102 protein-coding genes and 6 pseudogenes (1 of these 108 only partly in view) are annotated in these 115,343 nt (G+C 44.0%); 79 read left to right on the top strand and 29 right to left on the bottom strand.

What is annotated here, in order from left to right; translation table 11 throughout:
- On the bottom strand, window positions 1–107 hold the 5' end (the start) of the coding sequence (locus MHB46_RS06740) for a hypothetical protein (RefSeq protein WP_341161916.1). Its footprint begins 301 nt before the window's first position; 107 of the gene's 408 nt are visible here — the first part of the coding sequence; its start codon is at window positions 105–107; its stop codon lies off the left edge, out of view.
- 275 nt (window positions 108–382) lie between these two features.
- On the opposite strand from MHB46_RS06740, the gene MHB46_RS06735 reads away from it, so the two are divergent.
- Both MHB46_RS06735 and MHB46_RS06730 read left to right on the top strand, forming a co-directional pair.
- Complete coding sequence (locus tag MHB46_RS06735; RefSeq protein ID WP_069291493.1) at window positions 383–1,039, top strand: response regulator transcription factor; 657 nt, start codon at window positions 383–385, stop codon at window positions 1,037–1,039.
- Window positions 1,040–1,089: 50 nt separating this feature from the next.
- The gene (locus MHB46_RS06730) at window positions 1,090–2,343 is read left to right on the top strand and encodes an aminotransferase-like domain-containing protein (protein WP_061829165.1); all 1,254 of its coding nucleotides are present in this window, start codon (window positions 1,090–1,092) and stop codon (window positions 2,341–2,343) included.
- A gap of 19 nt (window positions 2,344–2,362) precedes the next feature.
- Here the strand turns inward: MHB46_RS06730 and MHB46_RS06725 are convergent, their stop codons facing one another.
- On the bottom strand, window positions 2,363–3,196 hold the full coding sequence (locus MHB46_RS06725) for a DUF2161 domain-containing phosphodiesterase (protein ID WP_341161915.1): 834 nt from the start codon (window positions 3,194–3,196) through the stop codon (window positions 2,363–2,365).
- Between the two features lie 284 nt (window positions 3,197–3,480).
- Here MHB46_RS06725 and MHB46_RS06720 point away from each other — a divergent pair, with 284 nt between their 5' ends.
- Window positions 3,481–5,376: a PrkA family serine protein kinase gene (locus MHB46_RS06720; RefSeq protein ID WP_165176125.1), complete on the top strand. Its 1,896-nt coding sequence runs from the start codon at window positions 3,481–3,483 to the stop codon at window positions 5,374–5,376.
- A 295-nt stretch (window positions 5,377–5,671) separates the two neighbouring features.
- Window positions 5,672–6,694 carry a globin-coupled sensor protein gene (locus tag MHB46_RS06715; RefSeq protein ID WP_061831409.1) on the top strand — a complete coding sequence of 341 codons (1,023 nt, stop codon included), beginning with the start codon at window positions 5,672–5,674 and terminating at the stop codon, window positions 6,692–6,694.
- 38 nt (window positions 6,695–6,732) lie between these two features.
- On the opposite strand, the gene MHB46_RS06710 is transcribed toward MHB46_RS06715, so the two are convergent.
- The 7 genes from MHB46_RS06710 to MHB46_RS06680 form a co-directional block, all read right to left on the bottom strand.
- Window positions 6,733–7,611, bottom strand: coding sequence for an arylamine N-acetyltransferase family protein (locus MHB46_RS06710; protein ID WP_341161914.1), 879 nt, complete (start codon window positions 7,609–7,611; stop codon window positions 6,733–6,735).
- A 244-nt stretch (window positions 7,612–7,855) separates the two neighbouring features.
- Window positions 7,856–8,752, bottom strand: a complete 897-nt coding sequence (locus MHB46_RS06705) for an aminoglycoside phosphotransferase family protein (RefSeq protein ID WP_341161913.1) — start codon at window positions 8,750–8,752, stop codon at window positions 7,856–7,858.
- An 18-nt stretch (window positions 8,753–8,770) separates the two neighbouring features.
- Window positions 8,771–9,781 (bottom strand): aminoglycoside phosphotransferase family protein, encoded by a 1,011-nt coding sequence (locus MHB46_RS06700; protein ID WP_341161912.1) that lies wholly within the window; start codon window positions 9,779–9,781, stop codon window positions 8,771–8,773.
- A 207-nt stretch (window positions 9,782–9,988) separates the two neighbouring features.
- Window positions 9,989–10,537: a PepSY domain-containing protein gene (locus tag MHB46_RS06695; RefSeq protein WP_341161911.1), complete on the bottom strand. Its 549-nt coding sequence runs from the start codon at window positions 10,535–10,537 to the stop codon at window positions 9,989–9,991.
- 119 nt (window positions 10,538–10,656) lie between these two features.
- Window positions 10,657–11,250 carry a PepSY domain-containing protein gene (locus MHB46_RS06690; protein ID WP_341161910.1) on the bottom strand — a complete coding sequence of 198 codons (594 nt, stop codon included), beginning with the start codon at window positions 11,248–11,250 and terminating at the stop codon, window positions 10,657–10,659.
- Between the two features lie 22 nt (window positions 11,251–11,272).
- Window positions 11,273–12,634 (bottom strand): sensor histidine kinase, encoded by a 1,362-nt coding sequence (locus MHB46_RS06685; protein ID WP_341161909.1) that lies wholly within the window; start codon window positions 12,632–12,634, stop codon window positions 11,273–11,275.
- A complete protein-coding gene (locus MHB46_RS06680) occupies window positions 12,631–13,332 on the bottom strand; it encodes a response regulator transcription factor (RefSeq protein ID WP_076294949.1) in 702 nt (233 codons plus the stop codon). The genes MHB46_RS06685 and MHB46_RS06680 overlap by 4 nt, the downstream gene beginning before the upstream one ends.
- Before the next feature lie 326 nt (window positions 13,333–13,658).
- On the opposite strand from MHB46_RS06680, the gene MHB46_RS06675 reads away from it, so the two are divergent.
- The 7 genes from MHB46_RS06675 to MHB46_RS06645 all read left to right on the top strand — a co-directional run bounded on the left by MHB46_RS06675 (window position 13,659) and on the right by MHB46_RS06645 (window position 21,375).
- Window positions 13,659–14,354 (top strand): AroM family protein, encoded by a 696-nt coding sequence (locus tag MHB46_RS06675; RefSeq protein ID WP_341161908.1) that lies wholly within the window; start codon window positions 13,659–13,661, stop codon window positions 14,352–14,354.
- Between the two features lie 25 nt (window positions 14,355–14,379).
- On the top strand, window positions 14,380–15,330 hold the full coding sequence (locus MHB46_RS06670; protein WP_341161907.1) for an aminopeptidase: 951 nt from the start codon (window positions 14,380–14,382) through the stop codon (window positions 15,328–15,330).
- Window positions 15,331–15,346: 16 nt separating this feature from the next.
- Window positions 15,347–15,973, top strand: a complete 627-nt coding sequence (locus MHB46_RS06665) for an aspartate/glutamate racemase family protein (RefSeq protein ID WP_322162719.1) — start codon at window positions 15,347–15,349, stop codon at window positions 15,971–15,973.
- Window positions 15,974–16,231: 258 nt separating this feature from the next.
- Window positions 16,232–17,767, top strand: coding sequence for a PucR family transcriptional regulator (locus tag MHB46_RS06660; protein ID WP_341161906.1), 1,536 nt, complete (start codon window positions 16,232–16,234; stop codon window positions 17,765–17,767).
- A 33-nt stretch (window positions 17,768–17,800) separates the two neighbouring features.
- Entirely contained in the window at window positions 17,801–18,487 is a 687-nt protein-coding gene (locus MHB46_RS06655) for a response regulator transcription factor (RefSeq protein WP_341161905.1), read from the top strand.
- Window positions 18,484–20,082 carry a sensor histidine kinase gene (locus tag MHB46_RS06650; protein ID WP_341161904.1) on the top strand — a complete coding sequence of 533 codons (1,599 nt, stop codon included), beginning with the start codon at window positions 18,484–18,486 and terminating at the stop codon, window positions 20,080–20,082. Before MHB46_RS06655 ends, MHB46_RS06650 begins: the two co-directional genes overlap by 4 nt.
- A 111-nt stretch (window positions 20,083–20,193) precedes the next feature.
- Complete coding sequence (locus MHB46_RS06645) at window positions 20,194–21,375, top strand: WD40 repeat domain-containing protein (RefSeq protein ID WP_341161903.1); 1,182 nt, start codon at window positions 20,194–20,196, stop codon at window positions 21,373–21,375.
- A 69-nt stretch (window positions 21,376–21,444) separates the two neighbouring features.
- Here the strand turns inward: MHB46_RS06645 and MHB46_RS06640 are convergent, their stop codons facing one another.
- Both MHB46_RS06640 and yhbH read right to left on the bottom strand, forming a co-directional pair.
- Window positions 21,445–22,887, bottom strand: a complete 1,443-nt coding sequence (locus MHB46_RS06640; protein ID WP_341161902.1) for a SpoVR family protein — start codon at window positions 22,885–22,887, stop codon at window positions 21,445–21,447.
- Window positions 22,884–24,050, bottom strand: a complete 1,167-nt coding sequence (yhbH, locus tag MHB46_RS06635) for a sporulation protein YhbH (RefSeq protein ID WP_023987828.1) — start codon at window positions 24,048–24,050, stop codon at window positions 22,884–22,886. The genes MHB46_RS06640 and yhbH overlap by 4 nt, the downstream gene beginning before the upstream one ends.
- Window positions 24,051–24,214: 164 nt before the next feature.
- Here yhbH and MHB46_RS06630 point away from each other — a divergent pair, with 164 nt between their 5' ends.
- The 5 genes from MHB46_RS06630 to MHB46_RS06610 all read left to right on the top strand — a co-directional run bounded on the left by MHB46_RS06630 (window position 24,215) and on the right by MHB46_RS06610 (window position 28,525).
- Window positions 24,215–24,937: a response regulator transcription factor gene (locus MHB46_RS06630; RefSeq protein WP_341161901.1), complete on the top strand. Its 723-nt coding sequence runs from the start codon at window positions 24,215–24,217 to the stop codon at window positions 24,935–24,937.
- Window positions 24,934–26,004: a sensor histidine kinase gene (locus MHB46_RS06625; RefSeq protein ID WP_341161900.1), complete on the top strand. Its 1,071-nt coding sequence runs from the start codon at window positions 24,934–24,936 to the stop codon at window positions 26,002–26,004. The genes MHB46_RS06630 and MHB46_RS06625 overlap by 4 nt, the downstream gene beginning before the upstream one ends.
- A 144-nt stretch (window positions 26,005–26,148) precedes the next feature.
- On the top strand, window positions 26,149–27,072 hold the full coding sequence (locus MHB46_RS06620) for an ABC transporter ATP-binding protein (protein ID WP_165176096.1): 924 nt from the start codon (window positions 26,149–26,151) through the stop codon (window positions 27,070–27,072).
- Entirely contained in the window at window positions 27,069–27,776 is a 708-nt protein-coding gene (locus tag MHB46_RS06615; RefSeq protein WP_341161899.1) for an ABC transporter permease, read from the top strand. The genes MHB46_RS06620 and MHB46_RS06615 overlap by 4 nt, the downstream gene beginning before the upstream one ends.
- Window positions 27,777–27,790: 14 nt before the next feature.
- The gene (locus tag MHB46_RS06610; RefSeq protein WP_341161898.1) at window positions 27,791–28,525 is read left to right on the top strand and encodes an ABC transporter permease; all 735 of its coding nucleotides are present in this window, start codon (window positions 27,791–27,793) and stop codon (window positions 28,523–28,525) included.
- Here MHB46_RS06610 and MHB46_RS06605 read toward each other — a convergent pair whose 3' ends face one another.
- Complete coding sequence (locus MHB46_RS06605; protein WP_341161897.1) at window positions 28,526–29,887, bottom strand: lanthionine synthetase C family protein; 1,362 nt, start codon at window positions 29,885–29,887, stop codon at window positions 28,526–28,528.
- Between the two features lie 198 nt (window positions 29,888–30,085).
- On the opposite strand from MHB46_RS06605, the gene MHB46_RS06600 reads away from it, so the two are divergent.
- From MHB46_RS06600 to MHB46_RS06580, 5 genes are all read left to right on the top strand, one after another.
- A complete protein-coding gene (locus MHB46_RS06600; protein ID WP_103048208.1) occupies window positions 30,086–30,238 on the top strand; it encodes an FDLD family class I lanthipeptide in 153 nt (50 codons plus the stop codon).
- 76 nt (window positions 30,239–30,314) lie between these two features.
- Entirely contained in the window at window positions 30,315–31,577 is a 1,263-nt protein-coding gene (locus MHB46_RS06595; protein ID WP_341161896.1) for a lanthionine synthetase C family protein, read from the top strand.
- A 50-nt stretch (window positions 31,578–31,627) separates the two neighbouring features.
- A complete protein-coding gene (locus MHB46_RS06590; RefSeq protein WP_341161895.1) occupies window positions 31,628–32,305 on the top strand; it encodes a winged helix-turn-helix domain-containing protein in 678 nt (225 codons plus the stop codon).
- Window positions 32,306–32,450: 145 nt separating this feature from the next.
- Complete coding sequence (locus tag MHB46_RS06585; RefSeq protein WP_341161894.1) at window positions 32,451–35,513, top strand: lantibiotic dehydratase; 3,063 nt, start codon at window positions 32,451–32,453, stop codon at window positions 35,511–35,513.
- Between the two features lie 154 nt (window positions 35,514–35,667).
- The gene (locus tag MHB46_RS06580) at window positions 35,668–37,401 is read left to right on the top strand and encodes an ABC transporter ATP-binding protein (protein ID WP_341161893.1); all 1,734 of its coding nucleotides are present in this window, start codon (window positions 35,668–35,670) and stop codon (window positions 37,399–37,401) included.
- 44 nt (window positions 37,402–37,445) lie between these two features.
- Here the strand turns inward: MHB46_RS06580 and MHB46_RS06575 are convergent, their stop codons facing one another.
- Window positions 37,446–37,769 (bottom strand): AzlD domain-containing protein, encoded by a 324-nt coding sequence (locus MHB46_RS06575; RefSeq protein WP_341161892.1) that lies wholly within the window; start codon window positions 37,767–37,769, stop codon window positions 37,446–37,448.
- A complete protein-coding gene (locus MHB46_RS06570; RefSeq protein ID WP_341161891.1) occupies window positions 37,766–38,491 on the bottom strand; it encodes an AzlC family ABC transporter permease in 726 nt (241 codons plus the stop codon). Before MHB46_RS06570 ends, MHB46_RS06575 begins: the two co-directional genes overlap by 4 nt.
- 445 nt (window positions 38,492–38,936) lie before the next feature.
- Between MHB46_RS06570 and MHB46_RS06565 the strand changes: the two genes are divergently transcribed.
- Window positions 38,937–39,905 carry a LacI family DNA-binding transcriptional regulator gene (locus MHB46_RS06565; protein ID WP_341161890.1) on the top strand — a complete coding sequence of 323 codons (969 nt, stop codon included), beginning with the start codon at window positions 38,937–38,939 and terminating at the stop codon, window positions 39,903–39,905.
- 216 nt (window positions 39,906–40,121) lie between these two features.
- On the opposite strand, the gene rpoN is transcribed toward MHB46_RS06565, so the two are convergent.
- On the bottom strand, window positions 40,122–41,504 hold the full coding sequence (gene rpoN / locus MHB46_RS06560; RefSeq protein ID WP_341161889.1) for an RNA polymerase factor sigma-54: 1,383 nt from the start codon (window positions 41,502–41,504) through the stop codon (window positions 40,122–40,124).
- Window positions 41,505–41,778: 274 nt separating this feature from the next.
- Here rpoN and MHB46_RS06555 point away from each other — a divergent pair, with 274 nt between their 5' ends.
- From MHB46_RS06555 to MHB46_RS06495, 14 genes and pseudogenes are all read left to right on the top strand, one after another.
- A complete protein-coding gene (locus tag MHB46_RS06555; RefSeq protein WP_341161888.1) occupies window positions 41,779–42,600 on the top strand; it encodes a Cof-type HAD-IIB family hydrolase in 822 nt (273 codons plus the stop codon).
- A 49-nt stretch (window positions 42,601–42,649) separates the two neighbouring features.
- Window positions 42,650–45,430, top strand: a complete 2,781-nt coding sequence (locus MHB46_RS06550) for a sigma-54-dependent transcriptional regulator (RefSeq protein ID WP_341161887.1) — start codon at window positions 42,650–42,652, stop codon at window positions 45,428–45,430.
- A 200-nt stretch (window positions 45,431–45,630) separates the two neighbouring features.
- A complete protein-coding gene (locus MHB46_RS06545) occupies window positions 45,631–46,050 on the top strand; it encodes a PTS sugar transporter subunit IIA (RefSeq protein ID WP_013309476.1) in 420 nt (139 codons plus the stop codon).
- Between the two features lies 1 nt (window position 46,051).
- Window positions 46,052–46,534: a mannose/fructose/sorbose PTS transporter subunit IIB gene (locus MHB46_RS06540; RefSeq protein ID WP_160790381.1), complete on the top strand. Its 483-nt coding sequence runs from the start codon at window positions 46,052–46,054 to the stop codon at window positions 46,532–46,534.
- 39 nt (window positions 46,535–46,573) lie between these two features.
- A complete protein-coding gene (locus tag MHB46_RS06535; protein ID WP_023988666.1) occupies window positions 46,574–47,344 on the top strand; it encodes a PTS mannose/fructose/sorbose transporter subunit IIC in 771 nt (256 codons plus the stop codon).
- A gap of 28 nt (window positions 47,345–47,372) precedes the next feature.
- Window positions 47,373–48,197: a PTS mannose transporter subunit IID gene (manZ, locus tag MHB46_RS06530; protein WP_209942266.1), complete on the top strand. Its 825-nt coding sequence runs from the start codon at window positions 47,373–47,375 to the stop codon at window positions 48,195–48,197.
- Between the two features lie 272 nt (window positions 48,198–48,469).
- Window positions 48,470–48,998: pseudogene (locus MHB46_RS06525) on the top strand (PTS sugar transporter subunit IIC); the annotation flags it as partial.
- 129 nt (window positions 48,999–49,127) lie between these two features.
- A pseudogene (locus MHB46_RS06520) lies at window positions 49,128–49,250 on the top strand (PTS system mannose/fructose/sorbose family transporter subunit IID); the annotation flags it as partial.
- Window positions 49,251–49,375: 125 nt separating this feature from the next.
- A pseudogene (locus MHB46_RS06515) lies at window positions 49,376–50,422 on the top strand (glycoside hydrolase family 32 protein); the annotation flags it as partial.
- Window positions 50,423–50,512: 90 nt separating this feature from the next.
- The gene (locus tag MHB46_RS06510) at window positions 50,513–54,280 is read left to right on the top strand and encodes a GH32 C-terminal domain-containing protein (protein ID WP_341163690.1); all 3,768 of its coding nucleotides are present in this window, start codon (window positions 50,513–50,515) and stop codon (window positions 54,278–54,280) included.
- A gap of 172 nt (window positions 54,281–54,452) precedes the next feature.
- Window positions 54,453–54,614, top strand: a pseudogene (locus MHB46_RS26210) (DeoR family transcriptional regulator); the annotation flags it as partial.
- A gap of 9 nt (window positions 54,615–54,623) precedes the next feature.
- A complete protein-coding gene (locus MHB46_RS06505) occupies window positions 54,624–55,220 on the top strand; it encodes a DeoR/GlpR family DNA-binding transcription regulator (protein ID WP_235307908.1) in 597 nt (198 codons plus the stop codon).
- 27 nt (window positions 55,221–55,247) lie between these two features.
- On the top strand, window positions 55,248–56,051 hold the full coding sequence (locus MHB46_RS06500; RefSeq protein WP_165176075.1) for a Cof-type HAD-IIB family hydrolase: 804 nt from the start codon (window positions 55,248–55,250) through the stop codon (window positions 56,049–56,051).
- Between the two features lie 181 nt (window positions 56,052–56,232).
- Window positions 56,233–56,508, top strand: coding sequence for a hypothetical protein (locus MHB46_RS06495; RefSeq protein WP_341161886.1), 276 nt, complete (start codon window positions 56,233–56,235; stop codon window positions 56,506–56,508).
- Between the two features lie 433 nt (window positions 56,509–56,941).
- Here the strand turns inward: MHB46_RS06495 and MHB46_RS06490 are convergent, their stop codons facing one another.
- Both MHB46_RS06490 and MHB46_RS06485 read right to left on the bottom strand, forming a co-directional pair.
- On the bottom strand, window positions 56,942–57,916 hold the full coding sequence (locus tag MHB46_RS06490; protein WP_341161885.1) for a carbohydrate kinase family protein: 975 nt from the start codon (window positions 57,914–57,916) through the stop codon (window positions 56,942–56,944).
- Window positions 57,917–57,938: 22 nt separating this feature from the next.
- Window positions 57,939–58,973 carry a LacI family DNA-binding transcriptional regulator gene (locus tag MHB46_RS06485; RefSeq protein WP_272640283.1) on the bottom strand — a complete coding sequence of 345 codons (1,035 nt, stop codon included), beginning with the start codon at window positions 58,971–58,973 and terminating at the stop codon, window positions 57,939–57,941.
- Between the two features lie 506 nt (window positions 58,974–59,479).
- On the opposite strand from MHB46_RS06485, the gene MHB46_RS06480 reads away from it, so the two are divergent.
- The 6 genes from MHB46_RS06480 to MHB46_RS06455 all read left to right on the top strand — a co-directional run bounded on the left by MHB46_RS06480 (window position 59,480) and on the right by MHB46_RS06455 (window position 65,975).
- A complete protein-coding gene (locus MHB46_RS06480; protein WP_230584986.1) occupies window positions 59,480–60,364 on the top strand; it encodes an ABC transporter permease in 885 nt (294 codons plus the stop codon).
- Window positions 60,365–60,378: 14 nt separating this feature from the next.
- Window positions 60,379–61,260 carry a carbohydrate ABC transporter permease gene (locus MHB46_RS06475; protein WP_013309484.1) on the top strand — a complete coding sequence of 294 codons (882 nt, stop codon included), beginning with the start codon at window positions 60,379–60,381 and terminating at the stop codon, window positions 61,258–61,260.
- An 18-nt stretch (window positions 61,261–61,278) separates the two neighbouring features.
- Window positions 61,279–62,898 carry an ABC transporter substrate-binding protein gene (locus MHB46_RS06470; RefSeq protein WP_341161884.1) on the top strand — a complete coding sequence of 540 codons (1,620 nt, stop codon included), beginning with the start codon at window positions 61,279–61,281 and terminating at the stop codon, window positions 62,896–62,898.
- A 98-nt stretch (window positions 62,899–62,996) separates the two neighbouring features.
- Window positions 62,997–64,568 carry a glycoside hydrolase family 32 protein gene (locus tag MHB46_RS06465; RefSeq protein WP_341161883.1) on the top strand — a complete coding sequence of 524 codons (1,572 nt, stop codon included), beginning with the start codon at window positions 62,997–62,999 and terminating at the stop codon, window positions 64,566–64,568.
- A 242-nt stretch (window positions 64,569–64,810) separates the two neighbouring features.
- A complete protein-coding gene (locus MHB46_RS06460; protein ID WP_039269838.1) occupies window positions 64,811–65,359 on the top strand; it encodes a helix-turn-helix domain-containing protein in 549 nt (182 codons plus the stop codon).
- A gap of 100 nt (window positions 65,360–65,459) precedes the next feature.
- Window positions 65,460–65,975, top strand: a complete 516-nt coding sequence (locus MHB46_RS06455; RefSeq protein ID WP_165176065.1) for an acyl-CoA thioesterase — start codon at window positions 65,460–65,462, stop codon at window positions 65,973–65,975.
- Between the two features lie 109 nt (window positions 65,976–66,084).
- Here the strand turns inward: MHB46_RS06455 and MHB46_RS06450 are convergent, their stop codons facing one another.
- A complete protein-coding gene (locus tag MHB46_RS06450) occupies window positions 66,085–67,551 on the bottom strand; it encodes an RICIN domain-containing protein (RefSeq protein ID WP_165176063.1) in 1,467 nt (488 codons plus the stop codon).
- A gap of 227 nt (window positions 67,552–67,778) precedes the next feature.
- On the opposite strand from MHB46_RS06450, the gene MHB46_RS06445 reads away from it, so the two are divergent.
- The gene (locus MHB46_RS06445) at window positions 67,779–68,471 is read left to right on the top strand and encodes a 4'-phosphopantetheinyl transferase family protein (protein ID WP_341161882.1); all 693 of its coding nucleotides are present in this window, start codon (window positions 67,779–67,781) and stop codon (window positions 68,469–68,471) included.
- A gap of 51 nt (window positions 68,472–68,522) precedes the next feature.
- Complete coding sequence (locus MHB46_RS06440) at window positions 68,523–70,112, top strand: amidohydrolase (protein ID WP_341161881.1); 1,590 nt, start codon at window positions 68,523–68,525, stop codon at window positions 70,110–70,112.
- A 69-nt stretch (window positions 70,113–70,181) separates the two neighbouring features.
- Here the strand turns inward: MHB46_RS06440 and MHB46_RS06435 are convergent, their stop codons facing one another.
- The 3 genes from MHB46_RS06435 to MHB46_RS06425 all read right to left on the bottom strand — a co-directional run bounded on the left by MHB46_RS06435 (window position 70,182) and on the right by MHB46_RS06425 (window position 73,322).
- On the bottom strand, window positions 70,182–71,807 hold the full coding sequence (locus MHB46_RS06435; protein ID WP_341161880.1) for an S-layer homology domain-containing protein: 1,626 nt from the start codon (window positions 71,805–71,807) through the stop codon (window positions 70,182–70,184).
- 157 nt (window positions 71,808–71,964) lie between these two features.
- On the bottom strand, window positions 71,965–72,816 hold the full coding sequence (locus MHB46_RS06430; protein WP_341161879.1) for a DegV family protein: 852 nt from the start codon (window positions 72,814–72,816) through the stop codon (window positions 71,965–71,967).
- Window positions 72,817–72,848: 32 nt separating this feature from the next.
- A complete protein-coding gene (locus tag MHB46_RS06425) occupies window positions 72,849–73,322 on the bottom strand; it encodes a hypothetical protein (protein WP_069291559.1) in 474 nt (157 codons plus the stop codon).
- Between the two features lie 219 nt (window positions 73,323–73,541).
- Between MHB46_RS06425 and MHB46_RS06420 the strand changes: the two genes are divergently transcribed.
- Window positions 73,542–73,925 carry a DUF423 domain-containing protein gene (locus MHB46_RS06420; protein WP_025723972.1) on the top strand — a complete coding sequence of 128 codons (384 nt, stop codon included), beginning with the start codon at window positions 73,542–73,544 and terminating at the stop codon, window positions 73,923–73,925.
- 106 nt (window positions 73,926–74,031) lie between these two features.
- On the opposite strand, the gene MHB46_RS06415 is transcribed toward MHB46_RS06420, so the two are convergent.
- Window positions 74,032–74,580 (bottom strand): hypothetical protein, encoded by a 549-nt coding sequence (locus MHB46_RS06415; RefSeq protein WP_103048183.1) that lies wholly within the window; start codon window positions 74,578–74,580, stop codon window positions 74,032–74,034.
- A 199-nt stretch (window positions 74,581–74,779) separates the two neighbouring features.
- Here MHB46_RS06415 and MHB46_RS06410 point away from each other — a divergent pair, with 199 nt between their 5' ends.
- A complete protein-coding gene (locus tag MHB46_RS06410; protein ID WP_341161878.1) occupies window positions 74,780–74,905 on the top strand; it encodes a hypothetical protein in 126 nt (41 codons plus the stop codon).
- 42 nt (window positions 74,906–74,947) lie between these two features.
- Here the strand turns inward: MHB46_RS06410 and MHB46_RS06405 are convergent.
- Both MHB46_RS06405 and infC read right to left on the bottom strand, forming a co-directional pair.
- A pseudogene (locus MHB46_RS06405) lies at window positions 74,948–75,397 on the bottom strand (kanamycin nucleotidyltransferase C-terminal domain-containing protein); the annotation flags it as partial.
- A gap of 60 nt (window positions 75,398–75,457) precedes the next feature.
- Window positions 75,458–75,973, bottom strand: coding sequence for a translation initiation factor IF-3 (gene infC / locus MHB46_RS06400; RefSeq protein WP_341161877.1), 516 nt, complete (start codon window positions 75,971–75,973; stop codon window positions 75,458–75,460).
- A gap of 168 nt (window positions 75,974–76,141) precedes the next feature.
- Here infC and MHB46_RS06395 point away from each other — a divergent pair, with 168 nt between their 5' ends.
- The 18 genes and pseudogenes from MHB46_RS06395 to MHB46_RS06310 all read left to right on the top strand — a co-directional run bounded on the left by MHB46_RS06395 (window position 76,142) and on the right by MHB46_RS06310 (window position 93,732).
- Window positions 76,142–77,137, top strand: a complete 996-nt coding sequence (locus MHB46_RS06395; protein WP_341161876.1) for an ABC transporter substrate-binding protein — start codon at window positions 76,142–76,144, stop codon at window positions 77,135–77,137.
- Window positions 77,134–79,182: an iron ABC transporter permease gene (locus MHB46_RS06390; RefSeq protein ID WP_341161875.1), complete on the top strand. Its 2,049-nt coding sequence runs from the start codon at window positions 77,134–77,136 to the stop codon at window positions 79,180–79,182. The genes MHB46_RS06395 and MHB46_RS06390 overlap by 4 nt, the downstream gene beginning before the upstream one ends.
- Window positions 79,183–79,312: 130 nt before the next feature.
- Window positions 79,313–79,624 (top strand): ArsR/SmtB family transcription factor, encoded by a 312-nt coding sequence (locus MHB46_RS06385; protein WP_023987858.1) that lies wholly within the window; start codon window positions 79,313–79,315, stop codon window positions 79,622–79,624.
- Window positions 79,625–79,700: 76 nt separating this feature from the next.
- A complete protein-coding gene (locus MHB46_RS06380) occupies window positions 79,701–80,876 on the top strand; it encodes an MFS transporter (RefSeq protein ID WP_341161874.1) in 1,176 nt (391 codons plus the stop codon).
- A 237-nt stretch (window positions 80,877–81,113) separates the two neighbouring features.
- Window positions 81,114–81,638, top strand: coding sequence for a hypothetical protein (locus MHB46_RS06375; protein ID WP_341161873.1), 525 nt, complete (start codon window positions 81,114–81,116; stop codon window positions 81,636–81,638).
- A 95-nt stretch (window positions 81,639–81,733) separates the two neighbouring features.
- A complete protein-coding gene (locus tag MHB46_RS06370) occupies window positions 81,734–82,408 on the top strand; it encodes a VOC family protein (RefSeq protein WP_341161872.1) in 675 nt (224 codons plus the stop codon).
- Window positions 82,409–82,490: 82 nt separating this feature from the next.
- The gene (locus MHB46_RS06365) at window positions 82,491–82,946 is read left to right on the top strand and encodes a GNAT family N-acetyltransferase (RefSeq protein WP_341161871.1); all 456 of its coding nucleotides are present in this window, start codon (window positions 82,491–82,493) and stop codon (window positions 82,944–82,946) included.
- 222 nt (window positions 82,947–83,168) lie between these two features.
- A complete protein-coding gene (locus MHB46_RS06360; RefSeq protein WP_445667608.1) occupies window positions 83,169–84,494 on the top strand; it encodes a helix-turn-helix domain-containing protein in 1,326 nt (441 codons plus the stop codon).
- 428 nt (window positions 84,495–84,922) lie between these two features.
- A complete protein-coding gene (locus MHB46_RS06355) occupies window positions 84,923–86,296 on the top strand; it encodes a helix-turn-helix transcriptional regulator (RefSeq protein ID WP_341161869.1) in 1,374 nt (457 codons plus the stop codon).
- Between the two features lie 366 nt (window positions 86,297–86,662).
- Window positions 86,663–87,208: a hypothetical protein gene (locus MHB46_RS06350; protein WP_341161868.1), complete on the top strand. Its 546-nt coding sequence runs from the start codon at window positions 86,663–86,665 to the stop codon at window positions 87,206–87,208.
- Between the two features lie 177 nt (window positions 87,209–87,385).
- Window positions 87,386–87,586: a hypothetical protein gene (locus tag MHB46_RS06345; RefSeq protein ID WP_028542918.1), complete on the top strand. Its 201-nt coding sequence runs from the start codon at window positions 87,386–87,388 to the stop codon at window positions 87,584–87,586.
- 33 nt (window positions 87,587–87,619) lie between these two features.
- On the top strand, window positions 87,620–88,165 hold the full coding sequence (locus tag MHB46_RS06340) for an RNA 2'-phosphotransferase (protein ID WP_341163689.1): 546 nt from the start codon (window positions 87,620–87,622) through the stop codon (window positions 88,163–88,165).
- 274 nt (window positions 88,166–88,439) lie between these two features.
- Window positions 88,440–89,531, top strand: a complete 1,092-nt coding sequence (locus MHB46_RS06335) for a WXG100 family type VII secretion target (protein ID WP_445667584.1) — start codon at window positions 88,440–88,442, stop codon at window positions 89,529–89,531.
- Between the two features lie 250 nt (window positions 89,532–89,781).
- On the top strand, window positions 89,782–90,270 hold the full coding sequence (locus tag MHB46_RS06330) for a hypothetical protein (protein WP_250267935.1): 489 nt from the start codon (window positions 89,782–89,784) through the stop codon (window positions 90,268–90,270).
- A gap of 714 nt (window positions 90,271–90,984) precedes the next feature.
- Complete coding sequence (locus MHB46_RS06325) at window positions 90,985–91,764, top strand: hypothetical protein (protein WP_341161866.1); 780 nt, start codon at window positions 90,985–90,987, stop codon at window positions 91,762–91,764.
- A 100-nt stretch (window positions 91,765–91,864) separates the two neighbouring features.
- The gene (locus tag MHB46_RS06320) at window positions 91,865–92,056 is read left to right on the top strand and encodes a hypothetical protein (protein WP_155729773.1); all 192 of its coding nucleotides are present in this window, start codon (window positions 91,865–91,867) and stop codon (window positions 92,054–92,056) included.
- A gap of 632 nt (window positions 92,057–92,688) precedes the next feature.
- A pseudogene (locus MHB46_RS06315) lies at window positions 92,689–93,236 on the top strand (RNA 2'-phosphotransferase).
- A gap of 193 nt (window positions 93,237–93,429) precedes the next feature.
- Window positions 93,430–93,732, top strand: coding sequence for a YunC family protein (locus MHB46_RS06310; protein WP_061831876.1), 303 nt, complete (start codon window positions 93,430–93,432; stop codon window positions 93,730–93,732).
- A gap of 151 nt (window positions 93,733–93,883) precedes the next feature.
- Here MHB46_RS06310 and mtnA read toward each other — a convergent pair whose 3' ends face one another.
- Window positions 93,884–94,993, bottom strand: coding sequence for an S-methyl-5-thioribose-1-phosphate isomerase (mtnA, locus tag MHB46_RS06305; protein WP_341161865.1), 1,110 nt, complete (start codon window positions 94,991–94,993; stop codon window positions 93,884–93,886).
- A gap of 5 nt (window positions 94,994–94,998) precedes the next feature.
- Window positions 94,999–96,222, bottom strand: coding sequence for an S-methyl-5-thioribose kinase (gene mtnK / locus MHB46_RS06300; protein WP_341161864.1), 1,224 nt, complete (start codon window positions 96,220–96,222; stop codon window positions 94,999–95,001).
- Between the two features lie 313 nt (window positions 96,223–96,535).
- On the opposite strand from mtnK, the gene MHB46_RS06295 reads away from it, so the two are divergent.
- From MHB46_RS06295 to MHB46_RS06265, 7 genes are all read left to right on the top strand, one after another.
- On the top strand, window positions 96,536–97,006 hold the full coding sequence (locus tag MHB46_RS06295; protein WP_013309551.1) for a Dps family protein: 471 nt from the start codon (window positions 96,536–96,538) through the stop codon (window positions 97,004–97,006).
- A 446-nt stretch (window positions 97,007–97,452) separates the two neighbouring features.
- Window positions 97,453–98,235, top strand: a complete 783-nt coding sequence (sufC, locus tag MHB46_RS06290) for a Fe-S cluster assembly ATPase SufC (RefSeq protein WP_061831684.1) — start codon at window positions 97,453–97,455, stop codon at window positions 98,233–98,235.
- Window positions 98,236–98,258: 23 nt separating this feature from the next.
- Complete coding sequence (sufD, locus tag MHB46_RS06285; protein WP_025719242.1) at window positions 98,259–99,563, top strand: Fe-S cluster assembly protein SufD; 1,305 nt, start codon at window positions 98,259–98,261, stop codon at window positions 99,561–99,563.
- On the top strand, window positions 99,560–100,783 hold the full coding sequence (locus tag MHB46_RS06280; RefSeq protein WP_165176023.1) for a cysteine desulfurase: 1,224 nt from the start codon (window positions 99,560–99,562) through the stop codon (window positions 100,781–100,783). Before sufD ends, MHB46_RS06280 begins: the two co-directional genes overlap by 4 nt.
- Window positions 100,773–101,195: a Fe-S cluster assembly sulfur transfer protein SufU gene (gene sufU / locus MHB46_RS06275; protein ID WP_013309555.1), complete on the top strand. Its 423-nt coding sequence runs from the start codon at window positions 100,773–100,775 to the stop codon at window positions 101,193–101,195. The genes MHB46_RS06280 and sufU overlap by 11 nt, the downstream gene beginning before the upstream one ends.
- 30 nt (window positions 101,196–101,225) lie before the next feature.
- Complete coding sequence (sufB, locus tag MHB46_RS06270; protein WP_013309556.1) at window positions 101,226–102,623, top strand: Fe-S cluster assembly protein SufB; 1,398 nt, start codon at window positions 101,226–101,228, stop codon at window positions 102,621–102,623.
- 277 nt (window positions 102,624–102,900) lie between these two features.
- The gene (locus tag MHB46_RS06265) at window positions 102,901–103,263 is read left to right on the top strand and encodes a YmaF family protein (protein ID WP_134903410.1); all 363 of its coding nucleotides are present in this window, start codon (window positions 102,901–102,903) and stop codon (window positions 103,261–103,263) included.
- 325 nt (window positions 103,264–103,588) lie between these two features.
- On the opposite strand, the gene MHB46_RS06260 is transcribed toward MHB46_RS06265, so the two are convergent.
- Window positions 103,589–104,428, bottom strand: coding sequence for a manganese catalase family protein (locus MHB46_RS06260; protein ID WP_341161863.1), 840 nt, complete (start codon window positions 104,426–104,428; stop codon window positions 103,589–103,591).
- 164 nt (window positions 104,429–104,592) lie between these two features.
- Here MHB46_RS06260 and MHB46_RS06255 point away from each other — a divergent pair, with 164 nt between their 5' ends.
- Window positions 104,593–105,411 (top strand): manganese catalase family protein, encoded by an 819-nt coding sequence (locus MHB46_RS06255; protein ID WP_341161862.1) that lies wholly within the window; start codon window positions 104,593–104,595, stop codon window positions 105,409–105,411.
- Window positions 105,412–105,582: 171 nt separating this feature from the next.
- On the opposite strand, the gene MHB46_RS06250 is transcribed toward MHB46_RS06255, so the two are convergent.
- Window positions 105,583–106,647, bottom strand: a complete 1,065-nt coding sequence (locus MHB46_RS06250; protein WP_254325998.1) for an HD-GYP domain-containing protein — start codon at window positions 106,645–106,647, stop codon at window positions 105,583–105,585.
- 319 nt (window positions 106,648–106,966) lie between these two features.
- Here MHB46_RS06250 and MHB46_RS06245 point away from each other — a divergent pair, with 319 nt between their 5' ends.
- From MHB46_RS06245 to MHB46_RS06215, 7 genes are all read left to right on the top strand, one after another.
- Window positions 106,967–108,421 carry a bifunctional metallophosphatase/5'-nucleotidase gene (locus tag MHB46_RS06245; protein WP_341161861.1) on the top strand — a complete coding sequence of 485 codons (1,455 nt, stop codon included), beginning with the start codon at window positions 106,967–106,969 and terminating at the stop codon, window positions 108,419–108,421.
- The gene (locus MHB46_RS06240) at window positions 108,375–109,535 is read left to right on the top strand and encodes an HD-GYP domain-containing protein (protein WP_165176013.1); all 1,161 of its coding nucleotides are present in this window, start codon (window positions 108,375–108,377) and stop codon (window positions 109,533–109,535) included. The genes MHB46_RS06245 and MHB46_RS06240 overlap by 47 nt, the downstream gene beginning before the upstream one ends.
- A 97-nt stretch (window positions 109,536–109,632) precedes the next feature.
- Window positions 109,633–110,763: a radical SAM/CxCxxxxC motif protein YfkAB gene (yfkAB, locus tag MHB46_RS06235; RefSeq protein ID WP_023987890.1), complete on the top strand. Its 1,131-nt coding sequence runs from the start codon at window positions 109,633–109,635 to the stop codon at window positions 110,761–110,763.
- A 16-nt stretch (window positions 110,764–110,779) separates the two neighbouring features.
- A complete protein-coding gene (locus tag MHB46_RS06230; protein WP_023987891.1) occupies window positions 110,780–112,129 on the top strand; it encodes a hemolysin family protein in 1,350 nt (449 codons plus the stop codon).
- A 229-nt stretch (window positions 112,130–112,358) separates the two neighbouring features.
- A complete protein-coding gene (locus tag MHB46_RS06225) occupies window positions 112,359–112,583 on the top strand; it encodes a spore coat associated protein CotJA (protein ID WP_165176009.1) in 225 nt (74 codons plus the stop codon).
- Between the two features lies 1 nt (window position 112,584).
- On the top strand, window positions 112,585–113,034 hold the full coding sequence (locus MHB46_RS06220; protein ID WP_269465968.1) for a spore coat protein CotJB: 450 nt from the start codon (window positions 112,585–112,587) through the stop codon (window positions 113,032–113,034).
- Between the two features lie 33 nt (window positions 113,035–113,067).
- Window positions 113,068–113,637, top strand: coding sequence for a manganese catalase family protein (locus tag MHB46_RS06215; protein ID WP_013309567.1), 570 nt, complete (start codon window positions 113,068–113,070; stop codon window positions 113,635–113,637).
- Window positions 113,638–113,908: 271 nt separating this feature from the next.
- Here MHB46_RS06215 and MHB46_RS06210 read toward each other — a convergent pair whose 3' ends face one another.
- Window positions 113,909–114,982, bottom strand: a complete 1,074-nt coding sequence (locus MHB46_RS06210; protein ID WP_235307956.1) for a glycosyltransferase — start codon at window positions 114,980–114,982, stop codon at window positions 113,909–113,911.
- Between the last annotated feature and the right edge of the window lie 361 nt (window positions 114,983–115,343).

Raw genomic sequence — 115,343 nt, 5'->3', positions numbered from 1 at the left:
AGTATAATAAGAATGAACCAAAATAGCAGAAAAGCCTTTACGGGTAACCCCTTTCTTGAATTGCTCCGCCGAGCTTCGGCAGGAGGACGTTCAGGTGAAGCTTGCATACGATTTTCAACTCCCGTGTAAAGTCAAATTTCCAGTCTTTATTTGCAGTACCAATTCTATCATGGGCCTATTTATTTCGCAAAAGCGAAATAGTCGTATAAAAATATTGGAAAAAGAGATTGCATCGGAAGGAAGTCCTAGGATACAATTTCCTTAAACGTTTTTCGCTTCCTATACGTTCACATTCGCGCAATTTCTACATATGCAATCCCTAATTTTAGAATTATTTTCGCTACTAACTATGTATTTTTTTGTAAACTCAGGAGGTTTAGATATGAGAAAAGTATGGCAGGTGGTCATCATAGATATCCATCCTACAAGTATGCTGGGAACAAAGCTTATTTTGGAAGACCAGCAGGATTTGCTTGTCAGAGGGATGTCTTCCTCCGGAACGGAAGGCTTGGAGCTGGCTTGCTCTATTCGACCGGAAATCATTTTAATGGACTACAGGTTGCCTGAGGGAACGGCGGAACCATTTTTGACACAAATGCGGGCCTTGTCTCCGGACAGCCATATTGTTATTATGACGGATGAGGATAATATTACGTTGTTTCAGCAGCTAATTTCGCTCGGAGCAAATGGAATGTTATCCAAACAGGCATCACCGAGCCAGTTAATCCATCTGATCAATGGTTTGCGCGAAGGATTTGCTTCTTTACCAATGGATTGGATTCGGTATGGAAACTGGCCCTTTATGCCGTTAATGGCATCCGAGCCTTTTGACGAATTGACACAAACCGAAGTGTTTATTATGGAACGTATTGTACAAGGAATTACATATGACAAAATTGCTATCGAGATCGAAGTTAGCCGGCGCTCCATTGATAATTATCTACGTAAAATTTATGCGAAATTAGGCGTGTCCAGCCGGGCGCAGGCGATTGAACGTTATGCCTTATATGCGCGTCAGATGAAGCAGCTATATGCCTGATGCGTCAGCCCGGAGATCATGACCTATTTTTCAGGAGAAGGAGGATGTTCATGCAATATTCCTTTGCTTCACGAACGGCTGCGATGTTGGCTTCTCCAGTGCGTCATATCCGGGAAAATGCGAGAAGACACTCCTTTATATCTCTGGCTGAAGAACTACCTGCACAAGAGCTGTTTCCGGTGAAGTTGCTGGAAGAAGCAGCCCATGATGTGTTTGGCTCCGGCCCTGACGCCCTCCAGTATGGTGAACCGGAGGGCTATTTCCCTTTGCGGGCATGGCTTGCGGGAGAGTGGGAACAGCGTAAAGGAGTAAGAGTACCACCAGGTCAAATCCTCCTCACGACAGGCAGTCAGCAGGCCATTGACCTGATCATAAGGCTGATGGTGGATGAGCGTGATCCGGTATTGGTCGAAAACCCTACGTCTCCTGGATGTTTACAAGTGCTATCTATGCAGGGTGCGCAGATCGTTCCTGTAGAATCAGATGGGGAAGGTGTCATTCCTGATAAGCTTGAAGCTTTAATGATCCGTTATCGACCCAAGCTTTTTTTTGCCACGCCGACGTTTACGAATCCGACGGGCTCCTTATGGAGCGCGGCTAGGCGGCAGGAAATTTTGGACCTGTGCAGGCATCATGAGGTGCTAGTAGTTGAGGATGATTCTTATGGTGAATTGCATTTGAAGCAAAAAAATGAGTTCCATGACAAGAGTCCACATGGTCAGAGTCGAAAATTTGCAGAGACTTACCCCTCCCTATTTGCGCTGGATCATGCGGGTCAGGGCGGCCAAGTGCTCTATATCGGTTCGTTCAATAAAACAGTTGCTCCTGCGCTGAGAACGGGGTGGGCTGCTGGTCCTGCACCGCTGATTGAAGGGATGTACGCCTTGAAGCAGCTGGCTGATATGCAATCCAGTACGATGAACCAACGGCTGCTGTTCCAATTGCTGACCAGCTCGCGTTTTCAATGGCATGAGCACTTAGCGATGCTGAACAAGGAATATTCGACTCGACTTCAATTGATCTTGGAGCTGCTCAAGCGCCCGTTTTGGAAAGACGTGACGTATCATATTCCGTCCGGTGGCATGTATGTATGGGTGCAGTTGCCCGATGGGCTGGACAGCGCATTGCTGCTAAAGGCGGCGTTACCCAAAGGCGTAGCCTTTATGCCAGGTGCGCTATGTGCGGTTGGCAGTGAAGGCGCGTCCCATATTCGCCTTAATTTTAGCCATCCGGGCCGTGAGCAATTGCTTATGGGCATGAATCTGATCGGTGAAACGATTAGCGAATTTACTGCGCGGAGCTAGCGAAAACCATCGCCCCATGTCAGTCATCCTCCGCTTCCACAACAACGGTGGAGTAAGTGATTGGCGCTTCCGCAATCTGGAGCTGTTCACTGTCCTCGTCAAGCTCTGCGTCTATTTCAGCGGCCGTTTTTATGCCATGCTCTTGCAGTACTGCCGCATACTCGTTCAGGGCAGCTTCGCCAAACGGAGTCAGTCGATAGCGGCCGCGGGATACGCGCTCAAACCAGCCGTAGTAGTTGTGCTGAAGTACGGCAGCAGCTGTGCTGACGGCTGCTATGCGAGCGAGCTGCGCCGGGGCAGCTTCCCCCAAGCCCTGCAAGGCTGCGGCTACGCGCAGCGCTTTTTCCCGGTAGGCAGTGACCAGCTTGCGTCGGGTGCTGCCGCCGGTATTGTGGTCACCGCTGCGTGCGTGAAATTCCCGCAGCAGCTTTTCCTTGCGCGAGCCGTGGCGTACCGTTGCTGCATTGTGGACATTGTCGCTATGCGCCGCAGGCTTACACAGTACCTCAACGAGCGGCGGCTTCGTTTTAAAATGGGTGACGGTGAGCAAGCCAAGTCCCAACTGGCGGCACAGTCCGACCAGCTCGTTCCAGCGTTGATTCACGGCCCCTTTTTTGGCACGATTTCGTTCTACAGCTACATATACATTGCTGCTTAGTTTCAAACGCTGCATGCCTTGCAGCACAAGCGCCAGGTTAAACGTCTTTTTGATCTCCACAATCAATGGTGTCTGTTGCCCTGGCTTGATACCCACCAAATCGCAGTTGCGCACCTCTCCTTTGACTTCATATCCCAAGTTCTCAAAAAAGGCTTTCACCGGAGCGTACAGCTCCGTCTCATGCCGAACCGCCATGACTTCTCCCGCTCCTTTATCCCATTATTCCGAGCTTATATTGTACCATATTGCGTCAGGTCCGCGTTGTTGTTGTATATTTTAGCACAGTGTATCCCTTGGTTTTTTTGAAAAAGCAGAGAGACCTGTCACAAAAAATAGGTCAATTCTGAAATCAATCTGCATAGGTATGTATTACACTTTTTTTTAAGGGGATTGCATCATATCCTGAAAGGCGTGACGAGTGTAGCCATAATCATCAGGAGTGGAGGATAGTCATTACGCAGTCATGGGAGGAACCGAGCATGAATATTTTTGAACGCGTTGCGGAGTACCGGGCGGAAAACAACCGTCTGGCCTGGAGCGGCACTTTTAGAGAGTATATTGAGATACTCAAGAAAGACCCGACGCCGGCGATGACAGCTCATGCACGGGTTTACAAGATGATTGAATCTTTTGGTGTAGAAGAGGTTGGGGGACATAAGCGATACAAATTTTTTGAGCAGGAGATCTTTGGACTGGATCGAGCGCTGGAAAAGTTGGTGGAGGAATATTTCCATTCCTCAGCCAGGCGGCTTGATGTTCGCAAGCGTATCCTTCTTTTGATGGGACCCGTCAGTGGGGGGAAATCGACACTGGTCACGTTGCTAAAACGTGGTCTGGAGAAATTTTCAAGAACGGATCAGGGAGCCGTATACGCGATTGAAGGCTGCCCCATGCACGAGGACCCGCTTCATCTGATTCCCCATGAGCTGCGTCCCGATTTTGAAAAGGAGCTGGGTGTACGGATTGAAGGTAATCTCTGCCCATCCTGCCAGATGAGATTGCGCACGGAATTTGATGGTGATATTGAAAAGGTCCGCGTGGAGCGGGTATTTATATCGGAAGAAAACCGGATTGGTATTGGTACGTTCAGCCCTTCTGATCCGAAGTCACAGGATATTGCTGATTTGACGGGCAGCATCGACTTTTCCACGATTACAGAGTATGGTTCGGAATCTGATCCGCGTGCGTATCGGTTTGACGGAGAATTGAACAAAGCGAATCGTGGACTGATGGAGTTTCAGGAAATGCTGAAATGCGATGAGAAGTTTTTGTGGAATTTGCTTTCTCTGACCCAAGAGGGAAATTTTAAGGCTGGGCGGTTTGCGCTCATCAGTGCAGATGAACTGATCGTGGCTCACACCAATGAATCCGAGTATAAAAGCTTTATTGCAAACAAAAAGAACGAGGCGTTGCAATCACGGATGATTGTAATGCCGATTCCTTATAACCTGAAAGTATCTGAGGAAGAAAAGATTTACGCCAAGCTCATTGATCAAAGTGATATGAGACATATCCACATTGCGCCTCATGCGCTGAGAACGGCTGCCATTTTCTCCGTGCTTACCCGCTTGAAGGAGACGAAGAAACAGGGGATGGATCTGGTCAAAAAGATGCGCATGTATGACGGTGAAGAGGTCGAAGGATACAAGGAAGCCGATCTGAAGGAAATGCAAAGTGAGTTTCTGGAGGAAGGTATGTCCGGGGTAGACCCGCGGTACGTCATAAATCGTATTTCTAGTGCATTGATTAAGCAAAATGTGGAATCCATCAATGCCCTTGACATTTTACGAGCAATTAAGGATGGTCTGGATCAACATGCCTCCATCACAAAGGAAGAACGGGAGCGCTATCTGAATTTCATTTCCGTGGCTCGTAAGGAATATGACGAATTGGCGAAAAAAGAAGTGCAGAAGGCCTTTGTCTACTCTTTCGAGGAATCAGCCAAGACGCTGTTTGACAACTATTTGGATAACATCGAAGCTTTTTGCAATTGGGCGAAAATTCGCGATCCGCTCACAGATGAGGAACTCGACCCGGATGAGCGGCTCATGCGCTCTATTGAGGAGCAAATCGGGGTATCGGAAAATGCGAAAAAAGCGTTCCGTGAAGAAATATTAATCCGTATTTCCGCGTATTCTCGCAAGGGACGAAAGTTTGAGTATCATCATCATGATCGGCTGCGAGAAGCCATTGAGAAGAAGCTGTTTGCCGATTTGAAGGATATTGTGAAGATTACGACTTCAACCAAAACGCCTGACGCTAATCAGCTCAAACGGATGAATGAGGTGATTAAGCGACTGATTGAGGAGCACGGCTACACAGGAGCCAGCGCCAACGATCTGTTAAGGTATGTAGGTAGCCTCCTGAATCGGTAAGACGAATAATAAACAAGTACAGTATGGTGAAACCATAGGTTGATCTGGATGGTGTCATACGGTTGTGAGGTATCCGATGAACGTGTTTCGTAGAGGGAATTCGGCAAGCACAGGGGATTTCAGGTGCTGCCGGATTCTTTTTTTGTATCATTAAGCAGTTGAGTTTATATATAATTTTTCTGAAATTGCTATGAAAAAAATCATAATCAATCTTCTGCTTTTTTAACATTTTCTAAAAAGTTGCCGATAAATATGGTAATGTAAAATCTATGTAAACTATTATTTGGAGGAACTTATGATTCATGTCGCGGAAAGTAGATTAAAACAGATACAATATATTGGTATTACTGATGATGATTTGGCTTTATTGCATCATTATCAGGGACTATTCCAATCTATTGTGAATGAGGTGGTCGATCGGTTTTATGAGCATGTAGAAAAGGTTCCGCATCTTATGTCGATTATTTCCAAATGGTCGAATATTGAACGACTAAAACAAACACAACGTGAATACTGGCTTTCTCTCGCAGATGGAAAAATAGATGATCAGTTTATCGAACACCGTCTTTTTGTGGGGCAGGTACATTCCCGAATCGGATTGTCTTCCGATTATTATTTAGGCACGTACATTGCTTATCTTGATATTGCAGTCGACATTTTAAAGCGTTCGGGGATAGAGGATTGGTTTTCTATTGTGCATGCTCTTTCCAAAATGTTCAACCTGGATTCCCAGCTTGTACTGGAAGCTTATCAGGAAAAGGAAAAGGAACAAATCAACGAGCTGGCCGACGAACAAACGCAGGTGCTGACCGTTGTGTCCCGAATTGCGCAAAATTTGACCGGGATGATTGCTGAGCTTAGGGAAAATACGGATAATATCGCGGAGAGTGCCTGCAACACTGCTTCTTCGCAGGAACATACAGAGGAATTGGTACAGCATTTGAGTGACGAGATTAAGCATATTGAGCAGATGAGCGGTACGATCCGGGAACTGTCCGATCAGACTCATCTGCTGGGACTGAATGCGGCGATTGAGGCTGCCCATGCGCAGGAAGCAGGGCGCGGGTTTCAAATTGTGGCACAGGAGGTGCGAAAGCTTGCATCTAATTCGAAGCAAGCACAGGAGCAAATTCAGCGCAAGGTGCTGGATATTGCCCGTATGCTTGACAGTGTGCAATCTGAAACAGCTGTCACAACAGCCAGTGCCCGGCAACAGGCTTCCAGCTCAGAGGAATTGGCTTCGTTCACAAAGCTGATCGAAAACATGGTGAAGGAATTGGAAATGCTGCAGCACTCCTCGGAAATGCTAAAGGTGTAAGATGTGGCTTGAAGGCTATCCTTACGTTGGAGGCTTCACTATTGTAACGATTCAGTCATAGATTTTTTCCATTCTATATGAGCCGCAAGTACTCTTTTCCATAACTCGTCCCGTTCCTGGCGACTGTAGTTAACGAGCGGCTCGCCAAATACATCTGCCAACACTTCCAGCCACTGCGACTTCTTATCCAGTTCTATTTTTTCCAAACTGTGTAGCCCGCGTCTTTTCCAAATACATCCTCTGAGTTCATTCGCCTCTAATGCTTGCCTTTGCCGAATCAGAAACAGGTTAAACCATGGAGATTCCGCTGAGCGGCTATAGAAATGATGTTTCGGCATAAATTCTTCCAAATCCTGAACAACCGCAGGGGCAAAATCAACGCCAACAAATGAAGCAAGCGAGTCATGCTCTAAGCGCCAACCTTTTGTAACAACCCCGGATTCCATGACTTTATAATGAAGAGGGGCTTGTTCATAAGTCCCCATACGGAGTGGAAGAGGCTCATATGGCATATCGCCCAGCCCGACATCAACAATCCATACTTCATCTTCTTGCTGCTCATTTAGCAAGTTCACTGTTAGTCCAAGATGAAATGAATTAATGCGTGGTTCAGCTCCCAGAGGTTGTACCCCGGCACGATGCAGAGAAACTTTGTACCCTAGTGAATATAGTAGTGCACTAAATGCACCATTCAGATGGAAACAATAACCACTTCTCCCATGTAGAATGAGTTGAACGGATTCTTGAAAACCAATGGCTGCCGGCTTCCTTGCAAAAATGTCCAATGTTTGCCATGAAAGATGTTTTACATGAGCCTTATGCAGCTCAACTAGATAGGAAAAGGTAGGAGGCTGAATTTCGGGAATTCCGATTCTGTTTAAATAAGCTTTTATTTCTTCTTTTGTCATGGTGTACATGTACAATCACCTCTATTGTTAGTTTCCCAAATTCTCTTCTCGAAACCATTAAGCATTGAGTCTTAGCATCATTGTAGAAGGGGGAAGTGCTGTTTACAATGCTATAAATTTTTGGTTGTACCGGTACAGTCAGCAATTCGATTGGCTTTAGCGGCATGCGCTTTTCCCGTAGTTGGTTGTCAGAACACAAAAAAACAGACCGTTTTATCGGGTCTGTTTTTTTGTTTAGTTCCAAGCTGACAGATTATAAGAGTGATCTAAGTTCACGTCGGTATTTGTTCAAATGCGCGAACGACGGAATGACTCGCTTGGCAGAACGGAAGCCGCCTATTCTGATATTGCGGACCACATGATAGGGAGAGATCAATAGTGCGTGAAGCAGATGCAAATCATGGGTGCTCAATGGACGATATCGTTGATAGTAATCTATCGCGCGCAGCATCTTTGTCCCATTCCAAAGACAATTCCGATGAAGAAGATGGGAGAGATCTTTCATCCTTACATGTAGGGAGCAATTTTCAAAGTCGATCATATGGATTTTGAGCTGTTTGTCTTTAATCAGATTGGGATAATTATAGTCGCCGTGTATAAATGCGGCGGCTTTTTGCTCCTGAGCAATGGCTTCTCTAACTTTGGGCTGCTGTAGGCGATGGGACACTTCCTCACAAAGAGCTACGAGATGTGCTGTGCCTCTGTATGGGATGAGGCGTTTTTTGTATCCATCTATTTCATCGCTCAAGCCTTCATAACGGATTCTGGATGGCGGAGCTTCAGTGACAGGAAAGCCCACGGCACTGGAATGGAATTTGGCTAAAGTAGCAATTCCCTTTTTGAAGTCTATTCTTTTTGTGAATTCTGGTCTGAGTCCATGAACCCAATTGGTTAATGTATACGAAACACCTTCATAGGTCATGTAAGCCGCTTGTTGTACTGTTGGATAGACCTTTTGGCTGCGTGTAAACCCGCGCTCATCCAAGTAGGACAAGACACGTGTAATAAAACGGATCTCTTCTTCCGGGAATTTGTAGGGTTTTAAGCAATAAGTCGTATTAGCGGTCTCAATCTTGTGAATGTCCTTCATTTGACGGGTACGCTGAATTTTGATTCCGTACATCTGCTCAACGTTCGATAAAATCGACATTTTGATCCTCACTTTCTTTTATACATGAGCCCACTCCTGCAAAATATGGATGATTTGTAATCGAAGAGGCCACGACTGATCCCAATTGTCCAGGATTTCGCGATCTCTTGAACGATTCGGGTGTCGGGAAGCATGCCAGGCTTCTCGTGGTAGTTTATATAAAGCTGTGACAATCTTCCGTTCTGTACGGCTTAGTGGTTTGCTCTTTTGGTATCCCTTCAGCAAGGATTGCACAAATTCAGGATTGAATTGAGTCGTATTCATAAGGGCCTTTGCCAAATCAGCATAGACTGAGCCGATCTTAACCCGATCCCAATCAATGATTTTGAGATGACCGTCATCCGAAATAATGACATTCGGGGTAGTGATATCACTGTGTATCAAGGAGGGATGACGATGTTCCATCCGAAGCAGCCTTATAATGGATGCGTCCTGCAAATCCTTCCATGCTCGCCTGGATAAACGTTTGCAGTCTTCGCCGTGAGCATTGTACCAGTTGCGGTACGTTTTATCATGGTGACTGGTTTTTGTCATTTTTTTTTGAAAAAGACGATCCTGGTTTTTCCATATCCGCAATTGTTGAATGGTCGGAGGGGATTTTCCTTTATCCATCTGATGCAAGCCGGTGGAGGTGGCGTGAAGTGTAGCAAGTGCCCGCCCCAGTTTTTCGAAATCTTCAGCGGTCTCCAGTCCCCGTCCTTTGATCCACTGACTTACATAAAATGGCGTCCCCTGATATAGAGTCCATAACTTACCGGAATGAGTGGGGAGCCATGCGGGCATGTAAGTATACTTTCTCTTTTTCAAAAGCCTGATATGGCTCGCAGCTCGTTCCATCTGTTGAATCGTATTTGAACGGACCATCTTTGTACGACTAAAGGGCTTTAGTGCATAAGTTCCTTTTTTCGTTTTCACCTTGATCACTGCATTTTTTCGGTATAATGATGAGACTAAGCTTGATTTTAACGGGATCAGGCCGAAACGACGGGTGATTTTGCGAATCTGTGCTTTAGTATAGGATTTCGCCATAAGAACCTCACTTGACTTTGGATTGAAGAAAAAAGGTAATCCTCTGTTAGTTATCAGTCTATTCATGAAGAAATAATAGGTGCAGTTTTATGGAGCCATCTTCGTTCTTTTCCTGTGTCACATTGGTCAAAAAAACGGAGCAGCGAAAGTTCGCTGCTCCGTTTTAATTAGCTCTGTATTTAGTTACCCTAATTATGACCTGGGTAATTAATATTCGTTGTCATCATCATCGTCTGTATCCACGATTGCGCCAGATGATGCATGGATATCAAGCTCAACGGTTCCTTCGTTGGTGAGTACCTTTACCTCGTAGATGAATTGTCCATCTTCCTTATCCAATTTAGAAGACAAAAGGGTACTCCCGGGCACGTGCTTAAGCGCGATTTGTCCAGCCTGCTTTTCAGTCAGGGTGATGTGATTTGGCTTGTTAAGGGAGGACTCGTTATTAGAGTCATGATCAAGCTCAGAATGGGAACGGATGGTTTTCCCGGTATGAGCATCAATATCTATATCCCAATCTTTATCCCCTTGCTGGAGATCCACCTCATAGTAGACTTTTCCGTTCTTGCGCTCCAGTTCGATATCTTCAACTTGTGCATTATTCCCCACAGCCTTCTTGGCAATGTTGGCAGCGGCGGTCGCTCCAATAAGGCCCGTAGGTTTAGCGGCCCATACGGCATTCGCTGAGACACCCGTAACCGTAACTCCAAGCAGAACCGTAGCTGCCATAATTCCTAATGTATAGTTTTTTTTCATTACATTGTTCCTCCTTGTGCTATAAGCATGAATACAGCTTATCTCTTAAACATGAGAGGAACATAATAGAATCATGAGAAAACCATGAGAAAACATGAGCTGAGATGATCATGAAGTCGTCATGATTCGTCGTGCTCCTGTTTTGCTTTTTCCCACGTTATAGAGTCGATAGAGCCCGATACTGCATTGATCTGTACCACTGCTTCACGCCCATTTTTCACCTCAACCTCAACCAGATAATAGAGGCCTTTGTCGTTGCGGTGAAGCTCAATATCATCGGATGTTCCGTTAACTGCTTTGGCAGCAAGCTTGGCTGCTTCTTTCTCTGTAATAACGAGAGAAACCGGGTCAGGTTTATTAGCTGGATTCGATGTGTCTCTGGTTGGTGAGTTACCGGGATTGTGGTCTTGGGGCTCATGCTTCACATCTGTATAAGCCTGTGTCCGCTTAATGGAGTCGATGACACCGTCATAGGCATTGGCTTTTATATCGTACTTCCCTTTGGCGCGTTCCAGCCTGATCAGATAAAAATCACCCAAGCGTTGGGATTCGAGCACCTCGCCGGGATACTGATGCAAAACGGATTGGATGACGGCCTTTTCTTCCAATGGAGAAGCTGCTAACGACCGTGCCCAAGGCCACTGTAAAAGACAAATTGTAATCAATACAGCCGCCAGCGTACCCCCAATCATCCACACATAGATGGCTTTCATCGTTATTCCCTCCTTTGGCTTATTATTTTGGAACGGTAGGGAGGATGATCGTTGCCGTTGTTCCGCTCCCCTCTACACTTTCTAGCCCAATTTGAGCATGTATAGCTTGTGCAATTCCTGTAGCCAATGATAAGCCTAGTCCAGTCCCACCTTCCTCGCGGCTTCTGGCTTCATCCACACGATAGAAGCGGTCGAATACTTTAGATAACTTTTCTTCCGGGATTCCAATTCCTTGATCTGTGATTCTTATGCGGGGTTGAACTGTATCGCCTATCGTATCAATCATCAGGTGTATCGGCTCGTCACTGTATTTGCGTGCATTATCCAAAAAGATAAATAGGAGCTGCTTCAGCTTATTTTCATCGGTATAGCCAATGCAGTCTGCCTGTACATCCAGTTGAATTTGTCGGGCGAACGCATTTTCAAATGTAGCCTTTAATTCTGTCGCTATTCTGGTCAGGCGTACAGGCTCCAGCACGACATTCCACTGTTCTTCGTTTCTGGCTAACAGAAGAAGCTGCTCTGCCATGTCCTTCATTCGGATCGCCTCGGAATGGATCGCTTCAACGGATTCGGCAAAAATCTTGGGATGCTGCAACCCCCGTCGTTTGAGCAGGCTGGCATAACTTTCAATAATGGTGAGCGGCGTCTTCAATTCATGGGACGCATTAGATACAAATTGTTCTTGCCTGACGAAATTTCGCTCTAGCAGTTCAATCATGTCATTAAATGTTTCACCCATTTCGACCAGTTCGTCGCGTGATGATGAATGGAGCGGAAGACGTTTAAATTTCCCGCTGCGCTGAATTTCTTTCATCGTGCTAATCATAGATGTAATTGGACGTGTAATCAGTCTGCCGAGCAGTCTTCCCGATACCACGACAGGAATGAGCGCAATTCCAGTGACAGCAACAAGTACGATTCTGAGTACCTGTAGCGTCTGCATCGTCGGTTGCAGACTTTCGGTCACCTGGAGATTGACAACCTCGCCATTGGTCCAAATCATGGGGAGCGATACAAGAATGTAACGGTTGCTTTCATAGGTAATGATGCGAACCTGCCGTGTTTCATCAAAAACGCCCTTCATCAAGCTAAGAGATTGCTCGGAAGAAGAGGTGATAGGGGGAAGAAAGTCGCCTTCTGGTTTCATTAGCCGAAGCATGCCATCCAGCGGTACATAGGCTCGGAGAAGATCCTCAGCGGCTACGGATACCGGAGCACGTTGAATCCCACGAATCATGTTTTCTGCTGCGGCCTCTACCTGGTCTTTTCGACTGTCTATCGAAAGTTGGCTGAATAGGAAATAGACTGAGAAGTTAATGGCCACAAGTAAAATCCCGAATAATAACGAGGTATACGTATGGATTTTGTTTTGTAGCTTCATAAAGATTCCTTCAGAACATAACCAATTCCGCGTACAGTATGGATCAGCTCAGGGAGCTGGCGCGTAGGGTCGATTTTATTGCGCACGTAGCGAATATACACATCGACCACATTGGTATCGCCCATATAATCTATGCCCCATACATTCTCCAGTAATTGTTCACGGCTAAGTACCTGCCGCTGGTGTCTGAGTAAATGAACGAGCAAGTCAAACTCTCGCGGTGTAAGCTCAATGTTGTGCTCTCCCCGAAGAACTTCACGAGTACCTTCATGGAGACGTAAATCCCCGGCACTAAGCCATTTATCTACCACTTGTGGAGCCATGTCTTTCGTTGCACCCACTCTGAGTGCGGCCCGTACACGTGCAAGCAGCTCTTCGATCACAAACGGTTTGGTAACATAATCATTGGCTCCCAAATCGAGTCCCTCGACCTTATCTGCAATGGAACTTTTAGCCGTCAGCAAAATGACAGGAACGTTCGCATCATGCTTGCGAATCCTCCGAAGTAGCTCGATGCCATTGAGACCGGGAATCATAATATCCAACAACACTAGGTCCCAATTGCCTTTGCAATACGTCTCCAGCCCATCAATTCCGTTTTTTTCTTTACATACTTGATAGCCTTCAAATTGAAGTTCGATCTCTAGAAGCCGGGCAATCTTTTCTTCGTCTTCTACGATCAAAATAGATTGTTTCATGATCATGCCCTCCTGTAGGCGAATAGCCGATACGGAAGTATTTTAGCATATACGGACACGTAAGACACTTCAAAGCGCAGGGCAGTGAGGGAAGAGATATTTATACTGCGTTATATTTCTTGACACTAAAAAGGGGTAAAATGTAATGATAGCGCTATGATTTTGTTTTTTTATCCTTTATGCACAACAAATAAGCCTTTGTTTTGGTCAGAATGAACATTGTTTATGTTAGGAAAGTTGCAGTAATATAAGTTAAAACTATTCACCAGAACCGAAATAAGGGCAGACCGCGGGCTTGCCCTTTGTCGCCAGGAGCGTAAAATAAAATGAAGCGAAAGCAGGGGTTCAAAATGCATAAGCTTGGTATGATTACGATTGGGCAAGCTCCTCGGTCAGATGTGGCCCCTATCGTAGAAAGGGCGTTGGAAGGACGGGCAGAGCTGGTACAGGCCGGTGCGCTGGATGGGCTCTCATTGGACTATATACAACAGCATCTATCACCGTCACCGGGAGAATATGTTTTAACCTCGCGCTTGACGACCGGGGAGTCGGTGGTCATTTCACGCGAAAAAATCCAGCCGCTGCTCCAGGAAAAAATCACACATTTGGAGGAGCAAGGCATACGTACGATTTTGCTACTCTGTACCGGTGTGTTTCCTGGATTACATACCCAAAGAGCTTTTCTAATTGAGCCAGATCAAGTGCTTCCTCCTGTACTAAAGGCCATGTCCAGCGGAAGAAGACTGGGTCTCATTGGACCGCTCGAAGAACAGAAGAATAACCTCAAGCTTAAATTCAGTCCTTATGGATTGAATCCAGAGTTTGCGGCGGTCTCGCCTTACAGTGGCAGTGAGGAAGAATTTTGCCGAGCAGCCGGACAATTCAAGAATCAAGCCGATCTGATCGTGCTGGATTGCATGGGCTATACGGAAACGCATCGAGAGCTGGCGGCGCATTACTCAGGGATTCCCGTTGTATTGTCCAATGCCTTGATTGGCAAACTGGTATCGGAAATGGTGTAAGGAGCTAAAATTGGAGGTAAGAACTATGAGTCAACAACGTATTGAAATCAGTAAAAATGTATTGCAAAAATGTTTGGGACTTACCGCTGGGGAGACGCTTCTGGTCGTAACCGACGATGATAAAAAAGAATTGGGCGAGTCCATATATGAGGCTGGCAAGGCACTGGGGGCAGAAGCAGCTATTTTGACGATGAAGGTTCGTTCCAAATCGGGCGAGGAGCCACCGGCCCCTGTTGCCGAAGCCATGCTTCGCTCCAACGTTGTTGTGTGTGTCACCCGGTATTCGCTGACACATACAAGTGCCCGTAAGCAGGCCGCAGCTGCTGGAGCACGCCTGGCGACCATGCCTGGCATGACAGACGATATGTTCATGAATGGAGCAATCGCTGCTGATTATCCGAAGGTCAAGGCGCTGACCGAAGAGGTAACCGCATTGCTGACTGCTGCCAAGCAGGTACGGATTGAAAAGGATGGATATAGCTTGAACTTTACCATAGAAGGGCGCAACGGCGTTCCCAGCACAGGTATGTATTTGAATCCTGGCGAATCGGGCAACCTGCCTTCCGGTGAAGCGTATATTGCTCCGCTAGAAGGAACGGCACAGGGTCAGATTGTGGTGGACGGTTCTATAGCGGGAATCGGTGCCTTAAAAGAGCCGCTGCTGCTGACGGTGCAAAATGGCAGATTGATCGCCGCAGAAGGGGAAGCCGGACAGTCCCTGCTGGATATGCTCGGTGAAGGCGATGGTAGAATGCTGGCCGAATTTGGTATTGGAACGAATGATAAAGCCCGCATTACAGGTGTTGTATTAGAGGACGAGAAAGTATATGGCACGATTCATGTCGCTTTTGGCAGCAATAATACCTTCGGGGGAACTGTCGCTGCGGGTGTACATATTGACGGAGTCGTACAAAAACCGGATGTATATCTGGATGATCGTCTGATGATGAAGGCTGGTCAGTTGCTAGAGAGATAAAAGGGAGGAAGTTATCATGCTTGGAATGATCAGAGTGCTTACCATGCAGGACAAAGCAGCTATCGACCTTCACGGCCGGGTCATTGAGCAGCGCTACGGGCTGCCTGTCACCAGTGTATGTATCCCTGATCAGCCGAAAGGAATCTACGATGATATCACAGACCGGGAAGCGGTGCCTAAAATTGTGCTTGCGGCGCAACAACTCGTTGAACAAGGCTGTACGTCTATCGGTATTAGCTGCGCGGCTGATCCGGCGCTAGAGGAAACTCGTCAAGCTGTATCTGTACCTGTATACGGGGCGGGGTCTTGTGCGGCACTCTTGGCTCTGACATCGGCCAGCCGTGTAGGCGTGCTGACCATTTTGGAGGAGGCTCCGCCGCTGATTCGCCACATTTTGGGCAATTCCTATATCGGTACAGAGCGTCCCATAGGTGTGCAGACGACACTGGACTTGAACACTCCACAAGGTAAAGAGGCGGCTATGGCAGCAGCGTTGCGGCTTCAGGAGAAGGGAGCTGAGGTAATCGTACTTGCCTGCACAGGTTTTGTAACGATGAACTTTGCGCCAGAGCTGGAGCGTACACTGGGTATTCGGGCTATTGATCCGATTGTGGCGTTGGGTGCAGCCGTGTCGGTACGCTAGCAGTTGCTTCGTGTGGAGAACAAGCAGGATAGTTCTTAAACCTCATTATAAATAGTTGAATATTAAAATAAGCCGCCTTTTCCAGAAAAGGGCGGTTTATTTAGGTTCCATTGAGCTCCTAAAGATAGGAATGGGCTGGTGTGGATAGACTTGACCAAGCGGTAAAAGGTTTTGTTTTGTACACTTTTTTGGTACACTATCCTGAAAATTAGATGAAGTAAGGATTTTGCAAAATAAATAGCAGGGTGGTCTGTCTTTATGAAAATACCGGGTGTAACAGTTCAAGAGCTCATGGCAATACCCGTGTTGAAGGAGGCGAAGGTATTAAGCGGAGAACAGGGGCTAAGCCGGGTTGTCCGGTTTATTGACATTATGGAAGTCCCTGACCTGAAAGGCTGGGTACGGGAAGGTGTATTGTTGATGACAACGGCTTATTCGATCCGTCATGAGCCTGAGGTATTGTGCCAAATTATTCAATTACTGCATCAGGGCGGAGCGGCGGCGCTTGTGATCAAGCCTACCCGCTTTCTCACGGGAATTCCCCACAGTGCGCTGGAAGAAAGCAATGCCTGCGGCCTTCCTGTGATTGAGATTCCAGCCGATATTCCCTATACGGATATTACGCAGCGTGTCATGGATATGGTGTTGAACCGACAGGCAGAGCTGCTGCGACGTTCGGAAGAAATCTATCGAACGTTAACGACGATGGTGCTGGAGAACAGTGGCATACAGGCTGTAAGTGATAATATAGCAGAGCTTTTTAAAGCTCCGGTTGCTTTGATTGATAATGGAGGTCAAGCCATTGTCACTTCACCACAAGAATGGGACTGGACGATGGTACAAGGTGCTCGTCATTTTCCCATTAGCGTAGATAAACGTACAGTTGCCAAGTTGGTCATTGCCCGCAATGAGCTGGATGATATGGAGCAGGTTGGTATTGAGCAGGCACGGCTGGTGATGGCGTTGGAACTCATGCGTGAAAAGGCGGTAGAAGATACGGAAAGCCGACTACGGGGGAACTTTATAGATGAGCTAATGACACCTCCGTTGCCGTTGCGGCATGAGGTTGAGCGGAGAGGTCGTCAATTGGGATTTAACCCGGAATATGACTGGGAGGTGGCTGTACTGGAAAGTGCTGCGGCTCCGCCAGAAGAGATTCTTTCTGGGTTATTGAGTACGGAATCGACCCGACGGCGTGTGGTGTCTCATATTGAGTTTCGTTCAAATCGTGCGATATTATTTCTGCCAATTCTTCAGCCGAATGATCACCAGAACGTACCTGGCTCTGATCAGGAAATGTCCTGGAGTGATACGCTGAAAAACTGGTCGACTGAAAAGGCCTGGGGTACCGCCGATTATTATTTAGGCATCGGAAGTGCCAAAAAGTTATGGGAGCTGCTGCAAAGCTACAATGAAGCACGTCGTGCCATTACTGTAGCCCAGCGGCTGTATCCTGATCAACGTGTATGCAAATACAGCGATATAGAGTTGCACTATATGCTTGGAGAAGCGATGGACAAAGAGGAATTTTCAAATGTGTTTGAACGCAAGCTGGGGAGACTTCAGCAATATGATCGCTCACATGGCAGTGACTTACTCAAAACGTTATTTTATTATTTGGAAAACAGGGGTAGTCTGGTAGATACAGCCAATTATCTTTTTATACATCGTAACTCAGTAAAATACAGATTGGAACGAATACGTGATATGACGGATTTTGATCTTAACGATCCACGTGAGCAGTTTATATGCCATACATGTCTGATTCATTATTATTTGCGAGAACATAGGTAGCTGGAACGTTTTTTTATGCAGGGAGGGCAGGACATGGATAAAAAAATACTGATAGCGGACGATGAGGCGAGCATTCGAAATGCGCTGGCGTATGCATTAAAGCGAGAGGGTTTTTTGGTGGAAACAGCCGTTGACGGGGAGGACGCCTTGGAAAAAGTGCGTTTGTTCCATCCAGATGTGCTCATACTGGATGTGATGATGCCCAAACTGGGTGGATATGAGGTGTGCCGCCGTTTGGAAAATCGGAAGGGCATCGGTATTTTACTGCTGACGGCCAAAAACGATATCGTTGATAAGGTACTCGGGCTGGAGCTGGGTGCGGACGATTTTATGAGCAAACCGTTTGACCTGAGGGAGCTGCTCGCTCGTATTAAAGCATTGGTACGGAGACTGGAGCGAGAAGGAGCGCCTGCCCCGGAAGGAACAGAAGTGGTCCTCGGCCCATTACGGGTACGTCCGTCCAGCCGAACAGCTGAACTTGGAGCCATAGCGCTGGATCTGACCCCCAAGGAGTTTGATGTGCTGGCGCTGTTGGTGTCTCATGCCGGGAGGGTATATACACGGGACGAGCTGCTGGAGCAGGTATGGAGCTTCGATTATGTGGGCGGAACGCGTACGGTGGATATTCATATCCAGCGTTTGCGCAAGAAGCTTGAGCCACACCAGGCGATATTGCAGACCGTGTATGGTATCGGCTATAAGGCAGAGAGAATGACGTGAACGAACATCATTCACTCCATCAGCAAGGAAGCTTGCGGTCCACCGACCAACAGAAGCGCAAACGCAAACCTACAGGCTTGAGCCTGCGTTGGAAATTTCCGCTGGTACTGGCGGCTTTGCTGCTGTTTACTGTGGGTGTGCTGAGCTGGCTCGTGCTTACTGGTATTCGCGCTAACCAGACAGATCAAATGGAACGCAGCTTAAAGCGTCAGGCCGAAATTGTAGAAATGCGTGTAAAACAGTCTTACCTGTTGGGAGTGCGCCAATCACCGGAAGACTTTATGAAGAAGCAGGCACCTCAACTCGCAGTGGAACTGGGCGTATCCAGTAATATGCGTGTTATTTTATATGATGGTCAGGGGCATGAGGTTGGCAATTCTCTACCGCTGGCTTTTAGAACAGATGTCAGCCAGGCGCTCTCCTATGCGATCCAAGGCAAAATTGCGTATATTACGGAAGGAAGCGCAATCACTTATTTGGCTCCGCTTCAAGGTCCAGACGGCTTACTGGGAGTGGTACAGCTTCACAGCTCAACAGAAGCGCAGCAGCAGTTCTACCGGGCCATTGCCCACTTGTTTCTATGGACGGGGGGTGCGGTGCTGGTATTGAGCTTTATTTTGGGCTTAGGGTATGTCAGCCGCCAGACGAGAGACATCGGACGACTGACTCGGGCTTCCGAACAGATATCGGCAGGGCATTATCCAGAAGCCAGACTGCTGCGGCGGCAGGATGAACTGGGAAGACTGGATGAAGGAATACTCCAGATGAGTCATGTGATCCGGAAGAGCATTACCGCGCTGGAAAACGAAAAGCTCCGGCTGGAAGAAGCGGTTCAGCGCTTGAGAGAGCTAGAGCAGCAGCAAAAATCTTTTATTGGAAATATAAGCCATGAACTAAAGACCCCATTAACCTCTATTCAAGCTTATGCTGATTTACTGGATATGTATGGGGACGACCCTGAACTGCTGCGTGAAGCAAGAGAAAGTATCAGTAAGGAAACAAAACGGCTATACGAGCTTGTCGAGGACTCGCTGCGGCTATCTGTGCTGGATAAATATGATTTTGAATTGCATACGGAGGCTGTGGAACTGCATTCGTTACTGGAAGATGCGGGGAGCCGTATTCGAGGGAAAGCGGCGGCGCGTGGACTGAATTTTTCAATAGATACCGTTCCTACCCAGGTGTGGGGAGACCCTAAGCATCTGATGCATATTATATTGAATTTGCTAGATAATGCAGTGAAGTACAATCGGGATGGTGGATGGATTACGTTATCGAATCGGGTAGAACAGGACACTGTGATGGTGTATATACGTAATTCCGGTCCATGGATTCCCAGGGAGAAATGGGACATGATTTTTGAGCCGTTCGCTACCTTAAGCCGTGATCGTTCTCGTCAGGACAGCGGTACGGGACTCGGTCTTCCTCTGGCACGCAGACTGGCAGAGCGTATGGGGGGAGAGTTGCAGCTTACAGCTTCAGATCATAGTGGGTTGGAAAATGGCAACGGCCATACGAATGTAAGTGGGAATGAATTTTCGCTTAGACTCCCCCTCTTGGTTCACGATGGCTCCCTGTTAACGGCCGATTGTTAGCACAGGGCTAGATAGAATGATGTTTTGTTTACAATTTGGAAACAATTCGATGTATTCATGAGATGTTCGGCTATTAAACTGGGGGTATCGTTAACAAGGAGGCCGTTGTACATGATAAAGAGAAACATAGACAGCTTTGGGCAAAAGAACGGCTCCTCTCATCGCGAAGGTTCCCGCACAAGGTTTCTCAGACAGAAAGCCACGCGGGTGCTCATGACCGGCTTGATCGTGGGGGGATTGCTCAGCGGTTGCGGCATGAAGAACGCAGGAGAGACAAATCCAGCATCCGGTATGAAGCCGGGTCAGCAGCTTACTGTGATTGACACGGATGCAGCCCGGCAGCAGGTAACGGACGAGCTGGTGGTGTCGTCTATCGACAGACTGGGGGATGTCTACGCGAGGTCTTGGCTGAGCGACGAAGAGCTGATTGTCGAGCGTAAAACCCAGCTGTGGATTCATAATGTAGAGACAGACAAGGAGCGGATTTTAACACCAGGTCGTAAGGCTCCACAGTTACTTGCTGTGGTATCACCGGATCAGCGCCATGTCTTTTTTACTGAAGGTAGCACCAGCAGCAAATATGATATTCAGGGCTACATTTTGGAACTAAGCAGTGGTAAGATTACACCGATTGGCAAGCTGGAAATGACTAACGAAGTGAGCTGGAGCGATGAGAATGATCTCATTACAGGCACACCGGATGGTAAAATCCAGCTGATTGGTCTGGACGGCAAAGCTAAAGAATTGAGTTTTCAAGATCCGAATCGCTCTGAATTGATGTCTCATGTCGAAAAAGTGGGTAACGCCATATTTTATACAGGCAGTGATAAACAAGGGTATCCGGTGCTGAATCGGTTCACCCTCAATCATCCTCAGGCTGTGACCATTGCAGAGGGTGCCATGTCCTTTGCCGTGTCGCCTGACGGTAAGTCTATTGCCATTGAAAAGCGGAAATGGAATACATCCGAACCAGCCCGTATGATCATTTTGGATGAACAGGGCAAAGAGAAAGGAATCGTCGGTCAAGGTACTTTAATGAGTCGTGGAAGCTGGTCCAGCGACGGGTCCAAGCTTGCTTTTTCCATTTATGATGAGGATCAGCAAGGCATGAGAGGGCTGTATGTGTTTGACCAGTCCACGGGTAAAACCACTCCGGTTACGACCGATATCCAATCCTATGACAGCCCAACGGTATGGAGCCCATCCGCCCGGTTTTTATCCATGTACCAGAACATTTCGGAAGGTGGAAAACAGCTCAATCAAAGCTATATCGTCGAATTTAAGGAAAAGTAGTAAAAGGCGCATATCCGTTTGTTCGGAATGCGCCTTTTTAAATGTAGGCTGGCTATTGATTTTATACGACTATACAAACTTGCGATGATGCTTCTTACCGTCATATGAGAATAAGGCGAGCTTACCCTCAATCATCGTTTCCAAATGAACGGTGCGCCCCCACAGCTGATATACATACGGAAGCGTGCGCTCCATATATTTTAAATCTAATTCAATGCCTTCGTACTGGTGCTTGAGCTTCAACTCGCCCGTATGCAGGTAATCTCCATCCTCGACGATGATATAAGGGGAGCCTCCATTCACACGTGAAAACACAAGCTGATCCCGTATGTTTTCCCAGGATTTATCAGTAATTTTCCAATCGGGTCCCCGTTTCTCAAACACGTACAGATCCAAATCCTCTGTCAGTTTCTTGGTCATGTAATTGCGTATAAAAGAGGTGTCTGAGTCGAACTCTCGTACCTCGAACATTTTAGCGCGTCCTTCGCCCGGTTTGCGTCCTTGTCGCTCTTGCTCCTCACGGGTTGGGTTATCCCATCGTTTTTCAATATCCTCAAATATTTTCAGTCCCAAATAGTACGGGTTCAGGCTTTGCTTGGAAGGCTGTACGACAGAAGCGTTCAGCATCGCAAATTCAACGGTTTCCTCCCCGGTTAAATCCAGTTCCCTTACAATCCGCTGGTGCCAATAGGAGGCCCAGCCTTCATTCATGATTTTGGTCTCCATTTGGGGCCAGAAATACAGCATTTCGTCCCGTAGCATCGTCATAATATCCCGCTGCCAGTCCTCCAGTACCTCCGAGAATTCCTGAATAAACCAGACGATATCTTTTTCAGGTTCCGGTGGGAACTTGCGTACCTTGATGCCCTCGGTCTCGGCGGGATCATGTTGCTTCACTGTGTCCAGTGACCACAGATCATCGTAAGGCCCAGGGGGACGCTGGCGTTTTCCGGGTTCTTTCTGCTCCCGAATTTTGAGCTCCATATAGCGCTGTTTATCCAGATGCCTTGGTTTGATAATCTGTGGATCCACATGCTCTTGTATCGCCAGTACAGAGTCAATGAAGGATTCTACAGCCTTTGACCCGTATTCCATTTCATAGCTGTTGATTCGATCTGCTGTGGCCGACATACTCTCTACCATATTGCGATTAGAAGCTGAGAAGCGAGCGTTGTGTTTGAAAAAATCACAGTGTGCCAGTACATGGGCGACAATCAGTTTATTTTGCACCAAAGAATTTCCTTCCAGCAGGAAGGCATAGCAGGGATTGGAGTTAATGACCAGCTCATAGATTTTGCTCAATCCAAAATCGTACTGCATTTTCATCTTGTGAAATGTTTTTCCAAAACTCCAGTGGCTGAAGCGCGTGGGCATACCATAGGCTCCGAACGTGTATACAATATCCGCCGGACAAATTTCATACCGCATCGGGTAGTAATCGAGCCCGAAGCCATCTGCAATCTCCATAATTTCTGATATCGCATATTCTAGCTCCTTCTGGTCGGTACTCATCCCACCGATCCCCCTTCCCGTTTGCGAAAAAAGGTACGTAAGGCTTGGTATACCTCACCTTTTTCCTTGATGACATAGTACATAAACTGATCCTTTTTAATATTCTTGTAGGCTGACATCAGCGTGCTGCTGCGATTATATTGATTCACTTCTCCATAGCCGAACATATTGCTCCGCTTTATAAGTTCCTCGATTAGCTTCACACACCGCTCATTGTCCGAGGTCAGGTTATCGCCATCCGAGAAATGGAAGGGATAAATATTGTAGCTGGAAGGAGGATATCGTTTGTCGATAATCTCTAGTGCTTTCAGATAAGCCGAAGAGCAGATCGTGCCGCCACTTTCTCCGCGGGTAAAAAATTCTTCCTCCGTAACCTCTTTAGCCTCGGTATGATGCGCGAGAAAGACAATTTCCACCTTTTCATACTGACGGCGCAAAAAGCGGGTCATCCAGAAAAAGAAGCTGCGAGCGCAATATTTTTCAAAAGAGCCCATCGAGCCTGATGTGTCCATCATGGCTATAATCACCGCGTTGGATTGGGGAATAGTCTTCTCTTCCCATGTTTTGTAGCGAAGATCGTCCGGACTAATATGATGAATGCCCGGTTTCCCCTCACGGGCGTTGCGGCGCAGATTTTCGAGAATGGTTCGTTTCTTGTCAATGTTCGCTTGCATGCCTTTTTTACGTATATCATTGAACACGATAGATTCAACCTCAATTTGATCCTTGTCTTTTTGCTGTAAATTCGGCAATTCCATTTCCTCGAACAGCATATCTTCCAGTTCTTCTATGCTGACTTCCGTTTCCATAATATCGTGTCCCGGCTGGTCGCCGGCTTTCTCACCTTTACCTGGCTTCTGGGAAGCAGGATCACGTCCAATGACATCCCCCACCTGACTGTCGCCATCTCCTTGGCCTACATGCTTTTGCTTTTGATAGTTATAAATGAAGCGATATTCATCCAGACTGCGAATCGGCACTTTGATAATCTGTTGACCGTCCGACATAATAATATTTTCTTCCGTAATCAGATCGGGTAGATTTTGCTTAATGACATCTTTGACCTTCTGCTGATGACGTTGCTGGTCCTGGTACCCTTTGCGATGCAGCGACCAATCTTCGCGGGATACGACGAATGAATATGGCTGGCGTGGTTCCGGCATTATTAGGCACCCCCCAAGTGGATACACGGCACAGTTTGGCCTTGTTGGTTATTAAGTATATTCACGGGGATGAACGATATGTGATGGAACTCGATTTAAATTCTGCCCGTTTGCTTTTATAATGAAAGTAAAAAATGTAAAAAAAGAATGGAGAACCTTGGGTTATGGAAGAAATTGAAGTACTTATAGTAGACGATGAGCAGGGACTGCGGGATATGCTGACAACGGTGTTAAAAAAAGAAGGGTTCCTTCAAGTCAAGCATGCTGCAACAGGTTGGGAAGCGCTGCAAGTCGTGATGGAATCGCATGTGGATGTGATTGTACTTGATGTTATGCTGCCTGATAACGATGGGTTTGAGGTATGTCGCCAAATGCGCCTATATACGGATGCCCCTATTCTTTTTTTGACGGCAAGGGATACAGACCTAGACAAATTAATGGGGTTTGGTATCGGAGGGGATGACTATATTACCAAACCGTTTAACCCACTGGAAGTCGTTGCCCGTATGAAGGCTCGAATGAAATATCGGAAAGTTTCGACAGTGGCCATGAAACCGACCTTACGAACTTTAGATTTTGGATATTTCCGACTGGAACTGGAATCCGGTGTGTTGTTTGTGGAGGACAAGCAGGTCGAGTGTCCGGCACGTGAATGGCTACTGCTGGTATTTTTGTGCAAGCATCCTAATCGTATTTTCAGTGTACGGCAGCTTTACGAGGCGATATGGAGCGAGGCCTACTTGGGTGATGAGAAGACTGTAGTGATTCATATCTCCCGTTTGCGGAAAAAAATTGAACCTGATCCCAAGCACCCCCAATTTTTAATCAATGTAAGAGGACTTGGTTATAAAATGATGATGTCAGTCAAGATGGAGGAGCAAGAATGAACTCTCTGGTTAAGATGTCCTTTCGTTTTATGAAAGTAACGTTATGCTTTGTACTGGCCTATGTCCTATGTTTTGTTATTTGCACGATCTTATATATTTTTATAAAAAGTATATTTGGAGCATCTCAAAATATAAATATTGATCTATTCTGGACAGGACTTGGTATCGTGCAGAGTGTTGTGTTCATAGCTGCCTACGGATGGTATATAGGCAAACCTTTGGTGTATGTAATTAAATGGATTGGAAATATTGCGACGGGGGAATTCCAAGCGCCGCTAAGTGAACTGGAACTGCCGGAGGGCAAAAAGAATCAGAAAAATAGTTATAAACCTCCGTATCAATTGTATAAAGAAGTTTTTGAACAAATGAGCATCTTATCGGCACAATTGCGCAGCAATGAGGAAGAGAGAGTGGAAATAGAGAAACGAAAGCAGCAGTGGGTAGTAGGTGTAAGCCATGATCTCAAAACACCATTATCTTATATTGAGGGATATGCGGCCATGCTAACTGCTCAAGAGTATGACTGGTCTGATGAAGAAAGAAGAAGCTTTAGTATGAGTATCAGTGAGAAAGTGACTGAAATGAAGCAGTTGATTCAGGATTTGAATGCTTCTATGCAGCTTAAGGAAAGTCCATTGCCAATCCAATTGGAGAAGGAGGACATTGTGGAGTTTCTCCGTAGTGCGGTCATAGATATTGCTAACCATCCTTCGGCCGAGCAATACGAATTTTCTTTTACGTCCATGGAGGCGGCTTGTATTATGTCCTTCGATAGCAAGTTATTAGGCAGAGCGCTGCAGAATTTTTTGATTAACGCAATCATTCATAATCCTCCAGGTACACACGTTTCCATGGAAGTAAACAAAGCGAACGATGAGCTTCATATTTCTATCGAAGATGACGGAATAGGAATGAATCCCAATAAGTTCATGCAGGTATCTCACTCCCAAGGGCATGGAATACCTATTGCCAAAAGCTTTATTGAAGCGCATAACGGAACACTTCATATCCTTCCAGGCAGTAAAGCGGGTACAAGGATGGAGATTTCACTGCCGCTAAATATCTAACTTTTTAACATCTAACCTCACATTTTGGAGTTTGCTCGATTTTTTTGCCTGTTGTTTAGGGACTGTTTACCTGATGTTTACTTTACTTCAGTAAACTGTATGTAACTTAAGATTCAGTATTAGAAGTCGAGAGGAGATCAGGAAATGTCTGAATATGTAATACATACACAGCAGCTAACTAGGCGTTTTGGAAAACGGGAATTTGTAAAACGAATAAATCTCCAGGTACCCGGACAGCAGATTTATGGATTTTTAGGACCTAATGGGGCGGGTAAAACAACCACGATTCGTATGCTGCTTGGGCTGATTAAATCCACATCCGGAGAAATTGAGATTTTCGGGAAAAAGCTAAAGGATCAGCGTATGGAAATATTGAAGGATGTTGGCTCCTTGGTTGAATCACCTGCCTATTATGCCCATTTATCTGCATATCGAAATTTGGAAATCGTCACAACCATGCGTGGACTTCCGACCCGAAGAATTCATGAAGTGCTGGATTTAGTGAGATTAAGCAAGGATGCGTATCGTCCGGTAAAGGGATATTCCTTGGGGATGCGACAAAGACTGGGGATTGCTATGGCGCTTATTGCGAACCCCAAATTATTGATACTTGATGAACCGACGAATGGTTTGGACCCGTCTGGTATTCAGGAAATTCGGGAGTTAATTATGAGCCTTCCTGGCGCTTACGGAATGACGGTACTGGTTTCGAGCCATTTATTAAGCGAAATTGAGCAGATTGCAACCTATGTAGGAATTATTAATCAGGGTGAAATGATTTTCCAGGGAACGATGAAGGAACTCACCGCCAAAAGCAAGCCTCAATTATTCATTGAAACCCCAGATCCTGTTCTGGCTGCCGGTGCACTGATTCAGTATGGATGGACGGCCGGAGCTGAATCGATTGAACAAAATGAGGTCGTGACTCCTATTGTAGATCGGCAACAATCTTCGGAGATGATCAAGGTGCTTGTGGAACACAATCATCCCATTTATCGGGTCACAGAGAAGAAAAAAACCTTGGAGGAGATATTCCTGGAACTGACAGGTAAGGAGCGAAGCTTATGATACTCCGGGTTATAAAGGCAGAGGGTCTTAAGCTGAAGAAAATATGCTGGTGGATTCCTCTTATACAGGGGTGTGTACTTACAGGCATGACTGCCGTGGAATGGTATCTTTACTTTCGGCAAGGACCAGGAGGTGTCTATGCTGGTTTTGCCGTTATGTTTATGTTCCTTTCGTTTGTGATGCTGCTTGGCGGTACACTTTTGGCGAGCATTATGGCCGGTACAGAGCATGATACTCAAACATGGAAGCAGCTTATGGCCATGCCTGTTCCCAGAAGCTATATCTATTTATCCAAAATCGTATGGATCGTGATTCTGCAGTTGGGTACTGCCTTGATCACTGTAGCAGGTATGAGCCTCATCTGGGTGTTATATACAAGCGAACCCATTCCTTGGCGGATCATGCTGTTACAGCCGATTAATGCAAGCTTGGCTACCCTACCAGTACTTGCAATTCAACTTTGGCTGTCTACGCTTTTCACTAATCAGGCATTCCCATTAGCGTTTGGTATATTCGGTTCTATTGCAAGCTTGTTTTTGGCACGCACAAGTATTCTGTGGATTAAAATATTGCCTTGGTCGTACCCTGCACTATCAAGTCCTCTGATGAAGGAACACATGATTTGGGTAATCGTTGCTTTAAGTGCGGGAGTCATCTTTACGGGACTTGGTACATTACAGTTTACCAAGCATGAATTCAAATAGAGAGGAGAAGATACATGGGCTCTATTTTACGCGTAGAGACGATAAAGCTTCAATGGATCATGGTATGGATTCTCATTATATTAGATGCGGTCATAAATTCTTTAATGGGAGTCCTGGAGCTGAACGATTTGAAGCAGTTTTTTTCGCCCAGCTGGTTAACTTTATATACGTATTCAGCGCAATTTCACTCTATGTTTTTTTATCCGCTCTATTGTGGAATTATCGCTTCTCTTTTGTGTGCGTATGAGCATCGGGATGGGGGATGGAAGATTTTATTAAGCAGCCCGTATCCTCGTCAGCAAATTTATTATGCAAAATATATATTGCTCATTCTCATACTGGGTCTTGATCAGCTTATATTTATAGTAGGCTATTTTGTAAGTGGAAATATAGCAGGTGCTCCAGGAGAAATCCCTTGGTCTGTCGTTCTTTCTACCGGCTTGGGAGGGTGGCTCGGGATTTTTCCCCTGGCAGCATTACAGCTTATCCTCTCGATAAAAATTCGGAATTTTGGAGCTTCTTTGGGAATGTCTATTTGTTGTGTGGTTCCTAATATTGTCATAACAGGCTTTCATTCTTCCATAGGTGCGTGGTTTCCTTTTACGATTCCTTATTATATTATGATGCCGCAAACAGCGACTTATGCACCCAGAGTTGAGCCTTACAGCCTCGGCTTGATTGTCATTTTTACGTTTTTAGCCTATCTGTATGGTGGGAAAAAGATGTTTGTGAATAGGGACTGGTTGTAGTTAGGATAGCATGAGGATGTAATCCCAACCGATCTCTTTGTTCTCAGAAACACTTAATAAAGTAGCTGCAATCCCAGCAACGCCTTCAAGCATGCCCGCTTTTGTCAGCCAAGTCAAAGAGCCATCTGACCTTGGCTCGGGGTCCAGATATCCAAGTGGGCTATCCATTTGAAAGCGATCAAGCAGACAATTCGTTAACTGTTGAATAAGCGGGAGAAATGCAGGCTCTTTACTGTGCCGCCACATTCGCCAAGAGATGGTAAGTAATCCAGTAAGACCGTGACAGAGTGCAGAAGAGTCCATTTCCCGCTTAGCTATCTCATAGGAGATTGCACCGACACAAGCTTTCACAGCTAATTTTTGCAGTTCCACATTATGGAGAGCCTTTCCGGCAAGAAATAGGGAACAGGTGATGCCGGGTGTACCGTAGCACCATGCTTCTCTTGCTCGTTCCAAATCAAACCGCAGAGAACCTGTTTCAGCTTCAAATGGAACAATATGAGGCCAGTAGCTACCATATTCATCCTCATATTTATACTTAAGCAACCATTCCGCAATGGTTTCAATCGCTTGATATTGGCCTTTTACTTCAATTCCAGCACTGTAAGCTACAGATAATAAAGCCAACGGTCCAGGAATACCGTGTGCCATTCCACAATTAAAATTGCCCAGAGGATAGTTACGTTTATCCCGGTCTAAAAATTGAAACTTTTGCGGGGAGTACCACCCTGGGACATAACGATTGTGAATATGTATGGGACGTGTAAGATCGGTAAGAAATTGAAGAATTGGCTCAACAAGAGGAGTGCAGATAGGATCGGTTGAGTTCATCAAAATATATCTTCCAATCCCTGAAGCTCCCGAAATGGTGTCAAAGGCTTGCATAGGCATACCTTCGTGAAGGCTTAATTGTTCTGTGTTCGACTGAAGCCATTGCTCTGTAAGAGGCACCATCCATTGATGTATTTGCTGTAAGAAATTACTGTAGTATTTTCCATGATTAGAAGCCTCTCTTACGGACGAAGCGATGCCTGCCCAGCCACTGTAAAGAGAGAGGTCGTGAAGACCATTTTTAGCAAGTGAGGATTGAATCTGGGCCATGTTTGAATGTATGGCTCTATTCCAATCATACGAAGGGTCTGTAGCACGCCATTGCGATAGTAAATGAATGTTACCAGGATAACCATGCGAAAGTGAAGTTTCTCCCCATGGGTGGTACTTTGTTTCTGGCGAAACATTGTGTTCCGCATGGACTGCTGCATAGACGGATTCGGGCTCGCATAGACGTAAAGCAATTTTTTTACTAATATCTCTTGCACGAACTTGGTCGGATTGTTGTATAACAAAACTATCAATTTTCATATAAAAGCCTCCATTATTTTTTTCTTCATTAATATTGTCACTAAAATCTAGTGTGTTGTCCTTAAAAATACTAAAAAGTAATGAAGGTTTATCTTAAATGTACTCGTTGAAATTAAGACAAATGTAAGAAATATATAAAGTCTAGTTAAGATTATATAACTTATAATAAAATTGTAAAAAATAAAAGGAGGTAACAAGATGAAAAATCAATTTGATCTGGACTTGCAAGTAGCCAAAAATGAGGTTGCTCCAAAAGGGGTTCAACCAGCCAGTGGTCTTATCTGTACTCCTTCATGTGCAACAGGTACTTTGAATTGTCAAGTTAGTCTTACCTTCTGCAAAACGTGTTAATAACGAAAATACATGGAAAAAAGGCACGGTTTCTATAACCGTGTCTTTTCCAGTTATGAAAATGAGGGAAGGATTTATGGTTGAAGATTTGAAGGGGAGATCAGTTGAAATCAGTAAGTATATAGCACAAAAGCTAATAGACCTATCATATACAGAAAAGATAGTTAATCATACAAACAACCTTTCACCTTCACGTGGAAAGTCCCCTTGGAATCCTGGCTCGCTTGCCGATGGAATTCCGGGTGTGTTTGTGCTGTTGTCCGAATGGGGTTACCTGGAGCCTGATCAAAATTGGGCAGAGCATGTGCATAGTCAGTTACGGTACTTAGATGCTAACTCTCTATTATTATTGCCTCGTATTTCTCTTTATTATGGAACAACAGGAGTAGCTTATGGCATATTATTAGCTTCCAATAACAGAGCTAATTATAACAATTTAATCTCTCAGCTTAATAAGTATATTGAAGTAAAGTGGGGGGATTTACCTGGAATTGGCACAACTACAGAGTTCAGTAGGCAAATGGATATCATCAATGGACTGCTTGGAGTGGGCAGATACACTTTGGAGGTTGCTGAAGACAAGACGATGTGTGATCTGTCTCGTCAACTATTAGACACCATTACGCACTTTATACCTGAATATATATATTTGTCGTCAAGGGAAGATTCGGCTTCAATCTATCTAGGTTTGGCGCATGGTATCACCGGAGTACTTGCACTACTTGTCACTGCCCTACAAAAAAAGATCAAAGTTGAAGGACTACATGAGGCTATAAAACATATAGCCGATTTTTTGCTTATTCAAATTCAGGAGGATCAATATGGCTGGTATTGGCCTGTAAACTCTCAAGCGTTTTCAATGAACAAGAGAGAGAAAAAAGTAGGGATGAGAGAAATTGAAGGCTGGTGTCATGGAACCTTTGGAATAGCTTGGACATTATTCAGAGCAGGAATTGAGTGCAGTAATGGAGAATGGAAAAAGATAGCGGAAAAAGCTATCAAATCCATATTTTACTTAGATGATGAGCTACTAAACGCGCTATCCCCTACTTTCTGTCACGGGTTGGCCGGTTTGCTTCATATGGCTCATAGATTCTATAGCTTAACCGGTAATATAGCAGCCCTACACTTTGCCGATCAGATAGCTTTAAAGTTAGTAAATTTATACGATGAAGAGTTCCCATTTGGATACCGGGATTTGGAGGGGACAACTCATGTTCATAATGTAGGAATACTGCAAGGAGCAACAGGGATTGCGTTAAGTTTGCTGGACTATGGAATTGGGAAAGAACATCCTAAATATTCAGGGAGATGGAGTGAATTGTTTCTAATTTCTTAAGGGCGCTCTACCTTATTGCTTATCTGAAGCATTGGTTTTGGGGGGATTAGATGAAACAAAAATTTATGGTTATATCATCTTTTAGGAAGATTAAGCATTTTTTTGAGACTTTAAGCACTCCAGAAAACATTCGAATCATGTTTTATGATTCGCTTTACCAGGCTCTACCGGAGATTGATGAGCAGTGTATCGGTATAGCTTTGAATCAGGATCATTTAACGCTAGAGGACTTGTCTTACTGGCACAGCATTAAAGAAAAATTTACGGTTCCATTTATCTTTCTTTCCTATCATAGTGATGACCAACGGCAATTGGATCTCCTCCAACAACTGTTTTCAATGGCTTCATCTGCATGTGGAGTGGAAAGAGAACAGCAGGCTATTAGTTTATCATCCAATGTCATTTTTGATCCTGCTGGAAAGGTTATTTGGAAGCAAGGGCATGAGCATATGCTGACTATGATGGAATTCCGATTATTAATGTATCTTCTAACTGCAAAAGAGTGTGCTTCTACGATTGATCACATTATAGACAGAGTCTGGGGAGTGGATGCTTTTACTACGTCTAATATGGTGTATGTGCACATCCGAAAATTGAGAGAGAAAATAGAAGATGATCCAAGTCATCCAAAAATTCTGGTAACATGTCATGGAATCGGTTACAAGTTGAATATATTTCCTAAAAACTTGGAGGTGGTCAGTTGTGAAGAGACAACTGCATTACACTGATGCGCATAAACTACATAATGAAGTGAGAGATCGGGATGAAAGATGGTTTAGTGCATGTGATTTTTTTCTAATCAGAGCTCCATTACTATCGCTAAACCGATATTTTCAGGTGTTTTCGGATCAAGATGTGGACAGCCAGCTTACGTTGGAGGAAATAACTCGTCGATTAAAGTTGATATCCCAAGAAGCTGTTGTTCAAGAAGCCATATCATTAGCCTCTCCGTCCCTAATGCAGTTTTTACATTACTTGAATGATAGTCATGCTTTGGATGATAAAGGAGAGCTACAAAAGTATGAGAAGACGCTGAACAGCTTTTATCGTTATTTTATTCGGATGACTACCCGAACGACTCCATTTGGGTTATTTTCAGGAGTGGGGCAGGGGATTTGCGGGAAGACTACCGATCTGGATATTGGTAGCTATCCTAAGCATCTGAAGAGAGCCAGACCTGACATGGAATGGATATATAAACTGATTCAAAAAATAGAAGCTGATCCGGCCATATTTAATCAACTAAAGGTTTTCCTAAACAAAACGGTTATGATCAAAGGAAATCGAGCCAAATTACCATTCCGACCTAAGCATGGAGCAGCAGAAGCTGATGATTCGGCAGAAATTTTTAATTCCATTCGGTTTACTGACGTTGTTCGAATGACGTTTGAAGCTGCGGAACACCCAATTCGGGTGATGGAACTGAAAGAAATACTATTAAAGGCATTCCCTGACGCTACTTTGGAAATCATAGCTGATTATTTGCAGCAACTAGCAGAGCAAGAGTTTATTTTGAGCGAGCTTAGACCTCCGTTAATGGATCATTCACCCTTTCATTACATATTCGAAAAAATTAAAAATCTTGACATTTCCGATCCTTGGATTCACATTTTACACGAAATTGATGCTTTATTACTTCAATATAATCAATGCACGATTGGAGAAGGAGAGAAGGTCTACCGGAAATTATGTGACAAAATGCTGGATATCATTTCTGTAAAAACACCTGTACAAGTTGATGTTAAATTGGATAAAGAAGTAACGCTGCCGAAACATGTGCTTGATGAGGTTTCATTAGGGGCTGAAGTCATGTGCAAATTGTATGCATCCCCCAAAACGGATGAATTGGCTGAATATTTGAATCGTTTCTTGGAAAAGTACGGTGTGTATCAGGAGGTTCCTATTCATGAACTTTTTGATGAGGATTGGGGTCTGGGTATACCGGAAATGTATCGTTCAAATGAAAAAAAATCAATGGGCATGGAGGCATTTAAACGCAACGCTGTTCTCTTTCAATGGGTTTCGAATGCCATTTCTAATCATGAAATAGAACTCGTCCTTACAGATGAACAGTTGGAGCAACTGATGATTTCTGATAACTACGGCACTTCCCCAGAATCAATGGAGATCTATTACAGTATATTTGCTGATTCTCCTGAAAAAGTTGATTCTGGAGACTATTCGCTTTTACTTGGAGCCAGTGCTGGCTCGAATAGAGCGGGTAAAACCTTTGGACGTTTTCTGGATATGTTTAGTGAGGAGTTTGTACAAAAATTATCTGAAATATATGATCATCACCGATGCTTTCATCCCGATGCGTTATTATCAGAGATGGTTTTTATGCCGGAACAAGGGAAAATATCCAACATCTCATTAAGCAAAAATTTAATGGAATATGAGATTGTATCGGGAACCACGTCTTCTAAAGATGAGGACCATACGCTTTGTATTGATGATTTAGTGGTGGGTGCTACTCATGATCGTTTTTATGTCAAGTCCAGACGTTTGGGTAAGGAAATAATCCCCTTGCAAACACACATGCTGAATTACAAGCTTTCACCACATATATTCAGATTTTTAACGGATATTACTAATAAAGAGATTGGTACGTGGTCTTATTTTGACTGGGGGCCATTAGAGCAGTCCCCTTTTTTGCCAAGACTAGTATATAAAAAGATCATTATTAGTGCTGCGCAGTGGAAACTGAGCAAAGCTTCATTGAATATTTCAGAATCATGCGAGTCCAAAGAAGGAGAAGAACTTTTCCAGGTGTGGAGACAACAATGGAATGTACCGCGCTATGTTTACCTAACGATGGGGGATAATCGCCTTTTATTAGACCTATGCAACCTCTTCCATATCAAAGAATTGCTACGTGAGGTGAGCAAGATACGCGAAGGACAGGAGCTTCTTCTTACCGAGTGTTTGGGTAATCCATTCCATACCCCATTGCAGGGGGCAGCAGAAAGATATATGGGGGAATTTGTGTTTCCGCTAAAGAAGAAAAAAATAAAGGTGAAACCGAGTATCCCTAGTTCGCAAAACCATGTTGATTCGCAAAAGTTCATTGCTCATACTCCTTCCAGCATTCATAGAGGAATACTTCCAGGAGGCGAGTGGCTATACCTTAAATTGTACGGAGTCAAGGAAAGAGAGACTGACCTGGTAGGCTTAAGCCTAGGGCATCTCTTAAAACAGCCGGGGTTTAAGGATTGGAGTCAAAAATTTTACTTTTTGCGATACGTTGATCCTGAACATCATATCCGTTTACGTTTTCAGGGAGAGCCCGATAAGCTATGGACAGCTGGTTTGGCGCAGTTACGTGAAGAGGGGCTAATAACGAATATGGTCATAGATACATACCATCCTGAATTGGAGAGGTATGGAGGACAGACACTTATGGAGCTGGCAGAACAGGTTTTTGACGTGGATAGTCAATGGGTCATCGCCTATATGAAGGGAATTCGCTCTAATGCTTTCAATCTGGACATAGAGATAGCGGCTGTGATTAACATTATTCATTATCTGAGTGGTTTTGGCTTAACAATTCAGGAGCAAGTGAGCTGGCTAGAAGAGAGAATTGATTGCAAGCCTCATATGAAGGCGTTTAGGGATGTCAAAAAAACATTGATTACCGCTGTAGAAGCGAATTATGAATGGATTGGACAAGCAGATTCGGCCACACAGGTTGCTTTCTTAGCACTTGTAGAAAAAAGACAGACTATGATTCAGCAGTATGCTCAAGCGATAAACCTGGCTAAAAATAATCACGAGCTTACCAATCATCCTGATGATATTTTGGGCAGTATCATTCATATGCATTTGAATCGTCTGCTTGGTGTAAATAGGGAGCGAGAAATAAAATGTATGGCTTTAGCTAAGCATACAGTAGCTAACCTGTTGCATAGGAAAGGGGTAAGCTATGTCACAGTCTAATGGACAAACCAATGACCTGATCTCTTTGTCCTATAAAAATATATTTCGTACCTTTCTATTTTGGCCTCGTATATTCAGACTGCTTTGGGACACACATCCTTCCTTTTTGATTGCTATACTCATTACGAATTTGTTGAAGGGTGCAATTCCTGCTGTGATCCTTTTAACCACGAGAGAATTAATCAACAGTGTCGTGGCCGGAGCGTCAGGGGGAAGCTTTCAACCTGTTTTTATAGCTTTTGGCGTCTTAATCGGTGTCAATTTGCTGTACGATCTGATCAATATTGGCGAAAGCTTTTTTCGTAAAATGTTTCAAAGCCGGCTATCAAACCAGGTAAATATCAGAATTATTGAAAAAGCACAAAAGATGTCTTTGCAGTCGTTTGAGGATGCAGATGTGCAAAATATGCTTCAACGTGCTCAGGGAGAGGCAGATTTTAGGCCGTTTGAAATATTTACTCAAATCCTTGCTATTATTAGCAGTGTTGTAACCTTATTTTCGACGGGTGCGATTCTTATCGCATGGAGATGGTGGGCATTCTTATTCATTTTTCTCATTCCATGCTTGTCATTCTATTCTTTTTTACGTATCGGGCAAAGAGAATTTAATGTTCACTTTCAAAGAGCAGGAAGACAACGTGAATCCTGGTATTTGTCGTTTTTGGTGACAAGAGATAATAGTTTTAAAGAAGTGAAAATATTTCAATTGGGAGACTATCTACGAAAAAGATACAAAACGATACTCGAAGGGTTTTATCGCGAGGATAAAGTGCTAGCGGTTCGTAGATCCTATACTTCTCTTGTATTTCAGATTTTAAATCAGGGTGCGTGTGCATTTATTATTTTCATGGCCATACAAGCCACTTATGTTGGTCAAATTTTAGTGGGGAACTTGGTGAGCTTAATTCAGGGTATCACGTTAACTCAGTCAACATCGCAGAGCATTGTACAAGGGATTTTAAGCTTGTGTCAAAATAATTTGTATATCAAGCAGCTATTTGATTTTTTAGATATGCCGGAAGAGGCAAAAATACAAAAAACGGTTCAGCAATTGCCTTTGTCCGCTATTTATAGTATTGAATTCCGGAATGTATCGTTTAGATACCCGAACACGGAGGAGAATGCCATTTCTAATGTTAGCTTCAAGCTTCATCAAGGAGAGAAGCTGGCGATTGTAGGGAGAAATGGATCGGGTAAATCAACGATCGTGAAGTTACTAACTCATTTGTATTCCGATTTTGAAGGAGAAATATTAATTAATGGACATTCTATACATGAATTGGATAAAGACATTTTTAGAGAAAAGATAGGCGTTGTTTTTCAGGATTTTGTACATTATGAGATGGCTGTTAGAGATAATATAGGCTTTGGTCATGTGGCTTCCAGAGAAAATGATGAGGCTATTTGGACAGCTATAGATAAGGCGGGAATTACAGATTTGATAGTCGGCCTGCCTGATAAAATGAATACCTTGCTTGGAAAATGGTTTGAAGATGGACAGCAGCTATCCGGAGGACAGTGGCAGCGTATTGCAATAGCCAGGGCTTTTATGAGAAATGCCGATATATATGTCTTGGATGAACCGAGCTCTTTTTTGGATCCACATGCGGAGAAAGAGGTTTTTCAAAAGTTTGATCAGCTTATTCATGAGAAAATTGGAGTGTTTATATCCCACAGATTGTCCTCCGCACGTATGGCGGATACCATTATTTTAATGGAGGAAGGCAGAATTGTAGAAGCAGGTAGCCATGAACGCTTAATGGATATAGACGGAGTGTATGCAGAAATGTTCAGGCTTCAAGCCTCCTCGTATCTTTCACAACGAGAATGTGACTTTGAGGAAGAGGATCTGTCGCCCTCGTTAGTAAGGACGACAGGTGGATCATAAGAAATGGCAGATGCCCTCCTATTGTAGGAGGGTAATTTTTATCTTCACCACAATAGTCGAACTACAGCCATACTCACAATACCGACAACGACGGTAGCCAGCAGGTTTTTGCTCCACAAGGCGGTCACTAGCGTAGGAAAGACAGCCATAAGCACTTGCCCATTAAGAGTGACTGAGGATTCGGTTCGGACGAGCAAATTCTCCATCACGAGGGCTGTGAATATGCAGATGGGAATATAGGAAAGCCATTGTAGCACTGGTTTGGGAAGCGCCAGCCTTTGCAGCACGACAAAGGGAATGATCCTTGGGATGGCTGTGACAATCATGGCACCGATAATGATATACAGGACATTGGGATTAATGTTCATTTGTCGGTTAACACTCCAATCGTTGCGGTGATCATGGTCGCTACAATGACGGCGATATGTGATGGCACCCACCAGGACAAAAGGTACATCAGAACAGCCATACATAGCACAAGCAGCAGACGATGCTTGAGTTTGGAGGTCTGGACACTTTGGAGCTGGGAAATAAGCAGGGCAAGGAACATCGCAGGCAAGGCAAAGTCCAGACCAAAAGTCTCCGGCCGGGAAATCCAGTTCCCGAGAACCCCTCCCGCCACACAGGATGCAATCCAAGCGAGATAAGCTGTAATATTAAGCCCGTTCATCCAGCGGTCACTGACCTGCCCGCCTTTAGCCAATTTATCCGACGCTACTCCAAAGGATTCGTCCGTCAAAAGAGCGCCGATGCCTATATTTTTCCACAATGAATATTTAGAAAAGTAAGGAGCCAGCGACGCACTTAACAGCAGATGACGAGCATTCACAATGAATGTCGTTAAAATAATGACGGATGGAGGACTGGCTGCAGCCAGCATCGAGCACATAATAAACTGAGAGGCTCCGGCGTATACAAGCGCCGACATGAAGGCAATTTCCATGGTGCTAACCCCTGATGAGGCACCCACAATGCCTGCCGCGAACCCAATACATACATAACCGAGCAATGTAGGAATACAATCTTTAACCCCATGTAAAAAGCTGAGTGAATCGGGCTTCGTTCCGCTCAACTCCGAAGCTATGGACATTTTAACCTCACCCCCAGTGTATAAATTTTATAATAGTATATAACGTAAGTTGTAAAGTATCAATATACTATACGTTTGTACGTTATATTGAATGATTTCTATAGCGAACACACAGGGAGAATGTTTATTTTATTGCTTTTTAGAACTTGACCCTATGATCTCTATAGTAAAAAGAAACTTGCAGTCTATTATGCGCTACAAGCATCCACGATCTGATTTATGAAGAATTATTCAAACTACCGATGTTATTATGGAAGGACATTTCAGTACAAGGATCGTGCAGTAGAGGACAAGGACGTATACCTAATGGAATCCGCGCTGGTGCTTCAGCCCGGTAAGGAAGATAAAGAGCTTCAGCGAAAAAAGAGCATCAACAAAATTGAAACGTTTCCATCTTAGTGTTATTATAATTTTCATAAAGAGAGATAGGGGGAGGGAGATGCCGATGCCAAGTATTAAAGATGTAGCTAGCTTAGCTGGCGTAGCTGTAGGAACTGTATCCCGAGTTATTAACAACTCGGGCTCTGTAAAACCAGATACACGCAGAAAAGTGGAGGAAGCTATACAAGAACTGAATTATTTTCCTAATGAAGTCGCTCGAAATTTCAAGATGAGGAAATCCAAGATGGTAGCCTTGCTGCTTCCAAGTATCTGGCATCCTTTTTTTTCTGAACTGGCTTATTACATTGAGGATGAGTTGGATCGGGAAGGCTTTAAGCTCATGTTGTGTAATAGCGGCGGCAAGCCCGAAAAAGAACTGTATTATCTGGATATGCTACGGCAAAACAAAGTGGCTGGTATTGTCGGCATTACTTACAATGATATAGAAAATAGCGTAAGCAATGACATTCCGATTGTAAGTATTGATAGGCACTTCAACAAAAAAATTACTTGTGTGACCTCCGATAATTATGAGGGAGGGCGTCTGGCTTTGAGGGAGCTTGTTAAAGTGGGAGCCCAGAAGCCGGCTTTTATGGGAAGTGTCACTTCCGTTTTCAGTGAAACCATGAATCGGAGAAAAGGTTTCATTCATGAGGCGCAAACATTGGGAGTCGATTATGTAATCTACGAGAAGCCCGACCCTATAGTGGACGACGATGCCTATTTTAACGAGTTCCTAAATGAGCATCGCGATGTGGACGGCATTTTTGCTATTACCGATATGTTAGCCGCCAACTATATAGAAAGAGCACGCAGGGAGGGCATTCGCGTTCCAGAGGATGTAAAGGTTATCGGCTACGACGGGATTCAGGACCATCCTTATTTTCATCCGATATTGTCTACAATCAGGCAGCCAGTGGAGGAGATGGCACGTATGACAATCAGACTGCTTTATAAGAAAATCGAAGGTGAAACTTTAGATCAGCAAGTGTATCATCTCCCCGTTGTCTTCAAGCAAGGCGAAACTACATGATTTTATTGTAAAAATATTAGCTCATTCGGTCGATTCATAGTACGGATCTACTAACTGATGTTTTTCTCACAGCAAATTGGAAGCGTTTCAAAAGTGAAAACATCCTAGTTCAAGTAAGGGGGTGGAATGGTGAATTCAAGAACTAGCGAGTCGGATCAAGATCAAGCCAAATCGAAAAATATGGAACCGGATCAAACGCGACTATTCCTTAAACATTTAAACTTCAAACTTTTTTCTTTTGGCAGAAGAAAGATATCTCAGTTCTTCCCGATATTTCGCCACAGTTCTGCGTGATAGATGCAAACCTTCCTTTCCCAGCAGGGTAGTAATAGCCTGATCCGATAACGGTTTTTGCTTGTCCTCATCATCTATCAAATTTTTGATACGCTTTTTTGCACTCTCCGATGAAGCAGCATCTCCGTCCGCTGACGTCAAGGAGGAAGTAAAGAAGAATTTGAGCTCGAACAATCCACGAGGCGTCTGTATAAATTTATTACTGACCGCCCTGCTGACCGTGGATTCGTGTAAGCCCGTCTTATCGGCAATCTCCTTTTGGGTAATTGGTTTGAGGAAATACACGCCATGCTCAAAAAAATCCTGCTGCTTTTCCACAATGGCCTTGGCAACCCGTAGAAGGGTCAGCCGACGTTGTTTCAGGCTATTGATCAGCCATTTTGCCGTATTCATCTTCTCATGGATAAAACGTTTGGTTTCACTATTCGGTAGATCCTGCATCATTTGCCGGTAAAAAGGGTTGATCTCAACCCGCGGCGCACTAATGTCATTTATCAGGACAAGATATTCCCCGTTGGCTTTTTCGACCGTGATATCTGCTATGATGTATTGCTGCTCTTTATGAGCAAATGCTGCGCCCGGGCATGGATTTAGCTTGCGAATTCGATCGGCCATCTGAATAACCTCTTGCCTACCGATTTCAAGAGCATCCGCAATTTTTTGTATCCGATTGTTCGCCAGATCGGCCAGATGGTTGCTTACCATTCTGACTATGCATTCATCATCCATGCCAGCAAGCTGGAGCTGGAGAAGAAGACATTCTTCCAAGCTGTAAGAGGCGATCCCCGGTGGATCAAAACTCTGTATCACCAAGAGCATATCCTCAATTTCGGCTATGGGAACGTCCAATAGTGAGGCGACCGTTGGAACATCAAGTTCTAAATATCCCATTTCGTTCAAATTGCCAATGAGGTACCGTGCCACCATACGCTGTGAATTTGTAAGCCCACATACCAGTCCAAGCTGCCTGTTCAGATGTTCAAACAGGGTATCATTCGGATTGGGGACAAAATCCAGAAATGTAACGGGGTTTGCTCGCTGGACCGATGGATATTTTTCTCCGCCACGATAATGTTCAAGCAGATCTCCTTGATCTTTCTGTGAAAACCGCTCTGCTTCTTCTTTGATACTGCCTATGGACATATTAAATTCCGGCAAATCAATGACTGGATTATTGTTCGCCTGTTCATGCAGAAAGGATATTAAATCAGCCGAAGAATATTGCAAGATCGTGATTGCTTGTCGCAATTCGGGCGTCATAACCAGCTTGAATCCTTGTTCCTGTTGTAATCCATATCGTATCATTGACTTATTCAAACTCCTTTTCCATGCATTTCCGGTACAAATTCACAGTCAGTCATTTATGAAAGATCTACTTCTCTAAGCCTATGCAATTCTCCTGCCTAGATATTAACGTTACCGAGTAATTTTATCTGATAGAAACGATTCATAAACAAGCCAAAGCTTGTCGTAATAAGTAACAGTTATTATGTGTGTTGTATTTTTGGTTATATACGCTATCTTTCTTGTATACTCATTCATTGAATAACAAAATACACTGGAGCTGGAGGAATCATTTATGGAAACTTATAAAATTGTCTGCATTGATATTGACGGGACGCTGCTTAACTCGGCGCATCAAATCACGGAAGCAACCAAAGAAACCATTCTCCAGGTTATAAATGATAAGCAGATTCCAGTGGTTCTTGTCTCTGCGCGAATGCCAAAAGCAATTATTCCATTGCAGAATCATCTTGGTATTTCTGAGCCTCTCATATGCTACAGTGGGGCACTTGTTATAGATAAACACGGGAACAAGCTGAACACCCGTTATATAGATAAGAAAATGACACAGCGTTTGCTTGACAGCCTGGCTGCCTATGATCTTCACGTAAGCCTGTATAAGGATGATGAGTGGTATATTGAGCAATTGGATGCATGGGCGCTTCAAGAACGTGACATCACCAATATCGAGCCTCGCATTTATAGTTTTTCTAAGCTTACCAATGGTTGGAGGGAAGAGACTGATGGAACCAGTAAAATTTTGTGCATGGGTGATCCCGAAGAGATCAAACGCGTCCTTCAAGTATTGCGACCCGTATACGGCGAAGAAGTAAATCTCTACTTATCCAAGCCTACTTATCTGGAAATCATGTCAAAAAAGGCTTCCAAAACGGCAGCCATTCAAATTCTGCTAAAAGAGTACCAACTGAAACAAAGCGATTGTCTGGCTATGGGTGACAACTACAATGATATCGACATGTTGGCCTTTGCGGGACTTGGCATTGCCATGGAAAATGCTCCCCTTGAGGTCAAAGCTGCTGCCAACACCGTTACTCTCTCGAATGACGAGGATGGAGTAGCTCATGCGCTGAAAAACCATATTCTGTTCCCTAAATAAGCAGGTTGAAATCAATTTCCAATGACTGATTCAGGCTGGAGGAATACAGGTGAAAAGAATAGATAAGATTTTAGAGTATATTGCCGAAAGCACCAAGAAAATTTCCAAAGAGGCTTTATTTGCGGGGGAAGGGATTACGGCTGCGGAAATTGCTGATGATCAAAAGATGTTGAGAAACAATGTGAGCAAAGAGTTGAATAATCTGCTACGTGACGATCTAATCCTTAAAATCAAAGGAAGACCGGTCAGATTTCTGCATAAGCAGATTATCGAGGACACCTTTCGGGTTCGGCTGAAAGAGAAACAAATTGAGGTCAAAAGCATCAAAGAGGTATTGCTGCCTGACGAACAGGTCGATCCGTTCCATGCCTTGATCGGTTTCAGGGGCAGCATGCGTAACCAGGTTGAGCAGGGGAAGGCAGCGATTCTGTATCCTCCTAGAGGTCTGCATACCCTGATAGTCGGGCAGACGGGTGTTGGAAAAACTATGTTTGCCAGGTTGATGTACCATTATGGCAAGTATATGAAGCGGTTTTCAGAGGATGCGCCATTTATCGTTTTTAACTGCGCTGATTATTTCAATAATCCCCACTTGCTACTTTCCCACATCTTTGGTCACGTTAAAGGGGCGTTTACAGGCGCTGATCATGAAAAAGCAGGGCTGGTGGAGAAAGCTGACGGAGGCATCCTGTTTTTGGATGAGATTCACCGTTTACCCCCGGAAGGCCAGGAAATGATTTTCTATTTCATGGATACTCATACCTATAACAAATTGGGCGAAACGGATCGAAAAAGAGACGCGAGTGTGTTATTGATTGGAGCTACGACGGAGGATCCCGGATCATCCATGCTGAAAACCTTCATTAGGCGCATACCCATCACAATCAATATCCCTTCCCTTCAGGAACGTGCTATTGAGGAGCAATTGCTGATTTTGAAGCATTTGTTTGCTAACGAGGCCAATAGGGTAAACAAGCCGATCAGGATTGAACCAGAGGTAGTAAGAGCACTGATCGGCAGCGTCACCTACGGCAATATCGGCCAGTTAAAGTCGAACATCCAGCTGGTATGCGCTAAAGGGTTTTTAAACAGCATACATGAAAACAAAGAAGAAATAGGACTTGATTTTAAAAACCTGCCGGGAAATATCCGAGATGGTTTGTTTAATATTGATAAAACGCAATATAAGATGAAGGAAATCGGATGTATTTCCTCGTGCCTATACATTACTCCAGAAGGAAGAAAAGCTTTGGATGAAGAGGTTGTTTCCGAGCTGCCGTTTAACCTTTACAAACTAATTGAAGACAAGATTGGCATGCTGAAGGAAGAAGGGCTCGACGACGCCTACATCCACAGATTTATTGCTACGGATGTCAATATCCATATTAAAAGCTTTTATAACCGTTTTTATAAAACCAAGGGGAGCAGGGAACGAATTCTGAAAATTGTGGACAAAGACATCCTTGAATTCTCCGAGCAGATTAAGGAAATGGCCAAAAAGGTACTAAACCGAATTTACAGCGAGAGATTCGTGTATGCTTTCAGTCTTCATTTAAGCGCCTTTTTCAAGCGCACCAGAGAGAAAAAATACGGTCATGCACGAATCTATGAACCGATGAATGAACATGATGAAGAGTACAGACTGGCCCAGACTATCAAAAGTTTGATCGAGTCTAAGTTTGGTGTACATGTACCGGAGGCCGAAATAACTTATATGGCGATTCTTCTGAAATCTGTTGAGGAAGAACGACAGGGTAGTGTGGGAATTATAGTGGCAGCACACGGTACCAGTACAGCGAGCAGCATCGTCGGCGTCGTAGACAGCTTGCTGGGCAGTTCTAATCTTTGTGCTGTTGATATGCCCCTCGATGTCAGTCCTAGGGAAATTTTGGAGCTTATTATCGATAAAGTAAAGAGCATTGACCGTGGTAGAGGCGTGTTGCTGCTGGTTGATATGGGCTCTTTGCTCAATCTTGAAGAAACTATTATGGAACGTGTTGGAATCAATGTAAAGACTATTGATATGGTTTCAACTCCGCTCACGCTGGAGGCTGTCCGAAAGGCCAGTGTTTTTGACATGGGGATAGAGGAGATATACCAATCGCTAAAGGATTTCAGGGGATATAACAATAGCAGCGCCGCAGTGAAAGTAGTTCATAAGGCAATTGTGACGGTTTGCTCCTCCGGCAAAGGTGCAGCGGTCAAATTGAAAGAGTTTGTAGAGAAAGTTGTCTGCGATTTGACGGATGAGGAGATACTGGTAGTCCCGGCAAACGTAAGAGAGTTGGATAAAGTGGTCCAGGATATGCGGTCTAAGCGAACAATTCTTGCCGTGATTGGAGTAAAACGGCCAAGCGAGCCGGAAATCCCGTTTATTCCCTTGGAAAAGCTGATTGAAGCGAGCGGTGAGCAGACATTGAGAGAGCTACTGCTGAATAACAAGCAGATCCCTGCTGTGGATCAAAGTGTAGTCGTCAGGGAGTTATGCGAGGAAAGTCTGAAAGAATTTATGACGTATTTGAATCCCCACAAAATTCTGGGAATGGTGATGAGATTTGTGCAAGAGCTGGAACTTGGATTAGAAGTCAAATTTGATTATGCAACAAAAGTCCAAATTTCTACTCACACAGCTTATGCGCTGGAACGTATGGTTATTCGCGATGGACTTGTTTATCAGGGGGAAGTGAAACAGCTCGACCAGCACATATTCGAGGTGGTAAACCGTTCATGCAGCATATTTGTTTCTGGTATGAATCTTATACTTTCTGAAGACGAAAAATATTATATTTGCGAAATGTTGAGCGAAGTATATAACTTTATTCCACAGTAATGGTCAAAGAGTATAAAACGCTTTCATATGTGTATGAAAGCAGTGGAGATTGATAAATAATGATCTGTTCAGACTGGAAAAAAACCTCCGACGCAACGGGGGTTTTTTTGTTGTTTACAAAATTTCCTCTGATCTATACAGAAGTTTGGCACAGAACTTGCATCATAGATATGTGGAGAGAAACAAAGGGGGTGAGACAGATGATCGGTGTAATTGTTGGGACACACGGGAAATTTTCTGAAGAAATACTGAGGTCAACAGAAATGGTTTTCGGCCAATTGGATAATGTGGCAGGTGTTACGTTTGAACCAGGTGAAAGTGTCAGCGGACTTGTAGAGAAATATAAGGCTGCGTTGGCATCGCTGGATTGGACGGACGGTGTTATCTTCCTTGTTGATCTATTCGGCGGCAGTCCTTATAATGCTGCCAGCCGAATTGCAGTTAACCATGAAAAAATGGATATTGTGACAGGAGTAAACCTGCCAATGATCGTTGACCTTCTTGCAAACAGAGGAATTGAACAAGTGGAGAATTTGGTAAATTTAGCGATCCATGCAGGGCACGATTCCATGATGTCTTTTCGTGCCATTCGAAACAGTCAATTAGAGGAGGAATTATAGAATGGAAATTGCATTAGTTCGTATTGATGACCGTCTGATTCACGGTCAGGTGGCGACCGTTTGGGTGAAAGAAGCGAAGTGCAATAAGATTATCGCCGTTAGCGATGAAGTCGCAGCGGATACATTACGCAAAACCTTATTGCTTCAGGTGTCGCCGCCTGGAATTAAGGCGTATGTCGTAACGATTAACAAAGCGATAGAGGCTTATAATAACCCCAAATACAGTGATTTTAAAACATTGTTTCTCTTTACCAACCCTACGGATGTACTGCGGGTTGTGGAAGGGGGAGTACCCATCCGCTCGGTGAATGTTGGAGGAATGTGTTTTAAGGAAGGAAAGACACAGATTACTGGGGCGGTATCCGTAAACCAACAGGATGTAGATGCATTTCGTAAGCTGCATGAAAAAGGCATTGAGCTGGAAATCAGAAAAGTAGCCAGTGATCCGAAAATCAACTTGATTACCAAACTGCAGGATATGTGATCGTAAATACCAGGCGGCAACTAGAGAGGAGTTATAGAAATGACTGTTTTTCAAATTGTGATGGTAACACTGGTAGCGGCCATATGTGGCATGGGTAGCGTCCTAGATGAAGGGCAAACCCATCGTCCTCTGATTGCGTGTACGTTGATTGGCCTTGTCCTTGGCGATCTCAAAACTGGCATTATACTTGGCGGTACTCTGGAATTAATGGCTTTGGGATGGATGAATGTAGGAGCATCCATGGCACCAGACGCTGCTCTAGCCAGCGTGGTTTCAACCATTTTGGTCATCGTCGGCCATCAATCGATCGGCGCCGGAATTGCCGTTGCGATTCCAATTGCAGCCGCCGGACAAGTGCTTACCATTTTTGTCAGGACGATTACTGTCTTCTTCCAGCATTTGGCTGATAAGTATGCGGAATCTGCAAATTTCAAAGGAATTGAGCTATGTCACTTTATTGCCTTACTTTTGCAAGGTCTGCGCGTTGCTTTGCCCGCTGTTTTGGTGGCAGTTGCCGCAGAAACGGGCCTGGTGACTGCTATGCTTAACGCAATTCCGGAGGTTATCACCAGAGGACTACAAATTGCGGGCGGCTTTATCGTAGTCGTAGGGTATGCGATGGTCATTAATATGATGGCAGCCAAATACCTGATGCCATTCTTCTTTCTGGGCTTTGTCATTGCAGCTTTTACCAGCATTAATCTGGTTGGTTTTGGGGTCATTGGCGCGGTTCTGGCTCTGCTTTACATCCAGTTGAGCCCAAAATACAACCAGCGTAATGAGAAGATGGAAGAAATTGAAGAGTTATAGTAACTACCTGAAGGGAGAGGAGAGCACTATGAAAGAAAAGAAGCTGACTAAAAGTGATTTAAATAAGATGTTTGTCCGTTCATGCTTCCTGTTAGGCTCGTTCAATTTTGAGCGAATGCAGTCGATCGGTTTCTGTGTCACCTTGATCCCTGCGATTAAGCGGCTGTACAGCAAGAAAGAAGATCAAAAAGAGGCATTGAAAAGACATCTGGAATTTTTCAACACTCAACCGTTTATCTCGGCGCCTATTATGGGTGTAACGGCTGCGATGGAAGAGCAGAAAGCGAGCGGCCAGCCGATTGACAATGCCACCATAAGTGGAGTCAAAGTCGGTTTAATGGGACCTCTTGCGGGAGTGGGTGACCCCATTTACTGGGGGACTTTACGCCCGGTTCTGGCTGCACTCGGAGCCTCAATCGCCTTATCCGGCAGCCTTGTCGGACCGATTCTTTTCTTCCTTCTCTTTAACACTGCACGCTTGGCAACGAAATGGTACGGTCTGAAATACGGTTATCACAAAGGTACGGAGATTGTTTCCGATATGTCGGGAAACCGGTTGCAAAAACTCACGGAGTCAGCCTCCATACTGGGGCTTTTCGTTATGGGTGCACTTGTTTCCAAATGGACTACCCTGAATGTGCCGCTGGTGGTATCAAGATATGTGGGAACGGATGGAAAAGAGGTTATTACGACCGTTCAGATGATTTTGGATCAATTGATGCCCGGACTTTTGCCACTATTATTGACCTTTTTATGTATGAGGCTACTGAAAAAGAAAGTGAACGCAATCGCTCTGATTTTTGCTTTATTCGCAGTAGGCATTATTGGGTACGCATTTGGTGTTTTGGCTTAAAACGTGCCGGTCAGGGAGTTATCCTTGGCCGGACTTCGTCGGATTTTTGTGACCAAAACAGCGTAAATATAAACGCTTTGTCAAGAACATTACTTGGAGTTCAAAATATTAAAAGAGGATGTGAAAGATGGTGAAGAGGAAGTTAAGTATGCTGCTTATTTGCAGTGGGCTATAACATCAATTGAGACAGACAATATCCCCGAAAACACAGTGAAATCAGGAATAAAGGCTAAGTGAATACAAAATTATCAGTTCATAATTAATCTACGTGTGGTACGCTGGAATTGATGGCTTTAGGTTGGATGAATGTGGGGGCGTCAATGGCTCTGGATGCTGCTTTGGCAAGTGTTAACGATTTTTGTAAGAACGATTACCGTATTCTTTCAACATTAGGCGGATAAATATGCCGAGTCAGCAAATTTTAAAGGCATTGAATTATGTCACTTTATAGCTCTCCTTCTTCAGGGGTTACGCGTTGCTCTTCCTGCCGTATTGGTAGCAATTGCGGCAGAAACTGGCTTGGTTACAGAACTGCTTAATGCAATTCCTGAAGTCGTTACAAGAGGGCTGCAAATTGCAGGCGGATTCATCGTCGTTGTAGGGTATGCGATGGTGATAAACATGATGTCGGCCAAATATCTTATGCCCTTCTTCTTCCTGGGATTTGTCATTGCCGCTTTCACGAACATCAATCTAGTTGGTTTTGGGATCGTAGGAACTGTGCTGGCTCTGCTATACATCCAGCTCAGTTCGAAATACAATCTGCGGAACGATAAAACGGCGGAAATTGAAGAGCTATAAGAAAATATTTTATGAAAGAAGGAGAGTACATATGGAAGAAAAGAAGATGACCAAAAACGACTTAAACAAAATATTTGTACGTTCTTGGTTCCTTAATTCCGACGATTAAGCGGCTGTACAGTAAGGTTACTACCGTTCTTACTGACCTTCCTTTGCATGAGACTGCTTAAAAAGAAAGTGAACGCCATGGCTCTCATTTTTGCGCTATTCGCAATTGGTATTATTGGATACGCTCTCGGTGTCTTGGCTTGAATAATTCTTAAAACTATTTGGTCAAGGAGTTATCCATCACCGGGGATAGGCTTTCATTATGAGGCGTTTTGAACTGATTTATAAAATTAGTTATAAAGGGAGTGAACAAGATGAGGAGTAGAAATATGAATCGGATTTGTTCTTTAGCACTTAGTATCATCTTATTATTATCTTTAACTTCATTCACGAAAGCGTTTGCATCAGATCCAGGATATTATCAGGAAACGTACCGCAATCAATTTCATTTTTCTCCCGAGGCCAACTGGTTGAACGATCCCAATGGAATGGTTTATTACAAGGGTGAATATCATTTATTTTACCAAAATTATCCATATGGAACGACATGGGGACCGATGCATTGGGGGCATGCAGTGAGTAGAGACCTTGTTCATTGGGAACATCTACCTGTTGCACTTTCTCCTGATATCCACGGACAGATTTTTTCCGGAAGCACTGTAATCGACTGGGGAAATACAGCCGGCTTTGGAAAGGAAGCAATGGTAGCCATCTTTACCCATGCAGGTGATAAGGGTCAGGTTCAAAGCATTGCTTACAGCTTGGATAAAGGGAGAACATGGAAAAAGTATGAAGGGAATCCGGTAATGCCTGAACCTCCCGCCGCCGATTGGCGCGATCCCAAAGTATTTTGGCATGAACAATCCAATCAGTGGGTGATGTCGTTAGTTGCTAACAATAAGGTGATGTTCTATACTTCTCCCAATTTAAAAAATTGGACTTATGCCAGTGAATTTGGTCCAGATGGTGGAATACAGGCCAATAGTCTGGATTCCACTTCTTACGCGATTTCCTCACAAGAAGGTGGATCATTCAACTATGAGGGCGACATTACCCTTAATGCAAAAAATGGCCGGGAAGGATCAGGAGGACTGGTTTTTCGTTCTGATAAGCGTGCGGCCAACGGCTATGTAGTCAATCTAGATGCCAAAAATGATCGCGTAACTTTAACCAAAAATAGGAATGGAGAAAGCATTGAACTTGGGGCCAGTTCTTTGCGCTTGGATACTTCATCTACCTATCATTTACAAATTGTAACGGATAGACATCACATTCAGGTTTTTGTAAACAACCAATCGGTTATCGAACAAACGGATGATGAATTTGTATACGGCTACTATGGGTTAACCGCATGGAATTCAACAGCCTCTTTTCGAAATGTGAAATTCAATAATACATCAAACTTTGTGACCAATTTGTCAAAATGGACTGCTGTAAGCGGTTCCTGGGAAGACACCGTGAAAGGAATGACCGGGACTTCCGCGGTGAATTCATATGTAATGAGCGGGCAAGCCGGGGAAAACTTTCGATATCAGGCGAACATTGAATTATCGGATGGCGGAGATGAAATCGGCTCACTTGTTTTTCGGGCAGATGCCGAGGTGAGAAATGGATATATGGCGAGCCTCGACGCTCACAACGATAAAATAAAATTGATGAAGCTTGAGGACGGGAAGCAATCAGTCCTAGCCGAGGCCACTGTATCTCTCGCTACGTATACGAATTACCCTTTAGAGGTGAGGACCTATGGAGAGAATATAAAAGTATATTTAGATGGTAAACTTACTCAGGATGTAAATGATTCTACCTTTTCCTCCGGCGTTTTCGGCTTGCATTTGGCGAATTCCTCTGTGCTCTTCCAGAATGTTCAGTTGGGCAAAAATATCATCACAGAGGAGAATGAAATACTTAACCATGATTTTGAAACAGGGGATCTGACTGGGTGGACCAGTGTACAAGGGGAAGCATTTACTAATGACCATGTAACAGATCGAAAGGATTGGTGGGGTGGAACTTTCGACCAGCAAGGCAAGTATCATCTATGGGGGTTTTCCGATAGTCACAAGGGGGATGATGCTACTGGAGAACTGCATTCATCCTATTTCAAACTGGGTGGCTCCGGAGAGATTAACCTGATGATGGGCGGAGGCAAAGACGTCAGCAACCGTTATTTATCGTTAGTCAGAGCTTCTGACGATCAGGAATTGCTTCGTCAAGCAAATACGAAATCCGAAAAGGAAACGTATAGCAGATACGTATGGGATGCTTCCAATTATATTGGTGAAGTGCTATATATCAAAGCTGTAGACCATGCAACGGGAAGTTGGGGGCATATCAACCTGGATGATATCAATGTTTATAATGACAGACCAATTCCGGAAGACGTTGACCAGGTTGCACAAGAGCCGGAAAAAGGCAATTTGCCACAAAGTGGCCTCATAACGGATTGGTCTGCCGTCTCAGGTTCGTGGATACCTTCTACAAACGGAAGTATAGGCGGCGTATGGGAATGTCCTGCATTAATTGAATTGCCTATTGATGGCGACCCTTCAAAAAAGAAATGGGTTCTGCAGGTAAGTATAAATCCGGGAGGACCTGCAGGCGGATCCGGAATGCAATATTTTGTAGGAAGCTTTGATGGGAAAACCTTCACCAATGAGAATTCTTCCGACCAAATATTATGGTCCGATTATGGAGCTGATTATTATGCCGCTGTGGAGTGGAGCGGAATTGAAGGGGAGAAGGGCGAGAAATACTGGCTTGGCTGGATGAGTAACTGGACTTATGCTCAAGATACACCTACTTCAACATGGAGAAGTTCCATGTCATTGCCGCGAATGATGGAACTGACCCAGACAGAGGAAGGATTACGGTTAAAACAAACACCAATTTCTCTGGCCGGCATTCGTGCTGAAACAAAGGGAATTTCATATATAAATGAAAAGATTAAGGGAGAAAGCGACCTCCTATCCAACTTTTCTGACGATACATTTGAAATGATTGCAGAGTTTGATCTTTCCAACACCGAAGCAACTGAGTTTGGTTTTAAGGTTCGTAAAGGAACTGAGGAATATACAACGGTCGGGTATGATGTCTACAATGAAAAGCTGTTCGTTGACCGTACGAATTCCGGGAATTATGATTTCGGACCTGATATCACAAATAAACATGAGGGCCCGCTGAAGGCTTTAAACGGTACGGTGAAAATGCATATTTTTGTTGACCGGTCGGCGCTGGAGGTGTTCGGGAATAATGGAGAAACAGTGATAACTGACCAAATATTCCCTCATCCTTCGAGTAAAGGAATGCAAATCTACAGTAAGGGCGGGGATGTGGAATTAAAGTCTTTGAAAATATTTCCGTTAAAAAGTGTCTGGAAAGCGCCCCCATCTAGTGTCTCCGTACTGTCAGATTGGACGACGATCAGCGGCAAATGGGCGGATACTATCAATGGAAAACAGGGGCAGGGCGTAGGGGATGCGTTTATTCTGGCAAGTAATTTCGGTGAGAACTTTATATATGAAGCGGACATTAAAGTGCCGGATACAGATTCGCATCCCGATGATCCTGAAAAAGATAACATAGAAAACCCCATCGGCGCAGGTGCCTTGGTCTTTCGTTCAGACCCTACGGCAAAAAATGCGTATGCAATTAATCTGGATGTAAGGGATAATATGGTTAAGTTGATGAAATTTGTTAAAGGGACCGGTAGTGATCTTGCCATCTACAATAATGACGCGAAGCTGAAACTACGGACAAATCAGGATTATCACCTCAAAATTGTAGCTGTCGGGGATACCATAAAGGCTTATTTGGACGGACAACTGGTGATTGATACCAAAGACCAAAGTTACACACGAGGATACTTTGGGTTAAATGTAAGGGATACAACAGCATTCTTTAATAGTGTTCGAATATCAAGTTACAATTCCGGCCATTCCGGTGACAATTCTCAGAACAACAAGGGCAGCGACAGCCAGGCGGTAAAGCTGCCAGTCAAGGCATCTATTCCGGCTTCCGCCACTTCAGGAATATTGGAGTATGCTCCGGGTATTACACAAAAGGCTGATGGCAGGAAAGAAGCCGCAGTGGTCGTGGACGATCTTACTTTGCTTAAAGCTTTGCCGGTAAGAAAAGGTTCTGCACTAACTTTGCATGTGAAAGCTGCTGGGGCTGACGTGGTTATCGTTGAGCTGACCAGCATGGCCAATAAGCTTTGGAGCGAGCATCGAACTCTGGATCTTCAGTTAATTACAGAACTGGGGACGTACACCCTTCCAGCCAGCAGGGTGAATAGAAATACCTCACCTTCCAATAGCGTGCCAGGGCTGCGAATTACGTTATCCAAGGCAACAATGCAGCAAAATGCGGCTATTCAAGAAGCGGCTGTAAAAGCGGGCGCAACCGTGGAAACGACTCCTATAGACTTCAAGGCTGAAGCAGTAACAGGCAGTACAACAACCGCTCTTGATTTCGGTGATACCTATGTGAGCCGGACACTTCCGCTTTCATCAGCGATGGACCCAAATCGTTCCACCGCAGTTTGCTACGATGAAGCCAGAAGGAAACTTATCTTTGTACCGAGCATTTTTCGGGCTGGGGATGATGGAGCCTCCGTTGAAATAAAGCATAATTCCAATGGTGTATATACCGTTGTCAACAGCAGTCCAACCTTCGGTGATTTACCAGCTGGGTACTGGGGCAAAGCCGACATAGAGCTGCTTGCCGCAAAAGGAATTGTTGTCGGTTCGATAAAAGGAATATTTGAGCCATCCAGGCCTGTTACCCGCGCCGAATTTGCCGCTATGCTTGTTCATGCACTTGGGCTTAAAGAACGGGCGACTCCAGCCTTTAGGGATGTAGTCAAGGGTTCATGGTACAGCGGATATCTCAGCGCAGCCTATTCAGCTGGGCTGGTCAAAGGTTATGAAGACGGTGCTTTTCGTCCTGAATCGGGAATTAGCCGCCAGGAGATGGCTCTACTTGTCCATCAAGCATTACAATATACCGGGTATGTCTCAGTCAACAGCAAAAACGGGCAATCGCTAGATGGATATGCCGACCGCTCGTCTATCGCGGTTTGGGCGCAAAATGCAGTAGCCGCTGTTACAGCTCAGGGCATCGCACAAGGTATGGACACTGGACACTATGAGCCACATGCAACAACTACCCGCGCCGAGGCGGCAGTTATGATAAAACGTTTGCTTCAAAAGATTGAATTTATCAATAAATAGGCAAAATGAATAAAGTCCCCGGACTCTTAATGCAATATGCATGCGGACCGGGGACTTGCTATGTGAAATACACAATATAAGCAATTTGCTTATCTTTATAAAAATACTTAAAAACACTTAACAAAAAGCATCTAATCGCTTATAGTGAATATAGGGATAGGGGGGGCTTTATATTTATCAAGAGGAACGACTTTTAAAAATTTTGGAGTATCTCCAAAGCCGTAACCAATTATCAAATTCGGAAATTTGTAATTTATTGAACATCTCGAGAGATACGGCAAGAAGGGATATTATTAAGCTTGTTCACGAAGGGGGGGTTATCAGAACCCATGGAGGTATTGCCTTGCCCTTATTAAAAGAAGAAATAAGAGCCTACAAGGAACGTGTAACTTCAGCAACAAAGCAAAAGATGCTCATTGCAAAAGCAGCTTCCGCGCACATCGCTGACGGAGATGTTTGTTTCATGGATGTATCGACTACCATTCAACTGCTCTGTGGGCAATTGGACAAGAATCTCACGGTTTATACACACTCGTTGGATAATGCAGAAGCTTTATCAGCAAAAAGTGAAATTAACATAAACTTGCTCGGGGGCAAATTTAATCATGAAAACCGTTTTTTTTATGACCACTACACGGCTATGCAGTTGAACGATGTTTTTTTTGACAAAGCTTTTTTAGGAGCTGCCGCCATCATGGAAGACGGAGTGTATTTTGCAAACCGTGATGATGCTTTAGTTAAAAAGCTGGTATCGGGACGTGCCAGAGAAGTATTTTTACTTGCTGATTACAAAAAATTTAATTTAACAAGCCCGTTTAAAGGCCTGAATTTTTCCGAAATTGATATTCTAATTACAAATCAGGATGCACCGGAGCACTCATTGCTGATGTTGCAGGATAGCGGAGTAGAAATTATCAAGGCGCTTGAGGAAGAATCGTGATAAATAATCGCAAGGGAGCCATCGGCCATGATACAAGCAATCTTTAGCGATATTGACGGGACGTTGTTAAATTCAAAACATCAAATTACGTCCGACACCAAAAATACAATCCAAAAAGTTGTGGGAAGAAATATCCCTTTTGTACTTGTTTCAGCGAGAATGCCAAGCGGCATTTTTCCTCTTCAGCAAGAGCTCAATATTCACGCTCCCGTCATTTGTTATAGCGGTGCTTTAATATTGGGCGGCAACAGGGAAATCCTTCATAGCATCTGTTTATCGAAAAAGAGCATTAAACGAATATACGATATTGTAATGGATCATTATCCTTCTATCAGTTTTAACTTGTATGGACATGACCAGTGGATCGTTGGCAACATTCAAAATCCTTGGGTAATTCAGGAAGCGGAAATTATTAATGGCTCCCCCATACAGAGGTTACTCCCCTCATATATAGAAGAAGATCATGATATTCACAAAATTTTATGCATGGGAGATCCCGAAGACATTGAGCGGCTTGTACAACAAATCAATAAAGAAGTTACTGGTATCAGTGTTTATAAATCCAAGGGAACTTATCTGGAAATTATGGATGAGATGGTGTCCAAATCGTATGCCATTCAGGAGCTCGAGGGGATATTTAATATTACTTATCGTGAATCGATGGCCATTGGAGACAACTATAATGACATGGATATGATTTTGTACGCAGGCCTTGGGATTGCAATGGGAAATGCGCCGGAGGAAGTTAAGAAAATTGCCGACAGGGTTACATCGAGCAATGATGAAGACGGTTTGAAAATAGGCTTGGAGGAATACATTTTGTCCGTTTGAAATGATCCAGTGACATTGGATATCCAAACACCAAAAGACGGTAGGCATTGGAAATAGAAGATAGGGGGTAACTAGTTACTTATTTCGAATAGCAGGAGGCAACCTGACAACAGAGTATTGTTTCTTGGATTTGATGCCCCAAAATCAAGCAGATATATGTCTATTAGGAAACTTATTAGGCATGAGTGAGGATGAAAACCTTTTTCATACTTATTATTCTGCTGTAGAATCAGTTATAGAAAAAGCTAGCGTTCAGATCCCAGCGTCTTATTTAACTTCAGATACAAAATGGGGCTTGTTTAATGGATTTTCTTCTAGACCTATGATGCCTATCGCAGCTATAATGCTATTTTCCAAAGAAGTGCTAAAAGAGGATGCACGCCTCATCCAACAACTAAAAGTATCGAAGGATGATATTAGGATACTAAAACTCTATAATATGATGGCAGTAACTTAACAATGTTTTGTTTTAATTAGGTTAATTAGGCAAGCGCTTTCTCGTTCTGTCCACTGTCATTGTTTACAATGCCTGAATAGTTGGTCGAATTATCATTTTACTCATAGATGTATCATCAGGATCATTTATTGCATTAGCAATAGCTTTGCAATCCGATCAGGATAAATGCTAAGTCTGCAATATGAATTATAATGGTTTATGAGAATATCTGAGTTAATTAAAGATGAAAAGTTTTTGGCAATCGAAAAAAATCCTGGCCTGCCTTATATAAAAGAAAACGACTACGTAGGATAAGTACTCGTTTTCTTTTGATTAAACTCCCTCGATATGTTTTAGTTTCTCACTTCATCTTCCAAAGAATGACTAAAAAGGTATCCAGCGACCTTAGAGATCGTCGGACACCTTTTGCTGTTCTTACGCTTCATTCCTTGATTCAACCTTGCGCTACGAAACGATTAACTTCTTCCAACGACGGCAAGGCTGCAATCGCTCCAACTTTAGTGCACACGATGGCGCCGACTTGATTGGCAAGTGTCACAAATTCCTGCTGCTGCTTCGCGTTGGAGGTAAATGCCCTAGGCTGACTCAGCTGGCTGATTTGATACAGCATTGCTCCGACGAAGGCATCTCCGGCACCAGTAGAGTCGATCGATTTGACAGCGATACTGCCGATTAACGAACGGGAGGCACCACTTGAGATGAGGGTTCCTTCTTTCCCTAAGGTAACTGCCACCGTCTTGGCTCCCAACCCATGCAAAAGATCCAATGAAGCATCGCGGTCAGCCAGCCCTGTAATGATGTTTAATTCCTCTTCGCTTACCTTTACCAAATCCGCATTGTGTATTCCTCTTCTGGACAGTGTGATAAATTCCTCCTGCCTGTCTTTCCAGAGGTCCCCCCGGTAATTGGGATCAAAGGAGGTGAATTGCCCGTTGGCCTTCGCTCCATCCAATAAAGACAAATACGCTTCTCGGAAAGGATCGGCGAGCAAGGCCGTTGCCGAGCCAAAATGCAGAATGGCTGCCTGCCGGGTCCATTCTCTATCAATGTCCTGCAGAGACAGTTGACGGTCAGCTCCGCGGTTGAACACGAAATCCCGTTCGCCGTTAGCGGCAAGGGAAACAAAGGCCAGTGTAGTCGGCGTTGACGGATCAAATAGGAGCATGGACGTATCCACATGCTGCTCATCCAACGTTTGCTTCAGGTACATGCCAAAGGGATCAGCCCCGACTTTCCCCAAGAATGACGCTTTTCCTCCGAGCTTGGCTACGGCTGCGCTTACATTTGCCGGAGCGCCGCCGGCCTGCTTGGAGAAATGCTGACCCTTGGCAAGATTAACATCAATATCCGTGCAGAAAAAATCAATGAGCAACTCGCCCACACAAAGAACTGTTCTGTCATTTTTCACTTTGATTCACCTCTTGGTAGATTTAGTTTAGAACAGGGGTCGAGTCTCGGTATACGATATCCGTTGCAACATGAGTCACTCGGTATGGCATGGTATTGTCTTTGATTCTGGACAATAACATTTCGGCTGAAATAATACCCATCTGACTACTATAAATATGCACGGTTGTAAGATGAGGCTCGACAACCCGGGATTCCGAAGCATCATCGAACCCGCAAACAGCAACATCTTCCGGGACTTTAATCCCTTTGTTTTTCAAAGATTTGATCACGCTGATGGCAATGAAATCATTGGCGCAAATAAAGACGGAGGGACACTCCCTCAGGGCATCCAACTGCTGTTCCATCCAGTTCTCCTCTATAAAGAAGTTGCGGTCAGGCGCTACAATGCTAAGGGCAGGATCTACGGCGATTCCTGCTTCTGCTAATGCCTTATTAAATCCGGTCCAGCGTTCATTGAAGCTTTTGCAATGATTGTAATCGCCTACAAAACCGAAGCTTTCATAGCCATGATCGATCAATTTCCGGGTAACACAGTATGTGCTGTGTTCATTTTCCATTAATACCAGATCCGCCTTCAATTCTGGATACATCATATCCGCAGCGCAATCAATAAAAATGGTTGGGATGCAAAGATCTGTGATCAGCTTGCTGTATTCCTTGCTGAACATTTCGATGCAGAAGATGCCAGCCACATTCGAAGGTTCAAAATTGCCGGGTAGGGTCATTGAATTGATATCATTCTCACGAACAAAATAAATAGATAAAGTATAGCCCTGTTTGCTGATTTCCTTCTCCAGTCCGCTGATCAACAAAGATCCAAAGTGTGAGCTATTAGGAAGATTACAGGTCAAAAGTGCGATATTGCCTTGTTTTTCAGAAGCTGTTTCCATATAAGAAAATTGTTTGTATTTAAGCTCCATTGCTTTTTTGACCACCTTGTCCCTAGTAACGGCGGGAATACTCTCCACTCCATTAAGCGCCTTGGAGGCAGTGTTTCTGGAAATCCCCAAGGCATCAGCGATATCTTGTATCGTAACCTTTGACTTTCTCGTCATATTGTTCACCTTATTCTCCGAATTAAGATTCTTCATATTTCTAAATATATAGTATTTTCATGTTTTTAACAATGTATTTATTCAAATGAACAATAAAAGTTTACGTTTGTTTATTTATATTGTGTATTTTTGATGGATTTTTGCTAAAAACATTATAATTATCTTGAAATAAGCTTTTTGAATGAATTTTTCACCCGAAATATATTGACTAATTAAATGTACATCTGCTAAATTGTAAGAGTAAAATATGTTCAAATGTAAATTGTAAGCCCATTCATTTTGGGAATGTGTAAAATTCTCGTTCTGTTGGAGGTGTGGATATTACAAGCAAGTATTTGAAAAACATCTTGGTTAATTATGTCAGAGGGATGACATAACATGGCTTATATTTTGTGTCGTATAACAAGCCGTGAACAGTAGGAGGGAAAAAATTGGCAAATTCGATCGTTCAAAAAAGGGGACTAAAGGCTTCAGAAACAAAAAAAAGAAACCATTGGTTAAGCTATATGCTTCGAAATTATATATTGTATTTGTTTTTGCTTCCGTCCATAATTCTTACCGTCATTTTCAAGTATGTTCCCATGTACGGCTCGATCATTGCGTTTAAAAATTTCAGCCCAAGAAAAGGCATCCTCGGCAGCGAATGGGTTGGATTTGAACATTTTCAGCGTTTTCTTTCATCACCAAATTTTTATGACATTTTAATGAATACGCTTAAATTAAGCGCTTACGGTCTTATTCTCGGCTTCCCAGTACCAATCATTCTGGCCTTAATGCTAAATCTGGTCAGAGGAGCGAAGTTCAAGAAGAATATTCAGCTTATTGTATACGCACCTAACTTCATCTCGGTTGTTGTTGTTGCCGGTATGCTGTTTGTTTTTCTATCGCCAGCTGGAATAGTGAACGCTTTGGTAACAACCTTCACCGGCAAGCCGATTGCTTTTATGACTGATCCTGCCTATTTCCGAACGGTATATATTTTGTCCGGTATATGGCAAACAGCGGGCTGGTCCTCTATCATTTATGTGGCCACCTTAGCCAATGTGGACCCGCAGTTGCATGACGCTGCAACAATTGATGGCGCTTCATTGATGAAGAGAATCTTCCACATTGATCTGCCAGCTCTTAAACCCGTCATGGCCGTCCTGTTCATTCTCGCTGCAGGAGGTATTATGTCGATCGGCTATGAAAAGGCTTACCTGATGCAGACGGCTCTGAACACACCTACCTCGGAAATCATCGCGACTTACGTATACAAGGTGGGGTTGCAATCCGGCGATTATGCTTATTCTACGGCAATCGGGTTGTTCAATTCCGTAATTAATGTATTCCTGTTGATTTTCGTAAATACCGTCGTCAAGAAGCTGAACGAAGGAGAAGGGCTGTATTAAAGAAGGAGGTATTTATGGATATTCATTACACCGGGAAGGACCGGATTCTGCTCATCATCAATTATATTCTACTTGGTTTGTTTGTTCTCGCTATTCTGTTACCGCTGGTTTATGTGGTGCTTTCGTCCTTTTTAACTCCAAATACCCTGATTACCAAAGGGTTTGCCATTACATCATCAGACTGGACACTCACGGGATATGCCAAAATCCTAAGCAACAGTGCCATGATCCGCGGTTTTTTTAATGCTATTTTTTATTCAGCAGCCTTTGCGTTCGCAACCGTATTATTTTCCGTCTTCGCGGCTTATCCGCTTGCGATTGAAGAGTTGGTAGGGAAACGGTCCATTATGATCTTTTTCCTGATAACGATGTTTTTCGGTGGCGGTCTGATTCCTACCTACCTGGTGATTAAGGATTTAGGCATGTTGAATACGGTCTGGGCCATTATTCTGCCCGGCTCGATCAGCGTATTCAATATTATTCTGGCAAAGACTTATTTCCAGGGACTTCCGAAAGAACTGTTCCAGGCGGCGAGTATAGACGGAGCTTCCGAGCTCAGTATTTTCTTTAAAATCGTCCTGCCGCTTTCCAAGCCTATTATTTTTGTTCTAGCTTTGTACGCTTTTGTCGGACAGTGGAATTCTTATTTCGACGCCATGATTTATCTGGATGATCCGAAGCTGTTTCCGCTTCAACTAGTACTGCGCTCCATTTTGATACAGAATCAGGTTCAGCCCGGCATGATTGCCGATGCGATGGCACAAGCGGAGCTTAAGAAATTGTCTGAAATGATTAAGTACTCTGCCATTGTCATATCAAGTTTGCCTTTGATTGTCATGTATCCATTCTTCCAGAAGTATTTCGAAAAGGGTGTCATGGTAGGTTCGATCAAATAACAAATCGGGGGAATAGAGATGAAAAAAACATTACTAACCTTGTCTGTGTTGGTACTTTCTACTTCACTGCTTGCCGGATGTGGAGGTTCAGGCAATAATTCTGCGGCATCCGAAGATTACAAGCTGGAAAATGTTACTCTGCCGCTTAAAGAGAAAGTTACTTTGCATTTTATGACTCAAAGCTCGCCGCTGGCACCTTCCGATCCAAATGAAAAGTTGATTTATAAAAGACTGGAAGAAAAAACAGGGGTGCATATCGATTTTACCAACTTCACCTCCGATTCCTTCATTGAAAAAAGAAACCTTGCTGTTGCCAGTGGAGATCTTCCAGATGCCATACTGGATGCCGGATATTCCGATTACGATTTGTTGAATCTCGGAAAGGATGGAACTATTATCCCTTTAGAGGATTTGATTCAAAAATATATGCCGAATCTGCAGAAGGTATTGAAGGAAGCACCTGAGTACAGATCCATGATAACCGCACAGGACGGGCACATTTATGCCTTTCCTTGGATTGAAGAACTGGGTTCTGAGAAGGAGAGCATTCATTCTGTAAACGACATGCCATGGATCAATGTGGAGTGGCTGAAAAAGCTGGGACTTAAAATGCCAAAAACCACCGAGGATTTAAAAAAAGTTCTGCTCGCATTTAAAAATGGCGACCCTAACGGAAATGGCCAAGCGGATGAAATCCCGCTGTCCTTTATGCTCAATAACGGCAATGAGGACCTGAATTTTCTGTTCGGATCATTCGGTCTTGGGGACAACGGCGATCATACGGTAGTGACCAATGAGGGGAAAGTGGTCTTCACTGCCGATCAGGATGGTTATAAAGAGGGGATTAAATATCTTAATGAGCTGTATAAGCTGAACCTGATCGACGAAGAGTCATTCGAGCAGGATTACAATACGTATCTGGCCAAAGGCCAGAATGAAAAATATGGTCTCTACTTTCAATGGGATAAGGCGAACATCTCAGGAGATAACGATAAATATGAATTGATGAATCCGCTCGCCGGGCCAAGCGGTGAAGTCAATGTGACCCGCACGAACAATCTCGGCTTTGACCGGGGGAGAATGGTGATCACCAGTGACAACAAAAATCTTGAGCTTACGGCAAAATGGATTGACCAACTGTATGATCCTATCCAGTCCGTACAGGACAACTGGGGCACCTACGGCGACAAAACTCAGCAGAACATTTTTGAATACGATGAAGCGAGTCATATGCTGAAGCATCTTCCGCTTAAGGGAACGGCCCCTGTCGAGCTGCGACAAAAAACGAATATCGGCGGTCCATTGGCAATTCTTGACGAGTATTACGGAAAAGTAACGACCAAGCCCGATGATGCAGTGGGACGGCTTAAGCTTATAAAGGAAAGACTCGTTCCTTATATGAAGGCTGACCATAATTTCCCGAAAGTCTTCTTCTCGCTGGAGGATCAGAAGCAGATCTCCACATTGGAAACCGATTTGTTTGCTTACGTTAACCGCAAGCGGGCGGAATGGATCAAGACGGGTAAAGTGGAAGAAGAATGGGCCGAATATAAAGCCGAGCTGTCCAGACTGGGGCTAGATAAATGGCTGGAAATCAAACAAAAAGGCTATGATAGATATCTTAAAGATCAAGGCTGAGACATTTAAATGGTAGTATCTCAAATTCATTTGCAAACGAGCAAGCTCAAATTATTATGTTAAATACCTTATCAACAATCAAGAGGAGAGCGGATACTATGAAAGAATTAAACCTAACGGACGACTATAGCGGCAGAAAGAGAAAAAGTAACTATAGTGAGACGTACAGGCCTCAATTTCATTATTCACCGGAGAAAAATTGGATGAACGATCCCAACGGCATGGTTTACTTTGAAGGAGAGTACCACCTGTTCTACCAGCATACCCCCCATGATACGCAACCTGATTTTGGCAACATGCATTGGGGGCATGCGGTAAGCAAGGATCTAGTGCATTGGACTGAGCTTCCACCGGCAATTCCACCTGGGGAGGACGGAGCGATCTTCTCGGGGAGTGCGGTGGTGGATAAGAACAATACCAGCGGATTTTTCGACGAGGAAGGATCAGGATTGGTTGCCATTTATACGAATGAGGGCAACAAGGCTCAGCCTGGAAAGCCGCAGGTGCAAAGCATTGCTTACAGCAAGGATAAGGGTCGAACCTGGACAAAATATGAAGGTAACCCGGTTTTATTTCCAACGGACACGCTAGACTTTCGTGATCCGAAGGTGATTTGGCATGATGAATCATCAATGTGGATCATGGTTCTTGCCGTAAGGGACCGTGTAGAATTTTACACATCTCCAAACCTGAAAGAATGGTCTTTTGCAAGCGAATTCGGTTCCGACATTCCGCATATCCACCGAGGGATATTTGAATGTCCTGATATATTTCGAATCCAAGTGGATGAGGATTCTAATACCACGAAGTGGATTCTGATGCTAAGCGTCGGGGATAGAAATGGTGTGAATCCAGACGATCCGGAACCACCGGCAGGCGGTTCTGGCATGATGTATTTCGTAGGCAGCTTTGACGGTAAGTCGTTCACGCCAGATGAAGCGTTGGAATCTATCGATACTATCAAATGGGTAGACTATGGATCAGACTTTTACGCGGCCGTGTCCTGGAATGGCATTTCGAACGAAGACGGACGGAAAATTTGGATCGGCTGGATGAATAATTGGCGTTATGCTACCACGCTTCCTTCAAAGGAATGGCGTGGCAAGACATCAATTCCCCGGGAGCTACAGCTAAGGACTTACCCGGAAGGACTTCGCCTAATTCAAACACCCATAAATGAATTAAGTCAGCTAAGAAAACCGATTTTGTCTCTGCAAGATTTGACGATTAAGCCAGGTATGAACGTGTTGTCTGATATTTCCGCAGCCAAGGCAGAAATTATTGCAGAATTTGAAATCGGTACTGCCGTGGAATTCGGGTTTAAAGTACGGAAGTCCGCCAATCAAGAGACGATCATCGGATATAATATCTCGAATGAGGAATTGTTCGTCGATCGGACGAAGTCGAGCGCCACTGATTTTCATTCCGATTTCACAGCAATACACAAGGCCACTATGAAGCCAGAGCATGAGAGGATACAGTTGAGCATTTATCTGGATTGGTCAAGTGTCGAAGTCTTCGGAAATCATGGAAAAGCAATCATTTCAGACATGATTTTCCCGGACTTCGAAAGTAAGGGTCTAGAACTCTACGCCATTGGTGGAGAACTAAGGGTCGTGTCGCTTCAGATCAATGATCTGGTAAGCATTTGGGGAAATGAGAATGTTTAGACGTTAACTATTGATATCATTCAAATTTTAATTATCTCACGAAGGAACTCATTGAGTAGCGAGTGTCAAATTGATTTTTCAATTTGACACTTTTTTATATTGGATAAGATAATGAGTTTGTGTAAGCTAGATAGCAATAAGTCTGTTAAGACTTAGTTGTAGATTCATGTTCGAATGAACCTCTCTCGATTAAATTGTGTATTCTTCTTATATAGACTTTTGGATACAAGGAGGCAACATCCGTGGATTCAATGCAGCATATTATTGGCTCTAATTTGGCCCAAATCAGGAAGACTAGAGGATTAAGTTTGGATAAGGTGGCTGAACTGACAGGGGTCAGCAAAGGGATGCTGGCTCAGATTGAGAAGGGGAAATCCAATCCTACGGTAACAACCCTTTGGAAAATTGCGAACGGTTTGCATGTATCCTTCTCCACCTTTCTCAAAGAAGACCCGCCGCAAATCACGAAGATTCGGAGGGAAGACCTGCATCCAGTTATTGATGAAGACGGTAACTATTTTGTCTACCCTGTATTCCCGTATCACGCTGAAAAGAAGTTTGAGGTGTTCACGGTAAGCCTGAAGCCAGGCTTTACACACCAGGCAGAGAAGCATCTGGGAGAGGAAACGATTCTCATGATCCGTGGGGAAATGTACTTTGAAATGCAGGGGCAACAGCTCAAGCTGAGTGCAGGGGATGCCGTGCAATTTCAAGTATCTGACATACATACCTACCGCAATGATTCGGAAGAGGATGCCGATTTTTATGTATTGATTTATTATGCGGATTAGTGGGATGATTAGCATAGTCTAAAACAGGCTTCCACATCAGGATTTTGCAAAATCCTGAGATATAAAAAGAGAGCAACGAGGAAAAGAGAGGAAAGAACCCATGGAAAGCAAGTACATCCGAGAAACCTACTGCTTCAAGACGTCCCGAGTATTTCCCAACGATATCAACAATCATAACACGCTCTTCGGCGGCCGATTGATGTCGTATATCGACGATATCGCATCTATTGCAGCTGCTAAGCTGTGTCGTACGAACACAGTTACAGCCTCTACGGATTCGGTGGATTTTTTGCTACCTATCCATCCGAGTGATTCTGTCACGCTGGAAGCGTTCGTAACTTGGACAGGCCGTAGCTCGATGGAGGTGTTCGTAAAGGTAATTCGTGAAGGACTGATGACTGGCGACCGAAAAATCGCAGCCACCGCCTTCCTGACCTTTGTGGCATTGGACGAGAACAACCGTAAAGTGACCGTGCCGCAGGTGATTCCAGAAACAGAAGAGCAGTTACAATTGCACCAGACGGCTCCATCACGCGCAGCCATACGGCGTCAGCGGAGGGAAGAAAGCAAGCAGCTGGCTAATTTTCTGACAACAGATTATCCGTGGGAACTGTAACGTACTAGAGATTATCAATTTAATCGTTTTACGTAAAAGGAGCCGTCTTTTCCGTTAGCAGTCGACCATGATCTGCTTGGAATACGGCTCCTTTTGAAAATAATTTGAGCTATTCTACTTTAACTACACGGAAATGCTGATTTGTCCCACCGTTATCGCCCCATTGAATGGCTTTAGCTCCATCGGCGGTGGCGCCTTCAGAAATATCGATCAGTTTGCCGGTTGCCCGATTTTTCAGCTTGTAATAACCACCGGTTACGGATACTAATTGCCAATGCTGACTGGACCAGCCTCCGTCGCTCCACTGCTCAATAACTGTACCGTCTGCTGTCGTACCGCTTTCAACACCAATTAGCTTTCCGCTGTTGCGGTTCATAATTTTATAATATCCGCTGCCTGCATCCTTGAGCTGCCATTGCTGGTTTGCTGCCTCGGAATTTGCACGCTGCTCCAGATCTGCGCCGTCCGTCGTTGCATTGCCAATAATGCTTAGTGGCTTATTGCTCTTGCGATTCACTAGCTGATAATAGTCATCCGGATCAATGGCAATTGGCGTCGTTATCCCCTCGACCACACCACTGGCGGTGTCAATATTAATGCTGTCGAACCAATCCATGGCTAATGAAGTCGCTGTTGGAAAACGCAGTGGCAACCATACATATTGAGAATCCTGCACAGGACCGCTCCACGCACCCGCCCAACGGTCGCCCAAATACAGGTATGAAGTTGTCTGGGCACCTTCAACAGGGATCACGTAAGCCGACTGTGAACCATATGTCGTACCATCCCCGAAGTTTATCGTATTACTCCAGGTTCCTTCAATGCTGGATGCAGTAGCATACTTGGCCTGATTGGGATTCCAGCCCGTTGCCCCGGATGTAATCAGGAAGTAGACGTCTCCTTTTTTGAACATCGCCGGAGCTTCACGATATTGTCCAGGCCAAAGTGTAGTCACCAGCGATTCAACTTGCAGAAAATCCGGTGTCAGACGATAAATGTTCAGATCTGCGTTTACCCGGGTAGCCGAAATGAGGTAAGCTGTACCGTTATCGTTGTATACGGTCATATCGCGCGAATCGTAATCCAGAGGACGGAAGCTGCCCTGATACGTGTAATCGCCGTCCACCGTATCGGAAGAGGCGACAGCCACTCGGGCCTCGTTGTAATTAACCCCATTCTCCTTGTGCATCCATAATACGTATTTACGTGTTTTTTCATTATAAATCACTTTCGGACGTTCAATATTCGAAACATTCAGCTCTACGGCGGAGCTGCTGGTCAGTACGTTTTTACGAAACTCCCAGTTTTTTAAATCAGAGGAACGGTAGGCGGATACCGCCTTGAACGTGCCGTTGGGATTACGATTTTCACCAAACCAATAATAGTAACCGTCTACTTTAATCATACCACCCCCATGGGCATGGACCACGTTTCCATCTGTATCTTTAAACTGAATGCCATTCACAACATTCGCTGAAGCGGCTGAAGCGATCTTAGGTGAAAACATCTGAAAAATGCTCAACGTCAGCAAAATAGAGAGCATAATACACAGCAAGCGGGCAAAATCATATTTCATTGTTTCGTCCTCCTCTGTATGTGTTATTTTAAAGCGCTTTCATTAATGGACTCTATGAAGTAGTTTTAATAGAGCTACTTATCCCAATTGTATCCATATTGAATTGAAAGTGCTAGAGTAGTATATTGACCATGTACACGGCACACGCCATCCATATCTAACAGACTTCCATCGAACGGTGAGTGTTACAAACTGGCTGATATTCATTAGGTATACAGGAGGCAACCATGAAAATATACGCGATTGATACGAGCAAGCCGGAGGCTGAGGAGCATTACGAATCACTGGTAAATCAGGTTTCGCTGGAAAAGCAGCACAAGTTAGATCGTTTTTTACATCGGGAAGATGCTTTGAGAGGCTTATATGCCGATGTGCTGCTAAGATGGTTGGCCTGCCGGCAATTGAAGGTATCTAATGCCAGTCTTCAATTTACATACAATGCATTCGGTAAGCCTTCCTTGATCAATGCACCCACATTCCATTTTAATGTTTCTCACTCGGGAAAATGGGTGGTATGCGCTATTGATGATCACCCGCTTGGAATTGACATTGAACAGCTCCGTCCTATTGATTTTGAGGTAGGTAGAGTGTGCTTTTCAGACACAGAGTATAATGCGTTAATGCGTCAGGACGCAGACAGCCGCTTATCGTATTTTTACGATCTATGGACGCTTAAGGAAAGCTTTGTCAAGGCCGAGGGGCAGGGACTAACCCTACCGTTGAAGTCTTTTTCATTTGAGCTAAAGGCACAACCATTCATAGGCTTCACGACAGAGGGCTTTACCACCGAGTATTGTCATTTTAAGCAGTATGAGCTGGATCAGGATTATAAAATGGCTGTCTGTGCAGCTCATGACCAATTTGCCCAGCAGGTGCAGCAGATAGATATAAATACACTGCGCTTGGAAGTGGCAACATAGGCGTAATATGAAGTGGATATGCGTATAGTTGAAAAAAGGAGATGAGTGGCGTTGACATTCGTTTTGTTCAAGCACGGCCGGTTGTATGGGGAGTGGGCTTCCAAAGGAGACTCCATCGTTGTACAGCATGGACGGATACAGGCTATCGGGTATGCTCGGGAGCTTGAATTACAGTTGTCCGGTAAGGAATATGAAACTGTGGATTGGGAAGACGCCTATGTACTGCCAGGCTTAACCGATTCACATATGCATTTGTCTATGCATGGTATGAAGCTGGCTATGCTGGATTTAACATCAGCTACCTCCAAGGAAGAGATGCTGGCTATGCTGCGCAAACGGGTCGCTGTAACACCGCCGGGAGAATGGATTTTAGGACTCAACTGGAATGAAAATGCGTTTATTCCTGTTGAAATACCGGATATAGCCGAGCTGGATGCCATTACAGATCAGCATCCGGTATATCTCACTCGTACGTGCTTTCATACGTTCTTGGCCAATTCAGAGGCATTTCGACGTGCGGGTATTAACGAGGACACCCCTGACCCGGCTTCGGGAGCCTATGGGCGAGATGCAGATGGACGGTTGAACGGATTGATTTATGAGGAAGCATCCTTTGCCTTTACTAGCGTGCAGCCAGAGCCGGATTATTCGGTTAAGAAGGATATGATTCGGCGGGCTTGTACGGATGCGCTGAGGCTTGGTTTGACTGCTGCGCACACAGAGGATTTACGTTTTTTGGGCAGCGTGGAGACGATGCAGCGAATTTACAGGGAGCTGAGGGAAGAAGGTCTTCCTTTTCGCACACACCAGCTCATCTATCATCCATTTTTGGAAGAAGCGAAAGTGCAAGGGCTGCGTGCAGGTACCGGAAATGAGTGGTTTAAAATCGGTGCGATAAAAATGTTTGCCGATGGCGCTATTGGTGGAAGAACGGCATTATTATCCGAACCTTATAGTGATGCTCCACATACCTGTGGAATGGCGATCCAACCGCAGCCAGAGCTGAATCAGATGGTGGCTGCGGTCAGAGCCGCAGGCTATCCGGTGGCTGTGCATGCCATAGGGGATGGGGCGGCGCACATGATTTTGACAGCGATGGAGGCTCATGCGCTCACGGAGGAAAGCGGTTTGCCAGACCGCCTGATCCATGGACAGGTGCTTAGGGGTGATTTGGTCAAGAGAATGGCGAAGCTGCCGCTGATCGTGGACATCCAGCCCCGTTTTGTCGCAAGTGACTTCCCTTGGGTACTGGATCGGGTGGGGAAAGAACGGACTGAATATTTATATGCCTGGAAAAAGCTACTGGAAGCAGGCATTCCATGTGCTGGAGGTAGTGACGCGCCGATTGAGCCGTTAAACCCTTTTCTTGGTATTCATGCGGCAGTGACTCGTGCCAAGCCGGAAGAAATGCATGAGGGCTATCTTCCCGCTGAAAAGCTGGATGTACATGAAGCCATTCATTTGTTTACCACAGGAAGCGCAGTAGCAGCCGGTGAGGCTGATGAAAGAGGGACGATAGCTGAAGGGAAAGCCGCTGACTTTACAGTCATTGACCGTGATGTATCGGAAAGCCCGCAAGCTTTACTTGATGTTAAGGTACGAATGACAGTTGTAAACGGGAAAGTTGCATATCGGTCATAGGCTGGGGATAAGTATATATGCCAAAAGCCTTCAACTTCACTTTTCATGTGAGGTTGAAGGCTTCGTATTTTATAAACCACGCTGTATAAATCGGTCTGCGTTTTTTACACTGGACCACAGATCAGAGCTTGCTCCGCCCGGATACCAGTAGGCGAAGCCAGCAAACCCAGCATCCTGTCCCAAGCGATACTTACGAGTGAAGGATCGTCCTTCCTCGAGCCACAGCTTATGAAGCTGCGTGTCCTTGTAAGACACGGTATACTGCTGAATATCCTCATTCCAGATTGGTTTGGAGCCGGAACGGGATACGAGCTGGTTTTGCTGATCTAGTGAAATATCAGAGGAAGCGATTGACTTTCCGCTAGCGTTAAGCGTCCAGTTCCGTGTAAATAATGGCAACGCCAAGATCGCTTTCTCCGGATGGGTGGTTTGTACAAAACGCCGCACGCTTTCACGGAGCCATGGCAGTGAGGACACAGAGCCGGGGATCGAGCTACCTCCCCAATGCTCGTCATATCCCATCAGGATCAGATAGTCTGCCGCAGCGCCAAGCTGTTTATAATCAAACGCGGCAGTCCAGTCCGTTCCGTAATCAGGGGATACACAAATCGCCAGTACCGTATTCTGACTCTTCAACTTAGCTTTTAATTGTTGGACGAACAATGTTAAATTGGCACGATCCTGACCATCTACATTTTCAAAATCAATGACAAGCCCGTTAAAACCGTATACAGATACGGCATTAGCAAGCTGAGTTATAGTTGTATTTCGTAGAACCTCACTGGACAGAATTTGGTGCGTCAGTGCCAGGTTGGAACGGTTGCCTACCATCGCCCAGATATTTTTATGATGCTGTTTGGACCAGGCAAGCAGCGACGAATTGGTATAATCGCTGATAATACCTGTTTCATTTAGAAAAAACCAACGTGGTGATAGGGTGTTGATGTTCGATTGGAGCACCGTATTTTCAAACTGCTGAACGGTTTGATCATATTGCCAGCCTATTCGGATGGAAGAAGCGGTGGAAGCAGTTTGGTTAGCATGCTTTGTTGAATACGTTAGCAGTCGTTCCAGCAATACTGCTGTTTCTTCACGGGTCAGAGAGGATGCAGGACGGAAATAGTTACTTTCACCTTTCATAAAGCCGTAACGATTTACGGTGGTTACCGCATTAAGGGCCCAATCTGCAATTTCGCCAGTATCTGTGAAGGAGGAAGTAGCATCTCCTGATCCGCCCGAAGAGCGGATGAGACGTGCGATCATCAAGGCCGCTTCTTGACGGGTTATAGGACTATTAGGTTGGAATGTGGCAGACGTTCCCCCCTGAACGATATTGAGTTGAGAAGCCGCTTCAATCCATCCATAGTACCACGTCTTTTTGGCAACATCTCGGTAGGAGGAAACGGCCGCTTGTACAGGCTCCAGACCGAGTGTACGGTCCAGTGCGGTAACCCATTCGGCTCTGGTAACAGCCTTTTTAGGAGAGAAGTAACCAGGTTGTGTACCGTTCAAAATTCCTTTAGCATGCAGGGAAATAATAGACTGATAGGCATAGCTGTGTGCAATATCTTGGAACGTAGCACCGGATGCTGCTGCTGGAGCAGCTAAGTATGAAGTGAATGTTGTGAATATTGTGATGGCTGCAGTTGCTGAAAGGGTGAGCCTGGTTAACCAACGTGATCGTTTGGAACTCATACCAAATAACCTTCTTTTTTATGATAGATTGTAGACTCATATATCGTTACTCGACGAATAATACTATCAAAAAGAGGAAGGTTATTCATTGCTAAATTGCTGGAAAAACACCAAAAAACCCGCCACCTACGCGGCAACGGGTTTGATATTGGATAAACTATGCTTTTTTGGCATACATAATACCGATGGTCTGTGGACCACAATGACTGGAAATGACACAGCCTGCTGTAGTTAGCAGTACCTCTTGTGCGTTCGTTTCTTCTTTCAAGCGAGCTTGCAGCATCAGCGCATCATCCTCGGCCAAAGCGTGCACGACAATAATGATATCGTTATCCATTTGATCTCGTTGATTCAGTGCATTTTGCAGCATCTGATCCAAAGCTTTTTCACGTTTGCCGCGGACTTTGTAGGCAGGCGTCATTTTTCCGTCAATCACTTTGATCACCGGACGAATTTTGAGCAGACTGCCGATCAGGTTTTGCATGCCTGAACATCTTCCGCCTTTATACAGGTATTCAAGTGTATCAATGACAAATTCCGTGTCTATTAGCGGCCTGGTTTTCGTCAACATGTCTACAATCTGCTCTATCGTATTGCCGTTGGTTGCCGCACGAGCAGCTTTCATCACAAGCAGGCCAAAGCCGCACGATAAATTCAAGGAATCAAAAACCGTAACGCGGCCTTCCGGAAATTCAGAGGCAGCGAGTAGCGCATTCTGGTACGTAGATGATAGCTCGGAAGACAGACTGATATATAAAATGTCGTCCCCTTGTTCTATGTAGGGCGCAAAGGCTTGAATAAAATCCGACGGAGAAGGTGCGGCGGTACGCGGTAAATGTCCCTCGCGGCTTACACGTTGAAATAATTGTTCCGGGTGAATGTTCACCCCATCCTGCAATGCCTCATCACCAAATACTGTATACAATGGCACAATGCTAATCTCGTACTGTTGACGCCAGTGAGCAGGAACATCACTGGTACTGTCGGCAAAAATTTTAATTTTGTTCATACATTGAATCCTCTCTGTGTGATGCAGAAAAATTATAAAGATTGCACGGAGGAAGGATAGATATCCGCTGTGCTATTTGGAACGGAAAGGCCGATGGCCAGAAGAGCAATAAAGCCTACAATAATAAGTGCATTAATGATTAAGCCTGTAATAGCAAAGGTTTTCTTACGGTTTTTTAACGCAATTCCAATGATACCGACCACAAGTCCGCTACAATTCAGCAACAGGCTGCCTAAAAAAATAAAAGGAAGCAGTACCGTTCCGGTTTGCTGTAGAGCGACTTCCGGGTTCAACGTTTGGTATTGGCTGAAATGAGCCAGCAGATTAATGACCATAATAGCCAGAATAATATATCCGATCAGGCTGACAAGCGACATAATAAAAGAAGCAATTCCGGGACCGGAATGTTTGAGCTTGACCGGAGGCTGAAACACAGGAGCTTCTGAAAAAACAGGGTGCTCCTCAGACGCAGCAGGTTTTTGCAAATTAGGATCTTGGTAACTCATTTTTTCCACTCCTTGAACATAGTCCGAACAGGTACTAATTTTCCACAAAATAAACAAAAAAGCAAGCCATCCTACACATTACCCTTCAAAAGGCAGGGTCTAATCATCCGATTCTGTATGCGGTCTGTTCACACACGCTGGCTGGTAAACTTCATACGGTTTCGATAAAATAAGAAGAACATTCGGCTAAAAGGATGAGATGAAAAGGAGTACACAAACATGCAACGAAAATGGATATTTGTGGGATCTATAATGATGATGTTGGCGGTAGCCATTGGAGCGTTCGGGGCACATATTGTGAAAGCCCGGATCGACGCGGATGCTTTGGCCGTGTATGAAACAGGTGTGAAATATCATATGATTCACGCTGTCGGTTTGCTGATCATTGCGTTGGCTGCCGGACAGTGGGGTCCTTCCAACCGTTTAAGATGGGCAGCGCGTCTGTTATTGACAGGTATCATTTTGTTTTCTGGTAGCTTGTATGTGCTAAGTTTGACCGGAATCCGTGTGCTGGGGGCTATTACCCCTCTAGGAGGCGTGTGTTTTATTGCAGGATGGATATTGCTGGCATGGGCTGCCATGGGTCTGAAGAAAGAGGATTAGAGTTCTTTTCGGATAATGCAAAAAAAGAGAATGGACAAGAAAGACGTCATGTTTTTCCTGACCGTTCTCTTTTTTCATGCTTCGTTTTTTTGTGAAGTATTTACATTTACGATGTGATTTCATCGATCTCATTCATTTTAAAGGAGTACACTTGCTTCTCATCCACATGATACACACTCAGCAGGCTATTATCATGATCCAGATTGAGGATGCGGCAAGGAATGCTGCGCTGTCCGCCATAGCGGTTCACGATTAACCGTACAAGCGTATTATCATGTATATAGCGTTTGATCCATTCATACGTACTAAGGTCTTGTTGTGTTGCAGGCTTTGGCTGTACGTGGGATTGTTTGATCTCTTGAACGACTGGTGGCTTGTTCGTAATTGCGGCTGATTTCTTTTTAGAGAATTTTTCCGCGAGCGTAGCGGCTGCATCAGATGGGCTATTCACGGCTGACTGTTTTTTTAGGTACAGTGCAGCTTCAATTAAATTGCCAAGTTCGATACCGGATTGAATCCGGCTATCCGCAATTTGCTCATTTTGGCTCAAGAGATTAAGCAGGAACTGAAGGGCCTCAACGTTCGAACGGCCTTTAACTAATACATCTACATTAAATAAATAACTGGTTTCGTCTTGATTTGATTCCTTTTTCATACATCCTCCAGCCCAAGCCATGGGTAATTAGTCTTTTATAGTACCTATCAATATATCATTAAAACGTAATCTATCATAGTGCCTAAGGCCCTGTTGTTGGATATTAACAAAAATAAAATCTATATAAAGCCCTATGCGTAAAATTTTCTCAGATAAGCAAAGCCAGAGTTACATATACAGAGAATAAAGGAGGTAGGGGGTGAAATCAAGTAATTTAAATTTTAAATATATTACAGTGGAAAAATATAACGAAGCAGTCTCATCCATCCAGAAGAAAAGTAAAATCCCCCTTAATGAAGGGGGACTTGGCCTATCAAAAACATGATAAATTATAGTAAGCGCAATTAAAGCAATTTTATTTTCGATTAAACTCATACATTTCACCTACAAGCACTTCGTTGATGGCATACCTGAAATCTTCCTTTGTTGGGGATTCGGCCGCTTCCTTTAATATAGAAAAAAAGCCTTTAGGATCATACAGACGAAGTGGGGAAAAGAAGGGTCCATGTGTCAACGGCCAATCGCCCTCAACAGTAGAGGCAATTTTAAGAAGAATGTCTGAACTACAGACGTTCACCTCAGCTTTCCAGGGGCCCGCCGACCATTCATGGCTAAATTCTACAGGGCCGTCTGATTCACTCAGTACGCAAAACATTTCAATGTCCGAAAAAGGGCCGTCAGTACCTTTGGCAACAGATCCATAGATCCCTATAGCCAGAATTTTGTCTCTGTATACTTCATGTAACCTCGCAGCTATTTCGTGGCAAGTCTGAAGTCTCTCACTTCGAGAAATGTTGACAGGTCCATTCATGTCCATTAGTGATCTCCCTCTGCTTCCTACGGTCTTAGTGATTTGTCCAATTTACGGATTTGCCATTCAGCGAGGGCTTAATTTCACTTGTGAGCCCTTGCCGCCCGTCTGGATTCCAGTATCCTTGACTCCAGCTTCCTTCAGATCGACTAGTAACCGCTCTAGTACCGCTTTGGCGACAGGTGCTTCTTTTGCACCAGACGCTTTAACGACCAACTGCACCGGTTTGCCGGAACGAAGATGTTTGTCTGCCTGACGCAGCTTCGTGTCGTAATCATGCTCCTCAATATGAGCAGTGAAGCGAAGCTCCTTGACCTTTTCTTTGCCGCTGTTTCTTGCGGCTCGACCGACATTCGTTTTGCTTGCTGCGGCTTCTTTTTGCGCCAGCGCTTTTCCTTTGCCCTTTGCGACCAAACTACAGGGCGGTGGACTGCTCATCAGTGAAGTGCAGACCAGGTCCACCCCTTGGGATCGGGCCAAGGCCAAGGCCTCTGACTTGGAGACAACGCCGAGCTTCTCCCCTGCGAGTCCAGTGAGTACCACTTCGTCAGCTTTAATTTGCTCGTTGATTAATACTGCCACGTAAATGTAGCCTCCCTTAAACAATGATAAAGCTATCATATACGGAACCTGTTTGCGATTCAATTTTAGATTTATCCGTATTGACAAAAGTCACTAAGCCCTATAATCTTTTACTGATAATGATTATCATTTTCCAATGCAATATACATACAGGGGTGATTGAGAGAAATGAAAAAGATGTTGAATAGCCTATTATTATTTGTAGTTTTGACTATTGTATTGGCGGGCTGCGGTACAGCTGGGGATAGCTCGAAGACGGAAGGTACTGCAGGGTCTGAGCAGACATCCACAACGGCTGGTCCGGTTACGGTTAAGGACGACCACGGGGAAGTCAAACTGGACAAGCCAGCGGAACGTGTCGTGGTACTCGAATGGACGTTTACCGAGGACCTCATTGCACTTGGCGTACAGCCGGTCGGCAATGCAGACAATGAAAACTACAAGCTGTGGGTAACACCGGAGGCGAAGCTGGCTGATACCGTAACTGATATCGGCACACGGGGCGAACCGAATCTAGAAGCGATTGCGGCGCTCAAGCCGGATCTTATTATCTCTAACGCCGATAACAATGCAGCGATCTATGCGCAGCTTAAAGGAATTGCACCAACGATAGAATTCGATCCTTACAAGGGGAACGGCTATGATTACGACCGTATGGTCGAAATTTTCAAGCAAGTGGCTGTAGCTACCGGTAAAACGGAACAGGCTGATAAGGTCCTAAGCGAACTTGACCAGCACTATGTAGATGCAAAGGCTACATTGGAGAAGGCGGGCAAAGCAGACTTTCACTATGCGCTGACACAGGCCTTTACAGCTCAAAATGCTGCCAGTCTACGAATGTTCAAAGAAAATTCGGTTGTAGTGGGAACGCTTGCGAAAATCGGCATGGTGAACGACTGGAAGTCGGACAAGACCGAGAAATACGGATTTAGTACCGTTGGCATTGAAGCTCTTCCAGCTGTACAGGACAGTAATTTTATCTATATTACACAAAAGACGGACGATGTATTTGGAGCCGCGATGAAGAACAACTCGGTATGGAACGGACTAAACTTTGTCAAAGAAAAACGGACCTACCCACTGGATGGTACAACATGGACGTTCGGCGGCCCAATCTCATCCAAAGTACTGGTTGATCAAGTAGTCGGAGCTCTGACGAAATGACCCGAACAGGCACAACGGGTTTATCGAAGACTTGGCGTGTAGGAAGCATCTTTGGGGGCGGATTGATCGTCCTCATCGTGCTTTTTTTTGTAAGCTTGTGTTATGGAGAGGCTTCAATCCCGCTGCATACAGTAATTGAGGCGTTGACCCAGCGTCAGGATACGCTTGATCATAACATGGTGTGGGATCTCCGGATGCCGCGTACGGTCATCGGAATCCTGGCTGGTGGTGCGCTGGCCATCGCCGGTGCTCTGCTCCAGGCCATCACCAAAAATCCGCTGGCGGCTTCTGATACACTAGGAATTAACGCTGGTGCCTACTTTGTGGTCGTCCTTGGCGCGGTGATGTTTCCCGGATTGCTGCACCAGGCGCCGTTTCTATTTGCCGCTGTCGGCGGCCTGCTTGCAGCGGTACTCGCTTACTTCATGGGCGGGGGACGAGCTGGAAGTCCAATTCGGTTGGCGCTTGCCGGCTTGATTGTATCCATGGTTCTTGGCTCGTTTACCGGAGCTTTGCATATCTTTTATTCATTTGAAACCCAGGGACTGTTTCTCTGGGGTTCTGGCTCGCTTGTGCAAAACGACTGGAGCGGGACGACTTACGCCTGGCCCTGGGTCGTAGGACTCTCGGTCATTGCCGTTCTTTTGTCAAGGCAGTTTGATGTTCTGGATCTGGATGAGTCCACATCCACGTCACTCGGGCAAAAGGTTAGCTTGACCCGGGCGGTGGGAATTGTATTAGCTGTCCTGCTGTCAACCATTACAGTTAGCGTCATTGGACCCATTGGTTTTGTGGGTTTGGTAGCTCCGCATTTGGTTCGCTTAAGCGGTCTAAAAATGCATCGCTGGGTGCTGCCTGGTTCCTTCCTGTGGGGGGCATTACTGTTGACCGGCGCTGATGTGCTGGCGAAAATGGTTCACCAATCAAGCATGGATCTGCCGACCGGAGCAATGATGGCTTTGATTGGGGCTCCTTGGTTAATTTGGTTGATTCTGTGGAAGATGAAGCTGCCTTCTGGTATTAGTGGACAATCTTCAATGAACATAGGTGTACGCTCTCGGAAATTACCGTATGGCAGGCTGGTCATGTTGCTTGGGGGCGGTGCTGTGCTGTTGACCGTATTCAGCCTGATGTTTGGAGGAATGCGAATTCCGGTCGGCGATTTGTTGTCCGGCCTGTTCGGCGGTGAGAACGCAAATTCGGCTTTGCTGCAGTTTAGAATTCCGCGCACGCTGGTGGCAGCCGGGGCTGGTATCGCGCTTGCGGTCAGCGGTGTCTTGATCCAATTAGCTGTTCGTAATCCCTTAGCGGATGCCTCGATCATTGGTGTTTCTTCAGGGGCTGGCTTTGGTGCGCTTGCAGTGATTATCGTTTGGCCTGGGCTGCCTGTTTATATGCTGCCCATCGCGGCGATTGCCGGAGCGACGGTGTCGGCGGCGGTGATCTTCTTTTTATCATGGAACAAGCACCTAAACCCGTCTGTGGTCATCCTACTTGGGATTGCTGTATCAGCGATCGGAGCAGCCGGCATCCAGGTACTGATTATCCAAGGCTCGCTTTGGGGCAGCACAGGCTATATTTGGCTGACCGGCAGTACCTACGCTCGAAACTGGGGGCAGGTGATGACGATTCTGGCCTTTCTGCTCGTGTTGTTGCCAATAGCCTGGTGGCTAGCTCGCCGCTTCGATCTTTTGGTATTTGACGATAGCAGCGCGATGGGACTGGGACTTCCGGTGCGCCGCACCCGGCTGCTGGCCATGGCAGTGGGTGTGCTGCTGGCGGGCGGAGCGGTGGCCTGTGTGGGTACAGTTGGCTTCATCGGGCTGATTGCTCCGCATATCGTGCGTACGCTGATCGGGCACCATGTACGCCGCTCCATCGTTCTGTCGAGCATCTTGGGAGCGGTAATGCTGGTGCTGGCTGATACGATTGGCCGGACAGTGCTTGCGCCGACCGAAATTCCTTCCGGATTGCTGATCGCACTGATCGGTGCTCCGTATTTCCTGTACTTGATGTATCGCTCCAATAAGAGTAAGTCAGTGTAGTTGAATATGTACTTGAACAGGCTGCTTCCCAACGGATTTTCCGTGGGAAAGCAGCCTTTATTATTTATTTTTCTACGTAATCATTGGACTTTATATTTACAAATCTAATAAAATAGATATAATGTTTTATATGGAACCGTCACTGATTTATAAAGCATTGTCAAACGAAACTCGTCGTCTAATTATGCTGTGGTTAAAAAAACCAGAAGAGTTTTTTGATGAACAGGCTTATCTAAAACAAGGGCTTAATTTTCAAATTGGTGTATGTGTGGGAGATATTCAGGCTAAAGCGGGACTTGCGCAGTCTGTGATTTCAAGTTATTTATTAACGATGCAAAAATCCGGTTTGTTAGAGTCTGAGCGTATTGGGAAGTGGACGTACTATCGTCGGAATGAAAAAACAATCCGGGAATTTGCCGAGTACGTTCAAAAGGAACTATAAACTGAAAGGAGGTTTTTTTTCACATAACATATCTACAAATCTATATATATAATTAAATTGGAGGCTTATACTTAAAATGAAAAAGGTTAACCCGTTACTTATTATCATTCTGGCTTTAGGCGTATTCGGCATTATTACAACGGAAATGGGGATTATAGGCGTTCTCCCTCAAGTAACCCAAAAATTCCATGTATCAGCTGCCCAGGCTGGTTGGCTCGTCAGTATTTTTTCTTTAGTTGTTGCCATTTCAGGTCCGTTCTTGACCTTACTCGTTTCCGGCATGAATCGTAAAGTCATTCTATTAACCGCTGTATTCAGTTTTGTCATTTCTAATATTGTCTATGCCTATACCACTCATTTTGAGGTCATGCTCATTTTTCGTGTTCTTCCTGCTATTTTTCATCCTGTCTTTTTTTCGGTCGCTCTCGTGACTGCATCGCATCTTGTCCCCCCTGAAAAGAGTAGTAAAGCCGTCACCAAGGTTTTCGCTGGAATTACAGTAGGATTTGCGTTTGGCGTGCCTTTGACTTCCTATCTTGCTGAAAAGATATCGTTAGAAGCTGCTTTCTTGTTTGGAGCTGTCGTAAGCATGATTGCATTTGTGGGAATACTCGTATGGCTTCCTTCCCTGCCTGTTCAGGAAAAGATGTCTTATGGCAAACAGCTTGGTATATTACGTAAACCTCAATTGTGGTTCAACATTGTGACTGTTATTTTTATCTTTGCAGCTATGTTTTCGGTGTATAGCTATTTTGCCGAATATCTTGGAGAAGTAACTCTTATGAACGGGTCATGGATCAGTATGATGTTGATGGTATTTGGAATCGTCATGATTTTTGGAAACTTTTTATTTGGAGGATTATTACATAAAAATCTGACCAAGACCGTCATCATGTTCCCATTGCTATATATGGTCATTTACGTATTCACTTATGCTCTGGGGGCTTCTTTCCTACCGATGATTGTGGTTGTGCTCATTTGGGGGGCCGTGCATTCCGGGGGGCTTATTATTAGTCAAACATGGTTAACCACTGAAGCGAAAGAAGCTCCAGAGTTTGGTAATAGCCTGTTTGTCTCATTTTCTAATCTAGGTATTACGATGGGAGCTGCTATAGGCGGCTGGTTTATCTCTCACTTGGGAATACACCAGCTCATCTGGAGCGGAATGATGTTTGCACTGCTAGCGTTCGTATCTATGATTATAAAAATAAAATTGTTCAATTCGAATGCAACGGAAGTCAACGTGCGTTAAAATATGGAGAGATATTAGAAGAGTACTCTAGAAGATGATGACCATAAAATGATGCATGGGGTGATGTTGATTGAATTTCGTATGGACTTCGATCTTAATGACATTCGTAATCGTTATCGGGATCTTGGCGTTGCTCATCTGGGGAGTGATATCCTTAATTAAGCGTTTTCGCTAATCGCAATGAAGGGGTAGACATCTCTATGTGTTGAATTTATATTATCTAACTGGGAGGAATAGATGAATATTCGAATGTATCACGATCTGGAGGCTCAATTGGAAGAGGAAATTTGGGCTCTTGGTGAGGAAGCAGCTCATATACTCCCATTAGATAGCAACTTAGCTGAGGAAAAAGCACAGAAGGCCTGGGATCTAATACCTGAACCTAAGCATACATGGGGGATTACAGGTGTAACCTTGCATCAATACGTTCAAATTCTCAATTATAACGGGCATACTCAGCGATCAGTAGAGCTTTTAAATGAGGAGATTTTAGATTTGGAAGGTACAGGGTACCGGATTATACATGCTGAACCTTATATTCAGATGGCGGAAACACTTCTTCATCAGAGCAATCCTGTATTAGCTCATGAATATCTCCAGAAGGCATACTTGATTGGAAGTGCAAGAGCATTTCGGGACCAGCCCAAGCTCTATCAAGAAATGGGGAAAAGTAAATCTCTGGATGAACAGGATATACTACTTCAATTTGCGGCGTTGGATGTGAACGCCAAACTTCTAAGTGATTTAGAGGATAATCAATAACCAATGTAATGGTCCTATACAGTCCTAGACAAAATGCCGATTTGGATACGTACAGACAATGGGCTTATCAATTGTTTATGAGGAGGACGATTGCATTGAAATTAAAAGAAGTGCTTTTAGGCACCCACAGTTTCGAAGCGATAAAAGCTTTTTACGGCTCTCTCTTGGATTTGCAGGTTGTGGAGGAAAACCCTTCGCGGTTGTCTTTTCAAGTAGGGGAATCGGTTCTTGCTTTTCAGGAATCCTCCCACATGGAAAATGAATTTTATCATATTGCGGTTACGATTCCAACGAATAAATTCATAGAAGCAAAACAGTGGATAATCGACCGTGGGATTTCATTGATTTCAAGACCCCAAGAAGATGAGTTTTTTTTCGAAAACTGGAATGCAACAGCGCTTTACTTCTATGATCCAGATCATAACCTTGTCGAGTTCATCGCTCACCATACACTCAACAACGCAGTCACTGAAGCTTTCGGGCCCAACTCTATACTTCGTATAAGCGAGATTGGTCTTCCGGTCGATGATGTTCCAGAGGTATCTAGAATAATTACCGAAACGTTCCAACTTCATTCATGGGGAGGGGCTGGACAGAAATTCGCGCCGCTAGGGGATGTAGAAGGATCATTTATAGTCATAGACAAGCAACGGCCTTGGTTTCCTGATGATAGGCTTCCGACCGTGTTCAGCATCAGTGTCTTGTTTGAAGGTCCATACTCTGCCAGTCTTTCACTGCATAATGGTCTGTATAAGTTGAGATCAAACTGATTTAGAGCTTCCCCGGATTTCTGGAATAAAGCTTACGATGGGGTGGAAATCCGGGGATCATAATACATACAGGAGAGAATATATGAATATTAGACTACTTAATTCAAATGAAAAATATCCAATAGAACTCTTGTTACTAGCTGATCCTTCGCACCAACTTGTTGAGGAATACTTAAAAAGAGGGCAGTGTTTTGTAGCAGAGATTGACCAACATATTGTTGGAGTCTATGTTCTTTTACCTACAAGACCTGAAACAGTTGAGTTAGTGAATATAGCAGTATCAGAAGATATGCATGGTAAAGGAATAGGCAGACAATTAGTAACACATGCAATTGAAACAGCCAAGACACAAGGTTATAAAACGATGGAAATGGGCACAGGAAACTCTAGCATTGGGCAGTTAGCTCTCTACCAAAAATGTGGGTTCAGAATTGTTGGTGTAGATCTAGATTTCTTTGTCAGACACAATTATCTAGAAGAAATTTATGAGAATGGCATACAGTGTAGAGATATGATTCGTATGTCTCAGGATTTATAGAGCTTAATTTCTTTGCAAACCCTTCAAAGGTATCTTAAGTAAGGTTCTGAAAGGTATATGATATTGTGCCAAAAGATGGTACAATAAATTGCGGAAAGGCTATACAATCATTGGATTGCAATAGTCCTTTTTTAATAAGTTGATATCCTACTAAGTTCCTGATAAGGGGTGGTTACTTTGTACAACACAACAACCACGATACTCACAGAGATAACAAAACATATGAAAGATAATGATTTAATACTAAGTGATTTAGCTAGAGAGGCAGAAATGAATCCGGGCACCATGAGCAGTATTATTAATGGGAACCGCACTCTTTCAGTGGATCAGCTAGACCGAATTACAAAAGCAATGGGGCATCCCGTTGGTTATTACTATGAACGCTATGTGTCTGAGTATTTAGCAGAGGCTAATCCGAATTGGCGTCGAATGAGTCCTTTTATACATAATTGTGCGAAATTAAACAAGCTGGACTGCATTCATGATGTGGTCAATCTTTTGATGGATAAGTTGGGCTATTCAGAATCCTTATTTGAGCTTGCTGAAGAGCTGTTTAAAGAAGAATGTTATGAAGCGGCAACTATTCTGTACGAGAATGTAGCTATGAGTGAGAAAAAACAGTATTCGGAACGTTTAGCAATTTGCCAATATCGACTGTTCCAAACGAGGCAAGGAGATAATCAAGAAAAAAATTATGATGCGGTTGTTCAATTTGAGGCTTACGTGGAACGTTTGGATGAAGCGGACCAGTTAGATGCGTTAAGAGATTTAGTAAATACTTGTCGTTCATTGCGAAAGTGGGATAAGGCAAATAACTTTGCTACGGCTTTGGGCAATAAAGCTGAAATACAATATAAAATTGACCAGCAGCATACAAAGAGTGAGCAAACAAAGAAGCCTTTTTATCCTCCATTTGTTTATTGGGCATTTTCGCATTTAATTCGTGCTGAAATTTGTGATGCTAATAAAGATTATGAGACAGCGCTTCAGCATATTCAAAAGTATGCCGATTTAAGCTGGGTAGAAGAAAAAGATGATACAACTTTAAAATGGAAAAATCAATTTAAAGAATGGGCCGACGCCAATACTTATGTGAATAGGCTTATGTCTGGCGATGTAAGCGTACTCTCTGATTATGTTGCTTATTTTTCTTCGAAGGAAGATGAAATACTTCCCGCAATAGATAACATAATCGAGGCGGCTAATCGATACAATATAAATGTAGATCATATACTTGCATTGTTTGAAGTAGAAATTCAATCTTTTTTGTATGAACAAAATCGAGTAGGCGTATATACTCAACAAATTATTTTAGAACGTTTTACTCATTTCTCCAATGAATTAGCAAAATACTATTTGAATAAAGGGATATATCCAGAAGGGTTTCGTTTTTTGTTGAGTTGTTTGGAAAAATCTACAGCTATTAATAATAAATCATATATAATCAAATGTGTAAGACTCTATGAGTCCTATCAAGAGTATGCATCACCTGAAACAAAGACAGCTTATAGAAATTTGATTAAAGAGGTGGAGGAAGATGAAGCATAAAATTGTTCTAACCATATTGGTGACTAGCTTTCTATTAATGACGATAGTGGTTGCTCCTTTCCAATATCAAGAGTTTGGGTCTAGATACGAACCAACAGGGCACCACGGGGGAATCTAAGAATAAAAAGTCTCTAGTATAAGGCACAGTAGAACCTAAAAAATTACTATTATTAAGTGGTTAGACGGAATCATCCGTCTAGCCTTTTTATTGCGTCTTGCTGTATATAAGCAATATGAGGAAATCTTCTTTTGAGAAATATATGTAAAAAGTGCAAAAATGTTATGTGTGCTGTTGTAAACAACTGAAGGGTATATGACTTTGTTCCAAAAGACAATGATGGGCTAAAGTAATTCTTACTAACTGTTTCTCATTACATGGTTTAATTATGTATCATATGCCGAGTCTATGTTGAAAGGGTGGTTTATCTATGGAGATCACACCTACGATTAGAGCAGAAGTTCAAACCTATCTGATACGAAAAAGCTTAACCATGACCGAGTTTGGTCATATTATTGATTTGAATGTAGGAACAGTTAGTGGCATTGTGACGGGCAACCGACCTATTTCTGTTCACCAGCTAGATCGTATCACTATGGGTATGAATTTGCCACCGGATTATTTTTATGAACGTTATATTGATGAATGTATTGAAGAAGAACCGCTCAACTGGCGAAGAATCAGCCCTTTTTTGTACCGATGTGTGGAGTTAGGACGACTTGATTGCTTGCGAAGAGTTGTAGGTATGTTGCTAGATAATCCTGTTTATCTTCCTTCACTTTTTGAAGTAGCCGAGGATTCTTTTAAAAAAGGTAATACTGAAGCAGCGGCGTTCCTTTATGAAAACGTGTCAGAAGGGGAAAAGTATCAGTATTCAGAACGATTGGCGGTTTGCCAGTATCGATTGTTTACGATTCGTATTGGAGACGATCAAGAGAAAAACTATGATGCAGCCATTCAATTTGAGCCTTACGTTGATCGATTAGATGAGATAGATCAGTTAGAGGCGTTAAAAGACTTGGCGAATACATACCGCTCGTTACGAAAATGGGACAAATTAGAATTATTCGCTAAAGCTCTTGGAGATAAGGCTAAAATTCAATACAATTTGGAACAAAAACGGCATCATATGAATAAAGACAATTCGAAGAAACCCAAATTTCCTTTGTTTGCGTATTGGGCATTCTCGCATTTACTTCGGGCAGAAGCTTGTGAAGGAAGGAAAGACTACGAGCAAGCACTTCAGCATACTTATGCTTACACCGATTTGAGTTGGGTGAACGCTACAGATGAAACTGCTTTGAAGTGGAAGAGGCAATATGAAGACTGGGCAGTAGTAAATACGTATGCAAATAAGCTTCTTTCTGGCGATAAGAGCGTTCTAACTGATTATGTAGCTTATATTTCTTCAAAAAAAGATGAAATTCTTCCCGCACTTGATAATATGCTTGAAGCGGCAAATCGATATCATTTTGATGTAGATGATATTTTAATACAATTTGAAGGAGAAATTATTTCCTTTCTGGATCGAAAAAAAGTGGAAGGTTTGTATACTCAACGCTTCATAACGGAGCGATATACTGATTTCTCAAGAGAATTAGCAATCTATCTTTTGCGTAAAGGGAAGTTTTCAGACGGTTTTACATTTTTGTTCAGCTGTTTGGAAAGATCCGCTGAAGTTAATAATAAAATACAAGCAATTAGATGTATGAGGTTGTTTACGTATTTTAAAGAACATGCATCTGCTCACACGAGGGCAGTCTACGGAAATCTAATTAAAGTGGTTAATGAAGATGAAGAGTAAGTTGATTCCACCCTCCTAGTATCCAGTTTTATGTCAGTAGCATTAGTAATTATGATCCAACTGGACAATATGGAGGAATGTTGGAATAAAATAGTCTCAATTTTAAGATCACAATAGACCTAGAAAATTAACTATGATCAAGAGGTTAGATGGAATTATACGTCTAGCCTTTTTCATATCGTTTGTTTTGCTCTATATAAATAAGCTTCTAGAAGTGACTTAGCTTGGACTTTTATCTGTCAAATGCTTATTCGATCATTGGAAGATTATATAATGTGGTTAGTAGTATTTAAATAACAAGGCATATTGCCTATTCCCTTCATTTCCCTTATGATAATTGCACTACTACCAAAGAAGGAGATACATATGAAGAAAGCTATTCTACTATTATTAATGTTTGTTATTTTAATTCCATCACAAGTATTGGCAGCAACATCTACAAAAGCAATGTCAACAAGTGAAATCGAAAAAATATACTTTGAGAATTACAAAGATCGTGTGAAGGAAATTAAAATTGCACAAAAAAAACTTAATGCTGTTCTGGGGGCAGAAGTTCGTGAACTAGCTCAGAGATTAAACCAAGCATCTGCGCGCTATAAAAACGAAGTGAAAAATAAATCTAGTAAAGTGGTAATAGCTCAAGCCAAGGCTGATTGTGATAAATTAAAGAAGCAGCTCGGCGTGGCTAAGGTGGAACTAAATAAAACAGTTAAAAATTATAAAAAAGAAAGCGAACAAGCATTAAAGGATATTGCAAATCAGAAAGCAGAGCTTATAAAATTCATTAAGAATCACACAGCAGGAAAAGATAAACTTACAGAGTCTCAATTTAGCAAGCAAGTTAATGGAGGTATTATGTCGATTGACGGCTCATTTACTGGCATTTTAAAAATGTTGACGGAAGCTGAATAATGGTGAGTAAAGGCAGCAGGTATCACCTGTTGTCTTTTTAATTTAGGCTTAGAATGGAAGTCCTTGTTGGAGACTTTGGATTGCTGTGAAATGGGGACAAAGAGGATATATGGATATGGATGAAATAAATTTGTTCATTTTTATATAATGAAGTACGATTAGCGAGGAGAAAAATGTATGAATCGTAAGTTTTTTATCATGGCTTTGATAAGAGGTATTTTCGGGTATTTCCCTTGTGGGCTGGGAGTTGCAGTATTATTGGAGGCTTATAGCAGATATAGTCTAAGAGGTTTTTTAATTGGAGCTACATTTTTCCTTATCGGGGGATTAGTGCTTTACTTCACAAGACGCTATGAATCATCAGATTGGTTACTTTAGATAAAGCAAATATTACATTAGAAGGAGTATATGATGTTATCACCAAAACAAGAAGAGAGCCTTAGTAAATTTATGAGTAAAATTCTTAGGCATACACCAGAACAGTTTGGAATTAAGTTGGATCATGAAGGTTATTGCCACGTGCAAGACTTAATTTCAGCCATTAAATCAGAGAATAGATGGTCGGATATAGGAGAAGCAGGAATTGATCAAGTCGTAACTAATTGTCCAAAGAAGCGATACCACATGGTAAATGGATACATACGAGCGAACTACGGGCACAGTACAGGAAGATTAGATTACAAAGAATCCATTCCGCCAACTGCTCTTTATCACGGAACAAATAGCAAAGTAGTTGATAAAATTATTACCGAGGGAATTAAACCAATGGGGAGAAAATATGTTCATCTATCTGAGACACTTGAATTTGCAACATTGGCAGGTAAGAGACGTGGTGAATTAGTCATTCTTAAAGTCGATACAGTAAAAGCGCTGGATAATAATGTGAAGTTCTATATCGCTAACAATGGTGTTTGGCTTGCCGATTTTGTGCCTCCACAATATTTTAAAAAAATTTAACACTGATATTTTCGTTTATATTAAAAAGTCAGTTGCATTACTTGAATCTGTTAGTGAATTATTATTTCTATAAAATTGGATGCTATCAAAAGAGTGAAGTCAAATAATTTACTTTGCCAGGCATTTATACAATACTTTTGACATAGTAAATCCGTTTATATCAGTCCATTTATCACATAAATATAAAAGGAAATTTCAGGATAACAGGTGGATATCCCTAAACATCTCCTTCTGATAAGATTATTTCCATCTAAATTAAAATGGACGTGATCAATTGGGGAGAATATTGGTTCCGCCTGATAAGCTAATGGAAGTGGCTGACCAGTTCTTGCATGGTAAACACGAAATGGAACGTATGTTAAATTTACTGAATGGAAGAATTGATTTTGTCCAACAAGGTTGGTCTGGCGCTACCCGAGAGAGGTTTTTTCAAGATTTTCAGGTCTCTAGACAATCCATGGGCGTGACGCTTGAACGACTTTCTACGGTTGCACAAGAACTCATTTTTATTTCAAAAAACTTTACACAGGTGGATGGAGAAAAAGTCGTACTGGATGTGCCGGGGAATGGTGTGCCTGTTAAAACGGCATCAAGCGGTGAAGGTTGGTTACATAAGATTTTTGAACAGATTGGACAAGCTGAGATCACCAAGGCTGAAGCTCAGATGGAAGCTAGCAAGCTTCAAGGAGAAATTCTGTGGGATACTGCTCAGGGAGCGAAAGGTGCTATTCAGGAAGATTTAACCTTGGGGATGCTGCCTGACAAAGACCGTGACTATGATCATCCAATGGCTGCTAAAGTAGGTGAAATTCTCGGCCACGTAGCTACGACCTTGCAGGGTGCTGGTGAGGTAATCGTTGGAACAGGTGGAGAAGGATTATCAGTTGCTGTTTCATCCACGGGAGTTGGTAGTATTATCGGAATACCTGGATTGATTGGCTCAGCAGCTTTAGCGGCACATGGAGGTACAACCGCAGTTAAAGGCGCAAGCGGAATAGGGAAGAGCTCAGCGGAATTGTGGCAGATGGCGAAAGGAGAAGGTGGAGGTTCATCTAATTCTACTCCATCTTCGGGAGCTAAGGCAGAAAAGGCTCCACATGTAATCGAGGGAACTCACAATAATAATATAGGGAGTATAATTAAGGAAGGAAATAAGACGAAATATACAAACCCTGCTGGCAATGAATTGACATGGGTTGATCAACATCCCAAAAATATTAACCGGGATATTGAGAACTTTATGAATAGCTCAGATGTAGGAAAGGCAACTGAAGCAAAAGTAGCTGGCTTTTTAAAAGAAGAACGGGAAGTCACTGGTTTTGGACAAAAAATTTTAAAGAAGATGGTCAATTTGCAGGTGATTTAGATGTAGTTACAAAAAATGAATTAATTGAGGTTAAGGCTTCAATCAAAGCAGTTAAAGAAGGACAACTTGAGAAAATGACAATTGCGACTGATAAGCTTTATTTTAATCCAGAATAGAAGAAAGTTATACTTTATATCGATAAGCCTTTGGGCAATCTATCTCAAAGTAATATAGAAAAATTAGATAATATCAAGAAGCTAGGAGTAACTGTTGTAAATTCCTTAGAGGAATTAAGAAAGGTGGTTAAGTGATGGGAAGTTCGGCTTTTATTTTAATAGAACGAGAAAAATATACACCTGAGAAATTACTGGGAGATGCAATCGTAGCTGCCTTTCATGCAGATGCTGGATTATATTTTGACAATGATAAAAAATATAAGAACGAACAGTTTTTTTCAACAACTCTAAATATATCTTATAACCCACTGGGTGCTGAAAATAACCAGCAGTTTATATTCTATATTGACGGAATTGATAATTACGAAATTAATTATGAGCATGATGAAGATATTAGTGGATTAGATTCAAGCTTGTCCTTGTATCAAGTAGGATGTATTGAAGATGTTTATGGTGTTGAAGAGCTGATTTTTCGATTTATATATGAATATCTCAAGCTAAATCCTACTGACTATTTTTGGATTCCTGATTACGATTGGGTCTACAGTTGGGAAGATATGCAGAAGTTCAGATCTCTGCCCTATGATCCAAACTGGTGCTATAAAAATCCTAAATCAATATAATTCACAACGATTAATGAATATCTATAAGCTTGCTCCTTTAACAGTAAAATGGGAGCAAGCTTTTTTCATAGTAATTTATCTGATAAAGAAGATAATTTGCATGCACCTAAGAATTAAGAGGCGGGTTTAAACAGGAGAGTCTTCAATCAGGCTACTAACTTAGCGATATGGGTAAAGTATACGGAAGGTGCGTGAATGTTATGAAGTATGATACATTCTTAAAATTATGGGAAGAACAAAATAGTCTAATGAGACTATTGTTCTGTGAAAATAAAGTGTTAGACTGAAAAACAAAGCATTAGACCGTGAAAAATAAAGTTGTAGAATGGCAGCCGGCATTAGCCAACGGGCAGGATAACGCAACCATTAGATGGACTTATGGTTCTCATATGATACAATTTATCCCAGAAGTATCTTCGCGGGTTCATGAAAAGCAGCGATGATGAACTAATAGGAGACCAACACAAAAAAGTGGTAGTTTTATGGATATGCAATAGTTTACTATAGGGTCTTATTCCTCGGTTCGTCTAACCGATTGTAACGGAGACTTCATGAAGTGCCTGGAGAGATGGAAATAAAAGTGTTGCCTGACAATGGACATAGCGGGACTGGAAGAGCGGAAGTGACAAAGCCCATAAGCGTAGGTCACAGCTCATAATACGAACGGAGAACTATTGCTTAACCAAGAAATTACTGGAAAGTGCGGAGGATAATTTGGATCGCAATTCGCTGGAATCGAGTGGAGATTCACTTCGCAGACAACTGGTGGCACTACGCGCCGAATGGAACTTGGTACTAAAAGGAGGGGCAGGACATATGCAAGAAGAACAGGAAATATTCGCGGGCGACGGATATAACAGGTCGTACGCAATGGCTACGGGTATGCCGATTTTGAATCTTAGGGGTAGCATACCGCGTGAAAGTAACGGCCAACTACCGTTTCCGTGGGTGACAACGGGCATCAGGATTGATAAAGAACAGATGTTGGAAACCGTTATGAAGCAAAAGACACTCGAGTATTTGTTTAATATGCAATTCAGTAAGGAGGAAATGACCGACCGCAATTTGGTTGTAGGCTGTTATGAATACAGGAATCCAAATGACAAGGAACAAATAATGCTATATGCGCTGGTTTCGTTGAAGGAATTTCTCGCGAGATACGGCGATGAACGGGCATTGGAGATTCTGATGCGAGTTGGCTGCACATACGAGAAGATTATGGAGGAATGTGATGAAGCCATTAAAGAACACTTTGCAGTGTTGCGCCGGTCACTTCATTTAAAGAATTTGAGGGACAAATATGATGTCGTTTACGAGTGGAGTGAAGAGGAAGGGGTAAAGACGTACATAAACAGATACACCAAATCGAGTTATAAGAAGATTAAAGCTAAATCATTCGAAGAGTTGACCAAACTCTATGATGAGCAACGGAAGAAGGATGCGAAGAAGACGTTCGCGACTCTGGAACCGTTAGAAGCATTTATGCAAGCATAAGAAAACCGCCCCTTTACGGGGCGGTTATTCAACATTTCATCGAACGAAGATTCGAGGAATATCCAGAGATAGAGAGGATTCTCGACAGTCGCATCGGAAAGTGCTGACCCGTACGCCAGATATGGTCGAATGGGGACTGATGGAAGACGTTGATCCAGCCGATTATTTCGGCAAAACCATAGAGGTAGAACGATTTAAGGCGATTGGAAGCCTAGCGATTCAGGGAGAATTTATCGCCTCGGTGTGTTTCTTACTGACGGCAATCCGATCGGCAGCACCGAAACGGTTGTAGATATCAACGGGGATGGCATGTTCTCGCTCCCCAGTGGCAAGCCGCTGCAGAGTATAAGTGGCAAGTCCTTCGAGGCGTGGCAGCGCGACTGGCTGGATCGGTACGGCGGATGACAAGAACCTCATCTTGTATCAAATAAACTTTATCAAAACAGCCAGTCTTATCGCATGAAATAATTTTGCACCACTTGTTACGCTAACAGAGAACGTTAGTTCAATAAACCAGCGGCAGTCTAGGACTTTATTTTCAGGTCCTTGACTGCCGCTAGTTTTATATTTGGGTCAGTCTAAAACTTATTATTCCAAGTCTGACGATTTAGCAATTCAGAATCAGCTTAGGACCAACAAATCCAGTCTAAATCTTTATTTTCATCGGACAACTATTAGAGAGGAGGGATTTAAGAATCAGAAATTTTTTATCATGGATTTGATAAGAGGTATTTTCGGTTATTTTCATTGTGGGCTGGGACTTGCAAAAATATTGGAGGCTTATAACAGATACAGTCTAAGAGGTTTTTTTAATTGGAGCTACATCTTTCCTTATCGGAGGTTTGGGGCTTTACTTCACAAGGCGCTATGAATCATCGGATAGGTTATTATAGATAGACAAATATTTTATTAAAGGAGTATACAATATTAACACCAAAACAAGAAGAGAGCCTCAGTAAGTTTATGAGTAAGATTCTGAGATATACACCAGAACAGTTTGGTTTGAGCTAGACCATGAGGGTTATTGTTACATTCAAGACCTGATTCAAGGGATAAGATCAGAGAATAGATGGGCCGATGTTAGTGAGTTGGGTATCAAGCAAGTAGTAAACTATTGTTCAAAGCAAAGATATGAGATTGTTAATGGGTACATAAGAGCTAATTATGGTCACAGTACAGACAGGTTAGATTATAAGGAGGCTACTCCACCAACCATTCTCTATCATGGTACAAACACAAAGGTAATCCATAATATTTTCAATGAAGGAATTAAGCCAATGGGTAGAAAGTATGTACATCTGTCGGAATCCCTTGAGTTTGCAATTTTAGCAGGCAAAAGACGTGGGGAACTAGTGATCCTCGAAGTAGACACAGAAAAGGCATTAGCCAATCAAGTAAAGTTTTATAAAGCCAATCATGGTGTTTGGCTTGCCGACCTTATATCCCCACAGTACTTAAAGAAGCTTGAATAAAGTGTAAACCTAGAACATTAACGATGATAAAGGGACTAGATGGAATGATTCGTCTAGTCTTTTTGATATAGCATGTTTTGCTATACATAAATAATCCTCCTATATTTTGAACGTATCCACGAGCGTCCACACTTACCCGCAAATGCCGCATAAAATATCCCGGGTAAACAAAGAGGAGGTGCATGTAATAACCATGATACACATGGAACCCGTACAAGTGGGTGAGCATACATTTATCGGAGTCGAAGTCAAACTGCCTAAAACAACGCTGCTGACTATCTCCAACTCCCGTGGTTACATCATGTGTGGTGCACTGGATGTTGGACTGCTCAATGAGCGGCTGGCGGATCGGAAAATTCTTGCTGCACGAGCTGTGGGGGTAAAAACGCTGAAAGAATTGTTGGAAGCGCCGATGGAATCGGTGACGACAGAAGCGGAGCAACTGGGGATTAAGCCAGGTATGCCAGGATACGAAGCATTATTGAAACTGGTGTAATGAAGCCTATGTGCACATGTTGTATAAAAGTAGAGGAACAAGAAACGAAAAAAACCGGACTTTTTGGCTCCGGTTTTTTTCTATAAAAAGTTTTATTCTATCGAGTAGAATCATTTGACTTATATACGAACTATATAACCTGCAAGAACAATTAATCGGCAAACAAATTAGTCAGGTTCTCGCTAAATGGTGCTTGCACAATTCCTTTTTCGGTAATGATGGCGGTAATGTACTCATGAGGTGTAACATCGAAAGCTGGGTTGTAGACTTTGATGCCCTGCGGGGCGGTCCTTTTACCAAAGCTTTCGGTAACTTCCTCCGCAGAACGCTCCTCGATTGGAATATCTGCGCCTGTTGCGGTCTGCAAATCAATGGTAGATAGTGGAGAAGCTACATAAAAAGGAATGCCATGCGCCTTCGCTAGCACAGCTAGACTGTATGTGCCGATTTTGTTGGCGACATCTCCATTAGCGGCGACTCTATCTGTGCCGACAATGACGGCCTGTACCCATCCTTTGGACATCACCATGCCCGCCATATTGTCGCAGAGCAGGGTGACATCAATGCCTGCCTGCTGAAGCTCGAAAGCGGTCAGCCGCGCACCTTGCAGCACAGGGCGGGTTTCGTCGGCAAATACTTTGAGGTGGATGCCGTTCTCCTGCGCAAGGTACATCGGCGCGAGCGCTGTTCCGTATTTGGCTGTCGCCAATCCGCCTGCATTGCAGTGAGTGAGTACGCCCATCCCGTCCTCGAACAGAGGTAAAGCATGGATGCCGATCTGGCGACATACTTCTTCATCCTCTGCCTGAATGGCTATGGCTTCACGCTCCAGCCCGGCATTCCAGTCTTCGACCTGGCCTCCGCCAGCTTCAACGATGAGTTCCCCGGCCCGCTTCTTCATGCGGTCCAGAGCCCAGAACAGGTTCACTGCAGTCGGCCGTGAAGTAGCCAAATGTCCGCACACGGCGTCTACATGCTGCAGCCACTCAGCAGCGTCGGTGCCGTCGTAGGCGGTAGCTCCTAGCACAACGCCGTAGGCCGCAGCCATCCCGATGGCAGGCGCACCGCGTACCTTCATGGCATGGATGCCGTCCCACACTTCCTCGGCCGTGAATAAATCCAGCATGACAATCGTTTCGGGCAGCAGACGTTGATCCAACATGGACAAATGGTTGCCTTTCCACACCAGCGAAGATAGAGCCTGACTGGACACTGCAGCTTTCCCAGAGGTTACGGGTGCCGAATCTTTCTTTTCACTCATATTCATTAAGCTCCTTTAGTTTGGGCAGCTGTTGCTGTCCGAACAATGTCTCCCAGTTCCCGAATCGAATGAAGCTCGCGATTGCGAAGAACCAAGGATTTACCGATAGATAACGCCAGACGTTCCGCAGCTTCCTTGATAGCAGGATCGGCAATGGTGTCGATATCTGCCACATGCGACAGGCTGATGATACGGCGAATCACTTTGCACCCTGCAAAACCAATCGTATCTTGCAGTACTTTCTGGAGATACAAGTCCTGATATCCCGCTGTACGTGCCATATGATCGGTGACATGCTCGTCCCACAGTTTACGGAACCTACCCTCAAACTGCTCCCATACCTGAATGGCAGTCTCCAGAAGCCAGTCACGTCTTTCCTTTAGAGCTTTCTCGCCAGAGGTCCATCCGGGCTGAGCTGCGTAGTTCAACAGCAGATTGGCGATCACCGCTCCGATATCAAAGCCCATAGGGCCGTAGTAGGCAAATTCAGGGTCAATGACTTTAGTCGATTCGGTCGTTACGAAAATGCTGCCAGTATGAAGGTCACCGTGCAGAAGCGCTTCGGTTCGTGTCAAAAACTTTTCTCGCAGCAAAGCCACTTCCAAGTGAAGCACTTGATCTGTACGTAGTGCCTGTGCTTCGTCTTCGATGTAGGCACCATAGTTGTTATTATCTGAGAACCGATACGGTTCATCCAGAATCAGATCTTCAGTTATTTTGCAGAGATCCGGGTTGATAAAGCGTTTAACCAGGTCTTTTTTATCCTGCTGATTCATGCCCAAATCTGAGGTGAAGAAGAGCGTGCGTGCCAGAAACTCCCCAATATGATTAGCGAAATATGGATAGGTGTTTCCTTCTATTAGTCCCTTGCGCATGATGGTGTGTGAGCTAAGATCCTCCATCACGGTCAACGCAAGCTCATCGTCATACGCCAGTACCGCAGGAACCAATTCGGGGCAAATGTGGTGTTCCTGCTGAAGTGCCTCACGTTCAATACGGGCACGATCCAGTGAAAGCGGCCAGGATTCACCCACAATTTTTACATAGGGAAGTGCCTGCTTGGCAATGATACTCTTGTTAGATTCAGAATCTGTAATATGAAAAACCAGATTTAAGTTACCATCACCGATTTCTCGGCATTCCAGACGGGCTTCCTGACTAAAAAATCCGGGGATGTTCTTCACGAATTCGATTGCTTCTTCAGTCGTTAAAGGATGATATTGGGACAACGAAGTCACCTCCATAAAATGTGCGCATGTAAATAGTTTGAAAAATATCACAATATTAAACCAAGTATTTTGATAGGATAGAGAAAGTATAACGAAAATCATTGAAGTTTTGTACATTTTTTTTATGGGGATTAAAAGAGGAAGAAAGGAGTACTCTTTTTTTGTTTCGTCTCCGTATAGAGAGGGTAAATATGAAACAGACGTCCGGCAGGTGATATTAGGATGCCCGCTGGCGTCTTACCGTCAGCAATGACGGTGATGGATACGTAAACGTTCCTGAAAATCAATTTGATGAAAAAGGAAGGGATTTATGATGGCTAAAACAACAAGTAACTCGAAAAATACGCAAACCAAATCGGTGGAGGAACTTTTAAACCGTCAAGTCGCTAACCTCAATGTGTTATATGTAAAAATTCATAACTATCACTGGTATGTGAAAGGCTCTAGTTTCTACACACTCCATGTTAAATTTGAAGAGTTATACAATGAAGTGACATTGAAAATGGATGAGATCGCCGAGCGTTTGCTCGCGTTGAAAGGTTCTCCTTCCGCAACGTTGAAGGAATACCTGGAGCTGTCGTCGATTCAGGAAGCAACCGGCAACGAAGATGCACCTAAGATGGTACAAACCTTGATCGAGGATTTTGCAACTGTATGCGAGGAGTTTCAGGAAGGTATCGAACTGGCGGAAAGCAATTCCGACCAGCCAACTGCAGATTTGCTGATTGGTTATAAAGCGGATCTGGAGAAACATATGTGGATGCTTCGCTCTTACTTGGGCTAATTGGCCGAATTTCGCTCCATCACTCAATGCCTAGTTCGGTGAATTTAATTCCACTGTCATGGTGATGGGGTTACGCTCTGAAATAAACTCTCTACATGTAAAACGCTACTGACGTCATGCTGTCAGTAGCGTTTTTATGGCTGGAAAGAGATCATGCATCCCATGTTTTTTGTACAAATTTATAATTATATGAACAACCACAGGATGAATTTTGCTATTTGTGTGCCTGGTAGGGTGAACATTTTATGAAGAAAGTTGGATAACGTGTGTCTGTTGGTTGCACCCTTCAAGATATTTATTATAAAATAACTTGAGAATCATTGAGAATCAGTTTAGAATGATTATAAATAAATTTTTAAATATTACTTGAAATCAGGGGGCTCCCCTGTTTAAATATACTTTCTGATTTCGACACCACACTACATTTTTTGGAGGGTATTGCGAATATGGCTACAAACTTTAAGATTGAAGGTCTCAAGGCGACCATTGAAGGCAAGGAAATTTTGAAAGGTATTAACCTCGAAATGAAGGGCGGAGAAATCCATGCCATCATGGGTCCTAACGGTACGGGTAAAAGTACACTTGCGTCTGCTTTGATGGGTCATCCTAAATATGAAGTCACAGATGGTAAAGTAACTTTGGATGGAGAAGACGTGCTGGATATGGAAGTGGATGAGCGTGCACGTGCAGGATTGTTCTTGGCGATGCAGTATCCGAGTGAAATTGCAGGGGTAACGAACTCTGACTTTTTGCGTAGTGCAATCAACGCTCGCCGTGAAGAAGGACAAGAAATCTCCCTGATTAAGTTTATCCGTCAAATGGAAAGCAAAATGAAAGAGCTTGAAATGAACCCTGAGTTTGCTCACCGTTACCTGAACGAAGGCTTCTCTGGTGGTGAGAAAAAACGGAATGAAATTTTGCAAATGATGATGATTGATCCGAAAATTGTCATTCTTGATGAGATCGACTCCGGTCTGGATATCGATGCTTTGAGAATCGTGGCTAGCGGTGTCAACGCTATGCGTTCCGAAGACCGTGGCTTCCTCGTGATTACTCACTACCAACGTCTGTTAAACTACGTTAAACCAGATTATGTACATGTGATGATGCAAGGACGTATTGTTAAATCCGGTGGTCCTGAGCTTGCTGAGCGTCTGGAAGCGGACGGTTACGATTGGATCAAGGAAGAGCTGGGTATCGTTGATGAAACTGTAGGACAAGAGGCGTAAGCCGGAAGCGAGGAGGAAAACTAATGACTACACAAACAATCCTTCCGGTAGATTCCGAGCAACTGCGTGTTCTGTCCGAACGTAACGGCGAACCATCTTGGCTGGCCGAAGACAGACAAAAAGCACTTGAGCTTGCAGGCAAACTGGAGCTTCCGGTATTTGAAAAAACAAAAATCGAACGTTGGAAATTAAACGATTACGGTCAACATAAACAGAGCGAGGTCATTGCATCGGTAGGGCAGGTTCCTGCAGCCATTGCTGATCTGGTCAAAGAGCAACAGGAGGGCGGTCTGATTATTCAGCGCAACTCCGGCGCGGTATATGTGAAGCTGAGCGAGGAATTGGCGGCGCAAGGCGTCATTTTCACGGATTTACAAACAGCGGTTAAAGAGCATGCTGATTTGGTTAAAGCTCATCTGAACACAGTTATTAAGGCTGAAGAAAATTCATTGTCTGCATTGCATGCAGCACTCTGGAACGGTGGAGTATTTGCTTATGTGCCTAAAAATGTAGAACTGAACGTTCCGCTTCAAGCTGTATTCCTGACGGACGATGCGACTGCAACATTTGCACCGCATGTGCTGCTCATTGTTGAAAGCCACAGTTCCGTGACGTACGTAGACAACTATGTATCTGCGGATTTGGCGGCACCTGTTCTTCATAACGGTGCGGTAGAAGTTGTTGCAAATGCAGGAGCTAAAGTACGTTATGCGACAGTTCATCAGTTTGGGGAGCAAGTAACGGATATTTCGATTCGTCGTGCCACGTTGGGAAATGACGCAGCTATCGAATGGATTGTGGGCGAAATGAACAACGGTAATACAGCAAGCAATACCATGTCCGTGCTCAAAGGCAATGGCTCCAATTCGGATGCCAAGATCATTGCTGTAGGTTCCGGCTCACAAAAGCTGAACTATACGACACAAGCACAGCATTTTGGTAAAAATTCCGCCAGTCAGATGATTACGCGCGCAGTAATGCGTGAAGAAGCGTCTTCCATCATTAACGGAATTACAAAAATTGAAAAAGGTGCTACCAAAGCAGACGGTCAGCAAACAGAACGTGTTCTGATGCTCAGCCCGAAAGCGCGTGGTGACGCTAACCCGATCCTGCTGATTGATGAAGATGATGTAACGGCAGGTCACGCAGCATCGGTTGGTCAGGTAAACCGTGAACAAGTGTATTACTTGATGTCCCGCGGGATTAGCCGTGCAGAAGCTGAACGTCTGATTATTTATGGCTTCTTGGCACCTGTCGTATCTGAAATTCCGCTTGAAGGACTTCAACATCAGCTGCAAAGCCTTGTTGAAAGGAAGTTAGGCCAATGAATACTGCATTGATCCGTGAACAGTTCCCGATTTTACATCAGGAGATTAACGGTCATCCGCTGGTTTATTTGGATAATGCGGCCACTTCGCAAAAACCGCTGGCGGTCATCGAGGCGATCAAGCATTACTACGAATATGATAATTCAAATGTTCACCGTGGTGTGCATACCTTGGGTAGCCGCGCAACGGATGCTTATGAAGGTGCGCGGGAGAAGGTAGCCCGCTTTCTGAATGCAAAGCGCAGTCAGGAAATTATTTTTACAAGAGGAACAACAACGGCGCTGAATCTGGTCGCTTCTTCCTATGGCAGGGCTAATTGCCAGGCAGGTGATGAAATTGTCATCACACAAATGGAGCATCACAGTAATCTGATTCCGTGGCAACAGGTAGCCAAAGCCACAGGCGCGACTTTGAAATATATTCCACTTCAAGAGGATGGTAGCGTTGATCTTGCTGATGTGGAGAATACCATTACAGAGAACACGAAAATTGTAGCGATTGCGCATGTCTCCAATGTGCTTGGTGTTGTGAACCCTGTCAAAGAGATTGCAGCTATTGCCCATCGCAAAGGCGCAGTCATCGTTATAGACGGTGCACAAAGCACACCACATATGAAAGTAGACGTGCAAGACATCGATGCTGACTTTTATGCCTTTTCGGGTCACAAAATGTGTGCTCCTACTGGGATCGGAGCACTGTACGGCAAGAAGGCGCTGCTGGAGGATATGGAGCCCATTGAGTTCGGCGGGGAAATGATCGACGATGTGGGATTGTATGAATCCACATGGAAGGAGCTGCCTTGGAAATTCGAAGGTGGAACTCCGATTATCGCCGGAGCTGTTGGCTTGGGAGCTGCCATTGATTTTCTGGAAAGCATCGGACTGGACGCCATTGCGCAGCATGAAAGCCGTCTGTCCAACTATGCCCTCAAACGTCTCCGTGAAGTGGAGGGATTGACGATTTACGGACCTGCAGAACGTCATGTCGGGCTCGTAACCTTTAACCTGGATGATGTGCATCCGCATGATGTAGCTACTGTACTGGATAGCAAAGGGGTAGCTATACGTGCGGGGCATCATTGCTGCCAGCCGTTAATGCGCTGGCTGAAAGCCAGTGCAACTGCACGTGCTAGCTTTTATCTCTATAACACGGAAGAAGAAGTCGACGCTCTGGTCAGCGCCTTAATCCAAACAAAGGAGTATTTTGGCGATGCAACTTGATGACTTGTACCGACGCGTGATTATGGATCATTATAAAAATCCGCGCAATCGCGGACGTTTTGAGGACGATGCCGTTACGGTGGATTTGAATAATCCTACGTGTGGTGACCGAATTTCCCTTCAACTCAAAACGAAAGACGGCGTGGTCGAAGATGCCCGTTTTACTGGCGAAGGCTGCTCGATTAGTATGTCCTCAGCTTCGATGATGACAGAAGCAGTCAAAGGAAAAACGATTGATCAGGCACTGGATATGGCGAGCCGCTTCTCTTCTTTAATGAAGGGAGAAGCCGTCGAATTTGATGATTATGAAGAATTGGAAGCTTTGTCAGGCGTAAATAAGTTCCCGGCCCGCATCAAATGTGCGACATTGGCTTGGAACGCGCTGCGCAAAGGGATTGATGAAGATAAATAATTTAAATAGAACAGAGGAGGTTTGAGAAACATGGCCAAGAAAGCACCGGAAATGGAAGAGTATAAATACGGCTTTCGTGACGAGCACAAGTCCATTTTCCAAACAGGTAAGGGTCTCACTCCGGAAATCGTAAAGGAAATCTCCAAAATTAAGGATGAGCCAGAGTGGATGCTGGAGTTCCGTCTGAAGGCACTGAAGCAGTTTGAAAAAATGCCAATGCCAAACTGGGGCGGAGATATGGATGAACTGGATTTCAACGATATCCAGTACTATGTAAGACCTTCCGAGAAACAAGGGAAGACATGGGAAGAAGTTCCGACGGAAATTAAAGAAACCTTTGATAAACTGGGTATTCCGGAGGCGGAGCAAAAGTTTTTGGCTGGTGTATCTGCACAGTATGAATCCGAGGTTGTCTACCACAGTATGCAAAAGGAACTGGAAGATCAGGGCGTTATTTTCATGGATACCGATACGGCGTTGCGTGAGCATCCTGAGATTCTGAAAGAGTATTTTGCAACAGTTGTACCTCCTGCGGACAATAAGTTTGCAGCACTGAATAGTGCGGTATGGTCAGGCGGAAGCTTCATCTATGTACCAAAAGGTGTGAAATGTGAAGTTCCATTGCAGGCTTACTTCCGTATCAACTCGGAAAACATGGGTCAATTCGAGCGTACGCTCATTATTGCTGACGAAGACAGCTTTGTTCATTATGTAGAAGGCTGTACGGCTCCAATTTACAGCACGAACTCGCTGCATAGTGCGGTGGTGGAAATTATTTGTAAGAAGAACGCACGTGTTCGTTATACAACGATCCAGAACTGGGCACCAAACATCTATAACCTGGTAACCAAACGTGCGGTTGCTGAAGAGAATGCAACGATGGAATGGGTCGATGGTAACATCGGTTCCAAGTTGACGATGAAGTATCCAGCCGTTGTATTGAAAGGCCGTGGAGCGAAAGGTATGGTCTTGTCCATCGCTGTTGCAGGCAAAGGCCAGCATCAGGATGCAGGTGCGAAAATGATTCACTTGGCACCAGACACCACCTCCACAATTGTATCCAAGTCGATCAGTAAGCACGGCGGTAAAGTAACGTATCGCGGATTAGCTTCATTCGGTCGTCAGGCTCAAGGTGCAAAATCAAATATCAAGTGTGATACGTTGATTTTGGATAATCAATCAACTTCAGATACTATTCCTTATAATGAAATTATGAATGACGACATCACGCTTGAGCACGAAGCAACAGTTTCCAAGGTATCGGAAGATCAGCTGTTCTATCTGATGAGCCGTGGTTTGACTGAAGCAGAGGCAACGCAAATGATCGTTATGGGCTTTATTGAGCCGTTCACCAAAGAACTGCCGATGGAATATGCGGTAGAGATGAATCGTTTGATCAAGTTTGAAATGGAAGGTTCCATCGGTTAAAACGCAGTAATCCTTGGCGTGACAAGGTACTTGAGGTAATTAAAGCTGTTAGATCGGAGTCGTGCCGATTTATGCTGACTCGGATTTTCTCTAGTATAGAAGGCGAACTTTTTAAGTTCGTCTTCTTTTATTTTTTCTGTGATGCCTAAGTCCATAAGCCTTCTTTCTACTACATAAAAAAATTATGCTCAGGACTGCGGATAGTTGCCTAGCACTTATGTATGTTTGCTTAATAGGATGTTATGAGTGACATAAACATAAGGAGGCATACCAACAGATGCAGAAGAATAAAACTGGAGTGGAGAAGAAAACCCTCTCTTCTAAACAGACACAGAGGCATGTACATGAATTTGAAGGTAGTACCAAACTGGCTGAAGAAGGCGCAGACCGACATAACCACCGCTTTGCAGGTGTTACTGGGCAAGCGATTCGAGTTGGAAGAAGTCATGTCCATGAAATCGATCTTACAAAAACTGATTTCGTGAACCACTTTCATAATCTGAAAAAAATTAGAACAGGACCAGCTATTCCAGTCGGAAATGGAAAACACGTACATTTTGTTACGGGCCAAACTACATTAAATGATGGTCATGTACACCAGTTTAATTTTGCAACATTAATTCAGGCACCTCTTATTTAATGAACGATGGTTTGACCGAAGCTGAGGTAACACAAATGATTGTTATAGACAGCTGCTCATAAAGAATGAGAGCATCGTCTTCGATTTTTCGGTGATGTGTAAATTACTCGAAATAAATCAAAAAGCTCTGCTAACCATAAATGGTCGGCAGGGCTTTTTAGTCTTACATTGATTCTGTACTTCTTGATTAATGACCGGCTATGATTTTATGCCTTATGATAAGCCGCCTTATTCGAATTTTAAGTATATATTTTTTGTTTCATTTTTATGGTCAGTGTCACCAATTAGCAATCTTTAATATTGGGACAGCTCGTCTGTTACTTGTTTATTTATCTGAAGTTTTATGGTCTAAGTCATGATGTAATTCGGTTGCTGGTATTTTGGCACTATAGATTTGTCCTTTAGCAACAGGCTTAGAGATGTATACATAGCTCCCGCTTCCATCCGGCGCACTTCCTGTTGCCCACAAACCTTCACTAGATTCTTCGCCTTCAGACAAATTCCAAAACTCATAAGCTTCAGGCTGAGACTCTTGCTCTGCTTCAGGAGGAAAAGAAGCCGGGACCACAACACCGTTTTTTTCTTCCAATTCTTGGATTGCCGCCATCCATTGATACTGGTGATAGCGGTCACGTGCTAGCATTTTCCGTAGTGTAGCTCTGACGCTTTCATCTTGTGTCATATGATATAGCCTTGCTACCTGCAATCGACCCTGACTCTCTGCGTGCAAATTGGACCGCATATCCGCTAAAAGGTTGCCACTTGCGACGATATAAGAGCCGTTCCATGGAACTCCATTTGAATTACTAGGTAATCCGCCAAGACCGCTGACCAGCAAGTGCTGCGGGTTAATTCCCCCCATAATGGCAGCTGTAACAGGGTCTTTTGCAGCTTGTTCTTGATCTTCTGGTTTAGCTCCATCAAGTAGTTGACTAATTAAAGCACACAGCATCTCTACATGCCCTACTTCTTCAGTTCCAATGTCCATTAGCATATCTTTATATTTTTCCTCACCGCGACAGTTAAACCCTTGAAACAAATATTGCATCATCACGGTCATTTCTCCAAATTGCCCCCCCAAAACTTCTTGTACCTGCCGGGCAAAAAGAGCATCAGGACGCTCAACTTTCACTTCAAACTGCAACTCTTTTTGATGTCTAAACATAACTACTCCTCCTATAGTTAAAGCAGCTTAGTGAATTCTAACTGTATTTAACCTTTTCAAGATGTAATAAAACGAGGATCAGCATAACAACAATCTGATGGGAGTCTTTACATTTAACTATCTGTTTGTTTGGTTTGTATAAAAATTATTAAAGAGGGAAGCATATGTTTGATAAGCCCGACCCTGCTGCTGCTAAAGTGATTCAAGAAGTATTAGGTGGTCGATTCGGAGAAATGCGTACCATGATGCAGTTTTTCTTTCAAAGTAATAAATTTCGTGGTAATGCTGTGCAGTATAGGGATTTGATACGGGGAGTTTTTCTAGAGGAGCTTAGTCATGTTGAACTGGTCCAACATACTATAAATCAACTTCTGACTGGCTCAGGCGCAGACCAAGCCGGCGATGCTGGAATTGATCATGCTCCTTTAGATGAGGCGATAAAACACGCAAATCCTCATCATTTTATTATGGGAGCCCAAAGTTCCTTACCTGTTGATGCAAGTGGAAATCCTTGGCTAGGTAGTTATGTTTATTCCCACGGCAATCTAATTAGTGATTTGCTTGATAATCTCGTACTCGCATCTACAGTGGTTCTGCAAAAATCCCGAATTTACGAAATGAGCTCGAACAAAACATTCCGGGAAACGTTGGCTTTTTTGATTGTGCGGGATAATGCTCATCAAAATGCGTTTGCTAAAGCTTTAGAGACACTTGGAGTTGATTGGGGAAAATTGTTCCCGGTTCCAAACTACGATATTAACAAGTATCCAGAATGCCGGAAGTATGTTGAATTGGGCTTTCACAATGCACAGTTTAATTTTCGATTGGATTCTACCCGTATTGGAGAAATATTCAATGGGCAAACTCCAAGCAGAAACGGTGGGGATTTGAGTGTAATGGATCCTCCAGAAGGTTTTCCTCTTCCGTATATGCCTGAATTGCCTAATGAACATAGCTCAGGTCTGCATGATCTTAACACTTAGGTTTAAACAAATAAGTAAGATAGTAACTAGGTTAATGTCCGTAACATAAAAAGAGGCTGTCCTTCGTAAAGAACCTACGAATCAAGGACAGTCTCTTTTTATTCGCGTAGCCTGTGCTTCGGCAAAACATTTCGTTCTACCGAAGTAACGCCGGGAGGCAGTAGTAGCGGATCAGGATTCCAAATAAATTTCATCAATGGATACATGGCGTTCTCTAGACAAATCTACATATTCATCATCGTTAATTCTCACTAAGGGTCTGAAGTAATCAGCAGGATTGTTGAGAATAATCGTTCCTGTCTGACCTGTAGTCAGCAGAACCTGCTTATTAATGAAATTAGGAAGCATGTGTCTGATGAACACTTGGGTAGCTTCTGGGTTTAGATGTCCAAAACTCATGCTGTGCAGCTCACGTAATACGGTGAGCAACTCCTGCTTCGTCTGGTACACACGATTGGAAATCATCGCGCTATACACGTCGGCAATAGCTGTTATGCTGGCAAAAGGATGAATATCTTCCTTGAACAGTCCATGGGGATATCCACTTCCATCTTCACGCTCGTGATGCTGCAAGGCGACAATTGCAGAAATCTCATCGCTGGTTGAATTGCGAATAATATCATAGCCATATAGCGAATGTTTTTTCATCTCATGGAATTCTTCGGGTGTCAGTTTATCCGGTTTGTTCAAAATTTCATCCGGTATCATGGACTTGCCTATATCATGTAAATATCCAGCTTTACCGGCGGCATATGCTTCTTCTTCCGTATATCCAAGCCATGTGGCAATGTAATATGACAGTACGCCTACTTGGAGAGAATGATTATAGGTATAGTGATCTCCCCGTTCCATAATTAATAGCAGAGATACGACATCTTTTTGACGAGCCAGCTCTGAAACGAGAGGGCCGAACAGCTCATCCACTCGATATTCATCAAATTTTCCAGTTGAGGAGGCTTCGAGAAACATGCTTTCAAAGCCACTGATCGTCTGCTCCATGAGAGGAACGGCACGTTTGAGGGACTCGGGGGAAGCTGGGACATCGGGGGCAAAGTCAACCGGAATGCTCGCTGAACCGGCATCAATGTCGATATAATCGACACCGTGCATAATGAGTTTGGAAATATCGTCATGCTGTAGCTCGGTGCCCTGAATCATGACAGGTACACCGTGCCCATTGTATGTATCGGATTTGAGGCGATCTCCCGGCTTGGCATCGGTAACGTGTACTCTCATGCGCTAACCTCCTTATTGTCGTAAATTTGTCGAAAATACGAAACAAACTTAATATATCAAGAATTAAATGGGATGACAACGACTAATTTACTATTATTCCAAGCTGTAAAATAGGTCCCAGGAACCCGTTTCCTATCTGATACCTACAGTAGATAACGTCAATACTTTTCACTATGTTTATGATATGAGATTGCCCAGAGACTACAGCGAAGCTTAAGGACTATGTCCACTCACATGTACCATATTGCTAAATATCATGATATGCTTAAACATTAGAAGCTCCAAAGTCGATATATATAAAGTATAGAGGAGGGCGGTTATGGAGATGACGACTCGGCAAACGTTGACCATTTTGCATACCAATGATATCCATAGTCATTTTGGCAGTATGCCTTCGATAGCCGCGATGATCGATGAACGAAGAGCCGCATCACGGGATGCGCTGCTTGTGCTCGACATAGGAGACCACATGGACCGGATGGCCCCCGAAACGGAAGGAACGCTCGGTGGGGCAAATGTGGATGTGATTAATCTAACAGGATACGATGCAATTACAATCGGTAACAATGAGGGACTGACTTTTACCTCGGATATGATTGAACAGGCATATGCGGGGATTCATTGTCCGGTCGTATGCGGCAATCTGACAGAGCGTGCCACGGGGATGAGCCCTTCATGGATGAAGGAATCCCTTATCGTAGACAAAGCAGGAATCAAGGTCGGTTTACTTGGTGTGACGGCTCCTTTTGTAGAATTTTATCAATTGCTGGGTTGGGATGTGCTCAATCCGTTTGATGTGCTGGGGAAGCAGATCGCGGTACTGAGAGAGCAGGTTGATGTTTTGGTTGTGATGTCGCACCTGGGTCTACCTTCCGATAAAAAATTAGCGTCGCAGTTTCCTGAAATTGACGTTATCCTTGGAGGTCACACCCATCATGTGCTGGAAGAACCGCTTTGGATCGGAAAAACAGCTTTATGTGGGGCGGGTAAGTTCGGAACGCTGCTGGGTGAAGTGACACTAAGTCGTAACGATAGCCTCGAACCGTTTCGAGTCACGTCAGGCGGCGTAGTTCCTGTGGATCAGACACTACTGGACGAAAAAGTGGCATCGGCCATTGTGATGCATCGCAGACAAGCAGAGCGCGCCATGGAGAACACCGTTGCGGTGACGGATCGGAAACTGGAGATCGCATATGATCAGGAATCCCCTTTCGGGAATATGCTGGCACAAGCGGTGTCCCATTTTACAGGAACAGAAATTGCCCTCGTCAATGCGGGACAACTGCTCGGCCCATTACCTCAAGGGGATATCAGCAAAGGAATACTACATTCCTTATGCCCTTCGCCGATTAATGCCTGTGTTATGAAGTTGCGGGGAAGAGATATTCGGTTGGCGCTGGAGCAGTCCTTGCTGCCTGAATTTACAGACAAGCCCATGACGGGTTTTGGCTTCAGAGGCAAAGTGCTTGGCACGATGTGTGTGGAAGGCTTGGCCATTCAGTATGACCCTGGCCGTGCTCCTTATGAAAAAGTGACGGACATTCGTGTAGCGGGTCAACCTTTGGAAGAGCATGAGGAATACACAGTGGGCACGTTGGATATGTTCACTTTCAAAGCAGGTTATGAGGTGCTTGCGAACGGAACAGATCTCCGATTTATGCTTCCAGAATTTTTACGGGATATGATTGAAATGGAGTTGAAGCGTCCGGGCGCGATGGAAGAATGTTTTGCAGCTAGGTGGCTTCAGGTATCAAAACAATCGGGAGAGGATTAAGCTGCGACTGGTACCTGTTACATTATTGAGAGCCGGCATGAAGCTTGGCAAAAAAATTTACAATGAAAACGGAATGGTGCTGCTCTCGGAAGGTGTTGAGCTTACTTCGCGATTGATTGAACGTCTAGGCCAAGTCGGTATTGGATATGTATACATTGAGGATGCTGTGACAGAAGATATCGTCATTCCTGAGATGATCCATGAACAGACAAGGGCCGCGGCGCTACAGGAAATCAAAAAGCAGTTTCAAGGGTTGTCTTCCTACTCCGTAGATCATAAGCACAAATATTTTGGCAAGTCATTTTATAAGGTGATGGAATCCATTCTGGACGATATTGGAGGCCGTCAGGACGCCGTCATTATGTTGATGGATATCGGGGCCGCGGATCAGGATTTGTATCATCATTCTTTGAACGTATGTTTGTATTCACTAGTACTTGGAATTTCCAATGGCTACGATAATAACCAGCTCATGGAGCTGGGGATAGGTTCACTACTGCACGATATTGGTAAAATGAAAATTTCACCTCAAGTACTCTATAAGCCGGGTAAATTGACGGATGAGGAATATGAGCATATGAAAACACACACGGTGATCGGCTACAAACTGCTCAAAGACGAACCTGGCATTCCCTTATTGTCGGCTCATTGTGCATTACAGCACCATGAGCGTATCGACGGCAGTGGATACCCACACGGTTGGAAAAAGGACCAGATCCACGAATATGCGAAATGGATCGGTCTAGCCGACTCGTACGACGCAATGACAGCAAGTCGGATATACAAACAGGCTTTGTTGCCCTATGAAGCGATGGAAGTGCTGTACGCCGGGGCAGGAACGTTATATGAGCAGCGAATGCTGGAAGCCTTTCGTGACTGTGTAGCTATTTACCCCCTGGGACTCTCTGTGATGCTCAACACGGGGGAAGAGGGGGTCGTAGTGCGTATACATCCCAAAATCCCGCAAAGACCCGTCATTCGCATTGTAAGGGACCGGGATGGGCAGGAAGTGAAGGCACCTTATGATGTGGATTTGTCCGTATCCCTCTCGGTTATGATTACAAACACATTGGGTGCTACTGTCGCCCCTTTCGGAGGAGTACACGTAGATTAGCAGATGATGTGGAAGAAAGTATGCAGACACTTTACACATCATGATATGATAATTATACGTCTTTTGAGGTTAATAACAGAAATAAGGTGAAAACATAATGACAGTTCTACAAAATAACACGCTACCCCAAATATCGCCAACCTATGATCCGTGGGACCCGATTGTCTCACTGCGTACACATGGTCGTCATTTGCTTACGAGTGTGGAGATGACCGTAACGCATCTATGTAATATGCGCTGTGAGCATTGCGCTGTTGGCGATATGCTGGTTATGAAGGAGGCCCCTTTCCTTCCGCTAGACCTAATGCTGAAGCGTTTGGATGAAGTCGAGCATCTGGAGACGATCAGTATTACAGGCGGGGAACCTGCCTTACTCGATAAAACAGTGGATGAAGTGATCGTTCCACTGTTGAAATATGCCAAGGAGCGCGGTATTCGCTCGCAAATCAACTCCAATCTGACGTTAGATATTCGCAGATATGAGAAGATGCTTCCTTATCTGGATGTGATGCATATTTCATTTAACTATTTGAATGCGGACGATTTTTATGAAGTGGGTTTTGCAAATACCGGCCGACCGACTCCACGTGCGGGTGCTGTTCGCCTGTATGAAAAAATGATGGAAAATGCCCGCAGATTGAGTGAAATGGGGATGTTCATTTCAGCTGAATCCATGATTAACTATCGGACACACACGAAGCTGGAGGGCATTCATCAATTAATCAACGAAATGGGATGCCGACGGCATGAGGTTCATCCAATGTACGCGTCGAATTTTGCCTCTGCTTTGCCTGTGCTTTCACTCGACGACATGCGGAACTCTATCCATAAGCTGCTGGATGTACGTAATCAGGACATGTGGATGTTGTTTGGCACATTACCGTTCTTTGCTTGTTCGGATCGGGAAGAAGACCGCAAACTGCTTCGACGCTTGCGTCAGGAACCGAATATTACGGTGCGTAATGATCCGGACGGAAGAAACCGTGTGAATGTGAATATGTTCACGGGTAGCGTGTATGTGACAGATTTTGCAGACATACCGGCTTTCGGAAATATTCAGGAAGATAGTCTGGACGATATTTTTGGTGAATGGCTGAATGAGCATCCGCTGAATCAGACTGTAAACTGTCATTGTGATGCCGCTGCCTGTTGTGGACCAAATCTGCTCGTGGCGGATATGTATTACAAAGGAATAGACTTTAAATCAAGAAAAGCATTACAACTATAGAAATGGGGAGTTCGTATTGGATGGTCATACCGAGTTTCATTGGGGATTGCTAGCTGTGAATCTCCTCTTGGTACTGCTGCTTGTCTTTCTAAATGGTGTATTTGTGGCCGCAGAATTTTCGCTGGTCAAAATGCGCCAATCCCGATTGACGCAGCTCCAAAGCGAGGGTCATCGCCTGGCAGGCTATGCGCTGAAGGTGAACCAAAAGTTGGATGCTTATCTGTCCGCCACCCAATTGGGCATTACGCTGGCTTCATTGGGCTTGGGTTGGATTGGAGAGCCAGCAATATCCGGCTACCTGATAGAGCCACTCATGCACAAACTCGGTGTAACTGACGGTACACTGATTACAACGGTATCTGTTATCGTCGGATTTTGTGTAATTACCTTTTTGCATATCGTATTAGGGGAACTGGCGCCAAAGTCCTTAGCGATTCAGAAGACCGAAGGTGTGGCGTTGTTTTTATCGGCGCCATTGCTGCTTTTTTATAAGGTCTTTCTGCCTGTGATCTGGGTATTGAATGCTGCGGCAAACTTACTGTTGCGTGCATTCGGCATTCAGCCGGCGAGTGAAGCCGAGGCGGCTCATTCGGAAGAAGAGATTCGTATATTGATGAATCAGAGCGCCAAAAGCGGTGTGATTGATAAGGACGAAATTAAGCTGATGGATAATATTTTTGATTTTTCCGACTTGCTTGCCCGAGAAATCATGCTGCCGCGTACAGATATGGATTGTTTGTATACGAATTTGTCGTTTAAGGAAAATCTCAAGATCATCAGCGAGACCAAGCATTCCCGTTACCCGGTAGCGGTTGAGGATAAAGACCAGATTATCGGTTTTGTCCATATTACGGATCTTCTGCTAGCTGAGCAGGGAGAGCAACTGGATCTGGCTTCGGTGGTACGTCCTATTTTGAATGTGCCGGAGTCCATGGAAGTGAGTCACGTGCTACGCCTTATGCAGAAAAAACATTCCCAAATGACTCTCGTGGTAGATGAGTACGGCGGAACGGCCGGGCTGCTGACAGCGGAGGAAATTTTGGAGGAAATCGTCGGGGATCTCTATGATGAATTTGAGGATGAACGCCCGAGTGTTGAAATGAAGGAGAACTTCATCTCTGTGGACGGTCGTATGCTCATTGAGGATGTCAATGATTTGACTGGAGTGAACATTGAAGACGACGAGGTGGATTCCATCGGGGGATGGCTGTTCAAGGAATTGGAGGGCATTCCGGTGAAAGGGAAGAAAATTGAGTTTTATAACCTTACCTTTGAGGTGGAGGAAGCAACAAGGCTTCGCATAATGAGAGTGAAGATTCACCGCAAGCCTGAGCCTGTGATTGAAGATGAGCTTTCTACCGATTGATTCCTAATCCACAGATATAGGTAAGATCAGTTCAGGTATGTAGAGTGCTGAAGAAAGAGCTTTTAGATCCACATACCGTGGTTTTAAAGGCTCTTTTTTGATTAGAAATAGTTCTATGGTTATTTTCTTGAACAATTATTTTTATCTGTGATTTTTTGTTCGAGACTTGGGCGATGCGGCATATGTTGAATAGTAAAACAGATGGATCAATCAAAGGAGGTCCCGGCCCGTGAAATTTCCACAGCAAGGTGAGTATGTCCCGTTTGTCGGCCCGTTCGATCCGTGTCCGCCCGTTCTGTGTAAGACTTATGTGCTTCCGCCAAACTTGTTTATACAATTTCAGCCCCCTGGTCTACCACAATTCAGTCCAGATGAGGCGCTGACGAAGGGAACGCTATGGCCTTTGCTTTACAGCCCTTATGAGCCTAGGAGAAACCAGGGGGGAGGCGAATAGAATGGAGAATCCAAATCAGGGTCAGTCCCCATTCCAGTTCCAGCAGCAAAATCAGCATGAGAGCGGACAGCAACAGCCGAATCCATATCAAAGCCCTTATTCAAATCCGTATCCATATCAGAACCAGTATCAGAACCAAACTCAGGGCTATAGTCAAGCCGGAAACCCGGCCCAAGGCTGCACGCCCCAAACCAAGCCAGTTGATGCCCAGTTTTATGCGTTGCTGGAGAAGCTCCAAGCGGTGGATTTTGTGTTGGTGGAGCTGAATTTGTATCTGGATACGCACCCAGATGATTTACAGGCTATCGAACAGTTCAATAAGCTGACGCAGGAAAGAACGGCGATTGCTAACGAGTATCAGATGCTATATGGGCCTTTACAAAATTTTGGCCGTGCCTATTCCAAGTATCCTTGGGAGTGGAGTCAATCCCCTTGGCCGTGGCAGGTCTAGGTAGGTATAACCTTTTATAAAGGAGGAACATGAATGTGGGTATATGAGAAAAAACTGCAATATCCCGTACGTGTCAGCAAATGTGATCCTCATATGGCCAAACTGCTTATGGAGCAGTATGGTGGAGCGGATGGCGAACTGGCAGCGGCATTGCGCTATCTGAATCAGCGCTATACGATTCCCGATAAGGTAATTGGCGTACTGAACGACATAGGCACGGAGGAATTTGCGCACCTTGAAATGATTGCGACTATGATTTACAAGCTGACCAAGGATGCGAGTGTAGAGCAAATGAAGGCAGCCGGGCTGGGGGAATATTATGCGGCGCATGATCATGCGCTGTATTACCAGAGCGCAGGCGGAGTTCCTTTTACAGCGACCTATTTTCAAGCCAAGGGTGATCCAATTGCGGATTTGTATGAGGATATTGCGGCAGAAGAAAAGGCGAGAGCTACATATCAGTGGCTGATTGATTTAACAGATGATGTGGATTTGCAGGATAGTCTGAAGTTTCTGCGTGAACGCGAAATAATCCATTCGCTCCGTTTCCATGAGTCTGTGGAAATTTTGAAGGGGGAAAGAGACCGGAAGAAAGTGTTCTAAGAAAGTTTTATACCATCAACGGTTTAAATTGTTAGCTTGTTCTATATATTATTACAAATAGGAAAGGCCATCTGCAAGCCTCAAGTGCAGGTGGCCCTTTTTTATTTTTTTTACATTCACCTATCCCCTAATATTAATTACTTGGAACGATGGATTTTTTGGCCGTCTGGACTAGAAACTGTGCTTTAATACAAAGTAGAGGATAGCCTTCCTCAATATTTAAATAAGCAGCCCATCAAAGGAGAAAATTCCATAACCACCGATAGAAAACTTATTTTTGTTCTAGCTGTGCAAAATACTGCTCGTTGTATAAGACGCTTGGATGAGTAGGATGGTGCAACTGAGCTATGCGATGATGCGATTTTGCCTTTTCAATGTCGCCGATTCGGTCGTAACACAGGCATAATTGCAAGTGTGGAAACCAGGTATAGTACGACGAATTGGTTAAGGCCATTACATCTTGTGGGGGCTCTATCAGCGTCGCCTGACGAAACCAGTAAATGGCTTGAGTATACTGCTCATCTTCAATGAACAAATTGCCAAAGGCACAGCAGAACTGGGCGCGTGGTACATCGAGGTTGAGTGTGCGAAGCAGTGCCATACGCTGTTCCTGTTTTTGACCCTGGTGAGCGTAGCAATCTGCCAGCTTAAAGCAAGCAGCAATCCGATCCTCAATCCATCCTTGATCGAGCCCCAGATAGTGTTCGTACTGCTGAATGGCTTCTAGTATGCGTCCGTTATCATATAGTTCATTAGCGAAGTAGTAGTGATCTCGCTCAGAAAATGCAGTGCCTTTCTCCCGGTGCTGGAGATAAATATGTAAATTACGGTCAGTGTAGGCACGTGTCTTTTTATGAGTCACTGCCATATTGCTGTGAAAGGTGCTGCCAGTCACATTCAGGAATTCGTGCACAAAGCCGATCCATCTGAATCTACGATCACGCCGCACCATTCGGTTTCTTTTGAGCTTATGCAACGGCTGCCCCTGTTCATCTACAGATAGTACATAATCCATCGTAATGCTGTCATAGGAGACGGTGGCTTGTTTTTTCCAGTCTAGAAATGCCAGTCGATCTTGCTCCTCTAGGATGTCATCAGCATCCAGCCAAAATTGATATTCCTGTGTTGCCTGATCAAACGCATAATTGCGGGCTGCGGAGAAATCATCGCACCATTCAAAATTGTATACCCGAGCATTGAACGATGCAGCGACCTCTTGGGTACTGTCTGTGGAACCAGTATCAACGATAATGATTTCATCTACTAGGTCATGGACTGATTTCAGACAGGTATGAAGGGCTTCTTCTTCATTTTTGACAATCATACATAAGCTGACAGTTACCATGCTCTTTGTCCCCCCAAAAACTTGGTATAATCTCCATTTTATTAGGATAGCTTGCTCATTATGTAGTAATTCCTATGGATCGTTTAGAGGATGTGTGATGATCATAAATTCAATCTTGCTCTAATAAATTAGAAAATCAAAGTCTGATATGAAGAGGAGGAGATTGTGCAAAATTCGATATTATCAAGTGCGACCGGGAAATAAATTTGATGGCTAAATGTAGTTAGAAAACCGGTAACAGAAAAAAAGGCAGAACTGGATGGTAAGATTGTATTTTTGTATTGATGTCGTTTTCATTGATATTTCCAGGTGTAAGTCCATTCATACTACGCTCACTCCCATATCGCTTGGTCGCAATTAT

Source organism: Paenibacillus sp. FSL H7-0703 (assembly GCF_038003485.1).
Lineage (GTDB): Bacteria > Bacillota > Bacilli > Paenibacillales > Paenibacillaceae > Paenibacillus > Paenibacillus polymyxa_B.
The sequence above is the reverse complement of the archived record's forward strand: the minus strand, read 5'-3'. Positions and strand labels throughout refer to the sequence as shown.

Excerpts from the sequence above, each read along its gene's own strand:
- MHB46_RS06735 (WP_069291493.1), top strand. The coding sequence starts at position 383 with ATGAGAAAAGTATGGCAGGTGGTCATCATAGATATCCATCCTACAAGT.
- MHB46_RS06730 (WP_061829165.1), top strand. The coding sequence starts at position 1,090 with ATGCAATATTCCTTTGCTTCACGAACGGCTGCGATGTTGGCTTCTCCA.
- MHB46_RS06725 (WP_341161915.1), bottom strand. The coding sequence starts at position 3,196 with ATGGCGGTTCGGCATGAGACGGAGCTGTACGCTCCGGTGAAAGCCTTT.
- MHB46_RS06720 (WP_165176125.1), top strand. The coding sequence starts at position 3,481 with ATGAATATTTTTGAACGCGTTGCGGAGTACCGGGCGGAAAACAACCGT.
- MHB46_RS06715 (WP_061831409.1), top strand. The coding sequence starts at position 5,672 with ATGATTCATGTCGCGGAAAGTAGATTAAAACAGATACAATATATTGGT.
- MHB46_RS06710 (WP_341161914.1), bottom strand. The coding sequence starts at position 7,611 with ATGTACACCATGACAAAAGAAGAAATAAAAGCTTATTTAAACAGAATC.
- MHB46_RS06705 (WP_341161913.1), bottom strand. The coding sequence starts at position 8,752 with ATGTCGATTTTATCGAACGTTGAGCAGATGTACGGAATCAAAATTCAG.
- MHB46_RS06700 (WP_341161912.1), bottom strand. The coding sequence starts at position 9,781 with ATGGCGAAATCCTATACTAAAGCACAGATTCGCAAAATCACCCGTCGT.
- MHB46_RS06695 (WP_341161911.1), bottom strand. The coding sequence starts at position 10,537 with ATGAAAAAAAACTATACATTAGGAATTATGGCAGCTACGGTTCTGCTT.
- MHB46_RS06690 (WP_341161910.1), bottom strand. The coding sequence starts at position 11,250 with ATGAAAGCCATCTATGTGTGGATGATTGGGGGTACGCTGGCGGCTGTA.
- MHB46_RS06685 (WP_341161909.1), bottom strand. The coding sequence starts at position 12,634 with ATGAAGCTACAAAACAAAATCCATACGTATACCTCGTTATTATTCGGG.
- MHB46_RS06680 (WP_076294949.1), bottom strand. The coding sequence starts at position 13,332 with ATGAAACAATCTATTTTGATCGTAGAAGACGAAGAAAAGATTGCCCGG.
- MHB46_RS06675 (WP_341161908.1), top strand. The coding sequence starts at position 13,659 with ATGAAGCGAAAGCAGGGGTTCAAAATGCATAAGCTTGGTATGATTACG.
- MHB46_RS06670 (WP_341161907.1), top strand. The coding sequence starts at position 14,380 with ATGAGTCAACAACGTATTGAAATCAGTAAAAATGTATTGCAAAAATGT.
- MHB46_RS06665 (WP_322162719.1), top strand. The coding sequence starts at position 15,347 with ATGCTTGGAATGATCAGAGTGCTTACCATGCAGGACAAAGCAGCTATC.
- MHB46_RS06660 (WP_341161906.1), top strand. The coding sequence starts at position 16,232 with ATGAAAATACCGGGTGTAACAGTTCAAGAGCTCATGGCAATACCCGTG.
- MHB46_RS06655 (WP_341161905.1), top strand. The coding sequence starts at position 17,801 with ATGGATAAAAAAATACTGATAGCGGACGATGAGGCGAGCATTCGAAAT.
- MHB46_RS06645 (WP_341161903.1), top strand. The coding sequence starts at position 20,194 with ATGATAAAGAGAAACATAGACAGCTTTGGGCAAAAGAACGGCTCCTCT.
- MHB46_RS06640 (WP_341161902.1), bottom strand. The coding sequence starts at position 22,887 with ATGAGTACCGACCAGAAGGAGCTAGAATATGCGATATCAGAAATTATG.
- yhbH (WP_023987828.1), bottom strand. The coding sequence starts at position 24,050 with ATGCCGGAACCACGCCAGCCATATTCATTCGTCGTATCCCGCGAAGAT.
- MHB46_RS06630 (WP_341161901.1), top strand. The coding sequence starts at position 24,215 with ATGGAAGAAATTGAAGTACTTATAGTAGACGATGAGCAGGGACTGCGG.
- MHB46_RS06625 (WP_341161900.1), top strand. The coding sequence starts at position 24,934 with ATGAACTCTCTGGTTAAGATGTCCTTTCGTTTTATGAAAGTAACGTTA.
- MHB46_RS06620 (WP_165176096.1), top strand. The coding sequence starts at position 26,149 with ATGTCTGAATATGTAATACATACACAGCAGCTAACTAGGCGTTTTGGA.
- MHB46_RS06615 (WP_341161899.1), top strand. The coding sequence starts at position 27,069 with ATGATACTCCGGGTTATAAAGGCAGAGGGTCTTAAGCTGAAGAAAATA.
- MHB46_RS06610 (WP_341161898.1), top strand. The coding sequence starts at position 27,791 with ATGGGCTCTATTTTACGCGTAGAGACGATAAAGCTTCAATGGATCATG.
- MHB46_RS06605 (WP_341161897.1), bottom strand. The coding sequence starts at position 29,887 with ATGAAAATTGATAGTTTTGTTATACAACAATCCGACCAAGTTCGTGCA.
- MHB46_RS06600 (WP_103048208.1), top strand. The coding sequence starts at position 30,086 with ATGAAAAATCAATTTGATCTGGACTTGCAAGTAGCCAAAAATGAGGTT.
- MHB46_RS06595 (WP_341161896.1), top strand. The coding sequence starts at position 30,315 with ATGGTTGAAGATTTGAAGGGGAGATCAGTTGAAATCAGTAAGTATATA.
- MHB46_RS06590 (WP_341161895.1), top strand. The coding sequence starts at position 31,628 with ATGAAACAAAAATTTATGGTTATATCATCTTTTAGGAAGATTAAGCAT.
- MHB46_RS06575 (WP_341161892.1), bottom strand. The coding sequence starts at position 37,769 with ATGAACATTAATCCCAATGTCCTGTATATCATTATCGGTGCCATGATT.
- MHB46_RS06570 (WP_341161891.1), bottom strand. The coding sequence starts at position 38,491 with ATGTCCATAGCTTCGGAGTTGAGCGGAACGAAGCCCGATTCACTCAGC.
- MHB46_RS06565 (WP_341161890.1), top strand. The coding sequence starts at position 38,937 with ATGCCAAGTATTAAAGATGTAGCTAGCTTAGCTGGCGTAGCTGTAGGA.
- rpoN (WP_341161889.1), bottom strand. The coding sequence starts at position 41,504 with ATGATACGATATGGATTACAACAGGAACAAGGATTCAAGCTGGTTATG.
- MHB46_RS06555 (WP_341161888.1), top strand. The coding sequence starts at position 41,779 with ATGGAAACTTATAAAATTGTCTGCATTGATATTGACGGGACGCTGCTT.
- MHB46_RS06545 (WP_013309476.1), top strand. The coding sequence starts at position 45,631 with ATGATCGGTGTAATTGTTGGGACACACGGGAAATTTTCTGAAGAAATA.
- MHB46_RS06540 (WP_160790381.1), top strand. The coding sequence starts at position 46,052 with ATGGAAATTGCATTAGTTCGTATTGATGACCGTCTGATTCACGGTCAG.
- MHB46_RS06535 (WP_023988666.1), top strand. The coding sequence starts at position 46,574 with ATGACTGTTTTTCAAATTGTGATGGTAACACTGGTAGCGGCCATATGT.
- manZ (WP_209942266.1), top strand. The coding sequence starts at position 47,373 with ATGAAAGAAAAGAAGCTGACTAAAAGTGATTTAAATAAGATGTTTGTC.
- MHB46_RS06510 (WP_341163690.1), top strand. The coding sequence starts at position 50,513 with ATGACCGGGACTTCCGCGGTGAATTCATATGTAATGAGCGGGCAAGCC.
- MHB46_RS06500 (WP_165176075.1), top strand. The coding sequence starts at position 55,248 with ATGATACAAGCAATCTTTAGCGATATTGACGGGACGTTGTTAAATTCA.
- MHB46_RS06495 (WP_341161886.1), top strand. The coding sequence starts at position 56,233 with ATGAGTGAGGATGAAAACCTTTTTCATACTTATTATTCTGCTGTAGAA.
- MHB46_RS06485 (WP_272640283.1), bottom strand. The coding sequence starts at position 58,973 with ATGACGAGAAAGTCAAAGGTTACGATACAAGATATCGCTGATGCCTTG.
- MHB46_RS06480 (WP_230584986.1), top strand. The coding sequence starts at position 59,480 with ATGCTTCGAAATTATATATTGTATTTGTTTTTGCTTCCGTCCATAATT.
- MHB46_RS06475 (WP_013309484.1), top strand. The coding sequence starts at position 60,379 with ATGGATATTCATTACACCGGGAAGGACCGGATTCTGCTCATCATCAAT.
- MHB46_RS06470 (WP_341161884.1), top strand. The coding sequence starts at position 61,279 with ATGAAAAAAACATTACTAACCTTGTCTGTGTTGGTACTTTCTACTTCA.
- MHB46_RS06465 (WP_341161883.1), top strand. The coding sequence starts at position 62,997 with ATGAAAGAATTAAACCTAACGGACGACTATAGCGGCAGAAAGAGAAAA.
- MHB46_RS06455 (WP_165176065.1), top strand. The coding sequence starts at position 65,460 with ATGGAAAGCAAGTACATCCGAGAAACCTACTGCTTCAAGACGTCCCGA.
- MHB46_RS06450 (WP_165176063.1), bottom strand. The coding sequence starts at position 67,551 with ATGAAATATGATTTTGCCCGCTTGCTGTGTATTATGCTCTCTATTTTG.
- MHB46_RS06445 (WP_341161882.1), top strand. The coding sequence starts at position 67,779 with ATGAAAATATACGCGATTGATACGAGCAAGCCGGAGGCTGAGGAGCAT.
- MHB46_RS06435 (WP_341161880.1), bottom strand. The coding sequence starts at position 71,807 with ATGAGTTCCAAACGATCACGTTGGTTAACCAGGCTCACCCTTTCAGCA.
- MHB46_RS06430 (WP_341161879.1), bottom strand. The coding sequence starts at position 72,816 with ATGAACAAAATTAAAATTTTTGCCGACAGTACCAGTGATGTTCCTGCT.
- MHB46_RS06425 (WP_069291559.1), bottom strand. The coding sequence starts at position 73,322 with ATGAGTTACCAAGATCCTAATTTGCAAAAACCTGCTGCGTCTGAGGAG.
- MHB46_RS06420 (WP_025723972.1), top strand. The coding sequence starts at position 73,542 with ATGCAACGAAAATGGATATTTGTGGGATCTATAATGATGATGTTGGCG.
- MHB46_RS06415 (WP_103048183.1), bottom strand. The coding sequence starts at position 74,580 with ATGAAAAAGGAATCAAATCAAGACGAAACCAGTTATTTATTTAATGTA.
- MHB46_RS06395 (WP_341161876.1), top strand. The coding sequence starts at position 76,142 with ATGAAAAAGATGTTGAATAGCCTATTATTATTTGTAGTTTTGACTATT.
- MHB46_RS06390 (WP_341161875.1), top strand. The coding sequence starts at position 77,134 with ATGACCCGAACAGGCACAACGGGTTTATCGAAGACTTGGCGTGTAGGA.
- MHB46_RS06385 (WP_023987858.1), top strand. The coding sequence starts at position 79,313 with ATGGAACCGTCACTGATTTATAAAGCATTGTCAAACGAAACTCGTCGT.
- MHB46_RS06380 (WP_341161874.1), top strand. The coding sequence starts at position 79,701 with ATGAAAAAGGTTAACCCGTTACTTATTATCATTCTGGCTTTAGGCGTA.
- MHB46_RS06375 (WP_341161873.1), top strand. The coding sequence starts at position 81,114 with ATGAATATTCGAATGTATCACGATCTGGAGGCTCAATTGGAAGAGGAA.
- MHB46_RS06365 (WP_341161871.1), top strand. The coding sequence starts at position 82,491 with ATGAATATTAGACTACTTAATTCAAATGAAAAATATCCAATAGAACTC.
- MHB46_RS06360 (WP_445667608.1), top strand. The coding sequence starts at position 83,169 with ATGAAAGATAATGATTTAATACTAAGTGATTTAGCTAGAGAGGCAGAA.
- MHB46_RS06355 (WP_341161869.1), top strand. The coding sequence starts at position 84,923 with ATGGAGATCACACCTACGATTAGAGCAGAAGTTCAAACCTATCTGATA.
- MHB46_RS06350 (WP_341161868.1), top strand. The coding sequence starts at position 86,663 with ATGAAGAAAGCTATTCTACTATTATTAATGTTTGTTATTTTAATTCCA.
- MHB46_RS06345 (WP_028542918.1), top strand. The coding sequence starts at position 87,386 with ATGAATCGTAAGTTTTTTATCATGGCTTTGATAAGAGGTATTTTCGGG.
- MHB46_RS06340 (WP_341163689.1), top strand. The coding sequence starts at position 87,620 with ATGTTATCACCAAAACAAGAAGAGAGCCTTAGTAAATTTATGAGTAAA.
- MHB46_RS06330 (WP_250267935.1), top strand. The coding sequence starts at position 89,782 with ATGGGAAGTTCGGCTTTTATTTTAATAGAACGAGAAAAATATACACCT.
- MHB46_RS06310 (WP_061831876.1), top strand. The coding sequence starts at position 93,430 with ATGATACACATGGAACCCGTACAAGTGGGTGAGCATACATTTATCGGA.
- mtnA (WP_341161865.1), bottom strand. The coding sequence starts at position 94,993 with ATGAGTGAAAAGAAAGATTCGGCACCCGTAACCTCTGGGAAAGCTGCA.
- MHB46_RS06295 (WP_013309551.1), top strand. The coding sequence starts at position 96,536 with ATGGCTAAAACAACAAGTAACTCGAAAAATACGCAAACCAAATCGGTG.
- sufC (WP_061831684.1), top strand. The coding sequence starts at position 97,453 with ATGGCTACAAACTTTAAGATTGAAGGTCTCAAGGCGACCATTGAAGGC.
- sufD (WP_025719242.1), top strand. The coding sequence starts at position 98,259 with ATGACTACACAAACAATCCTTCCGGTAGATTCCGAGCAACTGCGTGTT.
- MHB46_RS06280 (WP_165176023.1), top strand. The coding sequence starts at position 99,560 with ATGAATACTGCATTGATCCGTGAACAGTTCCCGATTTTACATCAGGAG.
- sufU (WP_013309555.1), top strand. The coding sequence starts at position 100,773 with ATGCAACTTGATGACTTGTACCGACGCGTGATTATGGATCATTATAAA.
- sufB (WP_013309556.1), top strand. The coding sequence starts at position 101,226 with ATGGCCAAGAAAGCACCGGAAATGGAAGAGTATAAATACGGCTTTCGT.
- MHB46_RS06265 (WP_134903410.1), top strand. The coding sequence starts at position 102,901 with ATGCAGAAGAATAAAACTGGAGTGGAGAAGAAAACCCTCTCTTCTAAA.
- MHB46_RS06260 (WP_341161863.1), bottom strand. The coding sequence starts at position 104,428 with ATGTTTAGACATCAAAAAGAGTTGCAGTTTGAAGTGAAAGTTGAGCGT.
- MHB46_RS06255 (WP_341161862.1), top strand. The coding sequence starts at position 104,593 with ATGTTTGATAAGCCCGACCCTGCTGCTGCTAAAGTGATTCAAGAAGTA.
- MHB46_RS06250 (WP_254325998.1), bottom strand. The coding sequence starts at position 106,647 with ATGAGAGTACACGTTACCGATGCCAAGCCGGGAGATCGCCTCAAATCC.
- MHB46_RS06245 (WP_341161861.1), top strand. The coding sequence starts at position 106,967 with ATGGAGATGACGACTCGGCAAACGTTGACCATTTTGCATACCAATGAT.
- yfkAB (WP_023987890.1), top strand. The coding sequence starts at position 109,633 with ATGACAGTTCTACAAAATAACACGCTACCCCAAATATCGCCAACCTAT.
- MHB46_RS06220 (WP_269465968.1), top strand. The coding sequence starts at position 112,585 with ATGGAGAATCCAAATCAGGGTCAGTCCCCATTCCAGTTCCAGCAGCAA.
- MHB46_RS06215 (WP_013309567.1), top strand. The coding sequence starts at position 113,068 with ATGTGGGTATATGAGAAAAAACTGCAATATCCCGTACGTGTCAGCAAA.
- MHB46_RS06210 (WP_235307956.1), bottom strand. The coding sequence starts at position 114,982 with ATGGTAACTGTCAGCTTATGTATGATTGTCAAAAATGAAGAAGAAGCC.